This is a genomic window from Gordonia sp. SGD-V-85 (genome assembly GCF_001456905.1).
GTDB lineage: Bacteria > Actinomycetota > Actinomycetes > Mycobacteriales > Mycobacteriaceae > Gordonia > Gordonia hongkongensis.
This window is the reverse complement of record NZ_LNQO01000001.1, coordinates 229,235-344,577: the sequence shown is the minus strand read 5'-3', so window position 1 is coordinate 344,577 and position 115,343 is coordinate 229,235. Positions and strand designations below refer to the sequence as shown.

The following is a 115,343-nucleotide window of genomic DNA, read 5'->3' as shown; positions in this document are numbered from 1 at the left end:
ACTCGGTCGGCGTCAGGTGGACCGGAACCTCCCCGCGCGTCACCTGTTTGGCGGCCAGATCCACGACGAAGGCACCCGCGTCCACGACCGGTGCTTTCGACGTCGCGTTCGACACGGCTCCGCGCCGTAGCGCAGCTCGCAGCCGGGCCAGGAACTCCTCCATGCCAAAAGGTTTGGTGACGTAGTCGTCGGCCCCCGAGTCCAGCGCGACGACCTTGTCGGCAGCGTCGGTGCGCGCCGACAGGACGATGACGGGCACCGTCGTCCATCCGCGCAGTCCCTCGAGAACCGTCAGACCGTCGATGTCGGGCAGGCCGAGATCGAGCACCACGACGTGCGGGTTCTCCCGCGCGGCCGCCGTCAGCGCCGCGGCCCCGGTGGCCGCGGTCGTCACCGCGAAGCCACGCGCGTTGAGGTTGATCCGTAAGGCTCGCAACAACTGCGGTTCGTCGTCGACGACCAGGACCCGCGTCTTCTCGGCGCTCATCGAGTCGGCCCTTCGGTCTCGGCGTGCGTATCCTCGTCGGTCGCGGGCAGGTCGACGACCATGGTGGCGCCACCGCCCGGCGTGTCCTCGACGCTCAGCACGCCCCCGATTGCCGTGACGAATCCCCGCGCCACCGACAGCCCCAGGCCCACCCCCGACGACGCGCCGCTGGTGTCGCCATTCTGATGGAAGGGTACGAAGATCTGGTCTCGATCCACCATCGGGAGACCGGTTCCGTGGTCGACGACCCGGATCACGCATCGCGGCGGGTCGGCGGGGGTCAACCGGGCGGTGATCTCGAACTGCCCGCCGCCGTGTCGGCGCGCGTTGTCGATGAGGTTCGCCAGCGCACGCTCCAGCAGTCCGGGATCGGTATACGCCCAGGCATGTTCGAGATCGAAGACCGGGCCCGGTTGCCGGTCGGGTCGCCCCGCCGTCACCGCGGCGCGATGCACGACCTCGGGGAGGAAGGTCCGCTGCCGCTGCGGCCGGACCGCCCCTGCCGCGAGCCGCGAGGAGTCCAGCAGGTTCCCCACCAGCGAGGTGAGGTGGTCGACCGACTCGTCGACGGTCGCCAGCAGTTCCGCGGTGTCTTCGGCGCTGAAGGTGACGTCGTCACTGCGCAGGCTCGACACCGCCGCCTTCGCCGCGGCCAACGGTGTCCGCAGGTCGTGTCCGACCGCCGACAGCAGGGCCCGCCGTAGCTCGTCGGTGCGCGCGAGCGCGTCGGCCGTCGCCGCCTCGGCTTCGAGGGCGTGACGCTGCACGGCGCCCGCCGCCTGCCCGGCCACGGCCGACAGGACGCGACGATCCCGCGCCCCGAGCTTCGGCCCGCGCAGGAGCAGTTCGAACTCGTCACCCGGCACGACGCAGACGGTGTCGGCGTCCTCCGGGGTCGTCGGCGGTGAGTCGCCCACCGCGGCCTCGACCGTCCGGCCGACCCGCGAGGTCCGCCGTACCACCGACACGGCCGACTGATCGTAGGTCTCCCGGAACCGATCCAGCAGCACCGGGACGTCGGCGCCGCCGAGCACGACGCTGGAGAACAGCGCGAGCAGTTCGGCCTCGCGGGCGGCGTCCTGCGCCTGTGCACGTCGAACGGTCGCCGAATCCACCAGCACGGCAACCGCTATCGCGATCAACAGCATGACCAGGATGGTGATCAGATTGTCGGGCTGGCTGATCGTGAACGTGAACCTGGGATCGGTGAAGAAGTAGTTCAGCAGAAGGCCGGAGATGACCGCCGACAACGCGGCCGGCAGGATGCCACCGAGCATCGACACCGCCAGCACCGCAACGAAGTACAGCGCCGATTGGCTGGCGAAACCGAGCCACGGGTCGAGCAGCTGGAGCACCCCGGTGACGGCGGCCGGGACCAGCACCGCGAAGACCCAGCTCAACGGCCGGTGGAAGCGGGTGTCCCGGATGTCTAGTCGGGACCGCCGGGTCGTCTCGTCGTGGGTCACCATGTGCACGTCGATGCGGCCGCTCTCGCTCACCACGGCGGCGCCGACGCCTTCGTCGAAGATCCGCTGCCATCGCGGTCGGCGCGAGGTGCCGAGTACGAGCTGGGTGGCGTTGACGCCACGTGCGAAGTCCAGCAGCGTGTCCGGGATGTCGTCGCCGACGACGGTGTGGATTCGCGCCCCGAATCCCGTCGCGAGTTCCTTGAGCGCGGCGAGGTCCACGCCCGCACCGGTCAGCCCGTCGCCCCTGACCACATGGACGGCCAGCAGTTCGGCGCTCGACCGCGATGCGATCCGGCTCGCGCGGCGGAGCAGGGTCGGCGATTCGGCGCCACCGGTGACGGCCACCACGACCCGTTCACGCGCTTCCCAGGTCTCGGTGATGGAGCGCGCCGCACGATAATCCGCAAGCTTGTCGTCGACCTGGTCGGCGAGCCACAACAGCGCGAGCTCGCGCAGCGCGGTGAGATTGCCCTGCCGGAAGTAGTTGGCCAGGGCACCGTCGACCCGCCCGTTCGGATAGACCTTGCCCGCGGACAGGCGCTGGCGCAACGCTTGCGGATCGATGTCGACGAGTTCGATCTCATCGGCACCGCGCACGATGTCGTCGGGCACGGTCTCCCGTTGGACCACTCCGGTGATCTGGGCGACGACGTCGTTCAGACTCTCCAGATGCTGGATGTTGATCGTCGAGTAGACGTCGAACCCCGCGGCGAGCAACTCCTCGATGTCCTCCCACCGCTTGCGGTTTCGGAGCCCGGGGACATTCGTGTGGGCGAGCTCGTCGACCAGCACCACCTGCGGCCGGCGAGCCAGCACCGCCTCGAGATCCATGTCCTCCAGCGGTGTCCCGCGGTAGGGCCGTCTGGTGCGCGGGACGACCTCCACACCTTCCGCGAGAGCGGCAGTCGCGACCCGACCGTGGGATTCGACGACCCCGATCACGACGTCCACACCCTCGTCGACAAGGGTTCTGGCCTGCGCGAGCATCTCGTAGGTCTTGCCGACGCCGGGCGCACAACCGAGGAACACCCGCAGCTTGCCGCGACCATCGTGGTGCCCGGTCACCGCTGATGTCATCGACCGAGTCTAACCGCGCTCACGGGGCGCGACAGCCGGGCGGCGCGTGCCCCAACGCGAGGTTCACCTCGAGGACGTTCACGCGGGGCTCACCGAGGAATCCGAACTGTCTGCCCTCGGTGTGCGCGTCGATGACCGCCTCGATCTCCGCGGGTGACCGACGGTTCTCGCGCGCGAGCCGGGCGACCTGTAGCCCGGCATAGGCGGGACTGATGTGCGGGTCGAGACCCGACCCCGACCCGGTCACCGCGTCGGCGGGCACCTGAGCGGGGGTCACTCCCTCCCGTTCGGCGATCAGCGCACGACGCGCGGTGACGTTGGTCAGCAGGACCTCGCTGTTGGGCCCCTGATTGGTCGCCGCGGACGCCGACGGATCGCCGGTCGCCATCGGCTCACCCGGGGCGCCCACGACCCGCGCATGCAGGTACGGATCGGGCGCACCCGCTTCGACCTGCGGGTCGACACCGACCAGCGTCGAGCCGACCGCACATCCCGCGGTATCGAACACCCGCGAGCCCTCCGCCCCGTCGGTGTTCACCCGCGAGATCGCCCACACGGCAGCGGGATAGACGAGACCGAGGATGATCGTGAGACCGAGGATCATGCCCGCGGCGGCGACGCATTGCCGGACGAAGCCGGACCAGACTGTGTTCATGACGTCATCCCATTCCCGGAAGAAGACGAACGAGGAGATCGATCAGCCAGATACCGATGAACGGCGTGACCACCCCACCGATTCCATAGACGAGTAGGTTGCGGCCCAACAACTTCGACGCCGAGTCCGGCCGGTAGCGCACGCCGCGCAACGACAGCGGGATGAGCGCCACGATGATCAGTGCGTTGAAGATCACCGCGGACACGATCGCCGACTGCGCCGAATGCAGGCCCATGATGTTCAGGGCGTCGAGTTGCGGATAGACGGCGGTGAACATCGCGGGCAGGATCGCGAAGTACTTCGCGAGGTCGTTGGCGAGCGAGAACGTCGCCAGGGCACCTTGGGTGATCAGCAACTGCTTGCCGATGCCGACGACCTCGATGAGTTTCGTCGGGTCGGAGTCGAGATCCACCATGTTGCCGGCTTCCTTGGCCGCCGATGTCCCGGTGTTCATCGCGAGGCCCACGTCGGCCTGCGCCAGAGCGGGTGCGTCGTTGGTGCCGTCGCCGGTCATCGCGACGAGGCGCCCGGCGGCCTGCTCGGAGCGGATGAGATCCAGCTTCTGCTCGGGTGTGGCCTCGGCGACGAAGTCGTCGACACCGGCCTCGGTCGCGATGGCCCGGGCGGTGAGCGGGTTGTCGCCGGTGACCATCACGGTGCGGATGCCCATCGCGCGCAGCTGCGCGAACCGTGCCGTCATGCCCGGTTTCACCACGTCGGACAACGCGATCACACCCATGACCCGGGCCGGTTGCCCGTGGGTGCGAACCCCGACCACGAGCGGTGTACCGCCCGCCGACGAGACCCGCTCCACATCGGCGGCGACGGTGTCGTCGACGGTGCCCTCGCCGGCGGCGACCCATCGGGCGACCGCATCGGCGGCGCCCTTGCGGTACTCGACGAGTGCACCACCGTCGTCGGAATCCACGCCGCTCATCCGCGTCTGCGCGGTGAACGGGATGGTCGTGTCGGCCCCGCCGTCCGTCGTGACGCCGTACGCGGACCGGCAGAGCTCGACGATGCTGCGGCCCTCGGGTGTGTCGTCGGCGAGGCTGCACCGACAGGCGACACGCGCCAGTTCGTCGACGGACACTTCCGGTGCCGGGTTCAGGTCGGTGGCGCGGCGGTTGCCGTAGGTGATCGTCCCGGTCTTGTCCATCAGCAGCGTGTCGATGTCACCGGCCGCCTCGACCGCGCGTCCCGACATGGCCAGGACGTTGCGCTGCACCAGCCGATCCATGCCGGCGATGCCGATCGAGCTGAGCAGGGCGCCGATGGTCGTCGGTATGAGGCACACCAGCAGCGCGATCAATTTCACCGGATCGGGCGACTGCCCGGCGTACTCCTGCATCGGCCCGACGGCGACGACCGCGAGCAGGAAGATCACCGTCAGGCTCGTCAGCAGGATGTCCAGCGCGATCTCATTGGGGGTCTTCTTTCGGGCGGCGCCTTCGACGAGCGCGATCATCCGGTCGACGAAGGTCTCCCCCGGCGCCGTGGTGATCCGGACGACGATGCGGTCGGAGAGCACCACGGTTCCGCCGGTGACCGCCGAGCGATCGCCACCGGATTCGCGGACGACCGGCGCCGACTCACCGGTGATCGCCGACTCGTCCACGGTGGCGATCCCGTCGACGACGTCGCCGTCACCGGCGATGATCTCGCCGGTCTCGACCACGACGAGGTCCCCGATCCGCAGTTCGCTGCCGGCCACCTCCTGGGTCGCCCCGACCCCGGCGACGTCGTCGTCGGCGATGAGCCGACGGGCGACCGTGTCCCGCTTCACCTTTCGTAGACTGTCGGCCTGCGCCCGGCCACGTCCCTCGGCGACGGCTTCGGCGAGGTTGGCGAACAGCACGGTGAACCACAGCCAGGCGGCGACGGTCCAGCTGAACCAGGATGGCCGCAGCATCGCGAGCAGGGTGGTGACGACGGCTCCGAGGAACACGACGAACATCACCGGGTTCCGGGCCTGATCGCGCGGGCTGAGCTTCCGCAGTGCCAGCGGCATCGACGTCACCAGCGAACGCACGTCGAAGGCGCCGCGCGACACCAGCGTCGGCTCGGGGTCGGTGGGATCCACGACGCCCGTCTTGTCAGGATCGTCGGTGGTGACGAGTTGTGTGGTCACAGCAGTGCCTCGGCAATCGGTCCCAGCGCCATGGCCGGGAAGAAGGTGAGACCGGCGACGAGCACGATGGTCGCGGTCAGAAGGAATCCGAACAGGAGTCCGGAGGTGGGCAGGGTCGAACGCGTATCCGCCGCAACGTCATCGGTGGCGGTGTCGGCAGGGACGGTGAGAACCGCGGTCGACGCGCCGCCGACTCGGTCCCCGGTGGCGGCCGACGGTCGCGCGGGGTCCCCGGACCGGGCGTCACCGCCGCGCGGCGTCTGCCGGGCGAGCAGCCCGGCCAGCGCGAGCACCAGCACGATGGGCAGGAAACGGCCCAAGAGCATGGCCATGCCGAGCGAGGCCTGGAACCAGTCACCGGTCACCGTGAGTCCGCCGAACGCACTGCCGTTGTTGTTCGCCGCCGATGCGTATGCGTACAGGACTTCGGTGAACCCGTGGATCGAGCCCGGAGTGCCCGGCTCTCCGCTGTTGCCCTGCGCCTGCGTCGTCGATCCCAGGATCATGGAGATCCCGGTGCCGATCAACACGAGCGCCGGCATCACCAGCACGTACAGCGCGGCCATGGTGATCTCGTGCTGTCCGATGCGTTTACCGAGGAACGTGGGCGAGCGCCCGACGAGCAGACCACCGATGAAGACGGTGATCATCGCCATCACGAGGATGCCGTACAGACCCGATCCCACACCGCCGGGTGCGACCTCACCGAGCAGCATGTTCCACAGGACGGCGCCGCCGCCGACCGCCGAGAAACTGTCGTGCGCGGAGTTCACCGCGCCGGTCGACGTGCCGGTGGTCGACACCGCGAACAGCGCCGATCCGGGGATGCCGAACCGGACCTCCTTGCCTTCCATCATCGCCCCGGCGGCCGCGGAAGCGCCTCCGGCGGTGCGGCTCTCGAAGATCCACACGAGCGTGAGCATCAGCGACCAGATCGCGGCCATCACGCCGAGCAGCGTCAGTCCCTGCCGGCGGTCGCCGACCATCCTTCCGTAGGTGCGCGTCAGGCAGACCGGAATCAACAGGAGTGCGGCGATCTCCAGCAGGTTCGACAGCGGCGTCGGGTTGGAGAACGGGTGTGCCGAGTTCGCCGACAGTGTCCCGCCACCGTTGGTGCCGAGTTCCTTGATGGCCTCCTGCGAGGCGAACGGGCCGAGCATGCTCCGCGCATCGGCACCGTCGAGGGTCGTCCAGCCGAACCCGGTGTGCCAGGACTGCACCAGCCCCTGGGTGATCAGCAGTGTCGCGAGGACGAGGCTGAGCGGCAACAGGATTCGGACCGATCCGCGCACCAGGTCCACCCAGAAGTTCCCGATCTCGCCGGTTCCGCGGCGGCTCACGATCCCGCGGATGACCGCGATGGCGACCGCCAGTCCCACCGCCGCGGACACGAAGTTCTGGACGGCGAGGCCGAGCATCTGTGTCAGGTTGCTCATCACGACTTCGGGCGAGAAGGACTGCCAGTTGGTGTTGCTGACGAAAGAGATGGCGGTGTTGAACGCCATCGACGGGGCCACACCGGACTTGCCGTCGGACCACGGCAACTCCCCTTGCAGACGCTGCAACAGGTAGACGACGAGGAACGAGATCAGCGAAAAGGCCAGCACCGCAAGGGCGTAACCCACCCAGGTCTGCTGGCGGCGGAGGTCCACCCGCGCCATCCGGTAGAGGACGCGCTCGACGAGAAGGTCCTTCTCACCGGTGTAGACGCGTGCCATGTGATCGCCCAGAGGGACGTAGGCGACGGCGAGGATGACGACCAGCGCGGCCACCTGCAGCAGTCCCGCAACAGTTGTGTTCACGGCGTCAGAACCTCTCCGGGAACACCAGCGCGACGAGCAGGAACACCACGGTCGCGGCGGCGAAAGCCAGCAGCACGACGTTGGTCACCCCGTCGGCGGTCACGATCTGGTCCGCACATCGAGGGCCCGCACCGCCAGCACACACAGGGCGAACCCTGCGAGGGCCAGCAGCACGTACACGAGATCCGCCACGCAGTCACTCTCCGATCACATCGACGTCCACCACTCGGTGGCCACGTCGAAGAATCACGCAGCCCGACGGGCCGCGAAAGAGCTCTTAACGCATTCCATACGCGGTTCGCGTCATTGTTGACGCCGCGTTGACATCCGCGCGCTTCTGACCTTTACGCCGTAGGCGTGATGACGATCCCCACGCTGCCGTGATCGCCCCGGCGGAGCTTGCTGCCGAGCATGGTGATCTTGCCGAGGAGTCCGTACTTGTCGGTGATGGCCTTCTTGACGCGACCGCTGTCCGCGGCGTCGAGCACCTCGGCGGTACCGCTGACCGGTGCGCCGAAAGTCTTGTGGCCCCGGACGTCACAGGCCTGCACGACGATGAGCGGATCGCGTCGCAGACGCTTGACCTTCCACGAATCCGCGACGGTCCACATGACGAGTTGGTCGCCGTCGAGCGCCGCCCACAGCGGCGAGGTCACCGCAGTGCCGTCCTTGCGGTAGGTCGTCAGATTCACGTACTTGGCGGTGCCTGCTTCGCCGAATGTCGCCGCGCTCGAGGTCATGCGGCAATGCTACGGGCAAACAGTGTCTGCGCATGGCCTTCCGACGAGCCGTCGGGCCCGTTGATCTCACCGAGAACCCCGGCGTCGCACAGGGTCGCCCAGGCGGTGACCTGGTTCGCCGACAGGACGGGCTTGCCGAGTTCGGCTTCGAGCCCGGCGAGGATGTCGTAGGTCCACAGGTTCGTGCAGGACACGAAGATCGCGTCGGCGTCGGGGTGGTCCGCGGCGCGTATGAGGTCCGCGGTCACGTGGTACGGAATGGTCCAGATCTCGGAGTTCCGCCCGAGTCCCGCCTGGGCGACGACGCTCCGGCCGGACTCGGCGAGGAAATCGCACAGCAGGCCGGTGAGGGACGCGGTGTACGGCGTGGCGACCGAGAGCGTACCGACGTTCAGCGCATCGAGGGCGCGGATCAGGGCCTCGGACGTCGTCACCGCCCGGTCGGCGCCGGCCGCGACCATGCAGTTCGAGATCTCGAGCGCGCCGGCCATCCCGTAGACGAAGCTGCCCGACGCGCAGGCGTAACCGAAGGAACGCGGACCGACCGACGAGACGGCGCGCACGGCGGCGGCGATCTCGGCGTGGTTGTTGAGGTCGCGGCACAGTTCCACGTCCACCGGCGCGTCGATGAAACCGGTGCGGGTGAAGTACAGCGACACCGAATCCGGCATCCACCGCCACAGCTCACGATCGAGAGCCATGTCGAACGGGCACACCATCCCGATGCCGATTTGGGCCGTCATGCAGGGATGATGGCACATTGTCGGATTGTCTACAATTTGTGCGGCCTCGCCTTGCGCAGCGCCGCTTCCACGTCCTCGCGGATCACGCAGCCGTACGCGTGGTCGTTGACCATTCCCGTTGCCTGCATGAGGGCGAACATCGTGGTCGGACCGACGAACCGCCAGCCGCGCTTCTTCAGGTCCTTGGACAGAGCGAGCGACTCGGGCGAGGTCGTCATCGAACCGGGTACGTGGTCCCCGGCGGGGGCATAGTTCCAGAAATAGGACTCCAGCGACCCCTGCTCGTCGATCAATTCGACGGCCCGGCGAGCATTGTTGATCGATGCCTCGATCTTGCCGCGGTGTCGGATGATGCCGGCGTCGGCGAGCAGCCTGGCGACGTCGGCCTCGGTGAAGCGTGCCACGCGTTCGATGTCGAACCCCGCGAACGCCGCACGGAAGTTCTCCCGCTTGATCAGGATCGTCCGCCAGCTCAGACCCGACTGGAAGCCCTCGAGGCAGACACGCTCGAACAGCGCCGTGTCACCGGCGATCGGGAACCCCCACTCCGTGTCGTGATAGGTGGTCTCCGGTTCGCGCGCCGCCCACAGGCAACGTGCACGACCGTCGGCGATCGTTGTGGTGTCGTCAGGCATCCACGCTCCTCTCGTGGCGAGCAGGCTACTCCGCGGCGCCGACATCCCAGCTCATCGGCGGTTCGGAGGGTAGGAGCGCCGCCGTTATCTCCCCGTTACCAAGTATTGCGAAAGCGTCCCGTTGTGTGTCGCGATGATCACTTTGCGCAGCGCGGGGCCTAGCGTTGGACACATCGCAACTCGGCCACCCGGCGCAGTGCCGCCCGACGTGAGCCCCGAGAGCGGGACAATCCATCTGCGGCAAGGAGCTTCGTGATGAAAGACACCGAACTGAGCACTCTCCTCGCCCGGGTGGCCACCGGCGACATGGACGCGTTCGCGCAGTTCTACGACGCGACGTGTGACCGGGTCTACGGCATGACGCTGCGTGTCCTCCGCGATCCGGGCTACAGCGAGGAGGCCACCCAGGAGACGTTCCTGGCGGTCTGGCGCAATGCTGACGCCTACGATCCCGCGTCCGGCTCCGCACTGTCATGGATTCTCACGCTCGCACATCGGCGCGCGGTCGATCGCGTGCGATCGGAGTCGGCGGCGACCCGCCGGACAGTGGCCTACGGCATCGCCGACACCGGCCGCGAGGTCGACGAGGTCAGCGAATCGGTGGAGCGACGCGAGATCGCCCGCCTGATCCACACCGGCCTGGAAACCCTCACCCCGCTGCAGCGCCAGGCGATCGAGCTCGCCTACTTCCATGGGCTCACCTACCGCGAGGTCGCCGAACATCTCGACGTCGCCCTGCCGACCGTCAAGTCCCGCATCCGGGACGGCCTGATCAGGCTCCGGCAGACCGTGCCGGTTCGCGTCGCCTGACACCACCCGCGCCAAGCCCCACCGTCCCGACCGACCCCGCTCGACGGCGATCACCCGCCAACCGAGTGGGGTCGACTCATGTCGGCACCCGGGCGAACCATCTGTGGCGTCGACCACACAAATTTTGGGACGCAGGCCAGGTCACAGCCGTTACCACCTGGCGTTCGACGCGAATCCACCGACCACGTCTCCCGCCGCCCGGCCCGGACAGGCAAAATCATGGGTGGATGTCACGCGAGTCCATCCCCGTCGTGATATCGGTAAAACCGGACCCACAAGGCCGAACACACAAACGCGTCGACCAAGACAGAATCGAGAACACATCGCATGAGTGCCGAACAGCCGACCATCATCTATACGCTGACCGACGAGGCACCCATGCTCGCCACTCACGCGTTTCTGCCGGTCGTGCGCACGTTCGCCGGAGCGGCCGGGATCGCCGTCGAGACCAGCGACATCTCCGTCGCGGCTCGCATCCTCGCCGAGTTCTCCGACCTCCTGCCCGATGACCAGAAGGTCACCGACAACCTGGGCGAGCTCGGCAAGCTGACCCAGAAGTCCGACACCAACATCATCAAGCTCCCCAACATCTCCGCGTCGGTCCCCCAGCTGCTCGCAGCCATCAAGGAGCTCCAGGGCAAGGGTTACGACCTGCCCGACTTCCCGGGCAACCCGAAGACCGACGAGGAGCGCGCGATTCGCGACCGGTACACCAAGTGCCTCGGTAGCGCCGTGAACCCCGTTCTGCGCGAAGGCAACTCGGACCGTCGAGCACCGAAGGCGGTCAAGGAGTACGCGAAGAAGCACCCGCACAGCATGGGTGAGTGGTCGATGGCTTCGCGCACCCACGTCGCCCACATGCGCGAAGGCGACTTCTACCACGGTGAGAAGTCGATGACCGTCTCCGGCGACCGCAAGGTCAAGATGGAGCTGATCACCGACTCCGGCGAGACCCTCGTGCTCAAGCCCGAGGTCACGCTGACCGACGGTGACGTCATCGACAGCATGTTCATGAGCAAGAAAGCCCTGATCAAGTTCTACGAGGAACAGATCGACGACGCATACAAGACCGGCGTGATGTTCTCGCTGCACGTCAAGGCCACCATGATGCGGGTCTCGCACCCGATCGTCTTCGGGCACGCGGTCAAGGTCTTCTACCGCGAGGCCTTCGAGAAGCACGGCGAACTCTTCGACGAGCTCGGCGTCAACGTCAACAACGGGCTGTCGGATCTCTACAGCAAGATCGAGTCGCTGCCCAGCGCGCAGCGCGAGGAGATCATCGACGACCTGCACAAGTGCCACGAGCATCGCCCCGAGCTGGCGATGGTCGACTCGGCCCGCGGCATCACCAACTTCCACTCCCCCAGCGACGTCATCGTCGACGCCTCGATGCCGGCCATGATCCGCGCGGGCGGCAAGATGTACGGCGCCGACGGCCGGCTCAAGGACACCAAGGCCGTCAACCCGGAGTCGACCTTCTCCCGCATCTACCAGGAGATGATCAACTTCTGTAAGACCAACGGACAGTTCGATCCCACGACGATGGGCACGGTGCCCAACGTCGGTCTGATGGCGCAGAAGGCCGAGGAGTACGGCTCGCACGACAAGACCTTCGAGGTCCCCGCGGGCGGCACCGCCAACATCACCGATCTGGAGACCGGCGAGGTGCTGCTCACCCAGACCGTCGAAGAGGGCGACATCTGGCGTCTGTGCATCGTCAAGGACGCGCCCATCCAGGACTGGATCAAGCTGGCCGTGAACCGGTGCCGCGATTCCGGGATGCCGGTGCTCTTCTGGCTCGACCCGTACCGCCCGCATGAGAACGAGCTGATCAAGAAGGTCCACAAGTACCTGCCGGATCACGACACCGAGGGCCTCGACATCCAGATCATGTCGCAGGTCCGCGCCATGCGGTACACCCTCGAGCGCGTCGTCCGCGGCCTGGACACCATCTCGGCGACGGGCAACATCCTGCGCGACTACCTGACCGACCTGTTCCCGATCCTGGAACTCGGCACCAGCGCCAAGATGCTGTCGATCGTCCCGCTGATGGCCGGCGGCGGACTCTACGAGACCGGCGCGGGCGGTTCTGCGCCGAAGCACGTCAAGCAGCTCATCGAGGAGAACCACCTCCGCTGGGACTCGCTCGGCGAGTTCCTCGCGCTCGCGGTGAGCCTCGAGGACGTGGGCAAGAAGTTCGACGACAAGCGCGCCGTTCTCCTCGCGAAGGCCCTCGACACCGCCACCGGCAAGCTGCTCGAGAACGACAAGGGACCGTCGCGCAAGACCGGCGAACTCGACAACCGCGGCAGCCAGTTCTACCTGGCGCTCTACTGGGCGCAGGAACTCGCCGCGCAGACCGAGGACGACGAGCTCGCGAAGCACTTCTCGTCGCTGGCCGAAACCCTCGCGGCCAACGAGGACAAGATCGTCGAGGAGCTCAACGCGGTGCAGGGCGAGCAGGTCGACATCGGCGGCTACTACTACCCCGACTGGGACAAGACCGCCGCCGTCATGCGTCCGAGCACGACGTTCAACGAGGCGCTCGCCGCCGCGCAGCGCTGACTGGAAGCCGGCGTGGGTCTCGAGTGAGACCCACGCCGACTCGTCAGACCCATTCGAACTGGTTCAGACGCTGGCCCGAACTATTCGTCGCGACAGACGACATCCGGGCTGCGGAGTAGTGCATGCGATCGACAACATCCTCAAGGTTTGGAACCCGCAGCCGGGGTTGACCAGTCGTGCGGTGTCACGGCCCGTCGTGCGGAGAACGCGACGCCCGCCCGCGAGAGATCACGCAGCGAGTCGCTTCGAAAGCCACCACGATGACCAGCGCACACAGTGCTCCTGTCAGCGGGAAGTACACGAGCTCGGGCGACACGTCGAAGTGGCGCGGGCCACCACTCACCATCATGGGATGGGCCTCGATCCAGGCATCGGTCAGGACGAATGACGGGTCGTCGAAATTCTGGATCAGCACAATGGGTTGCACCCGGCGCGCGTAGAGGGCAGCGAACAGTCCGATGACAGCCCCGGTTGCGAGCGCCGCCACCATCGAGACCGTGGTCTGTCGCCATCCCTGCCCGGAAGCCGTCACCGGCACCGTAGCCAGGCCTATCACGGACCCAATCAGCAATCCGGCAGCAGGAAACACCAGAAGTTCGGGAAACCAGCGCGGACCTGCTACCGCCAGCAGGTAGTCGGCGATGATGAAGAACCCACGATCCTGACCAGCGAACTCGCCCGTAGGGTCGCTGAGAACGAGTTGGCGCGGACTCGCATACCGCCAGCCGAAAACCGCGACGAGACCAACGACAGCACCAGTCACCGCCGACCCTGCGACCTGCCTTGTTGCGCGCGCTCGGATGGGGAATCATCTGTCTCTCGGTTGCTGACGTGAACAGTCGACGGGATGATGATCGAGGCGGGTGCTACCAGTTCCGGTGCGCTCGCTTCGACTCAGGGGACACATGAAGTCGTCTATTATCGGCCCTTCAATGAGGCTGTGGGAGTACCGTTCTCGGCGCTGTCTGACGTAAGTTCTGTTGGTCGCGATCTTAGGATTCGACTGTCGGACCTTCATAACGTCGGGGATCGATCAGTCGGAGTAGCGGGGCACGACGGCGAACACCTCGATGTCGCGCGGTACCCCCTTGGCGCGGAATCGCCGACGACGAGTGGCGTACCGATCGGCGCCGGCGGCCTCGACGGCCGCTCCGCTGGCCAACAGCTCACCGGCTCCCGCCGCTGCCGCGACCCGAGCGGCGACGTTCACATCGACACCGAGGAAATCGTCACCGACCGCCCGCGGTTCGCCGGTGTGGAGACCGGCTCGCAGCTGTGGCCGGTAGTCCCCTACCGTCAGGGCACTCACGGCGACGATCACCTCGTGACCGGCCTCGATCGCTTTGACACCGTCGATGAACACGGCCATCGTCCCGTCGCCGAGATGTTTGACGATACGTCCGCCGCGGCTGCGCACGATGTTCTCGGTGACGCCGTTGACGTCGCGGAGGAGTTGGAGGACCTGGTCGTCTCCCGCATGCAGGGCCCACGTCGAGAATCCGACGAGATCGGTGAACAAGATGGTGGCGGGGACTGGGGTGCGTTCGGATCGACGACGTCGTGTGGTCACCAACGCCTGCCACACCTGGATCGAGGCGAGGCCGAGCTCTCGTATGGCACTGGGTTTTTCGGGCCGGGACTCGCTGATGAGGCGTGCCACGCGGTCAGATGCACGCGGCCCGGTGATCGGGTTCTCGTCGTGCGGGATCAGATCTCGTGCGGCGCGAGCCGCCTTGACGACCCCGGCGCTGGAGTCGGTGCGGGCCAGCAGGTCGGCCATCCGGCGCCCGGGTCCGGGACGGTCGGGATCGTCGCGTCGGACGGGAAGCCGGTCGCCCCGACGACGGGTCGACCCACCGGTCCTATCGTTCGCTGCGGAGGGTTCGTCCGGGCCGTCCGCGTCGGATGTCGCATCGTCGTCGGTCGGACCGGGATCCGGGAGACCGTCGCGGTCGCGGTCACGTGTCGAGTCGTCGGCTCCGGTCACGCCTCGAGTCTAGTGGCCCCGCTCATCGCGAGACCGACACCGCCGCGCCCTCGGGCCGCCGCAGACCGCGACCCCGTCTCGGACGCCGTTCGAGACGATCCCGGCATCGATGTCACCGCGGACGCCACGGTCCGCTGGGGCGGGCCCGTCATAACCCCCACGTGATACGACCACCATGGGGGACAGACGAATGCGTTACCCATTGTCATAACCGACGCTACGCCCGCCCAAAAGTGGCCAGGCGACCGTCTGGACTGTCTGTCAGCGGCCTTCTTCGTCTACCAAGTTCGTTGGGTCTTCGGCGACTCTGACGGCACGGCCGTCGCGCTCGACAAACTCGTGTCGGTTGTCGAAGTTCGGTTGGTCGCGCCGCAGGCGCGCGAGTTCTGCTGCCACTGACTGGCGAAGGGGCGGCGGTATGGCAGCGATCGCGCGTTGTTCAGTGCGCGAACGCAGATGCTCGAACAAGTCCCATCCTCGCCGGTGTTCTCGCTGACTCATAGGAGAGTTGAGGTGCTGGCGATCGAGAAACTCACTCAGCGGCACCGGGAGCGGCTCGCGGCCGTACCGGCCTTGTGGATCAACATTGCGCCAGCGTTTGAGTAGGACAAAAATATCGATGCCGCGCTCTGCAAGTCCATCGAGTCGGAGCAAGTCACGCCAGGTGAGAATTGCCGGGACATGGACCTTAGTGGCGTTCGGGTTCTGGTTGTACTTGCGTACTAGGACGAATGCCCTTGTATACACCGCGTTCTCGACTGCGATGTCGCCTGGAATTCCCGCGTCGGGAACAACCACGATCGGGACAAATCTTGTGCGACCGGTGACCGCCGTACGCAACCTGTTCCAGCCTCGGCTCATGAAAAGGTCGACGGTGCTGAGTAACTGCCGGAATTTGGTTGTCGTGAACCGTTGTTCAATCTCTAGCTGCAGCGATTCGATCGTCGCCGCACCTTCCGCGAAGGGTTGGGGCAAGCTACGCATGTTGGCGTCGATCAGAATGCAACCATGCCCACGAGAGAGCGCGAAATCGCAGATCTTTGGCGGTGTCGACTTGTTCGTTCTCCAGACTCGCTTCATCTCGGACTCTTCGACGAGCACAGTCTCTCCCGATTCGTCGTAGGCACAGATCCGTTGGAGGACCTCGCCAACGCGTTCCTCGAAGATGTTCCGCATTGCCTCTGCGTAGTGATCAGCCTTCTTTGAGTCGGCCACGCGCAGCATGTGTTCGGTCTCGAGGTAGAGATGGTCGCCGAAGATGCGTTGGATCACGTACTGAAATCGGATGGGTAGCAGTGTGCCGTCGTCGAGACGCACAAACGGGGTCTGTTGCAGCTTGTAGCGAGTCCAGAGCGACGCGTTCTGGGCTCGTTCCTGCGCCAGCTGGTTGCGCAAATCTGCGATTGACACCGTGCAATGGCTCATCAGGAAGTCGACGGCTTCTGGTGCGACGGCGTAGCGACCGAAGAACTCAGGCTCGATACACGTAAGTGCTTCGTGTTTCCAGAGGTTGTAGAACAGCCACCCGAGTGACAGGAGGTCGTCGAGATCGACCCCGGTGATCTCGGCCCACTGCGCGGCTGGAGAGTCGGCGAGGTTACGCTTGACCTTGTCGGAGGTTCTGTCTGACCAGCCTCGATACCAGATCCCCTCCGTCGACGCCGACAGGAGTTCCAGGGGCTCGGGATGCAGCAGTGCTGTTTGGGTCAGGCGGGTCAGCGTCATCTCGTCGAGCATCTGGTCAAGGCCTGCCCCCTCCGTGGGCATTGCTGCGTCATGGGCTTCAGCCGACAGGCTCAGAAAGACCGCCAGGAGTTCGTCACTCGTGGGCGCGGTATCCCCGTCCACATCGGCCCACTCGATGACTTCTTTGATCGCCAGGAACAGCGGCATCGGATGCAGCACAGCGTTGCCGCGAGCCAGCAGGTCGGCAGTCTGCGCGCCAGCTGGTTCGCTGACCTCGGACAAGAAAGCGAGCACAACGTCGTCATCACTGTTCGTCATGCGGGCCAGGTCCAGGTCAGCGAAGATTCGCGAAAGCCGCTCGAGAGTCGGCAAGAGACCGACGTGACCCCAGAACTCGCGTCGCGCTTCGATGTCGAGGTAGGAAAGAGCCGGCACGTCTTCGATCCGCACGACGCGCGGCGCGCCTTCATCCACACGGATCATTCCATCGAAATTCACTCATCCATCATTACGGTCGGCCCTCACAGGCGGGTCGTCATTAGTTCGAGTGGCGCTGTACGAACTACGCGAAGCGTGCTGCACCCGTTCGATCAGAATGGGGCGGCGGAAATGTAGAGCCATGTGCTGCGGTCACCCGCCTGGGGGTCGAACCAGACGGTGAGATGACCGCCCCACTCCCCCGCTGACGCCGGGTCGTTGTAGTCGCCAGCCGGCCGGCCACATGCCGTCAGAGTCGGTGAGCGCGGCGGACCGTGCCTCGACGGTGAGCGCATCGACGCCATATTCGGCGGATCGGTGGTCGCACAGCGCAGCCGTGACTGCCGAATGATCCTGTCGCGCAGCATCGCACTGTCCGATTTCACGACGAGGTAAGCACTCGGTTTGCCTTGCAACTGCGATGTCACTTCCCCGTAGTCGATGGCACTGTCGTTCAGGTGAACACCCATGGCTTCGGCGATCCGTTCAGCCCCGTCGGCGTCTTCTGTGACCGACACCTTGGACAAGCTGTCCTCGAACCACGACGAGCGAAGAGTGAGCCAACCAGCGGCACCGATGAGCACGATCGCGGCGGCGAAGGCGGTGATGATTCCACCGAGCACCCAGAAAAACAACACCTTGGTACGCACTCATCAACTGTGGCACGCCTACATCTGCCCGCCATCACCTGCACGCGCTGGCCGCGGCGGCGCACCGCGTCTGAGCAGGTCGGGATTGACGACTCGGATGGCCTGGACGAAGGCAACGACGAGCGCTCCGTAGCTGCACACCGAGTACGGCCAGGGGCTGTGGGTGCTCATTGTGATGCGGGGGTCGTCTCGAATCCAGTAGGTGCAGCGCACGCCGAGGGGAAGGAGCTCGAATCGGTGAGACCAGTCGAGGCTGGGATGGAATGTGCTCACCACGTCTGGAGGCGGCGGTGGTAGTTGCTCAGGGGGAAAGCCGACGGGTACAAACCCATCACGCACCGAACACGTGTGACCGGGGTAGTCGTTGTAATCGTCGAGACTGGTCAACGCGAGGAAAGCAATTGCCCCGCAGATCGCCAGCACCGCAGAAACTGCGGCCGAAGATCGTCGGATGTTTCGGCCATCGGCTCTGAAGGATAGCCAGATGGTCCACGCCCAGAACATGAGCGCGAGGGCGACCGGTGGCGTGAGCAGCACGAAGAACCCTTCCACCGTCACTCCTTCTCTCGCAGACCGCTACTACTCCGCAATCGTTCCACCTGACCCGGACTCCGATTGACCTCGATATCCGCACCGGCTCCGGTCCTGCCGGAGGTGAACGAATGAGATTGGTCTCGCAGTGGTCCGCCTGAACCATTCTTCTTGAGCTTCGGCTTCGCCCACCCCGGCTGATTACGGGGCGTGTATGACTGGGCACCCGAGCTCTACACCGGTCCACTCGAGCAGCCGTCACTCGCTACTGTGCAGCACCTCCTCCATCCCAACGAGCCCGTCATAGGCTCACCTGTCACTCAGTCGAGCGGTACCGGTTAGGCGACCAGTTGTTCGCGGCTTCTGCCGACACCTAGGACTGTCCCATCGTCTACCGTCGAGATCATGGCCGACGTCAACTTCTACTTCGATCCCGTGTGCCCCTTCGCGTGGATGACGAGCAAATGGGTGCGAAAGGTACAGGCCCAGCGGGACTACACGGTGGAATGGCGGTTCATCTCGCTACGTCTGCTGAACGCACACGTCGATTACGACGCGCAGTTCCCGCCGGAGTACGAGGCCGGGCACACCGCCGGGCTCCGTCTTCTGCGCGCGGCGGCGAGCATCCGCCGCGAACACGGACCGACCGCCATCGGCCCGCTCTACGAGGCGCTGGGTACGCGAATCTTCGACGCGCACACCGGTTCCTACACCGTGGACGCCACCGACTTCCGCGGTACCGCAGAGTTCCTCGGGCCCGTGCTGGACGAGCTCGGGTTGCCCGCACACCACCTGAATGCCCTCGACGACGCCGAGTTCGACGCGGAGAGATCCAAACCGAGACCGACGAGGCCCTGTCGCGGACCGGTCGCGACGTGGGTACGCCGATCATCCACTTCCAGCCGCCGGAGGGAGTTGCGTTCTTCGGGCCCGTCATCAGCCGCCTACCCGGTGACGACGACGCGGTCGTCCTGTGGGACCACGTGATCGGCCTGGCGAGTTTCCCGGGTTTCGCCGAGCTCAAGCGGAGCCTGCGGGAGAAGCCACAACTGCGGGCCTTCGGAGTGACCGACGGCGAGGCGGGTGCCGAGGAGGACTGGCACGGCGGGAGTCGGCGCACCAAGAAGTGAACCGCCCGGCGCCTACTTGAACGGATTGAGCGTCCGGCCGAGGAAGTACTGGATACCCGGCGGAATGGGACGCACGGCCGTCGTGACCAGCTTGTTCACCATGCCGGTCACGCACACCGCGTCGCCCTTCATCACCGCGTTCCACCCCTCGCGTACGACGTCCTCGGGCTCCTGCCAGAGCACGCCGGGCAGGCGATCGGCGGTCTCGCGGGTCTCCGTCCCCATCGCATCGTGGAACTCGCTTCTGGTGAAACCGGGACAGAGCGCCGTCACGTGGATGCCGTGCGGTTTCAGCTCCATGTCCAGGGACTGGGACATCAGCAGGACATATGACTTGATCGCGGAGTAGAGCAGGCCCTCTGCGGGAGGCAGCAGAGCCGTGATGGACGAGACGTTCACGATCCGCCCCCACCGGCGCTTCTTCATCCCCGGGAGCACGCGGTGGGACAGCTCGGTCAGCGAGGTCAGCATCAATTGCAGCTGCCCTCCGACCTCCTCCCACGCTGTCTCGGCGAACTTGGTGCTCAGCGACATCCCGGCGTTGTTGATCAGCACGTCGATGTCCAGCCCGAGTTCATCGGCGCGCTCGATGATCGCGGCCGGCGTGCCGGGTTCGGACAGATCCCCGGCGAACACCTCACAACGAACGCCGTGCTCGCGATGTAGTCGCTCGGACAACTCGTCGAGCCGTTCGGCCCGACGGGCGACCAGCAGTAGGTCGTACCCTTCTGCGGCGAGATGTTCCGCGAACGTCTTGCCGATCCCGGCGGAGGCGCCGGTGATCAGGGCGGTGCGGTGGTCGAACGAACTGCGTCGATCCGAGGACATGCGCCGGCTTTCTGTCGATGGACGATGCCGCGAGTAGTACCAGACCGCGCGTCCCTCGTCGGATCACGACAGGCGAGTTTGTTCCAACGAACAGGCTCAGGGAACGTGTCCGTACGGGTGCCAGCCGGACGGATTCCACTTGCCGCCGCGTTCCTGCCGGACCTCGCGCAGGCTGGTACCCACATATCGGGCCTCGAGTTCGTCGTCGGGTTTCCCGGTGTACACCCACCGCTTCGGATCCAGGTTTCCCTCGGCGTCGCGGTAGGACTCCCAGTAGTCGACACGGTGGACGGCCCGGACGAGATCGTCGGCGAACACCAGCACCGGTAGATCGGGGACGGTCCGGTGCGGCCCCGCACGCCAAGCGCTGCGGGCGGATTCGTAGATCACCTCGGCAGTGGCGTCGCTGCGGGCGGACTCGTCGACCTTCACCAGCACGCACACGTCGGGCAACGGCGGCGACACCGGCGCCGCATGTCGCAGGATCAGCTCCTCGATGCGCCACGGCCCCTGCGCATCCGGCGTCTCCGGAAGTGCCGATCCGGCCAGAGCGACGACGTCGACTACCGTGCGTCGTAGCGAAAGAGCGTGCGCTGCAGACGAATCGACGGAATCTACGTCGTACCGCAGAATCCAGTGTTCGACGCCGAACCCGTCGGCGTCGATGTCGCGGATGCGCTCGGAGATCGCGGCCGCGACCTCGGCCGGATCATCGTCGCCGACGATGTCGACGGGGTCGGGTGCGTCGCCCGCCAGCGCGGCGGCGGTGTGGCGGTACACGCGGTTCCCGCGGCCGGCGTCGACGTGGAACACCGTGGCGTCACGCGGATCGACCAGTGCATAGACGTAGCTACCGAGCACCGTTTGCGCCTCGTAGGGAACAGGTTTCGGGGCACCAGGCGCGGGGACCCCGACCGGCCGCAGCAGGGCGAGGACCTCGTCGACCACCGAAGGACGGACCCCGAGCCCCCCGGCGGTGATTCCGCCGAAGACGACCTCGCCGGCGCGCTCCCGGTCGACGAATCGTCGGCCGGCGAAACGGTCGACGGCGCGCACCACATCGGCGACCTCGGCACGTCGGGCCGCCGCACCGCGGGAGGACGTGCGCTCGTCGTCCGGGTCGAGCATCTCCGCGAACGCCGACGACGACAAGAAGTCGCCGAGCGCCGTCCGGGGCAGCTCGACCGCATCGATCCTGTGCACCGCCATGGTCGCATGATGCCAGCACTCGACACGCAAACCCGCGAAGCGCTAGTGTACGTTTGTACATGTACATTCGTACACTAACTCGAGAGGACAATCATGACGGAGGCAGCGCCCCGCCGCCGACGAGACCCCGAGGAACGGCGGCGCACCATTGTCGAGGCCGCCGCGACGCTCATCACCGAGATGGGCTCCGAGGGGCTCACCCACCGGCTCGTCGCGAAACGTGCCGGTGTGCCGCTCGGTTCGACGACGCAGTACTTCGCCACGCTCGACGATCTGCGCGAGGCAGCGCTCGCCCGCCTGGCCGACGACATCGACTCCGGCCTGGCCGAGGTGGCCGAGACTCTCGCCGAACACGGCCCGGCCGCGGCGGTCTTCGCCGAGACGCTCCACGACTATCTGTCCGACGAGCGGTTGATACGCGCCGACCTCGCGCTCGTGTCGGCCGCCGTCCTCGATCCCGCGCTCCGCCCGCTCGCGGTCCGCTGGCCCGACGGGCTGGTCGAGATCCTCGTCCCGCACGTCGGGCAGACGGCCGCTCGCGCGATCGCCGCGTACACGGACGGCGTGGCCATGCACGCACTCCTCTACGGGACGCCGCTGTCCCTCGACGACCTGACCGCCACCCTGACGGCCCTGACCGGGCTGTCCTCCCCCGAGCACGACCGGAGCCGACGATGACTCAGCGATCCGCCACCGAGACCACCAGCGCAGACGGCTTGTCGTTCCGGCGCCGATGGGCGTCGGCCGCCGTGTTGTCGGCCAGCCTGCTGGTCATCACCGTCGACCTCACGATCCTCAACGTCGCACTCCCCGACCTGGCCGGCGACCTGCGCCCGACCGCCGATCAGCAGCTGTGGATCATCGACGCCTACTCGCTCGTCCTGGCCGGCCTGCTGCTCTCCATGAGTTCGCTGGCCGACCGGTGGGGCCGGAAACGGATGCTGGTCACCGGCTTCGCCGTCTTCGGTGGGGCCTCGGCACTGGTCCTGCTGGCCGAGTCACCCGAGGCGGTGATCGCGGTGCGGGTGCTGCTGGGCGTCGGCGGCGCGATGATCATGCCGACCACGCTCTCCCTGCTGCGCAGCATTTTCACCGACCCGGCCGAGCGTGCGACCGCCCTCGGGCTCTGGGCCGCGGTGTCGGGCCTCGGTGCGGCCGTCGGCCCGATCGTCGGCGGAGTTCTGCTCGAGTACTTCTCGTGGCGCGCCGCGTTCCTCGTCAACGTCCCGCTGATGGCGGTCGCCATCGTCGCCGCCGTGCTGATCCTGCCGGAGTCGAAGCACCCGCAACCGGGCCGGTGGGACGCCGTCGGTGCGCTGATGTCGATCGCCGGCATGGTCGCCCTGGTCTGGGCCATCAAACGGTTCGCCAAGGAGGAGAGCCTCGTCGCACCGGCCGCCTGGGTGGCCCTGATCGGCGCGGTCCTCATCCTGACCCTGTTCGTCCGACGCTGTCTGCGACGCACCGAGCCGCTTCTCGACGTCTCGTTGTTCCGCAGCCGGCCGTTCAGTGCGGGTGTTCTCGCCGCGCTCGGCTCGATGTTCGGACTGGCGGCGGCGCTCTTGCTGCTGGCCCAGTGGCTCCAGTTGGTCGAGGGCCACTCCCCGATCGCGGCCGGTGTGCGGCTGTTGCCGGTGGCGGGAGCGGCGATCGTGTCCTCGATGATCGCCGCCCCGCTGTCCCGGATGATCGGAGCCCGAGCCGTCGTGGCCGGCGGTATCGGCATCGCCGGCGTCGGGATGGCGTTGATGTTCCTCGGTTCCGACGGCCTCGACTACGGCACCGTCGCCACCGCCCAGGTGTTCGTCGGATTCGGCGTCGGATCACTGGCCATCGCATCGGCGATGATCATGGCCGGCACCCCGGATGCCAAGGCGGGCAACGCCGCCGCGCTGGAAGAGACCGCCTACGACCTGGGCAATGTGCTCGGGGTCGCGATCCTCGGCAGCGTGGCGTCGATCCTCTACCGGACCACGCTGACGGCCGAGCCCGTCCCCGGCGTACCCGCCGAGGTGACCGACGCGGCCGGCGAATCCCTCGGCGCCGCCATGGGTCTCGCCGAAGCCGCCGGCGCGCCCGGGCTCGCGGAGCGGGCGGCGGCCGCGTTCACCGAGGCCATGCAGCAGACGAGTCTGGTCGGCGGGGTCACGCTCGTCGCCGTCGCCGTGGCCGTCTTCGCCCTCGTGCCGCGCGGCACGGATGTGACGGCCGCGCAGCACTGACGCCTGTCACGGGGCGGTGACCACCGCCTCGACGGACGGGAGGACTGCGTCCCGCACCTGGACCGGTCGCGGCAGCAGACCGTTGGCGTGCAGGAGGTCGGCGGCGCGCTGCTGCTCGTCGAGGAAGCCGTCCGTGACCGGCCCGATTCCGAACGGCCGGTTACGGATGGCGGCTTCCCAGGCGTCGAGGCTGGCGTCCCCGCCGCGGTCGACGACATCGCGGACGAAGTACTCGGCGGCCTCGCGGGGATGGTCGACGATCCACTGATCCGACTCGCGCAGCGCGTCGACGATCGCGGCCAGTTCCGCAGGGTGCTGTTCGGCGAAGTCGCGTCGCGTGAACCACAGCGACGGGTGGCTGAACAGTCCCTCGGTGTCGATGAGGGTCCGGAGTTCGAGGTCGCGCTCGACGGCGGTGAGGCCCGGGTACGCGCCCACCCAGGCGTCGATCTCACCGCTGCGGAACGAGTCGGCGCCGTCGGTGACCGACGTGTTGACGGGCACGATGTCGCGCCACGTCAATCCGACCGAGTCGAGCGCGAACAGCAGCAGGGTCGTCTGCCACGAACCATGGGCGATGCCCACCCGCTTGCCCCTAAGCGCGGCCACCGAGTCGATGTCGGAGTCGGCCTTCACCACGAGCCGCCCGTTCTCGGTGCGCGGCCCGGACACCCCGACGTACACGAGGTCACGGCCCTGCGCCAGGCCGGTGATCGGCGGCGTGAAACCCGTGCCGATGAAGTCGTACCCGCCCTCGGTGAACAGCCAGTCCGAGTGCAGGGTGGGCAGGCCCGTGGTCGGGTCCGGCTCCGGCGACGCGGGCAGGCTCCGCAGGTCGACCCACTCGGCGTCGATGCGCTGTTCGAGGATGCCCCGGTGCCGGAGCACGAAGAGGGAGTTGTTGTGCGGGAAGTAGCCGACTCGAATGGTCATGCGATCTCCTGGTGTGTGAGGTGGGTGGTCAGAGTTCGGGGATGAGGCCGCGTTCGCGTGCCTCGGGGAGAAGACCGCTGCGCTTCCACTGCACCTCGAGATTGGTGGGGTGGAATTCGGCCGAGCCGCCGAGTCCTTCGGCGATGGCCTGGAACTGGGCTCCCTCCTCCAGCAGGACGATGAACTTCGCGGTGTCGAGCAGACCCCGTCGTCCGATCACGTTGGACCCGCCGTTGGCCTCGAAGATGGCGGCGAGATGCGGATCCTCCTGCAGGCGTTCGAGGATGAACTCCGACGCCGGCTGGTGGCGGTTGATGTGCGGCGGGATCTCGCGGGACAGCGTGAGTCGCTGCGAGGCGGCGTACCGGATCGGTAAGGTCCGGTGGGTCTGCGCCCAGGCCCCGAGCCACGGCGTGTGGATGTGCACGACCGTCGTGATGTCCTCGTGGGCCCGGAACACCGGGGCGTAAGAGGTGACGAAACCCGCTGCCCCAGAACCAGACAGGACCTCACCGTCGAAGGTCGCCACCACGGGGTGGACGGTCAGGTCGTCGGCCCAGGGGCCGGGGTCGTTCAGCGCGACGGCGATCTCACGACCGGGTACACGCTCGACGAAGTTGGCGGTCCCGTTAGCCGACACCGTTCCGGTGGTCCGGAAGACGTCGAATGCCTTCTGTGCGTGTTCGGTCACCTCGGCGACGAAGTCGGCGACCTCGCGGTCGAGTCCGGTTTCTACGGTGGTCATGTCTCTCCTTGCGATGAAATGGATTGTCTGTCTTCGACGATGGGTGCGATGGCGGGCGCGGGGTTCCTCAGGCCACACCCAGGGCGGAACCAGTGGTGGTCTCGGAACGGCCGAGCCGGGATCGTCCCAGGAGCGGGAGGACCTCCTCGCCCACGCGATAGGCCTCCTCGAGATGAGGGTTGCCCGCCAGGATGAAGGCGTCGACGCCGAGATCGATCAGTTCGTCGAGTCGTTCGGCGACCTGCTCGTAGCTGCCGACCAGTCCGAAGGCCGGGCCACCGCGCATGAGGCTGAAGCCGCACCACACATTGGGCTGGACCTCGAGATCGGTGTAGTCGGTGATGTTCTCGGGCACCCAGCCCTTGATCCGGCCGGCTCCGACGGAGTCGCCCTGCGCCTGGCGGTTCGCCGCGGCGCGGTCGACGTGCTGCCAGCCCTCGGCGATTTCGGCCCACGCCGCCTCGGCGGTGTGCCGGGCGAGGATGTCGATGCGGACCGCGAACCGCGGACGCCGTCCCAGCCGCGCGGCGTGCTCGCGCACCCCGTCGAACTTGGCGCGCAGGTCGGCGAAGGGTTCGAGCCAGGACAGGTAGTAGTCGGCATGATTGCCCGCGGCGTTGACCGCGGCACCGGACGACCCGGAGAAGTAGATCTCCGGAAACGGCGTCTCGGCGAGTTGCGGTGGCAGGACCGCACCCTCGGTGGAGAAGAAGTCGCCGTCGTAGTCGAATGGCTCAGTTCCCCACACCCCCTTGAGGACATCGAGGAACTCACTGGTCCGGCGATAACGGTCGTCGTGCGCGACCTTGTCGCCCCACCACAGCTGGGCGGGGCCTCCGCCCCCGCTGATGATGTTGTAGACCAGGCGTCCCCCGGTCGCCCGCTGCAGGCTGGCCGACGTCCGGGCGGCCTGTAACGGATGCAGGAATCCCGGCTGGAAGGCCACCATGAACCGGTAGGTGCTGGTCTCCCGGGCGAGCGCCGCAGCGGCCGCCCACGGATCGTCGGTCCCGGGGAACGACGGGAGCAGACCGCCGACGAAGCCGGCGCTCTCCGACGCCTTGGCCACGGCCGCCATGTGGTCGATGTAGGTGTACGAGTCACGTTCTCCCGCACGGATCGCCGGCGTCAGGTTGCCCGGCTGGACGCCGCGCCAGTCTCCCCGGTTGAGCCGTCGGGGCGTGCGCAGGGTGGCGTGGTCGCCACCCATCCCTATCCGCCAGTAGAAGTCGATGGTCATGGGTCTCCGCTCGTCTGTCAGGGATCGTCGGTCAGGCGAGGACGCGGTTGCGTTCGTCGGCCCGGAAGAGCAGGTGCTCGGTGTTGCGGTTGAGTTCCTCGATGTTCGGTATGCCCGACAGGACGAAACGCGCGAAACCCTGCATGGTCAGATCGATGATCCGCTGCGCGACATCGTCATAGGAGCCGACCAGACCGATGGGGTGCCGGTGGCCGATCCGGTCGAACCCGGCGAAGGTGAGGTCGTCGACCCAGAGATCGTCCGTCCGGGTGTCGGCGTCGGCGCCGTAGGCGTCCCGCCATTGACGACGCAGGCGTTGCACCGCTTCGTCTTTCGTCGACCGGGCGATCACCGGTAGGTACAGGCCGGCCGCCACCGTCCGCCCGAGTGCCGACGCACGGTCGACGAGCGGTGCGATCGCCGGCGCCGCACCGGTCGAGGACAACTCGAACAGGTGGATGTCGCCGTGCCGGGCCGACAGTGCGAGCGCCTCGTCGCTCTCCCCGGTCAGGCGGACGGCCGGGAATCGATGACCGTGCACCGACCGATCGAGCCCACCGTCGGTGACCTCGTAGAACTCGCCCACGTGATTGAACTCGCCGCCGTCGAAACCGCCCTGACGGGACCCGGCCCCGTCCCACACGCCTTTCGCCACAGTCAGGAACTCGTCGGCCCGGCGGTAGCGCTCGGCATCGGTCAGCCGGTCGCCGCGCGCTCGGTTGTCCGCGGCGTCGGTCTCCACGCGCAACTGCCACTGCAGCCGGTCCGCGGAGTTCCGTTGCAGGGTCGCGGACACCTTCGCCGCGTAGACCGGCGTTCCGAAACCGGGGTGGAACTCGACGGCGACGCGCGCATGTCGCGTGCGCCGCAACGCGATACCGGCGAGGATCCACGACTCCTCACCCGCCGGGTCGTACGGCGCGATCACCGTGTCGTAGCCGGCGGTGTCGATCGCGGTGATGACCTGCTCGGTCGGATCGAACGGATCCCAGCGGCCGTCCGTTCGGAGGTCGGTGGCCACCGCCGACCCCGGTGATCGTGCCCAGCCGCCGCGGTGACGCGGGGCCGAACCGACGTGCCGACTGTCGCCGCGGGTCGGCACCTCCCATTCGAAAGCAACCATCACGCGTCCCCGGTGATGTCGGCAATGGGTTTGGCCGCACCGATCTCGGCGCGCGCACGGCGCAGGGGCTCGGGATCGACCCAGCTCTCGATGTCGAAGTCGGCGGGCAGGAACCCGTAGGTGTAGAGGAACCGCTTCTGAACCCCCAGTAGATCCAGCCGTTCGTCGGACAGCGACGGGTGCAAGGACGTGTGGAAGCCGTCCCCGTATGCCGCCACGACACCTTCCGGTCCCGAGAACGTCTCCCGCGCGAGCACTTCGCGGACCGTACCGAGATTCCCCGCCGCCCAGTCCGCCGCGCGCAGGCTCGCCGCGAGGAAGCCGACGACGACCTCCGGATGCTCCTGCAGCAGGGACTCGTGCACGGTGATCGGCCGCGGCGTGCCGTTGTTGACCCGCGACCGCTTCGACTCCGTCGAGTCCAGATCGACGAGGACGCGCAGGCCGTGCTCGGCGGCAGCCTCGGCGGCCCGCGCACCCTTCACGTAGATGGCGTCGACGTCGCCGCCCAGGAGCTCGGGAAATCCGGACGGCACCGACCGCAGCCGGTCGGCCTCCGCGGTGCGGACGCGTGGTTCCCAGTTGGCGGCCGTCTCGACCACGTTCACGTCGCCGAACGAGAGTCCGCCGAGTGCGAGCGCGGAGGCGAAGCCGTGCAATGACATCGCGCGGGGAAAGCTGCGGGCCTGGTCGACCGCCCACGCCGGGATGCCGATCCGCTTGCCGCGGAGCCCGGCGGCGTCGTCGATGTCGGAGTCGGGTCCGACGAGGATCGACTGCGATTCGTCGATCCAGGTGAGTCCGATCAGGCGGGTCGGTGAACCCGACGCGCGGGCGACGATCGCCGGCACGTTGCCGCCTTCGCGGATCAGTCCCGACAGCTGGTGGTCGAAGTGGCGCGGAGCGAGTTCGGGGCCGGCGTCCTGGAGGATCGAGAAGTTCAGTCCCGCTGCTGATGCCGGCTCACCGAGCCAGCCCAGGCTGTTGGCGAGCCCGCTCGCGGTGGGGACCGGGCATCGGGTGTACCAGACGGTGTCGGCGTCGGTGGAGGTCGTCGGGGCGGGGGTGGTGGTCGCGCTGTCGATGGTCGTCATCAGGGATTCGTCCTCAACTCGGTGGTGTCGGGATGTATGCGGCCGACGCCGAGCTCGCGGAGGAACTCGGCCCGGTAGCGCAGCGATTCGGGGTCGGAGCGGTCACGCGGACGGGGCAGGTCGATGTCCTCGTCGACGCCGAAGGTGCCGTCCGACAGGATGATCACGCGGTCGGCCAGCCGGACCGCCTCGTCGACGTCGTGGGTCACCAGCAGCACCGCGGGTTGGTGCCGGGCCACCAGATCGCCGACCAGATCCTGCATCTGGAGTCGCGTCAGGGCGTCCAGCGCGGCGAACGGCTCGTCGAGCAACAGCAGTTCCGGTTCGCGGACGAGGGCTCGGGCCAGTGCGACCCGTTGCGCCTCACCGCCGGACAGGGTGGCCGGCCAGGCGTCTGCCTTGTCCGCGAGGTTGACCTCCGCCAATGCCGCCCGTCCGCGGTCCTTGGTGGTCTTGCCGACTCGTTGGCCGATCGTCACGTTGGCCAGCGTCCGCTTGGAGGGCACCAGTCGCGGCTCCTGATACACGGTCGTGCGTGCAGCGGGGACGAGGATCTCACCGGAGTCGGGCTCTTCGAGGCCGGTGAGCAGGCGCAGCAGCGTCGTCTTCCCGGTACCCGATGGGCCGAGCAGCACCACGAACTCGCCTCGCCGGATGGTCAGGTCGACCGACTGCAGGACCGTCTTCGGACCGAAGGTCTTGGTCACCCCGGTCAGCGAGACCGCGACCGGCCGGCCCGCACGGCGTTCGCGTGCGGTGACCTGCGTCGGCTGCCGCTCGAGGAGTGGGGGCAACGGGGCTTCGGGGCTCATCGGACGGTCACCCCCGCCCGCCACGGCATAGAGTACTTCTCCAGGATGCGGACGACGAGGTCGAAGATCAGGCCCAGGACGGCGTACAGCACGACACACAGGATCATGTAGTCGGTGCGGTTGTACTCCTGCGCCAGACTCACCAGGTAGCCGATGCCCTCACGGGTGCCGACCTGCTCGGCGGCGATCAGCCCGGTGATCGAGATGGACAGACAGATGCGCAGTGCCATCAGGATTCCGGGCAGCGCCGCCGGAATGATCACGCCGAGGATGAGGCGTCCCCCGGTGAGCCCGAAACCCTGTGCCGCCTCGATCATCTTGCGATCGACGTTGCGGACCCCGAGGTAGCTGTACGCGTACATGGGCGACACGGTCGCGATGGCGATCAGCAGCACCTTGAAGGTGTTGTCGATGCCGAACCAGGCTATGAACAGAGGCACCAGCGCGAGGAACGGGATGGCCCGGTTGATCTGCATCGTCGAGTCGATGAGTTCCTCGCCGAGCGTGTACAGGCCCGCGAGCACGCCGAGGATCAGCCCGACGCCGACGCCGAGACCGACACCGAGTGCGGCACGCTCCAGAGACGCCAGCGCGAAGTCGACGAGTTGCCCGGTGCGGTAGAGCTCGACGAACGCGTCGAACACGGCCCCGGGCGAGGCGAGGACCGCCGGCGAGATCGCGCCGGTGGCGGTGCCGATCCACCAGACCGCCACGATGACGCCCGGGACCAGGAACCGCAGCGGCAGCGAGAGCCACACCGGACGGGCGCGCTGTCTGCGCGTACGTGGGGTCTCCAGGCCGATCGGTGAGACCGGTTGCGACGCAGCCTTTCCGGATGCGGTCTGGGCGATCGTCGACGAGGTCATTTCTGTCCGCTCTCGTACTTCTGCAACTGTGCGGGCAGATCGAAGAAGATGTCCTCGGCGGTGACCGGCTTCTGGATCACGCCGGCTTCGACGAACAGCGCCGACACCGACTCGAGGTCCTCACCGTCTTCCGCCGTGGGGTAACGCGGGGTCGACGCGTCGGCGCCGAGTGCGAGGGCGCGGGTGAGCCGGTCTCCGCTGAGCGCGCGGGGACCCGCCTTCTCGAAGACGTTCTCGTAGTCGGCCGGATTCTCGCGCTGCTTGTCGGTCAACTGCTGCAACGCCTTCAGGTACGCGTCGGCGACGTCGGGCCGCTCCTCGAGCACCTCGGTCCGGAAGGCGACGATGGTGTTGTCGACCGAGCCGATGCTCTCCTCGGTGGCGATCTCGACACCCCCGGCGGCCTTTGCCTCCTGATACGGCTGGTTGAACGATGCCCACCCATCGACCTGACCGGTGGAGAACGCCGAACCGGCCTCCGCCTGCTGGAGGGGCACCCGCTCGACCTTGTCGAACGGAATCCCCGCCTGCTGCAACGCCTTCAGCGTGATGTACTCGCCCTTGCCCGCGGGGTTGACCGCGACCCGCTTGCCGACGAGGCCGGCGACATCGGTGACGCCGGAGTCCTTGGTGACGAGGATTCCGTTCTGGTCCTTGCCGGCCGGGTCGGCCACCGCGATGATCTTGACGCCGACGTTCTTCGACAGTGCGCCGACGACCGGGCTGTAGGCACCACCGGACACATCGAGCTGGCCGGTGTTGAACAGTTTGAGGTTCGAGGAGAACCCCGGTGTCGAATTGACCCATTCGATCTTCGCGCCCAGCGGGGCCAGCGCCTCGTCGAAGGTCCCGTCGCGCTTGCCGACCGCCAGCGGTCCGGCGTTGCCTGGGTCGGTCACCTTGAGCACATACTGTTCGCCGCCTGCACTGCCACCGTCCGAGTCACCCGACGCGCACCCGGTGGCGACGGTGAACAGCGCTGCCGCCGCAACCGCGGCGGCGGCGAGGCGGAATCGTGGGGTTGCGGGCATGACGGGCTCCTGTTCGACAGGTGGAGGCCGTGTTCGGACGAACACGAGGATTCGGATACCGCAGACGTTAGGTGGACGGAGACAGTCCGCACACCTCTGCGTTTCCATCAGTTGGAAAGCTTGACAACTCCGCTCAGAGCTGGGTCGGTCGGCGCGTAGCTCTGCCACAAGTCGCGGTAGGGCCCGGGCGCCGACACCAGATCCGCGTGCCGTCCGGACTGGACGGCCCGACCGTCGGCCATCACGACGACCCGGTCCGCCCAAGCGGCGGTGGTGAGGCGATGTGCCACGAGAACCGTTGTGCGCTTGCGCGCTACGGCCTGCAACGCGGCCAGCACCTCGGTTTCGGTTCCCGGATCGATGTCCGAGGTCGCCTCGTCGAGGATCAGCAGATCCGGTTCGACGAGCTCGGCGCGGGCCAGGCAGATCAATTGCTGCTGGCCCGCGGACAGCGTCGCCCGGCCCGGCCCCACCGGCGTCTGATAGCCCAGCGGCAGCGACGCGATGCTGCCGTGAGCGCCGACCGACCTCGCCGCCCGTTCGATCTCGGCCTGCCCGGCGTCGGGCCGGCCGAACGCGATGTTCGACGCCACCGTGCCGGCGAACAGATAGGGATCCTGTGGCACGTAGGCGATTCGGGGACCGCGGTCCCCCGGGCCCACGTGGCGCAGGTCGACGCCGCCGACCCGCACGACACCGCGGTCGGGCGAGTGGAACCGCAGCAGCAGCTTCATCACGGTGCTCTTGCCCGCCCCGGTCGTGCCGACGACGGCCGCGGTCTCACCGTCGGGGATGACCAGGTCGAGCCCGTCGAGCGCGGGCCGACCACGCGTCCGCGTCGCTGCCGAGTAGCCGAACACCACCCCGTCGAATTCGACTGCCGCGCCGAGTGGTCCGGCGGCGGTACCGGTCGTCGCCGGCCGCACGTTCTCGTCGACGGGGGTGTCGACGGGGGTGTCGAGGAAGCCGCGCATCCGCTGGGTGCCGACCCGAGCCTGAATCCAGAGGTCGAGCACGATCGACAACTGCTGGAGCGGGGCGAAGAACAGATCGACGTAGAGGAGCGCCGCGACCAGCACACCGGTGGCGAGGGAGCCCGCGTCCATGAGCTGTGCGCCGACGATCAGGATGAGCGCCTTGGCCACCACCGCAAGCAGATTCAGGAAGGGAAAGAACACCGAGATGTACAACATCGAACGACGGCGCGCATCTCGGTAGCGTCGCGAGTGCCCGTCAAAAGCACCCGTCGTCCACTCCTCGGCGTTGTGCGCCTGGGTGATCCGCACCCGCCCCAGATGTTCGGAGAGGAGCGCAGTGACGGTCGCGATACGCGAACGCGCCTGCAGGTAGGCCCGATTCGAACCCCGGACGAAGATCCACGACGCCGCCGCGAGCAACGGGATGGTGACGAGCATCGCGGCGGCCAGCCGGATGTCGAGCAGCGCCAGGACCACGAGGATGCCAGCGCACGTGCACACATTCACGATCGCGTTGACCATGCCCTGCGTCATCAGCTGACCGACCGCGTCCACGTCGCTGGTGAGTCGGGTGACGATGCGGCCCGACTGCCGTCCGTCGAAGTAGTCGATCCGTAGTCGCTGCAGATGCCCGAACAGCCTGAGCCGCAACGCGAAGAGCACCCGCTCGAAGACACGCGCAGCGCGCAGCGCCAGCACCCACGAGTTCAGCCAGGACACCAGCGCGATCACCAGGACCAGTGCGCAGGTCGCCCAGAACACGGTCGCCCCATCCGCCCCGACACCGTTGTCGATGCCATGCCGGAAAAGGGCGGGGATGGCCAGCGTCGTCGCCGCGTCGGCGACGACCAGGGCCACGCACAGCGCGACGGGCCACCAAAACGGCCGCAGGGACCCGGTCAGACCGAAAACCCTGGTACGGGTCGACTTCGGGGGAGGACGGTCGTCGCCGGGCGCGGGTACGTCGGTCAGCGGAGGGAGTGCCAGCAGCGCCTCGCGCAGGTGCGAGTCCACCTGCTGGACCTGTTTGCCACTCTCGTCGGCGTCGAGACCCAGCCGGGCCCGGACCACCGGATCGGCGCCCGCCTCGTCGACTTCCGGCCAGCTCTCGGGAGTTGGCATCGAGCTGTCCGGCACCGTCGAACGCGCGGTCTCGTGCGCCTTCCGCACGCCACCGGCCAGGAGAGCCGCGACGCGCGGGTCGGCGAGCACCTCCGACGGCGGACCGTCGTGCGTGATGCGGCCCGCCTCGAGGACGATGACCTGGTCGGCGAGTTCGGTCGTCGCCGGCCGGCGCGCGATCAGGATCGTGGTCCGGCCGACCATCAGCCCGGCCAGGCTCGCCAACACCGTGCGCTCGGTCGTCGGGTCGAGCGCCGATGTCGTGTCGTCGAGGATCAGGACCGCCGGGTCGGCGAAGAAGGCGCGGGCGAGCGCAATTCGCTGACGTTGTCCGCCCGACAACGAGATCCCGCCCGGTCCGACCACGGTGTCGTAGCCCGCGGGCAGCCGCTCGATGAACTCATCGGCCGCGGCGGCGCGGGCAGCAGCGACGATTTCCGCGTCGTCGGCCGGGGACCCCATCGCGATGTTCTCGCGGAGGGTGCCCGAGAACAGCAGGCTCTCGTCGAACACCATCATCACCGCCGACCTCACCGAGCGCGGCGACACCGCACGCAGGTCGGTGCCACCGATCCGCACCGATCCCCGGTCGGGGTCGAACTGGCGGGCGATGAGCGACCCGAGTGCGGTCTTGCCCGAACCGGACGGACCGACGATCGCCACCCGGCTACCGGGGGCGATCGAAGTCGTCACCCCACGGAGGACGGGGTGGCCACCGAGCGCGAGGTCGACGCCGGTCACCTCGATCGTGCCACGCGGCGACGGGAGATCCGGACCGGTGGGGTCCATCGCCGGCACCGTGTCCAGCAGCGCGAACACCCGGCGCGCCCCCGATCGCGCGAGCTGCATCGTCGTCACCATGGCCGCGAGCAGCCTTGCCGGAGGCGCGAACTGCAGCACGTACGAGGCGAAGGCGAGGAAGACCCCGACCGAGACGTGCTCGTTCATGGCCAGCCAACCCCCGACGACGAGCACGCCGAGCTGGGTGAACACCGGGATCGCGACCATCGCCGCACTCCAGCGGGCCGAGATCCGCGCACTGCGCAGCCGCGACGAGAACAGCCGGGCCCCGCGGGCACGGAATCGGTCGAACCGGGCCTCCTCCTGCCCGAACGCGCGGATCAGTTCGACCCCGGCGATCTCCTCGTCGACCGCGGCGGCGACCTGGCCCAGCAGCACCTGGTCGCCGAACGACGCGGGATACAGTTCGCGGCGGAGCCGGCGGGTGACCCAGAACAGGACCGGAACGCTCGCCGCCACGACCACGAACAGCGGCGGCGACAGGACGAACATGACGACCAGGCCGACCGCGAGCAGGGTCAGGTTGGCGACGAACAACGGCACCTGCGAGATGAACATCTGGATCAGGTTCAGATCCGACGTTCCACGCGAGATGACATCGCCCGCCGCGAGTTCCGCCCGACGCCGTGCGTCGAGCGCATGCAGGTGCCGATGGACCGCGACGCGCAGATTGTGCTGAACGTCGACCGCGCAGCGGCTGCCGATGTACCGGCGCAGTGCGTGGGAGGCGAAGCTCAGCACACCGATGGAACACAGGACGGCGATCCAGAACGCGAGGGACTGCGTCGGATCGAGCAGGACGTCGTCGACGATGATCTGCTGGACCAGCGGCACCAGTGCCAGCAACCCCTGGCCCACCACGGCCAGCACGAGCGCCACCGACACCCGGCCGCGATAGGGGCGTACCCACTGCCAGAGCCGTCGCAGCCAGCCCGGCCCACTCTCGTCGGTCACACGTCTCCTCGCCCGATCTCGGGACTCTCTGATTTCCGAACTACACCGCTCGAACCGCGCTGATCCTGATATCGACGGCCCCCTTCGCGAGGAGTATCTTCCGAATAGTGGAAAGTGGCCAGGCCCTGAATCAGGCCGATTTCTAGTCGGGAGGCATGGAGAGATGGCCGGTTCTGGTGTGCAGACCGTGTCGAGGGCGCTGGCCGTCCTCGGTTGCTTTCGCGGCGGGGACGAGCTCGGGGTGACCGACGTGGCGCGCGCGCAGGGTCTCGCACTCAGCACGACGCACCGGCTGCTGACCGCCCTGGTCGACGCCGGGTTCCTCGAGAAGACGGAGGAGGGCAGCCGGTATCGCCTCGGCGGTGCGCTGGCCCAGTACGGCCAGATCGCCTACCGCCAGCACCGGATCTACCTGACCGAACCCCACCTGGAACGACTCGCCGCCACGACCGGGGCGTCGGCCTCGGTCGCGATGCGATACGGCAACGAGGTCGTCCTGCTCGGCACGAGCCGCTGGCGCGAGGCGGAGGGCCATGCGCTCCAGGGCATCCTGCTACCGCTGCACGCCTCGGCGCTCGGCAAAGCGTTGCTCGCCTTCGCCAACGTCGGCCAGGACGAACTCGAACGCCTCCCCTACCTCGACGGCACCGACCGTGCCGTCCGGACCGCCGACGAACTCGCGAAGGAACTGACCCTCACCCGGGAACGGGGATACGGCTTCAACGACGAGGAACTGGCGCCGGGGCACCGAACCATCGGGCTCCCGATCTTCCCGGCGGACGGCGGCACCGAGGTGCGCTTCGCCCTCGGCATCCGGGGTACCACCGATCTGATGAGCCCGGAACGCATCCCGTTCCTCGTCGACCTCGGTCGCTCCACCGCCCGCGACATCAGCGTGGCGCTGGCGCAGTGAGCGCGTCGCCGTCCGAATCTCGTCCGGCGACTCCGACGGCACCGGACCGGCGGCCCCGAACCACGAACGACAACACCGCGGCGAGCACGCACAGTGCGGCTCCGCCCCACCACGCGTAGGTGTACGCGCCGAACGCGTCACGGATCAGGCCCGCTCCGAGAGCTGCTGCGGCAGCACCGATCTGATGCGCCGCGAACACCCAGCCGAACACGATCGTCCCCCTGTCGCCGAAGATCTCCCGGCACAGGACCGCGGTCGGCGGCACGGTGGCCACCCAGTCCAGCCCGTAGACGACGATGAACAAGATCATGCTCGGATGCACACTGTCGGCCAGCAACCACGGCAGCATGAGGAGTCCGACGCCACGGAAGGCGTAGTAGGCGACCAGCAACACCCGCGGATCGAACCGGTCGGTGAGCCAGCCCGACGCGACGGTGCCCGCGATGTCGAAGACCCCGACCACCGCCAGCAGTCCGGCCGCGGTGGTCGCCGGCATCCCGTGATCGTGTGCCGATGGGATGAAGTGCACACCGATCAGCCCGTTGGTGGTCGCGCCGCAGATCGCGAACGCGAGCGCCAGCGCCCAGAAGGACCTGTGCCGTGACGCGAACGCGAGTCCCTCGAGTGCCCGCCTCGTCGCACCCCCGCCGGGCACGGGCGCGGGCACATGGTGCTTCCGCCCCGTACGGCAGCACGCCACGGTCGCCGGGTTCGTCGCGGATCACCAGCCAGGCGACCGGAACGACGATCAGTGCGGCCGCGGCGATGACCAGAGAGGCCGATCGCCAGCCCACGTTCTCCGCCAGTGCCGCCACGGGCGGCAGGAAGACGAGTTGCCCGGTCGCGGACCCGGCGGTCAGGATGCCCATCACTAGCCCCCGGCGCCGGACGAACCACCGGTTGGCGATGGTCGCGGCGAACACGAGGGCCATCGAGCCCGTTCCGAGGCCGATCAGGAGGCCCCAGAACACGAGCAGTTGCCACGAGGCGCTCATCAGGGTGCTACCGCCCGCACCCACCGCCACCAGCACCAACGCGGTCGCCACGACCTGCCGGATACCGAACCGATCCATGAGCGCCGCGGCGAAGGGTGCCGTCAGCCCGTACAGCAGCAGGTTGAGGCCGACCGCCAGGGACATCACGCTGGTCGACCACCCGAATTCGTGGTGGAGCGGCACCATCAGTGCTCCGGGTGCCGCCCGGAAACCCGCCGCACCCATGAGGGCCAGGAACGCCACACCGGCCACCCACCACGAAGGATGCACCCGGCGAGCTGATCGTGTCGTCACACCGGCCCCTTCGTCGCCCAATAACTTTCTTGAAGAAAGTTATACTACGGGTACCGTGACTGCTGGTCTCGAGAAGGGATGTCCGATGCCGCTGCGATCCGACTGGTCCGACGAGATGTGTCCGATCCGGCGCTCGCTCGACGTCCTCGGGGACCCGTGGGTATTGCTCATCATCCGCGACGTACTGCACGGGCGCGGACGGTTCGACGCCCTGAAGGAGAGCCTCGCGATCAGCGATGCCGTACTCAGCCGCCGGCTGCAGGCGATGGTCGGGGCCGGGTTGCTGACCCGGGTCGAGTATCACGACGGGCGTCGCGTCCGCCACGGCTACGCCGGCACCGACGCCGCCGCCGAATTGCTGCCGATCCTCCAACAACTCGCGATCTGGGGAGAACGTCACACACCGATGCCGCCCGGCGGTGCGCACATGTCGATGGTCCACAACCGGTGCGGGAACGAGACCACGCGCGGTGAGGTGTGCAGCGCATGTGGAGCGGTTCTCGCTCCGGAGGACATGACCTGGGTCAAGCCATGGAAGAACGCGCGGGACCGCCTGGTTCCGAGTGGCACCGGCCCCGGAGACCGGCCCGTCGAGCCACGGCAGGTCTAGACTCGAATCCGTGCCAGCCTTCAGCCCCCTCGAATGGCCGGTGTTCCGCCAGTTGCGGTCGGGCGACGTCTTCGGACGCGGACCGGCGGTCACGTCGGCGAAGACACGCGGCATCGAACCGCGCACCGCCACCGCGGACCGTGTGGTCCAGAGCGTGTGCCCGTTCTGCGCGGTGGGTTGCGGGCAGAAGGTGTACGTCAAGGACGAGCGGGTGGTCCAGATCGAGGGCGACCCGGACTCCCCGATCTCCCGCGGGCGCCTCTGTCCCAAGGGCGCGTCGAGCGAGCAGTTGGTCAACAACCCGATGCGGCAGACCTCCATCCGCTATCGGGCCCCATACGCGACCGAATGGCAGGACCTGGATCGCGACACCGCGATCGACATGATCGCCGACCGTTTCCTCGAGGCCCGACGCCGTGGCTGGCAGGACCGCGACGACGAGGGCCGGCTGCTCCGGCGGACCACCGGTGTCGCCTCGCTCGGCGGTGCCACCCTCGACAACGAAGAGAACTATCTGATCAAGAAGCTCTTCACCGCGGCGGGCGCGATCCAGATCGAGAACCAGGCCCGCATATGACACTCCGCCACGGTTCCCGGTCTGGGGGCCTCGTTCGGACGCGGCGGCGCCACGCAATCACTGCAGGACATGGCCAACGCCGATTGCATCGTTCTCATGGGCGGCAACATGGCCGAGGCGCACCCGGTGGGTTTCCAGTGGGTGTCGGAGGCGAAGGCCAAGGGCGCGACGATCATTCACGTCGATCCGCGTTTCACCCGTACCTCTGCGGTGGCCGACCGGCACATCTCCATCCGGGCCGGCTCTGACGTCGTCCTGCTCGGTGCGCTCATCAATTACGCCATCACGCACGAGAAGTACTTCCGCGAGTACGTTGTCGCATACACGAACGCCGCCACCCTGATCGCCGAGGACTTCCGCGACACCGAGGATCTCGACGGCCTGTTCTCCGGCTTCGACCCGGAGACCGGCGAATACGACGCCACCAGTTGGGCTTACGAGGAACCGTCCGCCCACTCCGACGACGGTGGCCGCGACAGCGAGGACGGCAAGGTCGAGTCGCCCGGCCACCCGGACGACGGGCCGCGGGTGAAGGACCGCGCGGTGGGGCACGAGCACGGCTCCGGCGGGCCGCCGCTGGAGCATGGGGCGACCCTGCGCGACGACACCCTGGAACACCCGCGCAGCGTGTTCCAGATCGTCAAGCGTCACTACTCGCGCTACACACCCGAGATGGTGCGCGACATGTGCGGGATCTCGGTGCGCGACTTCGAGTATCTGGCCCGGGCCGTCACCGACAACTCCGGCCGCGAGCGCACCACGTGCTTCGGGTACGCGACCGGATGGACCCAGCACACTTTCGGCGCCCAGTTCATCCGCGCCGCGTCGGTTCTGCAACTCCTGCTCGGCAACCTCGGGCGCCCCGGTGGCGGCATCATGGCCCTCCGCGGACACGCGAGCATCCAGGGGTCCACCGACATCCCGACGCTGTTCAACCTGCTGCCCGGGTACCTGCCGATGCCCTCGGCAGGCAAGCACGACACCTTCGCCGACTACATCGACGCGATCACGTCGAAGGCCGAGAAGGGTTTCTGGGCCAACGCCGAGGACTACATGGTGAGTCTCCTCAAGGCGTGGTTCGGCGACGCCGCGACCGCCGAGAACGACTGGTGTTACGACTACCTGCCCCGGCTCACCGGACCCGCCGGCACCTTCCAGACGACGGTCGACATGCTCGCCGACAAGGTCGACGGCTACTTCGTCCTCGGCCAGAATCCGGCGGTGGGATCGGCCAACGGGCGCCAGGCGCGGATGGCGATGTCGCACCTCAAATGGCTCGTCGTCCGCGACCTCAACATGATCGAGACGGCCACCTGGTGGAAGGAGGGCCCGGAGATAGAGTCCGGCGAGCTGCGCACCGAGGACATCGCCACCGAGGTGTTCTTCCTCCCCGCGGCCACGCATGTGGAGAAGGCCGGCTCGTTCACGCAGACCCAGCGCATGGTGCAGTGGCGCCACCAGGCGGTCGAGCCACCGGGTCAGTGCCAGAGCGAGATGGACTTCTTCTACGAACTCGGGCGGCGCATCCGCGAACGCCTCGCCGGGTCGACCGACGAACGTGACCGCCCACTGCTCGACGTCACCTGGGACTATCCCCTCGACGAACACGGCAACCCCGACCCCGAGGCGGTGCTGTCAGAGATCAACGGCTACCACGTGACCGGCGCCGACGCCGGCACGAACCTCACGTCCTACACCCAGATGAAGCGCGACGGCTCGACCGCGGGCGGCTGCTGGATCTACACCGGGGTCTACACCGGCGCGGACACCGACGGGCCGTCGAACCTGGCCGCACGCCGGGTCCCACAGGGCGGCGGCGGGGTCACCCAGCACGAGTGGGGCTGGGTGTGGCCGGCGGATCGTCGAATCCTCTACAACCGCGCGTCGGCCGACCCCGACGGCCGGCCGTGGAGCGAGCGCAAGCGGTACATGGAATGGGACGCCGACGCCGGGCGGTGGGTCGGTCCCGACGTGCCCGACTTCCCGGTCGACCTGGCTCCCGATGCCCGCCCCGACCCGTCGGTCGGCGGCGTCGACGCCCTCTGCGGCGACGACCCGTTCGTCATGCAGGCCGACGGGAAGGGCTGGCTCTACGCCCCGCGCGGGCTGGTCGACGGCCCGTTGCCGACGCACTACGAACCGCAGGAATCCCCGGTGGTCAACGCGCTGTACCCCCAACAGCAGTCGCCATCGCGAGTCCTGTTCCCCCGCACGGACAATCTCGACGCACCCAGCGGCGAGAGCCCCGGTTCCGAGGTGTTCCCGTTCGTGTTCACGACGTACCGACTCACCGAGCACCACACCGCGGGTGGCATGAGCCGATGGACGCCGTACCTGTCGGAACTGCAGCCGGAGATGTTCTGCGAGATCTCACCCGAACTCGCCGAAGAGCGGGGCCTGACCAACGAGGGCTGGGCGACGATCGTGTCGCCGCGCGCCGCGATCGAGGCGCGGGTGCTGGTGACCGACCGCATGATGCCGCTGACCATCAACGGCCGGCAGGTGCATCAGGTGGGTCTCCCCTATCACTGGGGCGTGGGTTCCGACGCCGTGGTCAGCGGCGACGCCGCCAACGATCTGATCGGGGTCACACTGGATCCGAACGTGCAGATCCAGGAGTCCAAGGTGGGCTCGTGCGACGTCATCGCCGGGCGCCGGCCGCAAGGCCGGGCACTGCTCGACCTGGTGCGTGCCTACCAGGAGCGGGCCGGGGTCACCGTCGAGACCGACAATCAGCACATCACCGGGAAGGCGGAGGAGTAGATGGGACAGCTGTCCGGGCCATCCGATCCCAGCGCCGACGCGCACTGGCACACCCACGAGGAGCGCAAGGGGTTCTTCACCGACACCTCGATCTGCATCGGCTGCAAGGCCTGCGAGGTGGCGTGCAAGGAATGGAACGGCAACCCGCGCGACGGCGACCTCGCCCTCACCGGGATGTCGTACGACAACACCGTCGCCCTCGGCGCGAGCACCTGGCGCCACGTCGCCTTCATCGAGCAGAACTCCGACCGCATCGCCGAGGCCCGCGAGTCCGGGCGTGCGCTCGTCGGACTGGGCATGCCCGCGATGCCCGGCTCCTCGCCTGAAGATCGTTCGTCTCTGCCGACCAGGCCCTCTCCCCTGCCGGCTGAGCCGGCGAGGAGCGAAGCGACGAGCCGAGTCGAAGTCCCCGACACCCCCGAGTTCCGCTGGCTGATGTCGTCGGACGTCTGCAAGCACTGCACGCACGCCGGGTGCCTCGACGTCTGTCCGACGGGCGCGCTGTTCCGCACCGAGTTCGGCACCGTCGTGATCCAGGACGACGTCTGCAACGGCTGCGGGACATGCGTGGCCGGATGTCCGTTCGGCGTCGTCGAGCGCCGGGCCGACGGCACCGCCGCGCCGACGACCCGCTCCGGCGAACGCAAGGGCGAGCAGCCCGAGGTGACCAAACGCGGTGTCGCGCAGAAGTGCACGCTCTGCTACGACCGGTTGCTCGACGACGAGACACCGGCTTGCGCGAAGACCTGCCCGACCACGTCGATCAAGTTCGGCGACCACGACGACTTCGTCGACGACGCGCACGCCCGCGTCCGCGCGCTGCACGAGCAGGGCATGACCGAGGCGCGGCTCTACGGCGCCAACCCGAACGACGGTGTCGGCGGCACCGGATCGGTGTTCCTGCTGCTCGACGAGCCCGAGGTCTACGGGCTGCCGCCGGACCCGCGGGTGTGCACCGCGGACCTGCCGGCCATGTACAAGCGCGCCGGGATCGCGGCGGCCGGAATGCTGGCCGCCGCCGCACTCTCGTTCCTGCGGGGCGGCCGATGACCTCGTCGGAATTCGACTCCTTCCGTCCGCCGGAGCCGGCCCGGCGGCGCGGCCGGGGTTTCGGCCGCGGCGGAAAGCGAAGGCCGGGTGGAGGTTTCGGTCAGGGCGACGGCAACCGCGAGATGTCGATGGTGCCCGATGCCGAATTCACCTCGTATTACGGGCATCCCGTCGTCAAGCCACCACCCTGGGACGAGAAGGTGGCCGCCTACCTGTTTCTCGGCGGTGTCGCCGGCGGCTCCGGCGTCCTGGCCGCCGGGGCCCAGCTCACCGGGCGGGACGCGTTGCGCCGCAACGCCCGCCTCGGTGGTCTGGGTGCCGTGGGTCTGGGCGGGATCGCGCTCGTCGCCGACCTCGGACGGCCGGACCGGTTCTACAACATGTTGCGCACGTTCAAGGTGACGTCGCCGATGAGCGTCGGTTCCTGGATCCTGTCGGCGTTCAGCGGGGCACTCGGTGTCGCGGCGGTCGCCGAGGTCGACCGAATGACCGGTGCGCGGCTGCCGCTCGGGCCGCTTCGTGCGGTGTTGCGCGCCGTCGAGGCCCCCGCCGGGTTGGCCGCCGGGCTGGCGGGTCCGCCGCTCGCGGTGTACACCGCGGTCCTGCTCTCCGATACCGCCGTGCCGACCTGGAACGCCATGCACCGGGACCTGCCGTTCGTGTTCGTCAGTTCCGCGAGTCTGGCGTCGAGCGGGCTGGCGCTGGTCACCACGCCGGTCGGTCAGGCCGGGCCGGCACGGACGCTCGCGGCGCTGGGCGTGGTCGGCGACCTCGTGGCGATGCGACTCACGGAGCGACGGATGGACCCGGTCGCCGCCGAACCGCTCCACCACGGCAAGGCCGGCACCCTGCTGCGCTGGAGCGAGCGACTCGCCGTCGCCGGCGGAGTGGGCGCGTTGCTCAGCGGGCGTTCCCGCCCCCTGGCGGTCGTCTCGGGAATCGCACTGCTCGCCGCGTCGGCCTGCACGCGATTCGGCGTCTTCGACGCCGGCATCGAGTCGGCCAAGAACCCCCGCTACACGATCGAACCGCAGAAGCGCCGCCTCGCGGCCCGTCGTGCCGCCGGAATCACCGACGACTCGATCACCACCGGGCCGCCCGCACCCCCCATTGCTCCCTGAGGTGCGAGGAGCGCAAGCGACGAGCCACGAAGGGCCTGGTGAGACACGTTGCGTGACCCTTCGTGGCTCGCTTCGCTCGCACCTCAGGGAGCATGTTTTTCGGACGTTCACGAGTGTTCTTTCGTGGTCCACAACGGCCGCCAGGCCCCCGCTCCCTGAGGAGCGCCCGGAGCTTGCGGAGGGCAAAGGCCCCCCCCGCTCCCTGAGGAGCGCCCGGAGCTTGCGGAGGGCGCGTCACGAAGGGTCCTGGCGACCGAGTCAGCGAACCCGGATACCCGTCCCCGCCACCGTCTCGCCGATCACCGGGTAGCCCGGGACCTCGCCGACCACGAGCAGCCCGCCCGAGGTCTGTGCGTCCGCGAGGAACAGCAGGTCGTCGTCGGAGACACCGGAATCGACCGTGAGGTGCGGCTGCACCCAGTCGAGGTTGCGGCGGGTACCCCCCGACACGAACCCGTCGCGCAGCGCCTCGTCCGCGCCGCTCACGGCTGGCACCGAAGCGCGGTCGACTACCGCGCCGACGCCCGACGCGCGGCACAGTTTGTGCAGATGCCCGAGTAGACCGAAGCCGGTCACGTCGGTCGCCGCACGGACGCCGGCCGCGACCGCAGCGATCGACGCATCGCGATTGAGCGTCGTCATCAGGACGATCGCCTCCTCGAACACCTCGCCCGTCTGCTTGTGCCGGTTGTTCAGCAGTCCGACGCCGATCGGTTTGGTCAGGGTGATGGGCAACCCCGGCTCGGCCGCGTCGTTGCGCAACAACCGGTCGGGTTCGGCCACCCCGGTCACCGCCATGCCGTACTTGGGTTCCGGATCGTCGATGGTGTGGCCGCCGATCACCGGACAGGCGGCCTGCGCTCCGACGTCGAGACCGCCGCGCAGCACCTCGGTCATCAGCTCCATCGGCAGCACCTCCCGCGGCCACCCGACCAGGTTGATCGCGACGACGGGGGTGCCGCCCATGGCGTAGATGTCCGACAGGGCGTTGGCCGCGGCGATGCGGCCCCAGTCGTACGGATCGTCGACGACCGGGGTGAAGAAGTCGGCGGTGGAGAGCACCGCGAGGTCGTCGCGGATGCGCACCGCCGCGGCGTCGTCCCCGTCGTCGAGCCCGACGATGATGTCGTCACCGACCTGGCCGGTGAGTCCCGCGACCGCCTGCTCGAGCTCACCCGGCGGGATCTTGCACGCGCATCCACCGCCGTGGGCGTAGCCGGTCAGTCGGATGGGTGTCTCGCTTCGCACGGTCACCGTGTCGAGGGTAGCCCTCCGGCAATCAGTGATACGGCCCTCCGGCGATCGCTACCATCGGGCACATGAGGCAAGCAGACGGCGAGTACTACGTCACGGCCGACGAGCTGCAGGCGTTCTGGGAATCCGGTCACGACTACTGGTACATGCGAGAGGACGGGTCGACCGACCTCTACGCCGACGAACTCGACATCACCCACGGCTGGCCGATCTTCCTGATGAAGCGCGACGAGGAGTGGTTCGCGAAGTGGGACGGCGATTTTGAGCGCGCCGTCGACGACGATCTCAACCCGAAGTTGATCCGCCACTTCGAGGAACTCATCACCGAGGGCAACTGGCCACACCGGCAGGACTGACCCGGCCGCACATCGGATAGGTTGGGACCGCATGGAGGCGTATGGGTCCTGGTGGGCTCCCCGGTCTTCAAAACCGAGGAGGTCGAGTATCTCGGCCTGGCGGGTTCGATTCCCGTCCGCCTCCGCCAGAGGGTCGACAGTGACCCCGCCGGCTGAGCCGGTGACGAGCGAAGCGAGAGCCCACCCCCGCCGGCTGGGCCGGTGACGAGCGAAGCGAGAGCCACCCCCCGCCGGCTGAGCCGGTGACGAGCGAAGCGAGGAGCCGTGTCGAAGCCCCCCGTCACCGATCCGCGCCGCCGGATCCCGCGGACCGACGCACTGTTGACCCTGCCCGCGGTGTCCGCGGCGCGAGAACGACTGGGTGACACCGCGATCCGCGACATCATTCGCCAGGCCCAGGACGCGGCCCGCCGCGGTGAGACGCCACCGGATGACGTCGAACGGCTCGTCGTCGAGTCGGTGAGCGCGTCGTATGCGTCGTCGGTCCGCCCCGTACTCAACGCCACGGGGGTCGTCGTGCACACGAACCTCGGGCGGGCACCGCTGTCACCCGCGGCGCTCGACGCCGTCGGCGCGGCGTCGGGTTACGTCGATGTGGAACTCGATCTCGAGTCCGGCACCCGGTCGAAGCGCGGGGCGGCCACCCGCAGCGCTCTCCTACAAGCCTGTCCCGCAGCGGAAGACGCGCTGATGGTCAACAACGGTGCGGCCGCACTGGTACTGGCGACGACCGCGCTGGCGGCCGGGCGTGCAGTCGTCATCAGTCGTGGCGAGATGATCGAGATCGGCGCAGGTTTCCGGCTCACCGAACTGATCGCGTCGACAGGCGCCCGGTTACACGAGGTCGGCACCACCAACCGCACCCACGCGCACGACTACGCCGACGCCCTCACCGACGACGACGTCGGAGCGATCCTCAAGGTGCATCCGAGCAACTTCCGGGTCGAGGGTTTCACCAGCGAGACCTCGCTCTCCGAGCTACGCGGCCTCGGCCGGGCGCACGGCGTGCCCGTCGTCGCCGACATCGGCAGCGGACTCCTGCAGCCAGACCCGCTGCTGCCCGACGAACCCGACGCCACCACGACACTCGAATCCGGTGCCGACCTCGTCATCGCCAGCGGCGACAAACTTCTGGGCGGACCGCAGGCCGGACTCCTCCTCGGCGATGCGGCGCTCGTTCAGCGCCTCGCGAAACACCCACTGGCACGGGCAGTTCGCGCGGACAAGCTGGCACTGGCTGCGATGGAGGTGACCGTCGGCGGGCCACGACCCCCCGTCTGGGAGTACCTTCACGCCGATCCCGACAGACTTCGCGTGCGCACCGAGCGCCTCGGTACGGCAGTCGGATTCCCGATCGTCGCCCATGACGGACGGGTGGGTGGCGGTGGCGCACCCGGCGTGCCGCTGCCGGGGTGGGCGGTGCGGCTTCCGGTCGCAACGGCCGCCCGCCTACGCGTCGGCGATCCGGCAGTCCTACCCCGCGTTCACGACGACGCGTGTCTGGTGGACCTGCGCTGCGTTCCCGAAGCCGACGACGTGCGGGTACTCGCCGCGATCCGACAGGCTCTGGGCGCGTCGTGAAGTCGCGCTCGTGAAGTACGTGGTGGCCACCGCCGGACACGTGGACCACGGGAAGTCCACACTGGTGCGTGCTCTGACCGGGATCGAGCCGGACCGATGGGAGGAGGAACGACGCCGAGGGCTGACGATCGACCTCGGTTTCGCCTGGACCACACTGCCTTCCGGTGCCGACGTGGCCTTCGTCGACGTCCCCGGCCACGAGCGGTTCATCCCGAACATGCTGGCCGGCCTGGGCCCGGCGCCCGTCGTCCTGTTCGTCGTCGCCGCGGACGAGGGATGGAGCGCCCAGTCCGACGACCACCGTGATGCCGTCGCCGCCCTCGGCATCGAGTACGGGCTGCTGGTCATCACCCGAGCCGACCGGGCCTCGCCCGACCGCGTTCGTGAAGTGATCGATCTGTCGCGTGATCGCCTCAGCCGCACCGGCCTTTCCGATGCGCCGGCGGTCGTGGTGTCGGCGCCCGATCGCGTCGGAATCGACGAACTGCGCACACGGCTCGACGCCGTCTTGGCCGGGACATCACCGCCGTCGACCTCGGGGCGTGTCCGGTTCTGGATCGACCGGGTCTTTACCCGCACCGGCGCCGGCACCGTCGTCACCGGCACCCTGGCCGCCGGGACGATCGCGGTCGGCGACACCCTGGACCTGCTCACCGTTGACGACCGCCGACGACTCGATGTCCGTGGATTGCAGAGCGAGGGTGCAACTCTCACCACCGCGGCCCCGGTCAGCCGAGTCGCGATCAATCTGCGCGGCGTCGGCGTCGACGACGTCTCGCGTGGCGACGCACTCGTGACGCCCGGAGCCTGGCACACCTCTGCTGTCGCTGATGTCCGGCGCGTGAGCAAAATGTCCTTCGAGGAGGCACCGGAACACCTCGTCGCGCACATCGGCACAGCGGCGCTACCGGTCCGGTTGCGCCCCTTCGACGGCGACCACGCGCGTGTGACCCTCGCGCGCGCCGTGCCGATGTCGCGGGGCGATCGGCTGGTCCTGCGCGATCCCGGCCAACGTATCGTCGGCGGCGGCGTCGTGCTGCACCCCGATCCCCCGGCGCTGACCCGACGGGGCGACGCGATGCGACGCGCGGCCTCGCTGGCGGCCATGTCCGACGACGCCGGGGCCGCCGAAGAAGTGCATCGGCGTGGCGCGATGCGCGTCACCGATCTGACGCGACTCGGCCTGGTCGACGACGCCGAGCCCGCTCCCCACGGCATACGGGTGATCGGCGAGTGGTGGGTCGCCGAAACCTCCCTCACCGCCTGGGCCGAGCGACTCCGCGCCGCCGTTGTCGATCTACACGACCGAGATCCGTTGTCGGCGGGGCTGTCCGCGTCCGGCGCACCCGCACTGCTCGGGCTTCCGGACACGACGCTGCTGGCGACCGTCATCTCGGAAGCCGAGCTGTCGTCGTCCGACGGGCACCTGGCGGTCCCGGGTCACAAGCCCTCCCTGGGTGATGCCGACGACGCGGTCAGCGCACTGGAGCGCCGGCTCGCCGACCATCCGTTCCGTGCACCCGAGGCCGATGACCTCGCCGCACTCGGCCTGGGCGCCCGAGAACTCGCCGCCGCCGAGCGCACGGGCCGAATTCTCCGTTTGCGCGACGGCGTCGTGCTGTTGCCGACCGCCCCCGCCCTGGCGATGCGCACCCTCGCCTCGCTCGATCAGCCGTTCACCACCAGCGCCGCTCGTCAGGCGCTCGAAACCACTCGGCGCGTGGTGATTCCGCTACTGGAGTACCTGGATGCCCGTGGTTGGACCCGCCGGCTCGACGCCGGGCACCGCGAGGTCGTGCGCTGAGCCGCGGGCGGTGGTCCTGTCGGACAGGTCGCCGCGTGCATCGCGGGAAGAGCTTCCGTCCGAGGCCCCTACCACACGACACCGACAAGTCGACATCAACGAATAGCATTGCACAGCAGTATGTTTGGCCTTGCCACACGTCTGGATTGGTGTACACTCGAACCTACATTCGCAGCAACGGTTCTCGGGGGAGGTGACCGTCATGCCCAGCACCGCACCACTCGCCGACCACGGCGCACCCGTGTCCCGCGCGGCCGAACTCGTCGCCGAACTACACGCGAACCTCGACGAACTACAGACCGTCGACTTGTCGTCATGCACCGACGAAGAACTGATCGACGTCGCCTCTGCCACCGAACGCGCCATCGCGCGACTCACCGTTGCCGGTGACCGGCAGATCGATCAGGTCGAGGCCCGCGACCTGCCCCGAAAAGCCGGCTGCCGCACCCTCATGCAGTACATGACACACCGGCTACGAGTCTCGAACCCGATGCGCCGCCGCAAGCAGATGGACGCCACCACCACCCGCACCAGCCTCGGCGGCGAGGTCCTACCACCCGAACACCCCTGCCTCGCCGAGGCGTTCGCCGCGGGAGCTGTCGGCTCCGCCCACGTACAAGCCACCCTCGACGTCCTCGACCGCATCCCCGGCACCATCGACCACGACATCAAGGTCGCCGCCGAACGACAGATGGCCGAGATCGCCGAAGCCCACACCCCCGCCGACATCACCCAACTCGGTGCCCGCCTGCTCGCCCACCTCGACCCCGACGGCACACTGACCGACGACACCGACCAGAAACGACGCCGCGGCCTGTGGATCGGCCGCCAACGAGCCGACGGGACAGCCAAAGTATCGGGCACCCTGACCCCCGCACTCGCCGCCCGGCTCACCATGATGTTCGCCGTGTGGGGCAAACCCGGACTCAACAACCCCGACGACCCCGCCTCACCGTCCGGACCGGCCGGCACCGCCGACCCCGACGCCCTGGCCTCGGCAGCCGACCGCGACGGTCGCACTCTCGCCCAAACGAATCACGACGCCCTCGACGCCGCCCTGGCCGCAGGCTTCGCCGACGGCACACTCGGCACCTCGCATCGCGGCCTGCCCGTGCAGCTAATCATCAAAACCGACCTCTCCGACCTCGTCCGCGAAGCCGGACTCGCCACCACCGCCACCGGCACCCTGCTTCCCGTCCGGGACCTGATCGCGATGGCCGGTGACGTCCAGCCGTGGTTGGCGATCTTCAAAGACGCCACCGCTGTGCCGCTGCACTTCGGGCGGGGTAAACGCTTGGCCACCCGCGAACAACGCCTCGTCTCCTTCGCCCGCCCCGATGGGGAAGTGTGCTCGGCTCCCGGGTGCGATCAGCCCGCCACCCAGGTCGAGCTTCATCACGCCGAACGAGACTGGGCCAAGGGCGGACTCACCGACATCGATGACCTCGCACCCGCCTGTCCCCGCCACAACCGCATGGTCGGCGACCAACCCGGCCAGTACACCACCCGGATCGTCCGGTCCGGGCCAGACGAAGGCCGCTGCGCCTGGCGATTGAACGCCGAACCCGGCGCCCCGCCCAACCCCGAATACATCAACCGCCGACCCGACATACCCAAGCGGTTGCAGGCCCACCTGGCACAGGTGCGGCGAGAGATCCACGGACGCACCACGTCCGGCGACGAGCCACGCCCACATGACGCGCGCCGTTCATGGCTGAAAACCAGCCACGTCATCGACGTCCGACCACCCCGACCCGGACCACGCACGCCCCGGCCCTCCCTCGTCGAAGCACACCTCATGGAGTTACTCGCCACCTCGTGAAGTTCGCCGGCTCATCCGCGTTGGTCAGCGCGTGAGGACCACCTTGCCGATCGCCCCTCCGGATTCGGAGACCCGGTGCGCTGTACGAAGATTCTCGATCGTGAAACCAGCCAGTTCACGGTTGACAGTGCTGCGGATCTTGCCGGCGTCGACGAGTTCGGCGACCCGGCCGAGGATCTGGTGTTGCGAGTCGTCTTCCGGTGCGAACAACGGCTTGGAGAACATCAACTCCCAATGCCAACTCTGGCTTTTCTGCTTCAGGGGGAGGGTATCGAGACCTTCCGGCTCGTCGATGGCGACGACCTGACCGTGTACACCCATGATGTCGGCATAGGACTCGACATTTCCGTACGAGTGGGGCGAGAAGATGTAGTCCACACCGCGCGGAGCGTATGCCCGCACGTCCTCGCGCAGGCGTCTCGGGTCGACGACGTGGTGGGCACCGAGTCCTCGCGCCCATTCCTGCGACTCAGGCCGTGACGCGGTTGCGATCACGGTGAGATCAGTCAGGGTCCGGGCCAACTGAATGACCATCGAGCCGACGCCCCCGGCACCCGCCACCACGACGATCGTTCCCGAGTCCGCGGAATCGACCCGCAGCTTCTCGAACAACGACTCCCAGGCAGTGATCGTGGTCAACGGCAGTGCGGCAGCCGCGCCGAAGTCGAGGGACGACGGTTTGCGCCCGACGATCCGCTCATCGACAAGATGGAATTCGGCATTCGTTCCCGGCCGATCGATCGAACCGGCGTAGTAGACCTCGTCCCCGACGGCAAACCTCGACACCTCGTCGCCGATCCCGACGACAATCCCCGCCGCGTCGAATCCCAGAACACGCGGCGGATCGGAGTCACGCAGGCCTGCACGCACTTTGGTGTCCACCGGGTTGACCGAGACCGCGCGGACCTCGACGAGGAGATCGTGCGGACGGGGCGCCGGCACCGGCATTGTCGTCTCGGCGAACGCGCTCGGGTCCTCGACGGAGTTCGCGGCGACCGCGACCAGGGCTGTCATCTCTCGTGTCATGGCGCTAAGGTATCCACACGACCCCAGTTACCCGCAAGGGCTCCTAGTATCCAATAGAGAGCATCGAGGCCAGCGCCATGTCACTGCCGTCCCATCGCGGAGACGCCTACTCTGCGTCGTGTCCCTGCCGAGGGATGCTCGACCTTCTCGCCGACAAGTGGAGCGCCCTGGTCATCGGCGCCCTACGCGATCGACCGATGCGTTTCGGAGAGCTCCGCGTGCGGCTGGACGGGATCAGCCCCAAAGTCCTCACGGCGACTCTGCGTCGGTTGGAGACAGCCGGGATGCTGACCCGTACCGTCTATCCGGCGGTCCCGCTGCACGTCGAATACCAACTGACGGAACTCGGGGTGGACGCCGCCGGGCCGCTGGACGCACTGCGCCTGTGGGTAGAGGACAACCTCGACCGCTTCCCACATCCGTAGCCGGCGCAGACAAAGGGACCCATCCCGAAGGATGGGTCCCTTGTCATTCACTTGTCATTCACGAACTCAGCCGAGTACCAACGATTCTCCGTCGGCACTGACATTGACCGGCACCACGTCGCCGTCCCGGATGTCCCCGGCGAGCAGCTGCTTGGCGAGCTGGTCACCGATGGCTTGCTGCACCAGGCGGCGCAGCGGGCGGGCACCGTACAGCGGGTCGAATCCGCGAGCGCCCAGCCATTCCTTGGCCTTGAGCGACACCTCGAGGTCGAGGCGACGCTGTGCGAGGCGCTTCTTGAGCTGGCCGAGCTGGATGTCGACGATCGACACCAGTTCCTCCGGGCTCAGGGCGTCGAAGATCACCACGTCGTCGAGACGGTTGATGAACTCCGGCTTGAACGCCGACCGCACCGCCATCATGACGTGATCCTTGTCGCCACCCGCACCGAGGTTCGAGGTGAGGATCAGGATGGTGTTGCGGAAGTCCACCGTCCGGCCCTGGCCGTCGGTCAGGCGACCTTCGTCCAGCACCTGCAGCAGCACGTCGAACACGTCCGGGTGGGCCTTCTCGATCTCGTCGAACAGGACCACCGTGTACGGCCGACGCCGCACCGCCTCGGTCAGCTGACCACCGGCCTCATACCCGACGTAGCCGGGCGGAGCACCGACGAGCCTTGCCACGCTGTGCTTCTCGCCGTACTCGCTCATGTCGATGCGGACCATCGCCCGCTCGTCGTCGAACAAGAACTCGGCGAGCGCCTTGGCCAGCTCGGTCTTGCCGACGCCGGTCGGGCCGAGGAACATGAACGAACCCAGTGGCCGGTTCGGGTCGGCGACGCCGGCCCGGGCACGACGCACCGCGTCGGAGACGGCCTCGACGGCAGCCTTCTGTCCGATGACTCGCTTGCCCAGTTCGTCCTCCATGCGCAGCAGCTTGGCGGTCTCACCTTCGAGCATGCGTCCGGCCGGGATTCCGGTCCACGACGACACGACCTGTGCCACGTCGTCGGGTCCGACCTCCTCCTGGAGGATCACGTCCTGCGACGGATCGGTACCGGTCTTCTCCAGCGCGGCCTCGAGTTCCTTCTCCAGTCCGGGGATTCGGCCGTACCGCAGCTCGGCTGCGCGTCCGAGGTCACCGTCGCGCTCGGCGCGTTCGGCTTCTCCACGGAGACGATCCAGCTCTTCCTTGAGGTCGCGTACCGCGTCGATCGCGGTCTTCTCCGACTGCCACCGTGCGGACAGCTCGTTGAGCTTCTCCTTCTGGTCGGCCAGTTCGGCGCGCAACTTCTCGAGCCGTTCCTTCGACGCCGCGTCCGTTTCCTTCTGCAGCGCAACCTCTTCGACCTCGAGCCGGCGGACGATGCGCTCGACCTCGTCGATCTCGACGGGGCGCGAGTCGATCTCCATCCGCAGCCGCGACGCCGCCTCGTCGACGAGGTCGATGGCCTTGTCGGGGAGGAAGCGCGAGGTGATGTAGCGGTCGGAAAGAGTTGCGGCGGCGACCAATGCGGAGTCGGTGATGCGCACACCGTGGTGCACCTCGTACCGGTCCTTCAGGCCGCGCAGGATGCCGATGGCATCCTCGACCGACGGTTCGCCGACGTACACCTGCTGGAATCGACGCTCGAGCGCGGCGTCCTTCTCGATGTACTTACGGTATTCCTCGAGGGTCGTGGCACCGACCAGCCGCAGCTCACCGCGGGCGAGCATCGGCTTGATCATGTTGCCGGCATCCATCGCGGAATCGCCTGTCGCACCGGCTCCGACGATCGTGTGCAGCTCGTCGATGAAGGTGATGACCTGTCCGGCCGAACCCTTGATCTCGTCGAGCACGGCCTTGAGCCGCTCCTCGAACTCGCCGCGGTACTTCGCACCGGCGACCATCGAACCCATGTCGAGGGAGATGACGGTCTTGTTGCGCAACGACTCCGGCACGTCGCCGGCGACGATGCGCTGGGCGAGACCTTCGACGATGGCGGTCTTGCCGACGCCGGGCTCACCGATGAGGACCGGGTTGTTCTTGGTCCGCCGGCTGAGCACCTGCACGACGCGCCGGATCTCGGTGTCGCGGCCGATGACCGGGTCGAGCTTGCCCTCGCGGGCGGCCGCGGTCAGGTCGGTCGAGTACTTCTCGAGAGCCTGGTAGGTCGATTCGGGATCCTCGGAGGTGACCCGCGCGCTGCCGCGCACGGCGACGAACGCCTCGCGCAGGGCCTGCGGCGTCGCACCGAGGTTGTGCAGCAGTTTGGCGACGTCGGAATCACCGGTCGCCAGGCCGACGACGACGTGCTCGGTCGAGACGTACTCGTCGTCGAGTTCACCGGCCAGCTGCTGAGCTGCGGTGACGGCCGCGATCGATTCGCGGGATAGTTGAGGCGTCGAGCTGGCGCCGGACACCGTCGGCATGCGATCGACCAGAGCCTGGGCCTGCGCACGAACGCTCGACGGGTCCACGCCCACCGCTTTGAGCAGCGGCGACGCGATGCCGTCGGACTGATCGAGCAGTGCCACGAGGATGTGGGCCGGTCGCACGTCGGGGTTGCCAGCACTGGCCGCCGCCTGCACAGCAGAACTCAATGCTTGCTGCGTCTTGGTGGTGGGGGTGAAGCTGTCCACTCGCGTGCACCTTTCTCTTAAGTCCAACAGGCTCAAGTATGAGCCATACGCGGTCTACAACGCCAACAGAGTTGAGTGCATTCCGCTCATGTCTACTCAATATGTGATCTACAGCACATAGAAGGCGAGGGCTCACGGCGTCCAACCAATTCTCTCGCCTGCGGCAGTCGGCGGGCCGCGGGTTGCTCGGACTGTTACGACTAGCGCGACTGTCTGCGGCGGCGACAACACCAGCAACGGCACGGCGCGGCCACACCGCAAGCCCTTCGATGCTCCTACGCACGCGCTACCTCCTCGCGTCAGAACAGTGAGGGGAGCGAACACCCGCAGCGATCGCTGCAGACACGACGAACGTTGTTCGGGCCAGGCGGCGAGATCGGCCATGGTGCTGATCATCCGCCGTTACGCACAGGAGGGGGAGGCCGAAATACCGCCGACCGTCGTTCGTCACACGGATTCCCCCGCTCAACAGCAGTGATCCGCGTTGGTCGTGTCAATCATCTATGCCATCTTCGCGATCGCAGCCCTCTTTGCGGCTTTGAACTCCTCGTCGTCGAGAAGACCTCGCTGGTGCATTTCGGCCAACTTTTGCAGTTCGTGAGCGAGACCGCCGCCGCCCGCGATAGCGGCGGGCGATGGTGGCGCATGCTGGACAACAACCTGCGGGCGCTTCGCGTCAGCGATCTTGCGCTGCATCTCGTTCAGCAGCGGTTGCGCCTCTTGATACAGCACTTTCGCCAGCGGAAGGCAGTTAGACAATGTCCACGGGTCGTCATGAGCGTTGTTTCGGCCCTTGTTGCTCGAGCGCCAATAGTCGTGGTTGCCAGAGCCCTGATAGCTGGGAGTCAACACCTCCAGGACGCCAGTAGCGAATCCGCCGTTGAACTCTATATTCGTGATCTCTGAGTACGGGAAGGTTGTCTCTCGACCGCCACCGAGCGAGCCTGCCATAAACGACGTCATGCCACCGGTTTTCGTGATTAGCAGCCGATCTTCAAACGCCACTAGGCGACCAGCCGATCCTCCATTGATGACGAACCACGGCAGTTCATCGGCGTGCGAGTGACGGGCGATCGCATCCCACCACTTGTCCTTCATTTCCGGTCCGATGACACGCACCTCATTGCGGCGACCCAGGAGCTCTGCGGTTACGGCAGCCTCGGCGGCTTGCTCTCTAGCTTCGGATTCACGAGCCTCTCTCACTTCCGGAGCTACGCCACTGCGCCACAGGTAATCGACGTAATACTTCGCGAATTCAACCTCGCTCTTGCCAGCGGACCGAAGTCGACCTCGCCGGCGTCGGTGAGCACCCGCATGTGCATGCCTTTGCCCTCGAAGTCGAAACCACGGACTTCGTCGGCAAATACTTCGAGCGGCACCCTATACTTGGGTTCGGCTTGGCTGGTCAGGAAGCCTATGATGCGGGCGTTGGTGATGGCCGCACCTTGGGTCACGGGCTTCATTCGTCGGCCGTTGACGAAGGCCCACACCACCTCCCCTTGGTACAGATCCTTCTCTTGAAGAGAACTCTCCCACTTCACCGCGTTCTTCTCTTTGACCTTCGAACTTATCTGCGCCATCCTCGTACCTTCGCTCGTCCCGCAAACACGAGCATCATCACACGCCCCTCGGCATTCCCCCGCTGGTTCGCTCGACTTTGACCCTCTGTTGCACAATCCAAGATCCAATCGCATCCAGAGCGTCGTTTGCGCCAGCGCAGGCGGCGCCGACTTCAGAGGCCGAGCAGCTAGCCTCGCACGCCTGAACTCATCAGGTCGCCACGTCGAATCAGTCCAGCAAGTGCATTGACTTCAGGCGAGGCAACCCGTCACAGTCCTATCGTGGCCTGCGGTTCCCGAATGCGGCGTAGACTTCCCAGCATGATCGCACCCGGTCGGGGGTGTACTGTCCAACGAGCATCGGGCACCGTTCGGATTGCCGAAGCGATCCCTACCTATTGGACCCAGTCGACATCTCATTGGCCTGGGGCCACCGGCCGCGACTTTGGAAGTACTGGGTCGAGTCAGGTTCTTCGTTGTACTCCAGCAGGTTTCCAACATGTTGAGCCAGAACCACGCGCACCTCGGATGGCGCTGCGAAGAAGAACTCGCGCCTCAGATTCGCATGATTCAATCGCTGATTAGAAAAGGCCTGGTGAAGCCTTGACTCGAGCGTGACCGCGTCCTCAGAGAAGTAGAGTGCGTGAACGTCGAACGGAAACGGCACCGAAGCGCTGCCCAGTTCGCGCACCCGATCCATCGGATCCAACCGCCGTGTCATACCGATCTTGACTACATTGGGGCCAAATGCTCCGCGATTGCTGATGACGTAGACGTAACCAGCGCGGATGTTTGCCTGGCGGTAGTCGTTCTCGGCGATAGCAGCCGCGATCTCAGCGATCTTGCTGCGCACCCGGTCTGATTCCGTATCGTCGTCTGACGAAAGGCTGGCTAGTAGATTCTCGTAGTGCCTGCGCTCTTTCTCGAGATTCTCTCGCTGTGCTGCCAGCTCTTGCTCAACACGCCTTTCCTCTCGGAGTCGCTCGCGTTCTTCCCGCTGAGCCAAGCGTTCTTCTTGGCGCTTCATCATGAAATCAGCGGTGAGCTCGAGTTCGGTGACGCGAAGTCGGTGGTAGTCGTCAGCGATTCGCATCTCCATGATCGCGCCGAGCTTCGCGATGGTCTCCTTCGCCTTCTCGAGACGGCGCACTGAGGTTCGTAGGTTTCCGGCCTTCACAGTCCGAACACAATTCTCGGCCTCCGCGTTGTAAGCGCGAAGCATCAGCTTGGCGAGGTCAGCGGTCATTTTGCGACCCTTCGCCAACGAGTTGTTGAAACTAAACATGTCCGACGACTCGATTGCACCGCCACTCTTGATTGAATCTTTGATGTTCTCGACTATCGATGACAGCCGTTCCCGATACTGTTCGGCGTCACGAAGAGGGTGCTGATAGACGTAGATACCGACGTCCTGAAACACGATTCGGTCATCCGTCTCGACGATGCTGGAGTTTGTGCTTTCGGCGACCGCAACGGATTCCGAGACCGGACGGAGGTGCCGGGCTACGTCAAGTTCCTTCTGGACGGCCGCAAGCTTATCGTAGAGCGAATTGAGCTCCCGCTCTTTGACGACCAGCGTGGCTCGAAGGTTGCGGATGACCTCCGCCTGCTCGGTCATTCGCTAACTTCGACGCCGTCACGAGGCGCTGTCTCAGTCATCCGCGTACCCCCTCCCGGTTCGACAGCGGCGCGAGATCATATGGCGCACTCGAGATAGCGCCGCGCAGGTGTCGCAACGTGGCTTGTGCATCTACCCGCGAGAGGTCCAGGCTCTCAATGGTCGACCGATCAGTCGCTAGCTGGGCCAGCGGCACGAACTGATCGTGTCCAGTCGCCGGATCGACAGTGTGAACACCCACGGTGATAGAAATTGTCTCAACTATGCCGCCACGGTCCGCTTCGAAGATCTCATGCACACTTCGAAGAATTACCTGAGCGACCGCGTTTGCGTAACGGTCTTTTATCGCCTTCTTCGGCAACGGCGTACTCGAGATCGTGTCGGCCGTGCGGGTGTACTTGAACAGCTTCTCGGACGGTAAGGCGTCCGGCCTTGGAATATCGACTTGCAGACTGAGCTCGGCGTCTGTGCCGTTGAACTGGAACTCATGACCCACAGGGAAGATTGAAGGGTAGACGGAGTTACTCAACACGATCGATATGTACTCTTCGAGTGCTCCGGGGTCACCCTCCTGAAGCCCCACCATCAACTTCTCTAGGCGGACGTTTGCTGCGAGCACTTCCTTTCTCGCACGGCGGCAATCATTTTCGTACTGCTCTTGGGCGGCAGCAAGCTGAACTAGGCGCGCCGCCTCAGCGTCCCGGTACTTGGCTTGGGTGCGGTGCCAGCGTTCGTCACGCAGCATCATCTGGTGTTGCCAGGCGCGATGGTTTTCCAAGTGGGCCGCCCAAGCCATGGCTCTCGCCGCTTCGTGACGCTTCTTTGCACCGACCATCCCGCTGAGACCCGTCGGTAGCGGCGGCTCGACGAAGGCCGGCTCGATCGGCGCGGGCTCGGGGACCGGTGCCGGAACTGGCTGCGTAAGTTCGGGCCGGTCGAAGGCCGGAAACTGGACGGTCTGGCGGAGGCTCGCCAAATCGACGTAATCGTCAACCTCGAGCGTCGCCAGCAGCATTGAGTCGATGGCTTCGTAACTCGCTTCCAGCTCTGCGTTCAATACGTCGACCTCGGCCTGCCGCGCCGCGACGCGCAGCGCGTCCTGCGCCTTGGCGTATCGAGCAGCTTCACGCGCGTCGCTACGCTCTTGCGCAACCCGGGTGCGTTCCCACTCACGCCTGGCACGTTCCGCCTCACGAACTGCCCGCAAACGTGCCTGTTCCGCTGCCCGCTGCGCTTGCCGTTGGCGTTGTTCGTGGAGGCGCGCCTGATGTTGCATCTCGGCGAAGAATCCGCGTCTCCTGGCCATGTCGCACTCCTGTAGGTCAAGTCGTAAATGTTCGTGGGAACCCGGCCATGTGGTCGCTAACCTGCCGATCGGCGCGATCCGGCAGCGCGGCACGGTCGGCTTCCGTACCCCACCTACTCTCTGCGCGGCAGCGAGCCTGGTTGGTCAGGTTTTCGTCACGTTCATGATTGTGTTGTATCCCACGAGCGTCAAGCGTCTGACTGGAGGCTTTATCGCCGCGCGACACCGTGAGACCGGCACTATTGACGTATGACTGCAGACAGCGCCACACCGGGGAACACGACACCGTCTGACACCGAAGCGGGTGACGAAGCGTCGGTGATCTTCATCCTCTTCGGGTCGACGGGCGACCTCGCCAAGCGGATGGTCCTGCCGTCGCTGTACGAGCTCCACCGCCGAGACCTGCTCCCCGACGGCTGGCAGCTGATCGGCAACGGCCGTGGCGACCGGACCGACGACGAGTTCCGGCAGCACGTGAAGGACGCCATCGAGGAGTTCGGTCCGGACGGGTCGGTGTCATCGGACGAATGGGAAGCGTTCGCCGCGACCATCCGCTTCGCCGGCGGCGGGTTCACCGTCGACGACCCCGGCCGTCTGCCGGAGGTGATCGACGCGGCCCGTGACGCCGTCGGCGACGGTGCTCAACTGGTCCACTATCTGGCCCTCCCACCGACCACCTTCGTCGACTACACGAAAGCCATTGCCGCGCACGATCTTGCGAAGGGATCCCGAGTCGTCTACGAGAAGCCGTTCGGAACGTCCCCCGACGGCTTCCGGACTCTCGACGAGGCGGTTCACGAATCCCTGGACGAGAAGCAGATCTACCGGATCGACCACTTCCTGGGAAAGGAGAGCACCCAGAACCTGCACGTCCTCCGGTTTGCCAACGGGTTGTTCTCGGGAGTGTGGAACCGCGAACACGTGGCGGAAGTCCAGATCGACGTCCCGGAAACCCTCGACATCGCCGACCGCGCCGCCTTCTACGACGCCACCGGCGCATTCCTGGACATGATCGTCACCCACCTGTTCCAGGTGGCGGCCGAAGTCGCGATGGAACCCCCGGTGTCGCTCGGCGCCGACGACCTGCTCGACGCGCGGGAGTCGGTCATCGCGGCGTTCCGGCCGCTGGACCCCACCGAGGTGGTCTTCGGCCAGTACGAGGGGTACCGCGACACCGACGGCATCCCCGCGGACTCCACCACCGAGACGTTCGCGGCAGTCCGCCTGTGGGTCGACACCAACCGCTGGCACGGCGTCCCGTTCCTGCTGCGGACCGGCAAGATGCTCGACCACAGCTCCCAACGACTCAGCCTCGTGTTCCGCTCCCCCGCCGACGGTCCGCTGACCGATACCCCGAAGGACGGCACCGTGCTGACCTTCGATCTGGCCGGCGACGGTGCCATCGATCTGGCGGTCACCGTCAAGGAACCGGGTTCGGGCACCGACCTCTCCGTCGCCCACATGACCGAACAGCTCGACGAGGTGGCCGACGGCCTGTCGCCCTATGCCCGACTCATCGTCGACGTGCTGCGCGGCGATCGGTCGCTGTTCACCCGGCCCGACGGTCTCGCGCATGTGTGGGAGGTGGCCGCACCGGTGCTGGCGAATCCGCCTGCACCGCAACCGTATGCGGCCGGATCGACCGGCCCTGCGGCCGCCGACGACCTGTGCGGCGGGTCCGGCTGGATCTGAACGCGGACATGAGATCCGGTTGTGGTTTGTCCCGGCTTCCGGCACAAAGCGCAACCGGATTCCGCAGCGCTCAGTTCAATCGCCCAGGCGCCGGTCGAGATTGATGGCCGCGCTGATGAGTGCGAGGTGAGTGAACGCCTGCGGCATGTTGCCGAGTTGTTCGCCGGTGAGTCCGACCTGCTCGGCATAAAGGCCTAGGTGGTTGGCATGGGTGAACATCTTCTCTAGCGCGAGCCGGGCGTCGGCCAGGCGGCCGACCCGGGTGAGTGCTTCGACGTACCAGAACGAGCACAGGGAGAACGTTCCCTCGGCGCCGTCGAGGCCGTCGTGCCCGCCGTCGGTGTCGTACCGGAACACCAGGGAGTCGCTCACGAGTTCTTCCTCGATCCGCTCGAGCGTGCGGAGGAACCGATCATCGGTGGGCGACAACAACTTCACGGCGGGGATGAGCAACAGCGCGGCGTCGAGCCGATCGGAGTCGAGCGTCTGGACGAAGGCCCCCACGTCGTCGTTCCAGCCCCGCTCCATGATCTGCAGGAAGATGTCGTCGCGGGCCTTCATCCAACCGGCGACGTCGCCCGGTAGACCGCGCTGACGACTCATCCGGATCATCCGCTCGAGGGCCACCCACGACATCACTCGCGAGTAGACGTAGTCCTGCGGCTTGCTCCGCACCTCCCAGATGCTCTGGTCCGGACGATCCCAGTTGTCGACAAGCCATCCCGCCACCGTGCACAGATGCGTCCAGGACCCGTAGGAGATCCCCGGTCCGTACTTGTTGTACAGGTACACCGAGTCGATGAGCTCGCCGTAGATGTCCAGCTGGAGCTGGTCGGCGGCGGCGTTTCCGACCAACACCGGCGAGGTCTGCCGGTAACCCTCCCAGTGGTCGAGTTCGGTCTCCTTCGGCGGCGGATCCCCGTCGACGGTGTACATCAACCGCAGCGGTCCCAGATCCCCCGCTTCGTCGGCGCCATCGTCGAACCGGCAGGTCAGCCAGTCCATGAAGGCGCCCGCCTCGTCGGTGAAACCCAGCCGCAGTAGCGCGTAGAGCGTGAAGGCGGCATCGCGGATCCACACGTAGCGGTAGTCCCAGTTCCGTTCGCCGCCGATCTCTTCGGGAAGCGCGGCGGTCACCGCGGACACCACCGCCCCCGACGGTTCGTGCGTCAGTAGTTTGAGCGTGAGCGCCGACCGGTGCACCATCTCCCGCCACCGGCCCGTGTAGGAGGAGCGCGAGACCCAGTCCTGCCAGAATGCGACCGTCGCGGCGACGACCGCGGGAGAACTGTCGTGGTCGAGCATGTCGGACCCGATGGGGTCGGGGGCGAGGACGAAGGTCACGCACTGACCGGTCTCGACGGTGAAGTGGGCCTGTGCATCCCGGTCGTCGACGGTGTCGACATCGACCGTCGACGCGAGATGCAACACCAGATCGTCGGTCTCGAAACGGAGTCGGCGTTCGTCCTCGACGACGACGGTGTGCGCCTGGCGCCCGTAATCGAACCGCGGCGCAACCGTCACGCGGAACTCCACGGAGCCGCGCACGCAGGAGACCCGACGGATGATCCGCGTGCGATGGTCGGGATCGTGCGGGCGCGCGATCGGCATGAGGTCCTGGACCTCGGCGACGCCGTCCTCGCTCAAGAAGCGGGTGACGAGCACGTTGGAGTCGGGGAGGTAGAACTGCCGCGTGGTGACCTCTCCGTCGATGGGTTCCACGGTCCAGGCACCGCCGCGGCGGGCGTCGAGCAACGAACCGAACACACTCGGCGAGTCGAACCGCGGACAACAGAACCAGTCGATCCGCCCGTCGACTCCCACGACGGCCGCGGTACGCAGGTCCCCGATGACACCGTGGTCGGCGATCGGCAGATAGTCACCGGTGGCGTCGGCCGTCGTCGCGCCGTCGCATCGAGCCGTCGCAGCCGCGTCCTCGCCTGACTCGGAAGGGGTGCTCATGCCGGCCATTCGGTGCCTGCCTCATCTCGGATGGGCGACCGGGTTCCCCAATACGCCGGTCTGAAACCCGCCGATACCGGACACTCGACAGCGATCGACCCTCGACGGAAGGACAACGGTGCCGACAAGCAGCGTGGACACGAGCATGACCGACGACGCCGCCAACGTCTTCGCCGACGCCAAGGCCTACGCCGACGAGCCGCGACTGCACGCCGCGATGGCCCACCTGCGGGCACACAATCCGGTACCGCGTGTCGACCACGGCCCCTACCGGCCGTTCTTCGCGATCACCAAGCACGCCGACATCATGGACATCGAGCGCGACAACAACCTGTGGCTGAGCGAACCGCGTCCGGTGTTGACCACCGCCGCCGCCGACGATGTGGCACGTGCTCAGCTGGAGTCCGGTGCCGGACTGCGCACCCTTATCCACATGGACGACCCGCACCACCGCAAGGTCCGCGCCATCGGCGCCGACTGGTTTCGTCCGAAAGCTCTGCGCGACCTACAGACCCGCGTCGACGAGCTCGCGAAGCGCTACGTCGACAGGATGCGCGACATCGGACCCGAGTGCGACTTCGTCGAGGAGATCGCGGTCGGCTTCCCGCTGTACGTGATCCTGTCGCTGCTGGGCCTCCCCGAGGAGGACTTCCCGCGAATGCACCAGCTCACGCAGGAACTGTTCGGCGCCGACGACGTCGAGTACCGGCGCGGCGCGACGCTCGAGGAGCGGATGACGACGCTGCTCGACTTCTTCGCGTACTTCAGCGAACTCACCGCATCACGCCGCGCGCACCCCACCGACGACCTGGCGTCCGCCATCGCCAACGGCCTCGTCGACGGCGAACCGCTGTCCGACGTCGACACCGCGTCGTACTACGTGATCGTGGCCAGCGCCGGGCACGACACCACCAAGGACGCCATCTCCGGCGGCCTCCGGGCGCTCATCGAGAACCCCGGTGAACTCGAACGACTTCGACGCGAGCCCGAACTCGTGGGGACCGCGGTCGAGGAGATGATCCGGTGGACCACACCGGTCAAGGAGTTCATGCGCACCGCTGCCGAGGACACCTCGGTGCGAGGTGTGCCCATCGCCAAGGGCGAATCCGTCTATCTCGCCTACACTTCGGGCAATCGGGACGAGGAGGTCTTCGACGACCCGTTCACCTTCGACATCGGCCGGTTCCCCAACAAGCATCTGTCGTTCGGCTACGGCGTCCACTTCTGTCTCGGCGCCGCTCTGGCCCGGATGGAGATGCGGAGCTTCTTCGCCGAACTGATCCCGCGGCTCGACTCCATCGAACTGGCCGGGACGCCAGAACTGGCCGCAACAGTGTTCGTCGGCGGTCTCAAACACCTGCCGATCCGGTATTCACTGCGCTGAGCTGCCGCTCGGGTTCACGCACCGGATAAGCGGTGTGCCGGTGGGTCATTCCGACAGCCGACAGGCCGGTCTCCCGGCCGGTCGACGGCGCGCCCCGTGGCGGCACCTCGCTTACCATCGGGGCTGTCCGGCCACCATCCCGAGGAGTAGTTGTGCACGAGCTCACCAAGGGCTCCAAGACCACCCTGAGCGCGACCGCGCACCTCGTCGAGATCGCGAGCGCGTCACCTGACGACGTCGACCTCATCGCCGTGCTCCTGACGGCCGGCGATAGGGTCCGCACCGACGACGACCTGATCTTCTTCAACAACCCGGCTTCCTCCGGAGTTCGGCTCCGAGGGTCGAGTTCGTGTGCAGTCGACCTGACGTCGGTGCCCGCCGACGTCGAGCGGATCGTCGTCGCGGCGAGTACCGAGGTGCAGCACAAGACATTCGAGCAGATCGGTTCGCTGACGGTGACCATCTCTGGTTCGGGCACATGGACGTTCACGCCACCGGATCCCGGCGCCGAGACCGTCCTGCAGCTGGTGGGGTTCTACCGCCGGAACGGACAGTGGAAGCTCGACGCGATCGGACAGGGCTACAGCCAGGGGCTGGCGGCGTTCGCCACCGACTTCGGGATCACCATCGACGACGAGCCGGAGCAACAGCCCGAGCGCGTCGCTTCGTCGGCAGGCGCCCCGGTGAACGCTGTGTCGCAGCAGGTTCCGGAGTCGCCGCAGCAGGTTTCGGCGTCGCCGCCGGCCAACCTCTCCAAGGTCAAGGTCTCCATCACGAAGGACTCCCCCGACAAGACCGCGTCGATCGACCTGCGCAAGGGGTCGTCGTTTTGGGTTCTCACCGTGGGCCTCGAGTGGGATGGGCGGGGCGCGGAGTACGAGGCCGACGGTCGGGTGAAGCAGTACGGCAAGGGCGACCTCGACGTGTACTTCTTCTGCCGCGACGAGGTCGCTCATCGGTACGTGGTCATCAGCGGCGAGAAGGGTCATCGCGGCGACCTGCGCAGTTGGCCTTTCATCGAGCACCACGGGGACAGTCGCGGTCCGGGACGAGGAAAGAAGCCCGCCGTCGAGCAGGTCACGGTTCTGCCGAAAGAGAACGGCGACCTCTTGGTCAACGTGTACCAATCCGTCGACAATGGTGCCGGCGCAATCGACAAGTTCGGCAGGCCGAGGGTGGCGATTCGATATGGACGGCCGGGCAGAGACGGTCTACCGGGGCCGGACAGCGACGAGATCCTCATTCATGTCGGCAACGGCAAGAACTCGTTCTGGGCAACGGTCGCACACATCGACGTCCAGGACGGTGTGCTGAAGGTCGACGGGACAACGCGCTACAGCAAATTCTTCTCCGAGCGGATGCCCACTCTCGACCGCACCGGGAAGTGGGTGCGCAGCGCCAAGGAGGCGCCGACCGGACGCAGCAAGAAGGCGAGCGGTTCCGGGCTGGACCGCTACGACGGTGAACTCTGACCGTCGAGAGGTCCGATTCGGTTTCGGCTGTTCACCTTTCGACGGCCAGATCGACACGCTCGTCGTAGAAGCAGATGAGGTCCCGGACGGGCTCGGCGTCGGTCAGCGGATCGGCGTAGGTCCATGCGACATCGGGAACGACCTCGTCGCCGACGACGGCCGACCAGTAGGTCGCCTCGCCCTTGTATGCGCACACCGTGACGGTGTCCGACGGCACGAGCAGATCCATCCGGACGTCCTCGCGCGGCAGATAGTGTCGGGGCGGCAGATGGGTTTCGAACAGCAGGGTCGGGCGTCGGCTGTCCGCCAGGACCGAACCTCCCACCGTCACCATCACATGTCTGCGGGTGTCGAGGCAGTCGATGCGCTGAAACGGATCGTGCGGATGACCGATCGCCGTCTGCTCCTCTTCGCGCCACTCGTCGAAGGCCGCCCAGTCCAGCAGGACGTGGCCGGCGAGATCGGCATCGTCCGGACGGAACGCGGCGCCGGCCAGAGTCCGTTCGCCTGCCACGAGGTCGCAGGTCGTACCGGGCGTCGTGTGCACGTCGAAGGGATCGACCGGTGTGAGGATCGGCCCGTGGTCGTCGGCGGCGTCGACTGACTGTGCATCGGTCAGCGGCGCAACGACATCGGAGACGGGCACCGCGTAGCAGCCGACCACCCGGTAGGGCTCCCACACCTGGATGGCCCTCGCGGAGTCGACGACGACTTCTCCGTCGACCAGCGCGCGCACCCGTCGCCGCATGTCCGCCCAGCGCAGTGAACTCAGCTGGGACATCGTGAACTCATCCATCGACGTGGCCATGTGACCGATGGTCCTCCGGTCACGCCGCGCGCGCCAGGCCAGATCGGGCTTTCCGCAGTTCGCCGGTGGTGCTCGGTCAACCGTTCGGTGGGTAGCGGAGATTCGTCCACCTCAGCTCCGTGGAAGGGCAATATGCCCTTCGGCCATCGTCAGCTGGACGAGAATCTCGGAGCCGACGCCCCCCGGTAGGGACCGACGTCATGGGCGGGGACAGACCGCGCACGATCGACGTGCCCGACCGTCCGTCGTGGGCGGACATCTGGTGACGACGCCGTAAACACGCCCTAGCAGTAACCGCGTCGAGACTCCGCCGCACGGCTCGGCGAGACCAACCGGTGCGACGATGAGCAGATGACCAGCCCGTCGGACACCCACCGCACCGGACCCGGCGCCGACGACGCCGCGTGGAATCACGCCCAACGCGACGAGACGGAAACCCAACGGCTGGATCGCAATTGGAATTCGCTCCTGCAGGAGCTCCGGGTCGTCCAGACCGGCGTGCAGATCCTGACCGGGTTCCTGCTGACCCTGCCCTTCCATGACGGTTTCGAAGAGCTCGGCGGCACGTTGCGAGTGATCTACCTGATCACGGTGTCGTGTGCCGTGGGCGCCGCGATCTCCCTGGCGGCGCCCGTGGCGCTGCACCGGGCCATGTTCCGTCAGCACCAGCTCGCACTGATCGTCACCTACGCGCACTACCTGTCTTTCGCCGGCCTCACCCTGCTCGGCCTGGCGCTGTCCGGTGCGATCACCGTCGTCTACGGAGCGACCGCCGGGCCGATTCCGTCGGCGGTCGCGCGCATCGTCACCCTCATGGCGTTCTCCCTTGCGTGGCTGATCGTGCCGCTGTGGCTCCGCGCGGTGACCGGCGCGCGGGATGACTCCGTCGACGAACCCCGCCGTTGACAGCATTCCCACGCCGGGGTACGCAGACGACGTGACCCTCGCGCCGAGTTTCATCGAAGAACACTTCGACCAGGTGACCGTGCTCGCGTCGGCGCATGGCGGTGCGTTTCCCTACGGCAACACGGTCGTGGTCCGCGGCTCCGCCGGGACCCTGGTGGTCGATCCCTCCCTCGAGGTCGACCACGACCCGGTGCAACCCGACGCGGTGATGATCAGTCACGCACATGAGGACCACATCGCCGGCCTCCGGTACTTCTCCGCGGACAAGTTCGCCCATCACGCCGACGTCGACGGCGTGCGATCCCTGCAGGTCCTTCTCGACAACTACGGACTGACCGACGAGGAGAGGGCCGGCGTCGACGCCCAGATCGGCGACACCTTCCAGTTGACGTCCGGCTTCCCCGAAACCGCCGGGGTCGAGGACGGACACGCCTTCGAACTCGGCGGGGTCACCGCAACGGTCGTCCACCTGCCCGGGCACACCGCCGGACACTCGGGTGTACTCGTCGAGCCCACCGGCTTCCTGTATCTCGCCGACATCGACCTCACCTCGTTCGGGCCCATGTACGGCGACCTGGGGAGCAGCGTCGACGACTACCTCGCGTCGATCGCGCGAGTGCGCGACATCGACGCCCGCTGGTACGGCACCTTCCACCAGAAGGGCGTGGTCACCGGCGCCGACGAATTCCGCTCCCGTCTCGCCGACTACGAGGCCGTCATCCATCGACGCGAGGAGCGCCTGCTGGAGTTGCTGCGCCGCCCGCTCACGGTCGACGGGATCGCCACCGAACGGCTGGTGTATCGCTCGCATGTCCAGCTGCCCTTCGTCGACGCGGTGGAGAAACGAACAGCCGAACTCCACCTCGAACGGCTCCTGCGCCACGGCCAGGTCACGCGTTCCGAGGACGGCGTCTACCACCGCTCGTAGGGCGATCGTTCCGCTCCGCGACGTTTACCGAATGTCCGATTCGGACACCCTCGATGTGTCAGCGACACAGCGAGAGTGAGGAGCGAGGAGTGCACACCGACACCACCCGCGCGGACACTTGGGATTTCGGTCTGGACAGCGCCATCCCCGACCTCGGAGACCCCGGCGACGTCGAGATCACGTCGACGGATTTCAGCGACACGTACTTCGACACCGAGGACCGGGACCTGCTCGCGCACGGCACCACGGTCGTCTACGTCGACGGGGACGACGGGGACGAGCGTCCGGCCGGCTGGCGGGTCGTCACCCCCTCCCCCGGTGAGGTCATCACCGAACGAATCGACGCCCCCTCGACGGCCGTTCCGCCGACGATCGCCGAAGCCCTCTGGGGGCTGAGCGGCGGCAAACCGCTTCGCGTCGCGGCGATCGTCCACACGCACCGAACCCGCCACCGCCATCTCGACGCGAACGGTGAGACGGATTACGAGGTGATCGACGACACCGTCTCCGCCACCGCCGCCGGCCCGGTCGCCACCGCCACGTCCTGGCGCGAGGTCGCGGTGCGCTCCGCGTCGTCGGATGCGGTGCCCGAGGGTGTACGCAAACGGATGGTCGGGGCCGGCGCGCGTCCGGCGTCGGCGTCGTCGACGTACGAGCGCGCCATCGGTCACGAGGCACCGCACCGAGCCGGCTCGGCGTCGCCGGCCGCTGCCGCCGCACTGGACTACGTCCACGAGCAGATCGCGACCATCTTCGCCGGCGATGTCGCGCTGCGTCGCGGTGAGAACCCGGTGCACGGCGTTCGCGTCGCCATCCGCCGTCTCCGGAGCACGCTGCGGACCGCGGCACCGCTGTTCGAGCCGAGCGACCTCGTGGGACTCGACGACGAACTGCGGTGGTTCGCAGGGGTTCTCGGCGAGGTGCGCGACCGGGAGGTCCTGCGCGCACGATTCGCCACTGCCCTCGCCGAACTGCCCGACGAGCTGGTGCTCGGACCGGTGGCGGCCCGGATCGAGGAGGAACTCTCCGCTCAGCAGCATCACCATCGAGAGAACGTCGCCGCCGAGATGACATCGGACCGGTATCGTCGGCTGCTGTCGACCCTCACTACCTGGAACGAGGCAGTCCCGCTCGTCGACGACCAGATCTCGAAGAAGCAGGTCCGTCAGATCGCCACCCGCGCGGCGCGCAAGGCGGACAAGCGGTTGAAGCAAGCCCTCGCCTCCGGGCACGAGGAAGATCTGCATCGGGCGCGCAAGGCGGCCAAGCGGGCCCGTTACGCCGGTGAGCTGGCCACGCCCGTCGTCGGGTCGATCGGTCACGCGCAGGCCAAGCGCTACAAGAAGATCCAGACCGTCCTGGGGGAACACCAGGATGCCGCCGTTGCCGCCCGCGCCTTGCGGGAACTGGGCGCTGCCGCGGGAATCCGCAAGGGCGAGAACGGTTTCACCTACGGAATCCTGTATCAGCGCGAGCTCCATGCGGCCGCCGCGGCCCGCGACGCCGTTCTGTCCGGCAAGAAGTGATCGCCCGTTCAGTTCGACGTGTCGAGGATCGCGCGCCGTAACTCGGTGTGATCGTCGAAGAACGACGTCTCGGTCCCGTACCTGCGGAAGGTGTCGCTGCCCCGGCCGGTGATCACGACCACGTCGCGGTCACCGGCCTGGACGTGGCCGTCGAGAATGCGCTCCGCCGGTCGGGTTCCTCGATGACGACCGCCGACGCTTCCCGGTGCGCGCCGCGCAGCACACTGGCCCTGATCTCGCCGGGGTCCTCGTCCTCGGGGCTCTCGTCGGTGACGATCACGACGTCCGCGTAACGCGCCGCGACCTGTCCCAGTGGTTCTCGTTTCCCTGGATCGCGTCCGCCGGTTGCCCCGACCACGGCGATGAGCCGACCGTCCTCCGTCAACGACCACAGGTAGGGGAACATCGCGTGTTGTCCCGCCGTGTTGTGCATGTAGTCCACGATCGCGCGATACGGCTGTCCGGCATGCACGGGTTCGCACCGTCCGGCGATGCCGGTCACCGAGGAGACGCCCTCGGCCGCAGCGGCGAGGTCGACGCCGTCCGCCACCACGGCGGTGAGCGCCAGTAGAGCGTTGCCGACCTGGTGAGGCCCCAACACCTGCAGCCCGACCCGGGATCGCCCGTGTGGCGTGTGGACGGTGAACTCGGCGCCGAGACGCCCGGCCCGGATGTCGGTGGCGACGACGTCGGCGTCCGTGCGTCGAGTCGAGCACGTCCAGGTCTCCGTCATGGTCCCGGCAGCCAGACGCACACCCCAGTGGTCGTCGATGTCGACCACTGCGATCTGCGTCCGCTCAGGCGTGAACATCGCGGCCTTGGTCGCGAAGTACCCCTCCATCGACTCGTGATAGTCGAGATGGTCGTCGGACAAGTTGGTGAACGCCATCACGCGGAATGCGGTGCCGTCGACCCTTCCCTGATCGATCGCATGCGAGGAGACCTCCATCGCGCAGCAGGTGACGCCGTGGCGTCGGAAGGTCGCGTCGATGTCGCGGACCACCGTCGACCCGGCTGTGAGGTCGCCGAGGATGGCGGTGTCGAGGTGGTCGGCGATCTGCGCGACCGTCACTCCGGATCCCAGGTCGGGGTCCGCCTGGCGAACACTCCGCTCCGGGTGCATCGCCGCGAGGTACCCGTGACGAGGGCGAAACCAAACCTCGACGTACGGTCTGGCCGGCCCGACGCAGGCCCGCTACCACACAAATCTCGGCAAACGGTCATAGCGCACGCCCTCGTTGACCGTTGTGACGCGCCTCACAATTCGTAGAACCCGCTGTGGCTCAACGTGTTCGAGTCGGCGCGCCGGGTTGATTCACACCGGGGTGTTACATCTGCCCTCGTCGTGGCAACACTCGGGTGTAACCGATCCAACCCGTTCAAGAGGGGAGCAAGAACCGATGACCGTTTCCACCACCACCGTTCACCAGCAACTTCGCGCGATCCTCGCGTTGACGCACACCGAGATCCAGATCGCCGAGACCCGGCAGGCCCAGGCCCGAACCGATGCGATCCGCAAGGAACTGGCCCAGAACGCCGAGAACGCCCGCGAGCGCGCACTCACCATCGAGACCGCCCTGCGTGACCGCGGCGGACTCGTCGATGTCGTCCGGCCGGTACTCGGCCGTGTCGGTGCCGTCGCCAAGACGTTGGCCGAGCAGACCCAACCGCTCGACGAGGCCCTGCTCGACGACCTCGCACTCGAGCAGCGGCTCGTGGCACGCGCCACGTACCTGAAGGCACTGGCCACCGGTCAGGATGACCAATCACTCGTCGGCCTGGCCGACAAGCTCATCGACGCCCACACGGCGACCGTCCACTGGCTCACGACGGTTCTCGCCGAAGAGGCTCTCGGCGGCCCGGCCGCCCTGCGTCGCGGCCCGTCGCAGTGGGCGAGCGGCCTCGCCGCGCGCGCCTTGACCGCCCCGGCGCTCGGCGCATCGTGGGCGATCGACCGCACCGCCGAGTTCGCCCGCCAGCTCCCCGACCCCGTGGAGACCCTGCGCAGCCGGTTCGGACGAGCAGTCGACGACGCGACCGAGACCGCCTCGCGAGCCGGTGACGCCGTCGGCAACGCCGGTGCCGCGGTGTCGAAGACCGTGGCCGCCGGTCGTGACGCCGCACTCGGGGCAGTCGAGGACAGCGCCCGTGACAGCGGCGCCGAGGGTGCCGCCGACGCGCTCCACCAGCTCCGCGAGATCACCGGAACCGTTGAGGCGGAAGACCTCCCGATCGAGGGTTATGTCGACCTCAACGTCACCGACGCGGTGGCCGCGGTCAAGGAGTTGACCAAGCCGGCCGACCTGCGGGTCACCCTCGCCTACGAGGAGGCACACAAGAACCGCCAGCGCGTGGTCTCCGCGATCGAGATCCGCTTCGCCGAGATCGCCAAGGACCTGGTCGGCATCGACAGCTGATCTGCCGGACCGACCGACCCCGACGGCCGCCATCGACCCCATGGCGGCCGTCGGCCTGTCGGAAGCATCTACAGATGTCGCGAAACGTGGCGCCAGCCGCAACGACACACGACAACTGGCGCCGGCCCCACCCACTTCTGTACGAATTTGGATCAGATCCAGAAAAACCGTGCGAAGTGGCGGTGACACCCCTATGGTGGGGGACGTGGCATCGACATCGGACCATGCCCAGCAACTCCGGGCCGCAGATCTTCGTGTCACCCAGCCTCGGGTGACGGTGATGGCCGCCGTCGACAAGCACCCGCATGCCGACACGGACACCATCTATCACGCGGTACGCGAAACCCTGCCCACCGTCTCACGTCAGGCCGTCTACGATGTGCTGCACGCCCTGACCGAGCGCGGGCTCATCCGCCGCATCCAACCCTCGGGTTCGGTGTCGCGCTACGAGTTTCGCACCGGAGACAATCACCACCACGTCGTCTGCCGCGCCTGCGGTGTCATCGCCGACGTGGATTGTGCAATCGGGGAAGCCCCATGCCTGACCCCCTCGGAAGACCACGGTTTCGCACTCGACGAGGCCGAGGTCATCTTCTGGGGCCTGTGCCCCGATTGCCTCAGCAAGGCCCCGACCTGATCACCTCCCGTGATCGCAGCCTGTCAGTCCCCTCGAAAGGAATGTCGTGACCTCCGACAGCCGCCCGCCCAACTCCGACGCCGACACCGCAAGTGCCAGCGAGAGCGAGAACCCGGCGATCCCCTCGCCGAAGCCGAAAGCGCATGCGCCGCTGACCAACAAGGACTGGTGGCCCGAGCAGATCGACCTCTCGATCCTGCACGCCCATTCCTCGCTGTCCAACCCGCTCGGTGAGGACTTCGACTACGCAACGGAATTCAAGAAGCTCGACGTCGAGGCCCTGAAGGCCGACCTGGTCTCGCTGATGACGACGTCGCAGGACTGGTGGCCCGCCGACTACGGCCACTACGGTGGCCTGTTCATCCGTATGAGCTGGCACGCCGCCGGTACCTACCGCATCTTCGACGGCCGCGGCGGCGGCGGTCAGGGCGCTCAGCGGTTCGCCCCGCTGAACAGCTGGCCGGACAACGCCAACCTGGACAAGGCCCGTCGTCTGCTCTGGCCCATCAAGCAGAAGTACGGCACCAAGCTGTCCTGGGCCGACCTGCTGGTGTTCGCGGGCAACGTCGCACTGGAGTCCATGGGCTTCAAGACCTTCGGCTTCGGCTTCGGCCGCGAGGACATTTGGGAGCCCGAGGAGGTGTTCTGGGGCCCGGAGGACACCTGGCTCGGCACCGACAAGCGCTACTCCGGCGAACGTGAGCTCGCCCAGCCCCTCGGCGCCACCACGATGGGTCTCATCTACGTCAATCCCGAAGGCCCCGAAGGCAAGCCGGACCCGATCGCCGCCGCCGAGGACATCCGCGAGACCTTCGGTCGCATGGCGATGAACGACGAGGAGACGGCCGCACTCATCATCGGCGGCCACAGCTTCGGCAAGACCCACGGCGCCGGCGACGCCGACCTGATCGGGCCCGAGCCCGAGGGCGCCCCGATCGAGCAGCAGGGGCTGGGCTGGAAGTCGGGTTACGGCAAGGGCAAGGCTGAGGACACGATCACCAGTGGTCTCGAGGTCGTCTGGACGTCCACCCCGACCCAGTGGGGCAACGGGTTCCTCCAGAACCTCTACGGTTACGAGTGGGAGCTCACCAAGAGCCCTGCCGGCGCCTGGCAGTACGTCGCGAAAGACGGTGCGGGAGCGGGCACGATCCCCGATCCGTTCGGCGGTCCCGGTCGCGCCCCCACGATGCTGGTGACCGACGTCGCGCTGCGTGAGTCGCCGATCTACGCCGACATCACCCGTCGGTGGCTCGACCATCCCGAGGAGCTCGCCGAGGCCTTCGCCAAGGCGTGGTACAAGCTGCTGCACCGCGACATGGGTCCGGTCAGCCGTTACCTCGGCCCGTGGGTTCCCGAGCCGCAGATCTGGCAGGACCCGGTGCCCGCGGTCGATCACGAACTGATCGACGCCGACGACATTGCCTCTCTCAAGGGCACGTTGCTCGACGCGCTGTCCCCGACGCAGCTCATCAAGACCGCGTGGGCGTCGGCGGCCAGCTTCCGCAGCACCGACAAGCGGGGCGGTGCCAACGGCGCGCGCATCCGTCTCGAGCCGCAGAAGAACTGGGAGATCAACGAGCCCGGTGAACTCGCCAAGGTGCTGCCGGTACTCGAGCAGGTCCAGAAGGACTTCAACGACTCGGCATCGGGCGGCAAGAAGGTCTCGCTCGCCGACATCATCATCCTCGGCGGAGCGGCGGCGATCGAGAAGGCCGCCGAGGCAGCCGGTTTCCCGGTCACCGTGCCGTTCACCCCCGGCCGTACGGACGCCTCGCAGGAGAGCACCGACGTCGACTCGTTCGAGGTCCTCGAACCGCGCGCCGACGGGTTCCGCAACTACAGCAAGGACGGCGAGAAGACTCCGCTGGAGTCGTTGCTCCTCGACCGTGCCTACATGCTGGACCTCACCGCGCCGGAGCTGACCGTCCTCGTCGGTGGTCTCCGCGTGCTCGACACCAATTACGGTGGCAGCAAGCACGGCGTGTTCACCGACCGGCCCGGCGTCCTGTCGACGGACTTCTTCCGCAACATCATCGACATGAACACCGAGTGGAAGAGCGGTTCCGACGAGAACGTCTACGAGGGAACCGACCGCGCCACCGGCGAGAAGAAGTGGACGGCAACGGCTGCCGACCTCGTGTTCGGCTCGCACTCGCAGCTGCGCGCACTCTCCGAGGTCTACGCGCAGGACGACTCGGCGGAGCGCTTCGTCAACGACTTCGTCAAGGCGTGGGTGAAGGTCTCGAACAACGATCGGTTCGATCTAGCCTGATCAGCCACGGCCGTCACAACACAGAACACCCCGCGGGCCCGTTGCCCGCGGGGTGTTCCGCATTCAGCAGCCCTTCAACTCGGCCGAGCTAGGTTCACGGTGTGGACACCATCAACGGGCTCCCCCTTCACCCACTCCTCGTGCACCTGGTCGTGGTCCTCGTTCCCCTGACCGCACTGATGGCGATCGCAGGTGTGGTGTGGCCGGCCGCGCGTCGTCGGCTCGGCATCCTCACCCCGCTCGTCGCGCTGGGCACCCTCGTCGCGGTCCCGCTGACCACCTCCGCGGGCGAATCGCTGGAGGAACAGGTGCCCGCGAGTGCGGCGGTCGAACGTCATGCAGGCCTCGGTGACCAGCTGATCTACTGGGTCGGACCTCTCTTCGCCCTGACCGTGCTGTGGTGGGCTGTGCACGACGACCGGTTGCTCACCGCCGTCCGCACGAGGGTGTCCAGAACGACGATCCCGACGAGCCGACCCGTCGTCATCGCTCTCGGCGCGCTGCTCGTCGTCGTGGGCGTGGTGTCGGTGATCATGGTGTACCGCATCGGCGAGAGCGGGGCACGCGCCGTCTGGACATGAGACGCGCGGGGTCGACGGGTCCGCGGGCTGCGACCCCAGCCGGTGATACTGGGACGCATGCGCGTGCTGGTGATCGAGGACGACCCGCGGGCCGCCGAGACCCTCCGCCGCACCCTGGCGGCCGAGGGCTGGACGGTCGACACCGCCGACAACGGGGTCGACGGCGTCGAGTGCGCCTGCACTCGGACCTACGACGTGATCGTCAGCGACATCATGATGCCGCGCCTCAACGGGTACGAGGTCGTCCGCGAGCTCCGCAGGCGCGCCGTGTGGACGCCGGTTCTGATGCTCACCGCGAAGGACGGCGAATACGACGAGGCGGACGCCTTCGACCTCGGTGCCGACGACTATCTCGTCAAACCGTTCTCCTTCGTCGTGCTGTCGGCCCGCCTCCGGGCGCTGGTGAGACGCGGTGCGCCCGAGCGTCCCGCCGTGCTCCGTGCTGGTTCGCTCACCCTCGACCCCGCAACGCGGGAGGTCCGGCGCGGCGACACCCCGATCCGCCTCACCGCCCGTGAGTTCGCCGTGCTCGAGTTCCTGATGCGGCACAAGGGAACAGTCGTCAGCAAGACCGAGATCCTGCAATCGGTGTGGGACGCGCACTACCGGGGCGACGACAACATCGTCGAGGTGTACGTCGGCTATCTGCGCCGGCGCATCGACACCCCGTTCGGTTGTCGAACCATCGAAACCGTCCGGGGCGCAGGCTATCTCCTCGCCGGTGACGGCGGGGGCCCGCTGTCATGAGGTGTCGTGCGCGGTAGCGACAGCTCGATGGCGAACCCGTCGCCCCCGGTGTCGGCGACCGCGACCGTCCCGCCGTGCGCGTGCACGATCTCGGCCACTATCGACAGGCCGAGACCCGTCCCGCCGCCGCGTTCACGAGCTGTGTCCAGGCGGACGAACCGGTCGAAGATCCGATCCCGGTCCTCGTCAGGAACGCCGACACCGTCGTCGGCGACGGTCACCGCCACCCGCTCCGGTCCGACTGCCATCGTGACACTGACCGCGCCGTGGGCGTGCCGGGTCGCGTTGTCGCCGAGGTTCCGCAACGCTCGCGCGAGTTGTCGCCGGTCGCCGGTCACCCGCACCGGGAGAACCGTGGCGTCGACGTCGAGTTCGGTCGTCAGGTCGAGCCGGGTCACCTCGTCGTTGACGATGTCGTCGAGATCCACGTCCTCGAACTCGGGGCGCAGCCCGTACTCATCGGCGCGCGCGAGCAGCAGCAGGTCGTCGATCAGGTCTCGAAGGCGGTATGCCTCGGGGAGCAGAAGCGTCGACACCGAATCGTCGTCGATGGGCTCGCCGGTCCGGTCGGCCAGTTCGAGCAGTCCGATGATGGTGACGAGCGGGCTCCGCAGCTCGTGCGACGAATCACCGACGAAACGGAGCTGCTGGTCACGAGCGAATGCGAGCCGGTCCAGCATCTCGTTCATCGTCTCGGCGAGGGTCGCGATCTCATCTCCGGTGTCGGGGACGGGCACCCGACGGGCGACGCCCGCACGGGAGATGTCGGCGACTTCGGCGCGGATGGACTCGACCGGACGCAGCGCTCGCCGTAGCAGCTGATCGGTCGCGATGACGGCCGCCGCGAGAATGATCGGGAACACCACGCACAGCACGGCGAACACCGTCCACACAGTGGCGTGGATGCTGCCCTCCCCGGCTCCGACCACCACCGTGACGAGGTCACCGGACACCTCGGCACCCTGGACGGTCGCGCGATACTCGGTGTCGCTCCCGGGGAATGCGGCGTCGATCACGTGGCTCATACCGGCCCGGCCCGCGGGCGGGACGAGCGCCCGGTCCTGCTCGACACCGGGCGTGGCGGCGAGCACGTCGCCGTTGCGACCGACGATCTGGACGATGTCGACGGCCTCCGTCCGTTCCAGCAGCGACGGATCGAGTCCGGCGACGCCCGACCGCGACATCGCGTCGACGATCTCTCCGCTGCGTGCGGCGGTCGCGCCGTCGGCGGCGGTGTTCAACGAGTGGTACAGGACGAACAGCACGATCGCGCCGGCGATCAGCAGTGCGGTGAACAGCATCGCCGCGCCGACGACCGTCAGTCGCATGCGAACGCTGGCCGCCCGGAATCGCCGTCGGCGGTCGGGCACCGCGAGTGTCACACCCGGCGCACGCACGCGACGACCTCGGCGAGGACCTGCTCGACCCGGGATTGCGCGAGGGCGGAGGCCGCACCGGTCACCAGGATCTGCAGCTCCCCCTGCGCGGTCGGCGAGCCCTCGATCTGCAGCATCCATCGCGTGATCCGCGGTGGGAACACGTACAGATGACCACCCGCGCTCGGCCGGGTGATCGTCGGGACCCAGCCCAGGAGAACCGGAACCGGGAAGAGGCGGCCGTCGACGACCGGGCGTCCCAGTGCGTCCAGCACGTCTTCCATCGGCCCCGTCGCCGCGCCGATGCACCGGCGGGTCCGCTCCACCGAGTCGCGCGCATCCTCTCGGGCGTCCAGCGGCGTCATCGCGGAGATCACGAAGTCCCCCACGGTGTCCCCGGCACCCACCGGCCGCGTCGACGCCGCGGTGGCCGCCATCACCCGATCTTGTCCGGTCAGCCTCGCCAACGCCTCGGACACCGATCGACCGAACGCCTCGAACGGGGTCATGCCCTGCTCGGACGCGCCGGCACGGAACCGTGCGTAGACGTCGGCGTCGACGAGAGCCCGGCGACGAACCGCCGTGGACTGCGCGTAGGAGACGGGGTCCAGCCCGTCTAGGGTGAAGGAGTCCGCGGACGGTTCGCCGAGCAGTCGGTGCCACGACCGGTCGTCCATGTCGTCGTCAGTGTGTGGTGCGGGCGGCGAGATCGGTTGCACCGCCGAGACATCTACCCCACGGGCGATCAGGTCCGCCTCTCGGGCCAGTGTTCCGAGCGAGTGACCGTCGACCGCGATGTGATGGAACACCGCGACCGCGGCCATCACACCGCCGCCGGCATCCGCCAGGATCCGCACGCAGAACGGCGGCGCGGTCCGGACATCGAGCGACGCCGACATCTGTTCGGCGTGTGCGCGTAGGCTCTCGCGTCCCGGGTTCGGGTCTGGGTCCGAAACCACCTGCACGGCAACATCGACCGCTGCGTCAGCGCCGCCGGCCAGCGCCCGCTGGACCGGCCCGGCGGGGGTGTCCGGATAGCTCGACCGCAGGGCGGGGTGCCGATCGGCCAACGCGCGGAGCAAGTCTCGCAATTCGGGAGCGGTGGGCCGCCCGGTCTCGGGTGGAACCCATCCGACGCGGACCAGCTGCCCGTGCGGGTGTCCCGGTGCGCGTTCGACCGTCCGTTCTGCGGACGTGAGCGGACGATCGTCGGCCGGTGCGGCCGGTCGCCGTACGATGACGTCCGGGCGCACCGGCTCGACCATCCGCTCGGCCAGCGTCTCCAGGTCGGGCGCGGTGAGCACGTCGTCGGGCCCGATCTCGGAATGTCCTGCCGCGATCAGCGATCCGACGACCCGCATGACCGCCAGGGAGTCGCCGCCCTGCTCGAGGAAGCCGGCGAACAGATCGACGTCATCAGTACCCAGCGCCTCGCCCACGACCCGAACCAGCAGGGTCTCGTGCGAGCCGACGGGTCCGCGCGCCGACCGGCGACCGGGGAGCGGGTGGTCCGCCAGCTTTCCGACGTCGAGCTTGCCGTTGCCGGTACGGGGTAGCGCGTCGATGCCGATGACGAGCGCGGGCACCATGTACGACGGCAAGACACCGGCGACCGCGCGACGCAGCCCGGGTGCGTCGACATCCGTTCCGGTGCCCTGCGGCACGACGAATGACACCAGCGCGGTACGGCCCGATGGCAACTCGCGCAGAATCGTCGCGGAACTCCGCACGTCGGTGCATCGTCCGAGCGCAGCGTCGATCTCAGCGAGTTCGATTCGCAAGCCCCGCAGGGTGATCTGTCCGTCGCGGCGTCCGAGCAGTCGGATCTCACCGGCCTCGGTCCACTGGGCCAGGTCGCCGGTCCGGTACATCCCCTCCTCGGCCGAGAACGTGCTCTGCACGAAGGCCTCCGCAGTGGACGCCGAATCGTCGAGATAGCCGTCGGCCAATTGCGGTCCCGCACAGTGGAGCGTGCCGATCGCCCCGGGAGGTTGTGGCCGGCCGAGGCGATCCAGGACCGCCTCGTCGACTCCGACCATCGGCGGGCCCACAGTGATCGCCTCGCCCGGCAGCAGCGGAGCGGAGATGTTGATGCTGCACCGGGCTTCGGTGGGTCCGTACGCATTCCGCAGCCGGACGCGACCCGACCAGCGGTCGACCACCCGCGGCGACGGCGGTTCGCCACCGATGATCACCTGCACCAGATCGTCGGCCAGATCCAGGGGCAGGGTGTCGAGGACCGACGGCGTGACGATGAGGTGACTGACGCGATGCCGTCGGATCAGCTGTGCCAGTGCATCACCGCCGGGTGCCGACCTGGGCGCGACGACAACGGTCGCCCCACAGACGACCCCGCACAGCATCTCGACGATCCCGGTGTCGAAGGTCGGGGACGACGCGTGCAGGATGCGTGACCCGGGTGTCAGAGCGTACGTCTGTCGGATCTCCGCGATCAGGGCGGGCAGGCCGCGGTGGGGCATGATCACGCCCTTGGGCGTTCCGGTGGAACCCGACGTGAACAGCAGGTAGGCGGCATCGTCGGGCCCGCGTTCCAAACCCGGCCACCGATCGGCGATCGGGGAGCCGGGGTCGTCGTGTTCGAGGTCGAGCCACCGGATCGAGCCCGGGCGTGGGGCGCCCGGCACGCACAATCCGACCTTGGCGCCGGAGCGATCGAGCAGATCCCTCGTTCTCGCGTCCGGTGCGAACGGATCGCCGACCGGCACCCATACGCCGCCCGCACACAGCACCGACCAGAACGCGACGACGGAGGTCGCCGACCGCTCGATGGACACCGCCACCCGGTCGCCGGCCCCGACCCCGGCTTCCAGGAGCAGGCGGGTTCCGCGAGTCACCCGGCGCTCGAACTCGCGCCGGGACACCGACACCTCACCGTCGATGATCGCCACGGCCGCCGGATCCGACGACCAGTGGTCCTCCAGGTGACTCACGGTCGGCGTGAAGGCCGGTGCCGGTGGACCGCTCCGGCACCGGAACCGCTCCCACTCGCCGTCGACGAACACCGAATCGTCCGGAATCCGGGGGCCCCCGTCCAGTTCGCGCAGAGTGGCGGTCAGATGCCGGTCGAAGCGTCGGGCGAGAGTGGCCAGCGCGTCGGTGCCGAAAACCGCGGCCGGGGCTTCCCAGGTGACCGCCCGGCGGCCGTTCTGATCGGCGGGGTGCAGAGTCACCGCGACGTCGGAGATCGGTCCGGTCCGCATCACCTCGAGTCCCCAGTGCAAGCCGTCGACAGCGGGCGGTTCGAAGCCCGGCAGGAGGTTGACCACCGCACCGAACCCGCTGAGCCCGTGCTGCTTTCGCAGCATGTCCTCGCGATGGTGGCGCTGGTGACGCAGTGCCTCGATCAGTGCCGACGACACGTCGACGAGGGCCTGCCCGGCCTCGCGGTCCCCGATTCCGTCGAGGCGCAACGGCACGACGTTGGAGACGGGCTGCACCGCCCTAAGACGTGCCGCCGAGGTACGTGCGGCGACCGGGAGACTCAGCCCCACGTCGGGGGTGTCGAGGAGCCGGGCGCACAGGCCCGCGAACGCGGTGACGAACTCGGCCGACGATGCGGTCCGCGGACTTCTCAGGGTTTCGGTGACGCGCACGATCGACGACGTGAAATGCGGGACGGAACCGGCCAGCAGGGACGGCGCGAGGCCGTCGAGCCGTCGGTCCCAGTGTTGTTCGTCGGCCTGTCGGCGTCGCGAGTCGCGGTACCGCTCCTCTTCGGCCTCGAGTTCGAGGTCGTCGGCGAGGCGCAACTCGTCCGGCCGCGCCGTACCCGCGTAGACAGCGGCGATGTGCGCCATCACCCGCAGGACGCCGGCGCCGTCGGTGAGCACGTGATGCACCCGCACGACCCACCGGTGGGAGTCGGGGGCGAGAACGTGCAGTTCGCTGCGGAACAACGGCAGTCCGAGGTCGGCACCGGCGGGGTCATCGAGGAAATCCTGCGCTCGCGAGTCGCTCGCCGCCGCCGGATCGGCACACGTGGACAGGTCGACGCATTCCACCGGGTCCAGTCCGGAACCGGCTGAGTGCAGGGGGTGCGGATGACCGTCGGCCGGCGAGCGATCCGGGCTCAGACGTACGTCGTACCAGCCGACGTGGTCGAGCACGGCACCGGCCGTGCGATGCAGTCGTTCGGCGTCGAGCCGGCCGCTCAGGGTCAGGCCGAACGCGACGACATGCGAGACCTCGGGATGCAGCAGTTGCGAGAGCCACAGGCCGCGCCGGGTCACGGTCATCGCGGATCGCCCCCTGGGCCTCGTCGGGTGGAGCCGTGCCCGGAGATCACGCCCCGGCCGTAGGTGCGCCGAGTTGAACGGACGCTGAAATGCGAGGTCCAGCGGTCGACGACGACCGCCGTCCGCGGTGCATCTCCCGCGGCGTCACGCGCCGAGCGCGCGGGCGAACATCGGCCAGGACTCATGCATCTGGTCCTCCCAGTACCCCCAGGAATGCGTACCGGTCGCCGGGAGCCGGACGACGGCCGGGATGCGCAGCGCGGCGAGGCGGTTTGCCATCGTCACCGTGCACGATCGTGCGGTCGCTTCGGCAAATCCGCCGGCCGCGACCTGTTCGGCGAGCTCCCCCACGTTGCCGGCGATCCGCCGGTCGGACAGATTGTCGTGCGCACCGGGCAATCCGGTCGCCGCACTGATCCACAGGGCAGGGGTGCGACGCCCGAACTTGTAGGCGTTGATCACCGGATCCTGGGCTGCCCACTGCGGGTCCCCGGGCGGGCCGTACATGTTGCTGGCGTCGGCGAGTCCGGGGACGAACACCACGTTGCGCAACAGCAACTGCCCGGTGGGCGACGCGGTGTCGGCGCATCCCGAGTAGGAGCCCACCGCCCGGTAGAACCCCGGGTGGTTCTCGGCGATCCGCAGCACCGCCGTACCCGCCATCGAGATCCCCGCGACACCGCGCGAGCGTCCCGGGCCGGATCGTCCCCCGTGGGCATTCTCGAAGGCGGCGGGCAGCTCCGAGGTCAGAAAGGTCTCCCACCGCAGGGGCCGCGACGTCTTCACGCCGAACCGGAAGTTCGCGGCCGGGTCGACGCGGCGCCAGTCGGCGTAGTAGCTCGCGGCACCGCCGATCGGGGTCACGGTCCACACGTTCTTGTTGGCATAGAACGCGTTGGCGTCGGTGGCGTGCGTCCAGTCGTCGTTGTCCTCGCCACCGGACGATCCGCTGAGCAGGTACATCACCGGTGCGGCCTGGTTCCGGTTCGCGGGCGTCTGGACCAGCGACGGGACCTGGGTCTGCATCGACCGTGACCACACCGACACCACGAGATTGCGGGGCGACACCCAGGTCTCCCGGTATGGCGCGCCGGCCGTCGCCTTGGCGTATCGGACACCGGTGAGGGTGTCCGCCGCCGCGGTTCCCGCCGAGGGCACGAGCACACCCGCCACGCCCATCACCATGGACAGGACGGCGACGCCGACGACCACGACATTCGGCAAGCGAGACATCCGCGGCTCCTCGAGTTCGTACCGAATCATCAACGACTCGGTCCCGTCATCGTATGCACACCGCTCTGTACCCAGGACCGTTCGGGTCAATCGTCCAGGACTGTTGCACAACGGAATCGGACGAATCGGGTATGAGGTGGGTCGGCCCGACGTACGGTCGGACGATGACACCACTCCTGCGCACCGCCGTCGCGACGCTCGCCGCCGCGGCCGCTCTCCTGACGCCGCTCGCGATGTCGTCGGGGACGGCGAATTCCACGCCCTCGTCCGGAATCTCGGCGGTCAGCCTGGCCAAGGCGGACATCCCGGCCGACCTCCTACCCTTCGTGCCCGACGGCGTACACGTGGAGGTCCGGGAGATCACCATCGCCCCCGGCGGCACCACCGGGTGGCACTATCACGACGGCCCGCTCTACGGACTGGTCCGGCAGGGCACCCTCACCCACCCCGGCTCCGACTGCAAGCCGGTGGTGTACCGGACCGGCGAGATCATCGCCGAACCCGGGGGCAAGGCGAACACCCACGAGGGAACCAATCTCGGGACCACCCCGGTCGTACTTGTCGTCCTGTACCTGATGCCCCTGAACAAGCCGCTGTCCGAGGACGCACCCGCACCGCCGTGTGCGACGGCCACTTCCTGACGGCGGGCGAGCCAGCCCCTGCTTGCTGATCCGAAAGAAGCGACCCCATTGCTCCCTGAGGAGTGAGGAGCGATAGCGACGAGCCACGAAGGGCCTGGTGAGACACGTTGCGAAGCCCTTCGTGGCTCGCTTCGCTCGCACCTCAGGGAGCAGAGGGAGGCCGTCGCTGCACCCAATGGACCAGCGGTTCTGTGGTTCTCTCGGATCAGGGAGCAGAACGCTGCCGCCGGTCCAGCAGTGTCGTGAGTTCGGCTGCGAGCGAACGTGAATCAGCGGTCACGAGTTCTCCGTCGCGTACCACCCACCGGCCGGCGACCATGACGTCGCGGGGTCGCCGGCCCGGGCCGGCCCACAGCAGGCCGTCGACCGGGTCGGTGACCCCGGCGTCGAAGACGTCCGAGCAGTCCCACACGCATAGGTCGGCGGCGGCACCGTGCCGGAGGTGCCCCAGCTCGCTGCGGCCGAGACCTGCCGCCGAACCCTCGGACGCCATCGCGAGAACCTTTCGGGCCGTGACGGGTTCGCCGATCAATCCCGAGACCTGAACGGCCAGGCGGGCATCGGCGAGCAGGTGCCCGGCGTCGTTGCTCCCGCCGCCGCTGGTGCCGAGTCCCACCCGCACACCCGCGGACACGAGCGCCGCAACCCGCGCGACGCCCCATCCCATCGGCACGTCGCACCCGGGCGCGTGGGTCGCAGACGCTCCCGATCGCGCGACCAGAGCCACTTCGTCGTCGGTGATCTCGCACAGATGCGCCAGCGTGACGTCGTCGGCGAGCCAACCCCACTCGTCGAGCAACTCGAGGGGGCGCCGCCCATATCGTTCCGCGGCGACCTGCACATCGACCTGCTCGTTCGCCTGCGTACGACGACGCAGGCCGAGTCGAGATGCGACCTCGCCGAGCGTCGCGAAGGTCTCCGGCCCGTCGCTGTGCACGCCGGACGGGCCGACGGCCAACTGCAGCATCCCGTCCGCGCTCGTGCCGGTTGCCCCCGCACCCAGATGTGTTCGGTGGATGTCCTCGACCGATGCGGCTGCGGCTTGCGGGTCGTCGCGAGCAGTGCCCCGGACGAAGACCAATCGCGCACCGACCCGTGCGGCGGCATCGATGGTCCCTCCGGCCAACGCGACCGGGTCCTGACCACCGGGCCAGGTCAGATGATGGTCAGCGACCGTAGTGACACCGCACAGCAGGGACTCCGCGAGCCCGGCAGCCGCTGCCGCGGCGACGAGCTCGGGGTCGACACCGACCGATGAATAACGTTGCGCCATCAGGCCGAGCCACTGCGGCATCGGTACCGACCGACTCTCCGGACGCGACCGGAACGCGGTCTGCAGCAGATGGTGGTGCGCGTTCACGAGACCGGGCGTGACGACGCACCCCGAGACGTCGACGACCTCGTCCGCGGCGGCCCGGCCGCCGACCGCGGCCCCGATCCGCCCGTCGTCGACCACGACCGGATCGCGCGTGACCATCGACGCGTCACGTAGGACCGCCACGGCGCCAGTGAGCACCGTGACCGTCACAGCTCGAGCACCAGACGACCGCTCGTGCACCGCGACACGCAGATCATCATCGATTCGTTCTCGGACCGCTCCTCCGGCGACAGGATCGAGTCGCGGTGGTCCACCTCGCCGCTGACCACCCCCGTCTCACAGGTTCCGCAGACACCTTCGCGGCACGACGACGGCGCCACCACCCCACGTCCGTCCAGGACGTCGAGGATGGTGCGATTCTGCGGCACCGTCACCGTCACACCCGAGAAGGCGAGGGAGAGTTCGAACTCCTCGTCAGCCGCGGACTGCGTCGTCGTGGCCGTGAACTTCTCGGCGAACGAGTCCACGGCCGGTTGCGGCTCACACACTTGCGCAACGGCTTTCAGCATCGACGGCGGCCCGCAGGTGTACACGGCGGTGCCGCGGGAGAGCCCGGCCAGGACGCCACCGAGATCCAGGCGGCCCGAAAGGGCCGACTCGTGAATCGTGACCAGCCCGGGGTACCTGGAGTCGATCTCGTCGACGAACGCCATCTCCGCCCGGGACCGTCCGACGTAGACGAGCCGCCACGGCCGCCCGGTACGGCGGGCCTCGTCGACGAGGGCGAGGACGGGGGTGATGCCGATACCACCGGCCACGAACACATAACCGAGTGCACGTGTCAGCGCGAAGTGATTGCGCGGCGGGCTGATCCACACCTCGCCGCCCACCTGGATGTCGTCGTGCACGGAGGCCGAACCGCCCCGGCTATCGATCCGCCGTTCGACGGCGATCCGGTACGTACTCGTGTCGTCAGGTGAGGAACACAACGAGTACTGCCTGACCGGGCCGGCCGGTGTGTGCAGATCGACGTGCGATCCAGCGGTCCAGGGCGGCAGCGCGGCGACACCGACCGGCGCGAGGACGAATTCGTCCACCCGACGGGCGAGCCGGCGCCGTGACACCACGCGGACACGCAGTCCATCTCGAAGGTCATTCGCTGACAAAGACATCGGAGATCTCCTAGGTACTACGACCTCCGCCGGGATTCCCAGCCACGGGAACCACCCCCACCGTCGCGGATCTCCGACACCTGCGTTGACGCCTGGACAACGACGAGCCGAGCGGCCTCGGAACCGGTGAGCCGCCACCGGTGGGGAATGCCGCCAGCGTAGTAAAGGCTGTCGCCCCTTCGCAATTCGAGGAGACTTCCGTCGCCGAGGTCGACCTCGACCTCGCCGTCGACGACATGCAACCACTCGTCCTGCTCGTGCTGGAAGTACTCGCCGTAATCCCGCCGGTTCAACAACTGCTCCTGGGGGAAGAACGCGGCGTCTCCTCGAACGAGCAACCGGGCGTATCCGGCGTTGTCGCCGGCCTGCGGCAGGATCGCGCCCTCGCCGGCACGCACCAGTTGCGTCCCGACGGGTGCCGGAGACGGTGCCCCCGCCACGTGCGCAGGGTCCGCGGCCAGCATCAGACTGACCTGGGTGGTGTCCAGCGCCCTGGCGATCCGTTCCAGGGTCGTCATGCTCGGACGCGCGTATCCGCGCTCGAGCTGCGACAAGAACGGATGCGAGATACCGGCCTGCGCAGCCAGATTCGTCAACGTGAGGCCGTGCTGCTTACGTCGTCGGCGGATCTCGGCACCCAGCGACACCTGCGCGACGTCCGGCTCGTCGAGCGCCATGTGGCTCACACCCTTCCTGCAGAACCGATGGTTACACGCCCGCAGCGCTGGTTAACGTCGTGGCAACAGCGCATTCCTATATTCGGACGTGTTGACGTGATCAACAAGTATCACGAACCGCCCCACCCCCGCCGACCCCAGCCACAGCGGGACCACCGACCCAGTCGTGCACCGTCGCACGCCATTTCGATGTTCTCGAGGAAGTGTCATCAATGCCGACTCAGCAGACAGCGCCCGTGCCGGGCATCACCGGATCACTGGCCGACGGGTCGGTGGTCGATGTCGAGCTGTCCGCCGATGCCGACGGTATCCACCGCGTCCGCGCCGTCACACCGTTTTCTCCCGATGTCCCACATCCCGCCGACTGGCTGGATCTCCGCGACCACCTGCTGCTCCCACCCGCCGCCGAACCCCACGCCCACCTGGACAAGGCCCTGTCGTGGCCGGAGTTGTCACCGCCGAGCGGCGACCTCGACGCCGCGATCGCGTCCTGGCGGGCCGGCAGCGTCTCCCTCGACGAGCAGTCCTTTCGGACGCGCGCCCTCCGTGCGACCTCGTCCATGCTGCGCAACGGCATCACCGCGGTGCGCACCCACGCCGACGTGCTGTCGCACGACGACCCGCTGCGAGCCGTCCACGTACTCATCGAGGTCCGGGATCACCTGCGCGGACTGATGGACATCCAGGTCGCGGTCCTGGCGAGCCCACTCACGCCCACCGCGCACATCGAGGCCGCGCTCGACGCCGGCGTCGACCTCGTCGGCGGGGCCCCGCACATCGCCGACGACCCGCTCGCCGAGCTCACGAGACTGCTCGACCTCGCCGAAGCGAGCGGCATCGGCGCCGACCTGCACGTCGATGAGTTCCTCGACGGCGACCACCTGACCATCGAGGCCTTCGCCGCCCGCGTCGCCGATTGGCCCGACGACCGGATCCGCACGGCCGGCCACTGCTGCCGCCTCGACACCCTGAGCTCGGAGGATCTACAGCGCGTTGCACGGGCGCTCGCACGGGCCCGTGTCTCGGTCGTCGCCTTGCCGGTGACGAACCTGTACCTCCAGGGCCGATCCGGACCGTCCGCGGGGCGACGAGGCATCACGCCGATCGACGTGCTGCGCGACCACGGCGTCCGCGTCGCCGGTGGTGCGGACAACATCCGCGACCCGTTCAATCCCGTGGGCCGGGCCGACCCGCTCGAGACCGCCGCCCTGCTGATCACCGCGGCACATCAGAACCCCCACACCGCTACGGAACTGGTCACCTCCGAGGCGCGTGCCGTGCTCGGACTGGAGCCCGCGGGCCCCGTCGTCGGAGCCCGCGCCGACCTCGTCGCCATCCGCGGCGCCGATCTCACCGAGGTCATCGCCACCGCGCCGGCCGACCGGGTCGTGATCGTGAACGGAACGGCGGTCGCACGCACCGAGTCCACCACCTGGACGGCGTTCCCGTCGTTCCCGGTTCCGTCCCCGGCAGGAGCATCACCGGCCGGAATGTCCTCAGCCGCAGCATCACCGCTGGGCCTGTCCCCCGTCGGCATGGAGAGATGATGAGTTCACCAGCAACGACCCACAGACCGGCACTCGGTCACCCGCTCGTCGGCTTCGAACACGTGGAGCTCACCTATCCGGACGGCACCCACGCCCTCCGCGACGTGAACCTCACCGTGCGCGAGGGCGAGTTCGTCAGCGTCGTGGGCCCATCGGGATGCGGCAAGTCGACCCTCCTGCGGTTGTCGTCGGGCCTGGAGACGATCACCGACGGTTACCTGCAGAGCGGTGCCGAACGGATCGGTTACGTGTTCCAGGACGCCACCCTGCTCCCGTGGCGGACCGTGGCCGACAACGTCGCACTGCTCGGTGAACTCGACGGTGCACCGAAAGCCGAACGGCGCGAACGCGTCCGCGCCGCGCTGGAGACGGTCGGGCTGACCGGGTTCGACAAGCACCTGCCGCACATGCTGTCCGGCGGCATGCGGATGCGGGTGTCGCTGGCCCGCTCGCTGACGCTCGATCCCGACCTGTTCCTGTTCGACGAACCGTTCGCCGCACTCGACGAACTGACCCGCGAACGGCTCGGCACCGACCTGACCGAGCTGTTCGCCGTCAAACGCTTTGCCGGCCTGTTCATCACCCACTCGGTCGCCGAGGCGGCGTTCCTGTCCACGCGTGTCCTGGTGATGTCGGGACGGCCGGGATCCATCGTCGACGAGATCGAGGTCCCCTTCGACTATCCCCGGTCGCCCGACCTGCGTTTCGAGCCGGAGTTCGGCGCGATCGCCGGCCGGATCTCCCGCGCACTCCGAGAGGCACATTCATGAGCGCCCCCGACACCGGCACCGAGACCGCCCCGGGCGTGCGAACCCCGAAAACCGGCAAGGCCGGTACACCCGACCCCGGCTCCACCACCGAACTCGCCGTGGCCGCACGCACGGGCCGACGCGGCCGCTCCCGATCGAAGATGGTCGGGATCGCCGCGCCGCTCGTCGTCCTGGGCCTGGTCATCGGCGCTTGGTACCTCGTCAGCTACGCGGTGCTCGATCCCGGCCGTCGATTCCTGATGCCGCCCCCGCACCAGGTCGTCACCGACGGACTGCTGGGCGACTCTGCCCAGGCGATGTGGGAGGCCCTGAGCCGCACGGCCACCGTCGCGTTGACCGGCCTGGCGATCGCCGCGATCATCGGCATCACGTGGGCGGTGATCATGTCGCAGTCACGGCTGATGGAGAACGCCCTCTTCCCGTATGCCGTGGTGCTGCAGTGCGTCCCGATCCTGGCGCTCGTCCCCCTGGTCGGATTCTGGTTCGGATTCGGCTTCAGTGCACGGGTTTTCGTTTGTGTACTGATCTCACTGTTCCCGATCGTCTCCAACACCCTGTTCGGCCTCCGATCGGTCGACCGGCAGATGCGGGATCTCTTCGCCCTGCACCGTCCGAGCCGCGTCACCATCCTGCGCAAGCTGGAGTTCCCCGCCGCCATGCCGGCCATCTTCGCCGGTCTCCGCATCTCGGCGGGCCTGTCGGTGGTCGGCGCCATCGTGGGCGACTTCTTCTTCAAGCAGGGCAATCCCGGCATCGGCATCCTGATCGACAACTACCGGTCGCGACTGCAAGCCGAGGAACTGTTCGCCTCGATCGTGCTCGCCTCACTTCTCGGCGTGGCCGTCTTCTGGTTCTTCGGCTGGCTGGGCAACCGCATCGTCGGACGCTGGTACCAGCGCTGACCTGATCTTCTCTCCCCGGGTGGTTTCGACTCGGCTCCTCGCTTCGCTCGGTGCCGGCTCAACCAGCGGGGGTACCGGCTCCTCGCTTCGCTCGGTGCCGGCTCAACCAGCGGGGGTATCGGCTCCTCGCTGCGCTCGGTGCCGGCTCAACCAGCGAGTGGGTCTCCTGTCGTCGACACCCCTTGATCCTCCATTCAACTTCCGGAATCTCTCAGCCCGAAAAGGAACTCATCTCATGAACACACCCGTCTGGCGTCGCCTGTCCAAGACCACCGGTGTCGCCGTCGTCGCCGCCGCCCTCGCCTTCACCGCCGCATGCAGTTCCGGGGAGAGCACCGAATCCTCCGGTTACACGGGGGCGGTCGGCCCGGTCGACCTGAGCGCCAACTGTCCCGACAAGGTCGTCATCCAGACCGACTGGAACCCTGAGGCCGAACACGGCCACCTCTACCAACTCCTCGGCCCCGACCCCACGATCAATGCCGGCAACAAGCGCGTCGTCGGTCCGCTCTTCGACCGCGGCGAATACACCGGCGTCGACATCGAGATCCGGGCCGGCGGACCCGCCATCGGCTTCCAGTCGGTGACCTCGCAGATGTACTCCGACCCGGAGATCCTCCTCGGCTACGTCGACACCGATCAGGCCATCCAGAACTCGAAGGACAACCCGACGACGGCGGTCATGGCACCGCTCGACATCAGTCCGCAGATGATCATGTGGGATCCCGCCACCTACCCGCAGGTCCAGGGGATCGCCGACCTCAAGGCGGCGAACGCACGCGTCCTGTACTTCGAGGGGGCCACCTACATGGACTACCTGACCGGGTCGGGCGTCCTCTCCCCCGGACAGGTCGACGGCAGCTACGACGGGTCGCCGGCCAACTTCGTCTCCGACGGCGGCAAGACCGCCCAGCAGGGGTTCGCCAGCTCCGAGCCGCAGGTCTACCAGGAAGAGGTCGAGGGCTGGCAGAAGCCGGTGAAGTACCAGCTGATCCACGACGTCGGCTTCCCGTCCTACAAGTCGTCGGTGGCGGTTCGCTCGGACGCACTGGAGGACAACGCCGCCTGCCTCGAGCAGCTGGTGCCGGTGTTGCAGCGCGGTTCGGTCGATTATCTGGCGTCGCCACAGGCGGCCGACGCGGTCATCCTCGACGCCGTCGAGCAGTACGACACGGGGTGGGTGTACTCCCAGCGGAACGCCGACTACGCGCGGGAGACGATGGCCGACCTCAACCTGGTGAGCAACGGCACCGACACGACGATCGGCAACTTCGACACCGCGCGCGTCGCCCGGGTGATGGAGGTGACCGGGCCGATCTTCACCGAGCAGGGCACGCCCGCAGCCGACGGCCTGACGCCCGAGGCGATCGCGACCAACCGCTTCATCGACACCTCGGTGGGCCTGCCGTCATGACCGCTCCGGTGGTCGCGGTCGGTACCGACGAGGGACGCCCCGACTTCGGCCCCGAGGACGTCGATGCGCTGGCCGACGACCTGCTCGCGATCGTCGGCCCGCGTGGCATCAGCTCACTTCCCCGCGCGCTCGAACGCGCGGCCCGCGACGGCTCGGGGATGAGTCCGATCCTGTCGGCGCAGGATCTCGGCCGACCCGATCTCGTGTGCTACCCGCGCACGGCCGACGCGGTGCCCCACATCGTCCGCGCGGCGGTCGCCCGCGGCGTACCGATCACCACGCGCGGCAAGGGAACCGGGAACTACGGCCAGGTCATCCCGCGCTTCGGCGGACTCGTCCTCGACATGACGTCGCTGACCGCGATCGGGGACGTCACCGACCGTTCGGTCACCGCCCAGGCGGGCGCGCGGATGATCAACCTGGAACAGACCGCATGGTCGCACGGCAGCCAGCTGTGGATGTACCCGTCGACCGTCCAGTCGACGCTCGGCGGGTTCCTGGCGGGAGGTTCGGCCGGTACCGGCACGATCGTGCACGGCCGCAACCATCAGGGGTTCGTCGACGCACTGGATGTCGTCCATGCGACCGGCGAGGCCGAGGTGGTCCATCTCGAGGGCGACGACGCAACCCCGTTCGTGCACACCTACGGGGTCGCCGGCATCATCGTCGGCGCCACCGTCCGGGTGGAACCGCTGCAGGAATGGCGCTGCGTGTACGCGAGTTTCGGCTCCACACGCGAGGCGTTCGACGCGGCGCTCCGACTGGCGGCGGTCGAACCGAAGCCGCGTCTGCTGTCCGCGGACGGCCCCGTCATCACGGGCGCGCTGCCCGACGACCCCGCGCTCGTCCGCGGTCGCGCCAGCGTGCGCGGGATCATCGACGCCCGGGCATTGGCGGAGACCACCGACCTGGTCGTCGCCGCCGGCGGCCGCGTCGAAGCGGTCCGCGAGGGCATCGCCGAGACGGTCAAGCTGTCGACGCTGTCCTACAACCACCCGACGTGGTGGTTACAGAAGTCGCAGCCGGACAGGTGGTTCCACATGGAGGTACGCGGGGACGCACTCGTCACCCGGCTCGAGGAGGTGGAGAAGGTGTACGAGGGCGGCATGCTGCATCTCGAGGTCGGCCACGAGATGATGTTCGGGATGCTCAACGGGATCTACCGCAGTCCGCAGCAGGTCATCGACGGCGTCGCCGCACTCGAGGATCTCGGGGTCGGCGTCCACTCCCCGCACCAGTGGTACGTCGATCTCGATGCCGAGCGCGTCCGCGCGCTGGCGCACCAGACCGACCCGAAGGGTCTGCTCAATCCCGGAAGGTGGATGTGAACACGGTGACCACCAGGACGACGCGCCCGGCCGCGCACCGGCGTTATGCCGAGCTGACCACCGAACAGATCGGCACCACCCTGTCGCGGGACTCGATTCTCGTACTACCCACGGGCGCAATCGAACCGCACGGCCCGCACCTGCCGTTGGCCACCGATCTCATCGTCGCGGAGTCGGTCGCCGAGGCCGTCGTGGACCGCGGTGCCGCCGCGGGGCACGATGTCTGGCTCCTGCCGGCGCTGGGTTACACCAAATCCGACGAGCACTCGCGGCTCCCGGGCACGATCTGGCTGCGGGCGAGCACCCTGTTCGAGACGATCGTCGACATCGGGGCGTCGCTCGCACAGACCCCGGCGCGTCGTGTGCTGTTCCTCAACGCGCACGGCGGCAACTCCGCACTGATCGAGGTCGCCGCGCGCGAACTCCGACGACGGTTCGACCTGCAGACCTTCTTCTCCTCCGGCCCGGGTCACCCCGGTCCCACCGAGCGCGGACTCGGTATCCACGCGGGCTGGGCGGAGACCTCGATGATGCTGCACCTCCGGCCGGATCTCGTGCACATGGACAAGGCGGTCGCGACGGTGGCGGACGCGGTCGCCGACGCCGGGCACGTCGGTTTCGCCGGCACCGTCCGATTCGGTTGGCTGTCCACCGATTTCGCCGAGTCTGGGGTGATCGGCGACCCCACTGGAGCCGACGCCTCGATCGGCGCGAAGCTTTTCGACGAGCGCGTCGAGGACCTCGTCGCCGCGCTGCCGGAGATCGCCACCTTCGACCCGGGCCGGGTGGGGCGTTGATCACCAGCGGTACCGGATTCGGAACCGATTGCGCGACCGCGGATCAGCTCTCGGTCCACCCGATGACGCTGCTGCGGAGCTGGCTTCCCCCGTCGGACGAGCCACGGCCGTTGATGGCACTGGCGACGTGCGGCCCCGACGGTTATCCCCGGGTCCGACACGTGCTGATCACCGAGGCCGACGACACCGCGGTCTACTTCCACACCGACAGCCGGTCGGCCAAGGTGGCCGAACTCGCCGACAACCCCCGGGCCTCGATCGCGATCGCCTGGCCCGCCGTCGGCCGGCAGGTCGTCGCGCACGGTGACGTCCGGCGAGCGTCGGACGACGAACTGTCCGAGGCCTACTCGCGCCGTTCCCGGTACCTGCAACTCCTGGCGTGGTTGAACGACGACGACCTCGCCGCATTGCCACCCGAGGAGCGGCGTCGGCGATGGTCCGACTACGACTCGGCCCACCCGCGACTGCCCGCACCGCCCACCTGGACCGGGTACGCCGTCGACTTGCGGGAGATCACCTTCTGGCGCGGCGACCCGGACGGGCCGTCGCAGCGAGTACGGTTCACCGACAACGGAAATCATTGGAATTCGGAGGTTCTACCGGGATGACCGGCACTTACCACAACGCCCTCGTACTGCCGGTCAGCGGCGATAGGCCCTGGTTCTGGGGATGGCTGTCGGTGGGCGAGGACGGCCGGATCTCCGGGATGGGCGAGGGCTCACCGCCGGCCGACGCACCGCTCCCCCGCCACGACCTCGACGGCGCCTTCCTCGCACCCGGTTTCGTCTCGGCACACAGTCACATCTACACCGGCGGGATGCGCGGGGTGGCGCCCAACAGCCCACTCTATGAATGGGTCACGCTGAACAGCACGATGCTGCTCGGCGCCGATGCGCAAGACCTGTACTGGATGACGCTGGCCGGCGGGCTCGATCACCTGTCCTCGGGAATCACCTCCGTGTACAACTTCACCCAGTCCCGCGTCCTGGCACTCTTCGACTACGAGGAGTCCGTCCTCAAGGCGGCTCGGGTGCATTCTCCGGAGTTCGTCACCGCCCAGGTGGACGGCCTGGCGGCCACCGGGATCCGATTCGTCACCAGTGTGCGACTCGACGACGAGCAACTCGGCGAGGACGCCGCGTTCGCCGGTTTCGACGAGGTGATGAGCCACCTGGCGACCGTCGACCGCGACCTCGATCTGGGTGGTTCGGTCTACGGCTCGGTGCAGTGGTCGTCGTCGCAAGCGACCGCCGAACGCGAACGGGCACTGATGGACCGGTACGGGATCACCAATCAGGCGCACTTCGTCGAGACTGCCGAGCAGATCGAGATCCAGCAGTCGAAGTTCGACTGGTACGACGCCGCAGGCGTTCTGGGCCCCGGCTTCGCCTTCGGACACTTCGTGCACCCCACCGAGAACATGGTCGCGCGTGTGCGCGACACGGGGTCGGCGGTGGTGTGGCAGCCGATGTCGAACGGTCGGCTCGGTTCCGGCATCGCCGACATCCCCCGTCTGCTCCGGGATTCGGTGACCGTCGGCGTCGGTGTGGACGACCAGTCGTGCACCGACGTGTCGGACCCGTTCGAGAACATGCGCACCGGGCTGTTCCTGCAGCGCGGAAAGCACAGCGACGCCGCGATTCTCACCCCCGTCGACATGCTCACCCTGCACACGCTCGGGTCGGCATCGGCGATGGGCGTGGCCGACAAGGTCGGTTCGCTGGAGGTCGGGAAGTTCGCGGACCTGCTCGTCGTCGATCCCCGTTCCCCCCACCTCGGCCCGATCTGGGACCCCGTCGCCACCTACGTGCTCGGTTGCGGACTGCGCAACCTACGCGAGGTCGTGGTGGGTGGCCGCACGGTATGGGACCGCGACGTCGCCGATCCGCTGCGCGCACAGGCTGATTCCGAACTCACCGAGCGGATGATCGCGTCAGCGGCACGGTCGGGGATCCATGCGGTGCGCCCACCCGCCGCCGCGACACCATCATCACCGCCGTCGTGACCACCAGCGCCACGATCGTCGCGACCGCGACGCCGACGACCGCCGCCGTCTCGCCGAGGGCGGCGACGGTGATCCCGACGAACGCCCAGATCAGGGTCAGTGGGTATGCGACGAGCACCGACCCGACGGCGGCGGTCACGGCGAGGCCGAGCAGGGCGCATGCGAGCAGGATGGTCAGCTGCCATCCCAGGGACCGAGGGTCGGCGAGGTCGGCACCGATCGCCGCAGCCCAGTTCTGGAAGACCGCCGCGGTGGCCCAGGCCGCATAGACACCGACGAGGATGCGGGTCAGGACGATGAGCCACCGGGGCGCCGCGTCGTCGGCCGGTCTCGCGGCGATGCGGGCGGCGTCGAGCAGGACCACCGTCATGACCGTCAGCACGATCGGTGTCACCCACGTCCACTCCGCGGCCGACACCAGAATCCACAGCGCAGCGCCGGCGAACGCGACTTCGAGGTCGATGAGCAGACGCCGCGGGTCGTCGGTCCCGGTGGCACCTTTCCACACCACGGCAATGGCGAAGACGATCGACAGCAGGTAGATGAGACTCCAGATCGAGAACGTGTAGCCCGCCGGGGTGATCAACAGATCTGTGGTCGATTCGTTGGGCGAGGCGCCGAAGCCGGAGAACGGGACCACGGGCGCGACCACCTGCGCGACCGCCAGGAACACGGCAAGCCAGGTGATCGGACCGGAGACGCGTGTGGGTGTCATGTGATCCAAGGTAGGCACCAGTGTCCGGTTTGCGTCGCGAACTCTATTGAGGTTGCGAGCGAGACACCCCCGCCGCCTAGCGCCCGAAGCTTGCGGCGGGACGTCTCCCCGCTCCTGAGGAGCGCCCTGAGCTTGCGGAGGCCCGGGCCCACTGCTCCCATGGAGCGTCGGGTATACGCCATTGCTCGTTACAGCATCCCGTTGAGCAGAAGGAGGTTTCACACTGTGGAGTTGTCAAGGATCGTGTGGCGCCGGGGTCGACGCCGGAGGGTCTGTGGAGTGTTCGCGTGGACTGTCTAGACGAGGGCTTCGTCGAGTCGCATGGTGCGCCGGTTGTAGGCGGGTCGAGGTAGGCGTTTCGGGTCGATGTCGGCGGGCGGAATCAGCCAGGGGTGCCGGTCGGGACCCATCACCACCTGCCAGCCATGGTGATGGACCTGGGTGTGACAGCGCTGGCACAACAGGCACCCGTTGTCCAGATCGGTCGGACCGCCATCGGCCCAGTGGACGAGGTGGTGCACTTGGGTATGTGCTGCGGGGGCACCGCATTTCACGCAACACTGATCGCGCACGACGATCGCCTGCCGCAGATGGTGCGGGAACAGACGTTTCGTAGTGCCCATCCGCAACGGCACCCCTTCGTTGTCAAGGACGATCTCGGCCACCCCACCATCACACGACAGCCGCCGCGCCGTCGACTCTGACACCGCACCCATCCACGGCAGCCGAGCCGGACCAACCCCATCGGCAGGAATGGTCACCAGCAGTTGGGTGCGTGGTGCTCCGGCGGTGGTCATCGCCGCGCCGATCGCAGCTTGATCCAACAACAGTTCCAGTGCATCTGCACGGCGCTCGGCCACGCCTCGACGGTCGGCAGCGCCGTCGGGTTCGGGACGCGGACAGGACCGTTCGTCGATCATCGACACGAACTTCTCCCCGATCACCGCGGTCACATCTGCGGTGATCGCGACCCGACCCTCCTCGGTGATGTGGGTGTGCACGGTGTTCAGCGACGCATCATCGGCCGCCGGCAAGGCGGCGGGGTCGGTGTCGGCGACCCGAATGGCGATCCCGCGGGCGTGGTCGTCGATCTGGGCAGGGGTGGCACCGGAGAACGCCTGCGCGAGCAACTCGCTCTCGAACGTTGACCGGTCGTCGTCGGACAACGCTGACGCCGAACGCTTGTCCACCAGAGTGATCCCACGGATCACCGCGTCGACACACTCAGCAGACAGATAGCCCTCGGCAGCGCAGTCGGCAACCTTCGGCACCAACCCCAACCCGCCGGCGATACGCACATGACGGTGCGCGGCCGCGGGTGGCATGCCCATCTCGATCAACACGTTTCGCGTCGTCGACCCCGCCCGTACCGCGGCACCCGTGGCATCGAAAAGTGCTGTATGCACGGCGATCTGGTGATCGAGCACGTTGCGCAGCATCCGTAGTTCGTCGAGTCGTTCGTGCAGAGCACGGCCACTGCCGTCGTCGGGTGGTGACGGCAGTGAGATGAGGGTGTCGCGGAGTTCGATGATCGAGGGCATGACACCAAGCTACTCGCAATCACGTTCGACGACGAAGTTTCTCCACAGCCCTCATTGTCATCGAATCCTGTTGCACAGCAGTCGCTGTCACTCGTGCCCCAGCGGTGAACCGTGGTGGACTGTGGTGAACAGAAGCCCCATCAGTCCCACACGTTTGGTCAGAGCCGGTGCGCCCGAGTCACTCATGACCCGTTTCCCGAGGAGCGAGCTTGCGAGCGTCAATGCCTGCTCCCTGAGAAGCCGCCATCACACCTGCGGTACTGCGGACTTTCGGATCGGGGCGCGGAGAAGCTCGTCGAACGACCAGACCGATGGCGACGGCCGCGGCGTAGACGACGCCGGTGACGATGGCGCCACCGAGGGTCCCGACTGCCTGGCCGGCGACACCGTCGAGCACCACCATCACACCCGCACCGCTGTAGGCGAAGGCGGAGAACCGCGATGCCACACGGCCCTGCTCGACGGCGCCGAGACCGCGGGTGACAGCGGCGAGCGCCACTCGGTACCCCCCGGCCTGACCGATCCCGCCGACGACCGTACCCAGGACGATCACGTCGAGCCGGCCGAGGACGAGACCCACCACCGCCGTAGACCATCCGACGACCAGGAGCACCCCGACCGCCGGTAACGTCGTCACGAGCCGCACCCCCACGCCGGCGAGACTCGCGACCATCGAGACCAACAGACATGCGCCACCGACACATTGGGCCACGAGGAGCGAGTCGCTCGCTCCGGTGGTGAGGATCGCGGCGGGCATCGCGCCCACCGCGAGCGCACCGATCGCCCACGCCAGCGCGCCGATCAGATAGGCACCGGGATCTCGACGACGGGTGCCCGCAACGTCGAGGTCGCCTTCGTGGACGTCGAGGTCGCCGGTATGAGCGTGTGTCGACTGCGGCGCGAAGCCGTCGTCCATCGACGAATCATTGCCATACGCAAGCAAACCGGGAGCCAGACGCAGACCGACGAGCAAGACAATCAGGCATACGGCGGTCGCCGCGGCGTGGATCGCGTACACCGTGACCAGCTGCCAGGGCAGGAACACGGCTATCGCGATGGCCGCAACCAGCCCGCTTCCGGCGCCGATGAGCGAACCGGAGGCGATGAACGCACGACCCCGTTCGCCGCGGGCGGCCACCATGATCGCCGCGGCGGCGCCCGTGCTCAGGCCCACCGACGCCCCGGTGAGGAACCGTCCCGGGAACAGCAGCACGTCGACCGATGCGCCGACGATCTGCAGGAGGTCGCCGACGATCGCCGCGAGGAGAGCGAGCGGTAACACCGTGCGGCTGTGCCGGATGAGCGGGCCGCGAGCCGAGATCAACAGGATGATGATCAGGGCGATGAAGTAGGTGGCGAACAGCACCGACGCCGCGGCGGGCCCGAACTCATGGGTGTCCATGTATCCCGGAAGCAGTGGCGTCATCGCATTCGAGCCGCAGATGGCGAGAATGAACCCCACCCCGGAAGCGCCTGTGAGCACACGGATTCCACGGTCGGATCTCAGAGCGACTGCCATGGGGAGAACTCAAACCGACGTCTGTGACCATCGGGCAACCCCGTCGTGGCCGTCGTATTGCGCACCTCGTCGCCACGACGCCGAGGCGCTGACCTGCCACGTTCTGGCGGGTGACGACGATGGCGCCGGTCGCGCCGGAGACTCAGCCCACCGGGCGAAGGTCCGGAGTCGCCCCCGGGCGGGGTCCCCAGTACCTCTCGACCCAACTGCCCGACCCGGCCGGCTCATCGGTCTCGGTGATGTCCCAGTCCACGAACTCGTGTAGATCGCCCGCCATCTCGACGATGACGTCGCGCAGTTCGAGGGGCTCCAGCCAGCGCGGTGGGATGGCCTCGACCCCGTCGCGCGCACCCAGCAGGTTGCCTACGATCGCGCCGGTGGAGTCCGAGTCGCCGTCGTGATTGACCGCGATGATCACCGCGTCCTCGAGGTCGTCGGCCACCAGCGCGGAGTAGACGGCGATCGCGAGCGCCTCCTCTCCGACCCAGCCCTCGCCGAGGCGCGTGATCGCCGCCTCGTGGGACAGGCCCGAACCGGCAAGGCTTTCCGCGGCATCGAGGGCGGTGAGGGTCTCCTCGTGACCGGAACGATTCCGGAGGATGCCTTTCGCCGTCGCCAGCGCCTCCGGCAGGCCGGCCCCGACGATCAGCTCGCGAACCGCGACCGCGAGAACGCCGGCGGGAAGCGAACCGGAGGGATGGCCGTGGGTGAGCGCCGCGAGTGTGGTCGCGAGGTCGAAAGTGCCTGCGGCAGACCAGTCCGCGCGGGCCGCGAACAAACCGACCGGCGCCACCCGCATGACACCTCCGCAGCCCTTGCTGTCGTTGTCGGCCGGGACGCCCGGACGAGTGGTCACCCGGAGCGCCTCGAGACAGGTGGTGCCGGGTGCCCGTCGGCTGTGCAACTGCTGGTGCCCTGCCAGCCAGCTGGACCGTTCGGTCGTCGCCAGCACGCCGTGCCGCGGATGGCCGCCCTGCGTGATGAACCACCGCAGGTATGCGCGGGCCGTCGTGGCCGCGTAGCAGGAGATGCCTCCCGCGCAGTCGCGGGCCCAGGCGCGCAGCAGACCCTCCGCAGTGAACAGCGTCATCTGGGTGTCGTCGGTGATGGTGCCGAGGCCGCCGTACGCCTCGGAGTAGGAGGTGATGCCCGCGGGTCCGAACCTCTCCAGGATCGCGTCCCGAGTCGAGAACTCGACTGCCCCGCCCAGCGCGTCGCCGGCAGCACCGGCGAGCAGACATCCGGTGAACCGATCCATGTTCGCCCCCTGTGCTTTCCCCGGCGTTCATCCATGGTCACACGGTTGCGCCGACTCTGCTGGACAGCGGACCGCGAACGGGTACTTTCAGAGGACCTCGAGACGAAGGGGCTCCGATCGTGCTCTCCCTCATCCCCGGTTCACAGCGTCGCAGCCTGGACGAGATCGTCGAGCGCCTCGACTTCTCCGTCGGCGACCGCACCGCCAAACGCAGCGCCTTCTGGTTGATGCTCACGCTGTCCGGCATCATCGCGGTCTCGGGAGTCGTCGCCGACAGCACGGCGACCGTCATCGGGGCGATGATCGTCGCGCCGCTGTCGACACCGATCCTCGGCATCGGACTCGGGATCGCCACCGGCCGTGGTCGACTCGTGCTCGCGAGTGTCGGTTACGTGCTCGCCGGGGTCATCCTGGTGACGATCCTGGGCGTCGTGTTCGCCCAGTTGCTACCCAACCCGACGAACGTGCTCTCCAACTCACAGGTGCTGGGCCGGACGTCACCGACGCTCGTCGACCTCCTGGCCGCCCTCGCCACCGGCCTCGTCGGCGCGATCGCCATCACCCGTCGCGACGTCGGTGATGTGCTGCCCGGCGTGGCCATCGCCATCTCCCTGGTGCCGCCACTCGGGGTCGTCGGCGTCTGCCTCGGGTCGGGAGCCCCGTCGCTCGCACTGGGCGCCTTCGTGCTGTTCGCGTCGAACGTGGTCGCGATGATCATCACGAGCCTCGTCGTGTTGACGATCGCAGGCTATGGCCGAGAGGCCGCCGATCTCGCCGGTGCGGAACATCCGAGGGCCCCTCGACGCCGGGCCTACGCGGCACTGGCCGTAGCTCTCGTCGTCGTCACCGTCCCGATGGTCGCGAACTCGCTCTCGTCACTGTGGTCCCGGCAGATCGCGACCGCGGCGGAGTCGTGGCTCGGATCGGGCGGGAACGACTCGTCCGAGGTGACCGGCGTCAGCTGGACCGGCAGCACGGTCACCGTCGGTGTGCTGGCCCCGCAGGACCTGCCGCCGATCGACGAGCTCCAGACGACGGTCGACGAGTTGGTCCCCTGGGACCCCGAGGTCGTCGTCGTCCACACGGTCGGCGAGCGGTCGGGTGTCAACTGAGCGTGCCGAACCCCGGCGAGGCATCCGCGCTTCTGACAGAGTGGTACGTACGCATCGCTCACCGAGAACGTCACCGTACGCACTCAACCGAGAATCGACGAGGTCAAGCACATGGCTCTCTCGAGACGCATCCCCTGCTGTGGCACAGGCGAATTCGTCCGCCCACGATCACCTCCCGTTCCAGGACACCCGCGACCTGGACGCCGCCACGCGCGGACTCGTCGCCGAACTCGATCCCCCCGCCATCGCCGGCCAGGACGGGAAGCCGGTGTGGGATTGCGATGAATTCTCCTTCCTCGCCAAGGAGGCGCCTGCCACCGCCCATCCCAGCTTGTGGCGGCAGTCGGGTCTCGTTGCCCGACAAGGCCTCTTCGAGGTGACCGATCGGATCTACCAGATCCGCGGCCTGGACCTGTCGAACATGACCGTCGTCGAGGGCGACACCGGCGTCATCGTCATCGACCCACTGATCTCACAGGAAACCGCGGCCGCCGGCCTCCGCCTCTATCGGGAGCATCGTGGCGATCGTCCGGTCACCGCCGTCATCTACACGCACTCGCACATCGATCATTTCGGCGGCGTCAAAGGAGTCACCACCCAGGAGGCCGTCGACGCCGGCGAGTGCCAGATCATCGCGCCCGCAGGCATGGTCGAGCACGCGGTCGCCGAGAACGTCTACGCGGGAACGGCGATGGGCAGGCGCGCGGCGTACATGTACGGGGCCGCGCTGCCGAGGGGCCCGCGCGGTGCGATCGGCGCGGGCCTCGGCCAGTCCACGTCCACCGGCACGGCGACCCTGATCGCCCCGACCCTCGACATCACCACCACCGGACAGGTCGAGACCATCGACGGGGTCACCATCGAATTCCAGCTGACGCCCGGCACCGAGGCACCGGCCGAGATGAACTTCTACTTTCCGCAGATGCGCGCGCTCTGTATGGCCGAGAACGCCACCCACACCCTGCACAATCTGCTCACGTTGCGGGGTGCCCTGGTCCGTGATCCGCACGTGTGGTCGCGCTACCTGACCGAGGCGATCAACGATTTCGCGGCGCGCTCCGACGTGCTCTTCGCGTCGCATCACTGGCCGACATGGGGCACCGCGGAGCTCACGGAGTTCCTGTCCCTCCAGCGCGACCTCTACGGATACCTCCACGATCAGACCCTTCGGCAGCTCAACAAGGGCCGGACCGGTCTCGAGATCGCCGAGGACATCCGATTGCCCCCGGCACTCGAGAACGCCTGGCACACACATGGCTACTACGGCTCGGTGAGCCACAACGTCAAGGCCATCTACCAGCGTTACATGGGATGGTTCGACGGGAATCCGGCGCACCTCTGGGAACACCCGCCGGTGGAATCCGCGACGCGGCACGTCGAGTTCATGGGCGGCGCGGACGAGGTGGTACGGAAGGCCCGCCGGTCGTTCGAGGCGGGCGACTTCCGCTGGGTCGCACAGGTCCTGAACTACGTCGTCTTCGCCGACCCGGCGCACGAGGAGGCGCGGAGTCTCCAAGCGGACACGCTCGAACAGCTCGGCTATGGCTCGGAGAACGGCACGTGGCGCAACTTCTACCTCATGGGGGCGTACGAGTTGCGCCACGGACCCGTCGGGACGCCGACCACGACGGCGGCCACGGACATCGTCGCCGCCCTGTCGGTCGATCAGCTCTTCGACGCCGTCGCCCTGCGAGTCGACGGGCCGGCGGCCTGGGACGCCCACATCGTCCTCGACTGGCACATCACCGATGTCGACCGACGCCACCGATCGGAGCTGCGCAACGGCCTCCTGGTTCATTTCGACGTGGATCAGGCAAGCGCTGGCGACCCCGTCGCAGCCACGTTCACCCTGACGAAACAGACCCTGCTGACGCTGCTCCTCGGGCTCGTGGATCTCGGTACGGCCGTCGAAGCGGGCGACGTCGGCGTCGACGGTGATCCGAGTGCATTCGGCGAACTCGCCGGCTACCTGGACGACCCCGATCCCGATTTCGCGATCGTGACACCCTAGTTCCCGCCGGGCGGCCCGGCCGACCCGACCGAGGGTGACACCGCTCGAACACACGTGCGAAACTGACTGGGTGGGCATGAAGTGGATTGGCGGGGACAACGGCCAACCACACCGGCCCGCCTTCGTGCGGGTCGGCCACAAGGCGGTGCTCATCGACCTTGGCGCGCTGTACCCCAATGCGCCGCATTTCAGCGGCGAGTACCACCCCGACGGTTTGCAGATCCGGTCGGTGCACCTCGGCGTCCTCACCGAGTGGGGGCGCGACGAATGGGGTGCCTGGTACGGCAAGGTCACCTACACGATCACCTCGAAGGACCGACAGGAGAAGGTCACGCACTGGGTGCCGTCGTGGGCGTTGCGCCCGGCCGGTGACCGGCCGCCCGGGCGACGGTGACCGCCCCCGAGGAGCGAGCTTGCGAGCGTCACCCCCTGCTCCCTGAGGAGCGAGCTTGCGAGCGTCACGAAGGGTCCTGGTGAGGCGGGTTGCGAGACCCTTCGTGACGCGCCCTCCGCAAGCTCCGGGCGCTCCTCAGGGAGCAGAGGGGTGACCCTCCGCCGGGAGCAGAAGGTGGGCCCTGCGCAGGGAGCAGAGGGGTGGCCTCCGCAAGCTCTGGGCGCTCAGCGGATGAGCGGGTCGCGCGGCAAGCCGAGGATGCGTTCGGCGATCTGGTTGCGGGTGATCTCCGACGTCCCGCCGGCGATCGACATCCCGCGGGCCCCGAGGATCAGCAGGCCGGCCAGCTTGCCGGGACCGGACGAGAACGCGACGTCGGGTCCGAGCAATTCCGCGGCCAGATGCGCGCGGTCGCTGAGATGCTCGGCGAGAAGCAGTTTCGTCACATTTCCCTCGGGTCCGGGAGCGGCGCCGACGACCGATCGGGCGGCGCGACGCAGATTGAGGAGTCGCAGCGCATCTTCGACGGCGAGGAACTCACCGACCTTCGTCGCCGCCCCCTCGACCCGGTCCCCGTAGCCCTGGACGAGTGCCACCATCTGCTGGACCGCACCCTCGCTACCCGGCGCACCGCCGCCGATGCTGACCCGCTCGTTGCCGAGGGTCGCGCGGGCCACGGCCCAGCCGTCGTTCGGTGTGCCCACCACGTCTTCGTCAGGAACGAAGACGTCGGTGAAGAACACCTCGTTGAACTCGGACCCGCCGGTGATCTGCCGCAGCGGACGTACCTCGACACCGGGCGCCGACATGTCGATCAACACGGCGGTGATGCCCTTGTGTTTGGGGGCTTCCGGGTCGGTCCGCACCGTTGCCAGCCCTCGCCGGCACAGGTGGGCGCCGCTGGTCCAGACCTTCTGGCCGTTGATGCGCCAGCCGCCGTCGACGCGCGTGGCCCTCGTGCTGACCGCCGCCGCGTCCGACCCGGCGCCGGGCTCGGAGAACAGCTGACACCACACCTCGTCCCCGAGCAGCGCCGGCCGGACGAACCGGTCGATCTGGTCCTGCGTGCCCTGCTGGATGAGGGTGAGGATGACCCACCCGGTGATGCTGTACTCGGGCCGCTTCACACCCGCGGTCGCCATCTCCTCCTCGATGACGAGTTGTTCGACGGAATCCGCGGCGCGTCCCCACGGCCTGGGCCAATGCGGCATGACGTAACCGGTGTCGATGAGCTTCTCGCGCAGCGCGGACTCGTCGACGCCGGCGATCTCGGCGATGTCGGCTCGAACGCGCGCGCGCAGTTCCTCGGCCTCGGGTGGGAGGTCGAGGCTGTTGGCACGGGTGACGCCGCCTGCGGAGAACTCGTACACGTCACGAGCCGGCTGTTGTCCGCCGAACAGCGCCTGCAGCACGGTGGCGCGGCGCAGATGCAGGTGCGCGTCGTGTTCCCAGGTGAAGCCGATCCCACCGTGCACCTGGATGTTCAGCTCGGCGTTCGTCGTGTACGTGGGCAGTGCCAGCGCGGCCGCCGATGCCGCGACCAGCCCGAGCGCGTCGGCGTTCTCGTCGGCCGCTCGCGCCGCGTCCCACACCACCGCGGTGGCGGCCTCCGCGCCGACGAGCATGTTCGCGCAGTGGTGCTTGACGGCCTGGAACGCACCGATGGTCCGGCCGAACTGTTCGCGGACCTTCGCGTAGGCCACCGCGGCGTCCAGCGCGTCCCGCGCCCCGCCGACGGCTTCGGCCGCGACCAGCGTCCGGGTGAGCGCCAGCGCGGTGGCCGCCAGTCTCGGCAGACGGACGGCGGCAGCACTCGACAGCGACACCCTCGCCGACAATCGGGTCGGGTCCAGATCGGCGTGCGCGCCCACCTCGACACCGGAGTCCGACGACTCCACCACCAGCACATCGTCGTCGCCGATGAGTACCAGCAGATCCGCGAGCGGTGCGCCGAGTACCGCGTCGACCTGACCGGAGACCGTCCCACCGGCCTCGGTCAGTCCCGGCACCACCGCGACACCCGCGGTGACCGTGCCGTCGACGAGCGGCCGCAGCCAGCGGGCAGGCGTCTCGTCGTCGGCATGAGTCAGGATCGCCGAGGCGATCACGGTGGGCAGGAACGGACCCGGCGCCACCGCGCGGCCCAATTCCTCTGTCACGACGACCAACTCGGCGATCCCGAAACCGGAACCGCCGTACTCCTCGGCGACGTGCAGACCCAGCCAACCGAGTTCGGCGATCTCCGCCCAGAACGTGGGTCTGGCCTCCTCGGGCGCGTCGAGTCGGTCGCGCGCCTGCGCCCGCACCTTTCGGTCGACGGCGAATTCGCGCACCACCGAGGCGAGTTCGACGTGGTCATCGGTCAGGGCAATACTCATGGCGACTCCCGGGATCGTCGGTCACCCGATCACACCATCTACACCCGGCCCGGGGTGGACGCTTGAGACAAACTCATCGAATCCGTTCCCGACGCGCCCGGTGCACGACCGGGTCCGGGAACGGCACGGCATCGACGAGGTCCCTGGTGTACCGGTCCTCGGGCGGTGAGGACGGTGCGCGTTCCGGCCGATGTCCGTCGCGAGATCGACGACGCGGCGGAGGCCTCGGCGGACTGAAGCGTTCCGATCACCGTGAGCGTTTCCCTCGATCGCACCACCGTCGCGGTGGTCTGATGAATTCGATTGCCATCAAACGATATTCAGAAGAGGACGAGAGATGACCCTGGCGCACATCGAGGACCGGACCGAGCGCGAGCAGGCAGCTCAGTAGATCTACCGCGACGCGGGGATCACCGTCGACAAGCTCGGCGAGCACATCGGGGCACGCATCGGCCAGGTGCGGCTCGGCGGCGACCTCGCCCCGGAGCAGGTGGAGGCGATCCGCCTGGCGCTGGCGATCAACAAGACGATCGTCTTCGAGGGCCAGGACCAGCTCGACGACGACAGCCAGTACGCGTTCGCCGAACTCCTGGGCGATCCCACCGCACCTCATCCGACGGTGACCTCACGCGGCGAACAGCTGCTGACCATCGAAGGCGCCGCGAACAGCTGGCACTCCGATGTTACGTTCGTCGATCGCATCCCGAAGGCGTCCATCCTCCGGGCGGTGACGCTGCCGAGCTACGGCGGCGCGACGACCTAGGCGTCGACGGTGGCCGCCTACGAGCAGCTGCCGAAACCGCTGCGCGCGTTGACCGAAGAGCTGTGGGCCACCCACACCAATCTGTACGACTACGTCGGCCAGAAGGAGCCGTCCGGCGGTGTCGACGTCAGTCGCAAGGCCGAGCACTACAAGGAGTTCACCAGCTCCGAGTACCAGACGCTGCACCCCGTCGTCCGCGTCCATCCCGAGACCGGCGAACGCAGCCTGCTGCTCGGACACTTCGCCAAGGAGTTCCGCGGCCTCCTGAGTTCCGAGTTCGCCGACCTCTACCAGCTCCTCCAGGCGCGTATCACGAAGCTGGAGAACACCTTCCGGTGGAACTGGAAACTGGGCGACGTGGCGATCTGGGACAATCGCGCCACGCAGCACTACGGCATCGCCGACTTCGGCAACCAGCAGCGTGAACTGCACCGCATCACCCTCGCCGGCGATGTGCCCGTCGACGTCCACGGTCAGGCGAGCCAGGTTCTCCAGGGCGACGCGACGCACTACTCGGTCGTCGAAGAACCCGCCCGACTGTTGGTGTTCGCGGCCTGACCCGTGCGCGCGTCACCGCCCGCTCCCTGAGTTGCGAGCCTCGAAGGGTCCTGGCGAGGTGCGTGGCAAACCCTTCGTGACGCGCCCTCCGCAAGCTCCGGGCGCTCCTCAGGGAGCAGAGAGTGCGGCTTGCGCTCCTCTCGCCTCAGGGCCGGTCGCCCTCGGCGACCGGCCGTTCCGGGTCCGACGACCACTGCGAGAACGAACCGGGGAACAGCGTGGCGTCGATCCCCGTGACGGCGAGCGCCGCGATCTGGTGCGCGGCATTGATCCCGGAACCGCAGTAGACGACGACATCGGAGCCGGCCCCGCCGTCGATACCGACATCTGCGAACCGGCGTCGTAGCTCCTCCGCCGGACGGAAGCGGCCGGAGGTGTCGACGTTGTCCGCCGTCGGGACACTGATCGCCCCGGGGATGTGGCCGGCGCGCGGATCGACCGGTTCGACGTCGCCGCGATAGCGTTCGGCGGCCCGGGCGTCGAGCAGGTGTGCCGGCCCGGCCGCGACGCTGTCCATGGTCGCGACCGGCAGGTGTCCGGGGCTCAGGGTCACGTTGCCCGCTCGCGGCCGACCGCCGTCGCCCGTCGTCGTGCGCAGGCCTTCGGCACGCCACGCCGCGAGGCCGCCGTCGAGAAGTCGCACGTCGGCGACACCCGCCCACCGCAGCAGCCACCAGGCGCGCGCGGCCGCGAGGTTGCCGGAGTCGTCGTAGACCACCACCGGGACGGCGTCGTCGATCCCCCATCGCCGGGCCGCCTCCTGGAGGTCGGCGACGTCGGGCAGCGGATGCCTGCCGCCGACCGGCCCGGAGGGCGGGGCCGCCAGTTCGGAGTCGAGGTCGACGTAGACCGCACCGGGGATGTGACCCTCGCGATAGGCGTGCCGACCATCGAAGTCGCCCAGCTGCCAGCGCACGTCCAGCAGGATCGGCGGAGTCGCCAGCAGCATCTCGGCCAGCTCGAGCGGGGTGATGAGGACCTCGGCCATGGCGGCGAGGGTACCAACGCGAACCGATGGCAGAATGGGGCAATCCGCCCATGACCGGGCACCTGGCCCTCCGTCGCCCTGCCGTCACCACCCTCAGGAGTCCATCCCGTGGCGTTGTTTCCTGCCGTCGTCTTCGGACTCATCACGTTCTGGCTGCATCGGCGCATCGTCCGCGCGACCGCGATGCCGCGCCCCTGGTCGATCATCGCCGACGTGGCGCTGGTCGTCCTGTGGGCGCTCGCCCTCATCGGCTTCGCCACCGGACGGGTGCTCGACCCGTCGTGGGCGCGGCCCATCGGCACGATCGGGCTGATCTGGCTCGCCGCCGTCTTCTACCTGTTCCTCGGCCTCGCGGTGGTGGGCCTCGTGTCGTTCGCCGCACACATCGTCCGCTGGATCCGGCGACGTCGATCCGGAGTGCAGGACAACCCCTCGTTCGCGGCCCGTCGGCTCAGCAAGCTCCGGGTCGCCACGGCCGCGGTCGTGGTGGTCGCGCTCGGGGTCACCGGCTACGGGGTGTGGGAAGCATCTCGCCCCCAGGTCGTCGACGTCGACGCCACGTTCGCGAGCCTGCCGCCGCAGTTCGACGGAACGCGCATCGCGGTGATCTCCGACCTGCACGTCGGCCCGGCCCGTGACGCGTCGTTCACCCAGCGCGTCGTCGACGACGTCAACGAGCAGGAGCCGGATCTCGTCGTCCTCGTCGGCGACCTCACCGACGGCACCATCCCGAACGTCCGCGACACCCTCGAACCCCTCGCGGATCTGGATGCGCCTCTCGGGGTCTTCGGTGTGAGCGGCAACCACGAGTACTACGCCGACGACGGTGGCCGGTGGCTCGACGTCTGGGAGGAATTCGGCGTGCGCACGCTGCGCAACGCACGAGCGCCCATCGAGGTCGACGGCGCGACCATCACACTCGCCGGCGTCCACGACGCCACCGCCCCCGAACCGTACGAGCCCGACCTCCCGGCGGCGTTGGCGGGAACGTCTCCCGAAGACTTCACCCTGCTCCTCGCCCACCAGCCCAAGCAGGCCGTCGAGGCATCGGATCTGGGTGTCGACCTCCAGCTGTCCGGGCACACGCACGGCGGCCAGCTCTGGCCCATCCGCTACCTCGTCCGTGCCCAGCAGCCGACGATCACCGGGCTCGACCAGATCGGGAACACCACGATCTACACCACCCGCGGCGCCGGCGCCTGGGGCCCGCCGGTCCGTGTCCTCACGCCGCCGGAGATCACGATCCTCACGCTGCGATCGGCGCCGCCTGCCTCCTGATCCGAAAGAACCACATAACCGCAGGTCCCAGCCCCTTGCTCCCTGAGGTGCGAGGAGCGATAGGGACCCAACCCCTGCTGCCTGAGGTGCGAGCGAAGCAAGCCACGAAGGGTGTAGCAACGTATCTCACCAGCCCTTCGTGGCTCGTCGCTTGCGCTCCTCGCACCTCAGGGACCAGGTGTTTTGCTGTTTTTCGGATTAGCGAGCAGATGGGCGGGCTCGCTTCTCGAGGAGCAGCGGCCGTCAGCCGTTGATGTCCGACGGATGGGTTGCCAGTGGGGTGACCTTGATCCGCATGTACGGGAACAGCGGCAGACCTGACAGCAGGGTGTGCAGTTCGTCGTTCGACTCGACGTCGAAGATCGAGTAGTTGGAGTACTCCCCGACGATCCGCCAGATGTGCGGCCACTTGCCGGCGCGTTGTAGATCCTGCGAGTACGCCTTCTCCCGTGCGACCGTGTCGGCCCGCAGGTCGGGGTCGAGGTCGTCGGGAATGGAGACGTCCATCCGCACGTGGAACAGCATTACTTCGCCGGGTCCAGCACGAAGTCGTAGGAGACGGTGAAGCCGCCCTTGCCGTCGTCCTGCGGGTCGAGCACCAGTTCGGGTTTGACGGCGCTGGCGACGTCGTCGTCGTTGTGCGGGTCGCCCGGGAAGTACAGCTGTGCGGTGAGCTGCTCGTGGCCCGGCGCCGAGACCTTGAGGTGCAGGTGCGCGGGACGCCACGGATGCCAGCCCGCCGCGGAGATCATCTTCCCGCACGAGCCATCGGTCGGGATCATGTACGGCGCGGGCCGGATGGTGGTGATCTCGAAACGGCCCTCGTCATCGGCGGTGAAGGTGCCGCGCAGATTCCACTCCGGGATTCCCGGCGCGAACTGCGAGTAGAAGCCGTCGTCGTCGGCGTGCCAGAGTTCGACAGTGGCGCCGGCGAGGGCGGTGCCGTCGCACGACCGGACCTGACCGGTCCACACCAACGGATCGCCGGGCTCGTTGTCCCGCATGGGCAGAGTGCCCTTGGCGCCGAGTTCCGGAGCGTCCGGGACGTAGTACGGGCCTTCGATGCTGCCCTTGTTGCCCTGACGATGCGAGGTCGCGACGTCCTCGACGACGTGCTCCACCCAGACGTCGAGGAACAGCGGCCACTCGCCGTCCTCACCGACGTTGATGAGCCACGCCTTGAGCGCGTTGTACTCGTCGTAGGTCACCTTGTGCTTCCGGATCACCTCGTGCACGCCCGCGAGGACCTCGTTGATGAGGGTCGAGACACGTTCCGGCGCAGTGTCCTTCACTGCCTCGAACGGAGACTTGTCCGCGTGGAACCGCTCGGTGGCGGAGGCGCCGGACGCCGCGGCGGTGGCGACTTCCTGGGGATGCTCGGTGGTGGTCATGTTCTTCTCCTTGCTACTGGGTTCGTGGGGCTGCCACGAGACGTGTTGTGGGCGTGCGGGTCTAGTTGTCGGTGCGATAGCGGTCGAGCTTGTCCGGATCGATCTCGAAACCGATGCCCGGCGCGGTCGACCGGTGCAGGTGGCCATCGCGGATTTGCAACGACTCGGTCAGCAGGTCGTCGCTCATGTCCAGGAAGTTCGACAGCTCACCCGCGTAGCGCGAGGTCAGCTCGAAGGCGCTGCCGAAGGCGAGCGTGCACGCCGTCCCGATCTGTCCGTCGATCTGGTTGCCCATGACGACCGGGACGCCCAACCCCTCGGCGAGGTGATGCGTGCGGCGTGAGGTGGTGAAACCCGACCGCGCGGTCTTGATGCTGACGGCGGTCGCCGACCGGCCGAGGATCTCGCGGGTGACGTCGGCCGGCGTGGGCACCGATTCGTCGGCGATGAACGGCACCGGCAGCTGTTCGACGAGCCACCGGCGACCGAGCACATCGGCTGCGTCGCAGAGCTCTTCGGCGAACAGCAGATCGAGGTCGGCCATCTCCCGCATGGCTCGCGCCGACTCGGCTGCGGTCCAACCCCGATTGCCGTCGACGTAGAGTTCGACGTCGCTGCCGAACCGCTCGCGGAGCGCGCGGACGACCGCGGTGTCGAGGGATGCCGGGTGACGTCCGACCTTCACCTTGAAGGTGCGGATCCCGTAGGTGTCGACCATCTTCTCGGCTTCGGCGACCATCGCGGCCGGCTCGGCGAAACCGAGCATGTGACTGACGCGCATCCGGTCGGTGTAGCCGCCGAGCATGTCGCCGACCGGGAGTCCCAGCACCTTGCCCAGCGCATCCCAGATCGCCATGTCCACAGCGGATTTCGCGGCCGGGTTGCCGACCGTGCGAGCCATCCGGGCGGCGACCACCTCACGCTCGAGCAAGGTCAGGCCGACGACCGCGGGCGCGAAGATGCCCTCGATCACGGCGATGATGCCGTCCTGGGTCTCGCCGTAGGTGAACGGGCGGGGCGGCGCCTCGGCGACGCCGACCACGCCGGCGTCGGTGTGCACCCGGACCAGCACGTGGGTCGCGGCGTGCACCTCGCCGGAGGCGAACCTCAGCGGCTTCACGTACGGGATGGCGAACGGAATCGCCTCCACAGCGGTGATTTTCACGGTTTCTCTCCAGATCGAGCACCCAGTCGGGTCCTCACGGAACGGTGGTCGGCAAGCTGGGCGTCGCGCGACTCTGCGGCGGCGGGATCGATGAAGGCGGAATCGGCGAAGGCAGCGGCGATGACGTCGGCGACCGCGGTGACGACCGGGTCGCCGGAACCCGATCGCCAGGCGAGTGCCACCTCGACGGTGTCGGCATCAACGAGGTCGCGCACCACCAAACCGTCGAGCGGAAGTGACCGCACCGAGGCCGGGAGCAGGGCGACCCCCAGCCCGGCGGCGACCAGGGCCAGCAGCACCGCGGTACCCGGCGCCTGGTGCGCCCGGTGGGGAACGAAACCCGCTGCGCGACATGTCCGTATTGCGGCGTCGTTGACGGCCGAGTCCCGGCTGTCGTACAGCACGAACGGCTCGTGGGGGAGGTCGGCGACCGAGACCACGGGCTCGGCGGCCAGTCGGTGATCGACCGACACCGCGAGAACCATCGGCTCGACATCGATCACCGTCGTCTCGATGTCCTCCCCGATCGCCGGCGGGCGCAGGATCCCGAGGTCGAGGGTGCCGGCGCGCAGGGCGTCGCACTGGCCCGGCGTGAGCATGTCCGACTGGATACGAAGATCCACATCGGGCAACTCCCGCTTGACGACCCGCGCGATGCGCGGCAGATGGGAGAACGCGGCGATACCGGTGATACCGACCCGGACGAGGCCGCTGCGGCCGGCGGCGATCCGACGCACGCCGTCCACGGCTTCGTCCACGCCGGCGAGAATTCGCTCGGCCTGGGCCCTGAGGTACTGCCCGGCCGGGGTGAGCGACACCTGGCGGGTGGTCCGCGTGAACAAGGTGGCGTCGAGTTCGGCCTCGAGTTGGCGGATGGCGTACGACAGCGCGGGCTGTGCCACGTGCAACGACTCCGCCGCCTGCCCGAAATGACAGGTGTCCGCCACGGCGGCGAAGTACCGCAAGTGCCGTAGCTCCATGACCTGCCTCATCTCGTACCGATCGACCACCACGGTTGTGACCGCGGACACGTCTCACGGTAGAGCGTCGATCAATACATGACAAAGACACAAATTGCCCGGATTGATCGAACTCATCGATCAATCGGCTACTGGGTCAGGACTGGTGTTTGCCCTGGTGTGATGGCCACCACGTGCTGCCACAGTTCATAGAGCAGCCCACTTCTGGAGGTATACGGCCATGACCACGTCAGTATCGGAACATCTGAACCACGTGAACTCGGTCCTCGACGACGCGGTCGTCGACGACCGCGACGCCGGTGTCTACCGCGCCAACCGGCGGATCTTCACCGATGAGGACATCTTCGAGCTGGAAATGAAGCACATCTTCGAGGGCAACTGGATCTACCTCGCGCACGAGAGTCAGGTCCCCGAGCCCGGCGACTACTTCACCACCTACATCGGCCGGCAGCCCGTGGTCATCACCCGCGACGACAAGAGCGGCGAACTGCACTGCCTGATCAACGCCTGCGCGCACCGCGGCGCGATGATCTGCCGGCGCAAGACCGACAACCGGATGACACTGACCTGCCCGTTCCACGGTTGGACGTTCCGCAACGACGGGACCCTTCTGAAGGTCAAGGATCCCGATGGGGCCGGTTACCCCGACACCTTCGACGTCGACGGCTCGCACAACCTGACCAAGGTCGCCCGCTTCGACAGTTACCGCGGCTTCCTGTTCGGCAGCCTCAACGAGGACGTCGCCTCGCTAGGGGAGCATCTCGGCGACACCCGACTGATCATCGACATGCTGGTCGACCAGTCGCCGGACGGCCTCGAGGTGCTCCGCGGCGCGTCGACCTACACCTACGACGGCAACTGGAAGGTGCAGGCGGAGAACGGCGCCGACGGCTACCACGTGACCGCAACCCACTGGAACTACGCGGCCACCACGTCTCGTCGCAGTACCGGGGAGTCGAAGAACGACACCAAGGCACTCGACGCCGGCGGTTGGGGAAAGTCCGGCGGCGGCTATTGGTCCTACCCCAACGGTCATCTGTGCCTGTGGACGTGGGCCGCGAACCCTCAGGACCGGCCGCTGTGGGACAAGATGGACGAGCTCAAGGAGACTCACGGCGACGCCAAGGGCGAGTTCATGGTGAAGGGGTCGCGCAACCTGTGTCTGTACCCGAATGTCTATCTGATGGACCAGTTCTCGACGCAGATCCGCCACTTTCGTCCGATCGCGCCGGACAAGACCGAGGTGACGATCTACTGCATCGCGCCCAAGTGTGAGAGCGACTCCGCGCGGGCTCACCG

At 67.8% G+C, this 115,343-nt stretch carries 91 protein-coding genes, 1 tRNA gene and 3 pseudogenes (2 of these 95 running past the window's edge); 42 read left to right on the top strand and 53 right to left on the bottom strand.

Annotation, left to right across the window (positions count from 1 at the left end):
- The 9 genes from AS181_RS01510 to AS181_RS01470 form a co-directional block, all read right to left on the bottom strand.
- Positions 1 to 487, bottom strand: partial view of a response regulator gene (locus AS181_RS01510; protein WP_058249833.1) — the 5' portion only. 218 nt of this gene lie to the left of the window's left edge; only the first 487 of its 705 coding nucleotides appear in the window; its start codon is at positions 485 to 487; its stop codon lies off the left edge, out of view.
- On the bottom strand, positions 484 to 3,033 hold the full coding sequence (locus tag AS181_RS01505) for a sensor histidine kinase (protein ID WP_058249832.1): 2,550 nt from the start codon (positions 3,031 to 3,033) through the stop codon (positions 484 to 486). The genes AS181_RS01510 and AS181_RS01505 overlap by 4 nt, the downstream gene beginning before the upstream one ends.
- A gap of 19 nt (positions 3,034 to 3,052) precedes the next feature.
- Entirely contained in the window at positions 3,053 to 3,688 is a 636-nt protein-coding gene (locus tag AS181_RS01500; RefSeq protein ID WP_058249831.1) for a potassium-transporting ATPase subunit C, read from the bottom strand.
- A gap of 4 nt (positions 3,689 to 3,692) precedes the next feature.
- Entirely contained in the window at positions 3,693 to 5,819 is a 2,127-nt protein-coding gene (gene kdpB, locus AS181_RS01495; RefSeq protein WP_058249830.1) for a potassium-transporting ATPase subunit KdpB, read from the bottom strand.
- Positions 5,816 to 7,621 (bottom strand): potassium-transporting ATPase subunit KdpA, encoded by a 1,806-nt coding sequence (kdpA, locus tag AS181_RS01490; protein ID WP_058249829.1) that lies wholly within the window; start codon positions 7,619 to 7,621, stop codon positions 5,816 to 5,818. The genes kdpB and kdpA overlap by 4 nt, the downstream gene beginning before the upstream one ends.
- A gap of 4 nt (positions 7,622 to 7,625) precedes the next feature.
- Positions 7,626 to 7,724, bottom strand: coding sequence for a potassium-transporting ATPase subunit F (locus tag AS181_RS01485; RefSeq protein ID WP_058249828.1), 99 nt, complete (start codon positions 7,722 to 7,724; stop codon positions 7,626 to 7,628).
- 241 nt (positions 7,725 to 7,965) lie between these two features.
- A complete protein-coding gene (locus AS181_RS01480) occupies positions 7,966 to 8,361 on the bottom strand; it encodes a PPOX class F420-dependent oxidoreductase (protein ID WP_058249827.1) in 396 nt (131 codons plus the stop codon).
- On the bottom strand, positions 8,358 to 9,104 hold the full coding sequence (locus tag AS181_RS01475; RefSeq protein ID WP_058249826.1) for a maleate cis-trans isomerase family protein: 747 nt from the start codon (positions 9,102 to 9,104) through the stop codon (positions 8,358 to 8,360). Before AS181_RS01475 ends, AS181_RS01480 begins: the two co-directional genes overlap by 4 nt.
- A 29-nt stretch (positions 9,105 to 9,133) precedes the next feature.
- Entirely contained in the window at positions 9,134 to 9,739 is a 606-nt protein-coding gene (locus AS181_RS01470) for a DNA-3-methyladenine glycosylase I (protein ID WP_058249825.1), read from the bottom strand.
- Positions 9,740 to 9,994: 255 nt separating this feature from the next.
- Between AS181_RS01470 and sigK the strand changes: the two genes are divergently transcribed.
- Positions 9,995 to 10,549, top strand: coding sequence for an ECF RNA polymerase sigma factor SigK (gene sigK, locus AS181_RS01465; protein ID WP_058249824.1), 555 nt, complete (start codon positions 9,995 to 9,997; stop codon positions 10,547 to 10,549).
- Positions 10,550 to 10,876: 327 nt separating this feature from the next.
- The gene (locus AS181_RS01460) at positions 10,877 to 13,114 is read left to right on the top strand and encodes an NADP-dependent isocitrate dehydrogenase (protein ID WP_058249823.1); all 2,238 of its coding nucleotides are present in this window, start codon (positions 10,877 to 10,879) and stop codon (positions 13,112 to 13,114) included.
- Between the two features lie 184 nt (positions 13,115 to 13,298).
- On the opposite strand, the gene AS181_RS01455 is transcribed toward AS181_RS01460, so the two are convergent.
- The 5 genes from AS181_RS01455 to AS181_RS01435 all read right to left on the bottom strand — a co-directional run bounded on the left by AS181_RS01455 (position 13,299) and on the right by AS181_RS01435 (position 18,466).
- Positions 13,299 to 13,877, bottom strand: a complete 579-nt coding sequence (locus AS181_RS01455; RefSeq protein WP_058249822.1) for a hypothetical protein — start codon at positions 13,875 to 13,877, stop codon at positions 13,299 to 13,301.
- A 270-nt stretch (positions 13,878 to 14,147) separates the two neighbouring features.
- Positions 14,148 to 15,101, bottom strand: coding sequence for an adenylate/guanylate cyclase domain-containing protein (locus AS181_RS01450; protein ID WP_058249821.1), 954 nt, complete (start codon positions 15,099 to 15,101; stop codon positions 14,148 to 14,150).
- Positions 15,102 to 15,362: 261 nt separating this feature from the next.
- A complete protein-coding gene (locus tag AS181_RS01445) occupies positions 15,363 to 17,285 on the bottom strand; it encodes a hypothetical protein (RefSeq protein ID WP_139114175.1) in 1,923 nt (640 codons plus the stop codon).
- 92 nt (positions 17,286 to 17,377) lie between these two features.
- Positions 17,378 to 17,914, bottom strand: coding sequence for a hypothetical protein (locus AS181_RS01440; protein WP_231742207.1), 537 nt, complete (start codon positions 17,912 to 17,914; stop codon positions 17,378 to 17,380).
- An 18-nt stretch (positions 17,915 to 17,932) separates the two neighbouring features.
- Positions 17,933 to 18,466 carry a hypothetical protein gene (locus tag AS181_RS01435; protein ID WP_139114174.1) on the bottom strand — a complete coding sequence of 178 codons (534 nt, stop codon included), beginning with the start codon at positions 18,464 to 18,466 and terminating at the stop codon, positions 17,933 to 17,935.
- A gap of 384 nt (positions 18,467 to 18,850) precedes the next feature.
- On the opposite strand from AS181_RS01435, the pseudogene AS181_RS01430 reads away from it, so the two are divergent.
- A pseudogene (locus AS181_RS01430) lies at positions 18,851 to 19,575 on the top strand (mycothiol-dependent nitroreductase Rv2466c family protein).
- A gap of 12 nt (positions 19,576 to 19,587) precedes the next feature.
- Here the strand turns inward: AS181_RS01430 and AS181_RS01425 are convergent.
- Complete coding sequence (locus AS181_RS01425; protein ID WP_058249818.1) at positions 19,588 to 20,403, bottom strand: SDR family NAD(P)-dependent oxidoreductase; 816 nt, start codon at positions 20,401 to 20,403, stop codon at positions 19,588 to 19,590.
- 96 nt (positions 20,404 to 20,499) lie between these two features.
- The gene (locus AS181_RS01420) at positions 20,500 to 21,597 is read right to left on the bottom strand and encodes a GIY-YIG nuclease family protein (protein ID WP_058249957.1); all 1,098 of its coding nucleotides are present in this window, start codon (positions 21,595 to 21,597) and stop codon (positions 20,500 to 20,502) included.
- Between the two features lie 108 nt (positions 21,598 to 21,705).
- Here AS181_RS01420 and AS181_RS01415 point away from each other — a divergent pair, with 108 nt between their 5' ends.
- Both AS181_RS01415 and AS181_RS01410 read left to right on the top strand, forming a co-directional pair.
- Positions 21,706 to 22,290, top strand: a complete 585-nt coding sequence (locus tag AS181_RS01415; protein ID WP_058249817.1) for a TetR/AcrR family transcriptional regulator — start codon at positions 21,706 to 21,708, stop codon at positions 22,288 to 22,290.
- Positions 22,287 to 23,834, top strand: coding sequence for an MFS transporter (locus AS181_RS01410; protein ID WP_058249816.1), 1,548 nt, complete (start codon positions 22,287 to 22,289; stop codon positions 23,832 to 23,834). The genes AS181_RS01415 and AS181_RS01410 overlap by 4 nt, the downstream gene beginning before the upstream one ends.
- A gap of 6 nt (positions 23,835 to 23,840) precedes the next feature.
- Here AS181_RS01410 and AS181_RS01405 read toward each other — a convergent pair whose 3' ends face one another.
- From AS181_RS01405 to AS181_RS01365, 9 genes are all read right to left on the bottom strand, one after another.
- Complete coding sequence (locus tag AS181_RS01405) at positions 23,841 to 24,767, bottom strand: ABC transporter substrate-binding protein (RefSeq protein WP_058249815.1); 927 nt, start codon at positions 24,765 to 24,767, stop codon at positions 23,841 to 23,843.
- A 28-nt stretch (positions 24,768 to 24,795) separates the two neighbouring features.
- Positions 24,796 to 25,512, bottom strand: a complete 717-nt coding sequence (locus AS181_RS01400; RefSeq protein WP_058249814.1) for a class II aldolase/adducin family protein — start codon at positions 25,510 to 25,512, stop codon at positions 24,796 to 24,798.
- 67 nt (positions 25,513 to 25,579) lie between these two features.
- Positions 25,580 to 26,752 carry an LLM class flavin-dependent oxidoreductase gene (locus tag AS181_RS01395; RefSeq protein ID WP_058249813.1) on the bottom strand — a complete coding sequence of 391 codons (1,173 nt, stop codon included), beginning with the start codon at positions 26,750 to 26,752 and terminating at the stop codon, positions 25,580 to 25,582.
- A 31-nt stretch (positions 26,753 to 26,783) separates the two neighbouring features.
- Positions 26,784 to 27,875 carry an LLM class flavin-dependent oxidoreductase gene (locus tag AS181_RS01390; protein ID WP_058249812.1) on the bottom strand — a complete coding sequence of 364 codons (1,092 nt, stop codon included), beginning with the start codon at positions 27,873 to 27,875 and terminating at the stop codon, positions 26,784 to 26,786.
- Positions 27,875 to 28,969: an ABC transporter substrate-binding protein gene (locus tag AS181_RS01385; RefSeq protein WP_058249811.1), complete on the bottom strand. Its 1,095-nt coding sequence runs from the start codon at positions 28,967 to 28,969 to the stop codon at positions 27,875 to 27,877. Before AS181_RS01385 ends, AS181_RS01390 begins: the two co-directional genes overlap by 1 nt.
- Positions 28,969 to 29,781 carry an ABC transporter ATP-binding protein gene (locus tag AS181_RS01380; RefSeq protein WP_058249956.1) on the bottom strand — a complete coding sequence of 271 codons (813 nt, stop codon included), beginning with the start codon at positions 29,779 to 29,781 and terminating at the stop codon, positions 28,969 to 28,971. The genes AS181_RS01385 and AS181_RS01380 overlap by 1 nt, the downstream gene beginning before the upstream one ends.
- A complete protein-coding gene (locus tag AS181_RS01375; protein ID WP_058249810.1) occupies positions 29,778 to 30,647 on the bottom strand; it encodes an ABC transporter permease in 870 nt (289 codons plus the stop codon). The genes AS181_RS01380 and AS181_RS01375 overlap by 4 nt, the downstream gene beginning before the upstream one ends.
- Positions 30,644 to 31,678 carry an NrtA/SsuA/CpmA family ABC transporter substrate-binding protein gene (locus tag AS181_RS01370; RefSeq protein WP_058249809.1) on the bottom strand — a complete coding sequence of 345 codons (1,035 nt, stop codon included), beginning with the start codon at positions 31,676 to 31,678 and terminating at the stop codon, positions 30,644 to 30,646. Before AS181_RS01370 ends, AS181_RS01375 begins: the two co-directional genes overlap by 4 nt.
- A 107-nt stretch (positions 31,679 to 31,785) precedes the next feature.
- Positions 31,786 to 35,532: an ABC transporter ATP-binding protein gene (locus tag AS181_RS01365; protein WP_058249808.1), complete on the bottom strand. Its 3,747-nt coding sequence runs from the start codon at positions 35,530 to 35,532 to the stop codon at positions 31,786 to 31,788.
- 163 nt (positions 35,533 to 35,695) lie between these two features.
- Between AS181_RS01365 and AS181_RS01360 the strand changes: the two genes are divergently transcribed.
- Positions 35,696 to 36,445: an IclR family transcriptional regulator gene (locus tag AS181_RS01360; RefSeq protein WP_058249807.1), complete on the top strand. Its 750-nt coding sequence runs from the start codon at positions 35,696 to 35,698 to the stop codon at positions 36,443 to 36,445.
- Here AS181_RS01360 and AS181_RS25740 read toward each other — a convergent pair.
- Complete coding sequence (locus AS181_RS25740) at positions 36,423 to 37,112, bottom strand: MFS transporter (RefSeq protein ID WP_442902760.1); 690 nt, start codon at positions 37,110 to 37,112, stop codon at positions 36,423 to 36,425. The genes AS181_RS01360 and AS181_RS25740 overlap by 23 nt on opposite strands.
- Before the next feature lie 106 nt (positions 37,113 to 37,218).
- Positions 37,219 to 37,626, bottom strand: a pseudogene (locus tag AS181_RS25735) (MFS transporter); the annotation flags it as partial.
- Between the two features lie 193 nt (positions 37,627 to 37,819).
- On the opposite strand from AS181_RS25735, the gene AS181_RS01350 reads away from it, so the two are divergent.
- Genes AS181_RS01350 through nrfD form a run of 4 tightly spaced genes read left to right on the top strand, consistent with a single transcriptional unit; the run spans position 37,820 to position 43,855 of the window.
- Positions 37,820 to 38,344: a winged helix-turn-helix transcriptional regulator gene (locus AS181_RS01350; protein ID WP_058249806.1), complete on the top strand. Its 525-nt coding sequence runs from the start codon at positions 37,820 to 37,822 to the stop codon at positions 38,342 to 38,344.
- A 10-nt stretch (positions 38,345 to 38,354) separates the two neighbouring features.
- The gene (gene fdh, locus AS181_RS01340; RefSeq protein ID WP_175404242.1) at positions 38,355 to 41,684 is read left to right on the top strand and encodes a formate dehydrogenase; all 3,330 of its coding nucleotides are present in this window, start codon (positions 38,355 to 38,357) and stop codon (positions 41,682 to 41,684) included.
- Positions 41,685 to 42,734, top strand: coding sequence for a 4Fe-4S dicluster domain-containing protein (locus tag AS181_RS01335; protein ID WP_058249803.1), 1,050 nt, complete (start codon positions 41,685 to 41,687; stop codon positions 42,732 to 42,734).
- Positions 42,731 to 43,855 carry an NrfD/PsrC family molybdoenzyme membrane anchor subunit gene (nrfD, locus tag AS181_RS01330; RefSeq protein ID WP_058249802.1) on the top strand — a complete coding sequence of 375 codons (1,125 nt, stop codon included), beginning with the start codon at positions 42,731 to 42,733 and terminating at the stop codon, positions 43,853 to 43,855. Before AS181_RS01335 ends, nrfD begins: the two co-directional genes overlap by 4 nt.
- Positions 43,856 to 44,113: 258 nt before the next feature.
- Here the strand turns inward: nrfD and selD are convergent, their stop codons facing one another.
- Positions 44,114 to 45,109 (bottom strand): selenide, water dikinase SelD, encoded by a 996-nt coding sequence (selD, locus tag AS181_RS01325; RefSeq protein WP_058249801.1) that lies wholly within the window; start codon positions 45,107 to 45,109, stop codon positions 44,114 to 44,116.
- A 65-nt stretch (positions 45,110 to 45,174) separates the two neighbouring features.
- On the opposite strand from selD, the gene AS181_RS01320 reads away from it, so the two are divergent.
- The 5 genes from AS181_RS01320 to AS181_RS01300 all read left to right on the top strand — a co-directional run bounded on the left by AS181_RS01320 (position 45,175) and on the right by AS181_RS01300 (position 50,672).
- Positions 45,175 to 45,465 carry a hypothetical protein gene (locus AS181_RS01320; RefSeq protein ID WP_058249800.1) on the top strand — a complete coding sequence of 97 codons (291 nt, stop codon included), beginning with the start codon at positions 45,175 to 45,177 and terminating at the stop codon, positions 45,463 to 45,465.
- 33 nt (positions 45,466 to 45,498) lie between these two features.
- Positions 45,499 to 45,593: transfer RNA gene (locus tag AS181_RS01315), tRNA-Sec, on the top strand.
- Positions 45,594 to 45,729: 136 nt separating this feature from the next.
- On the top strand, positions 45,730 to 47,046 hold the full coding sequence (gene selA / locus AS181_RS01310; RefSeq protein WP_058249799.1) for an L-seryl-tRNA(Sec) selenium transferase: 1,317 nt from the start codon (positions 45,730 to 45,732) through the stop codon (positions 47,044 to 47,046).
- Between the two features lie 10 nt (positions 47,047 to 47,056).
- On the top strand, positions 47,057 to 48,850 hold the full coding sequence (selB, locus tag AS181_RS01305; protein WP_058249798.1) for a selenocysteine-specific translation elongation factor: 1,794 nt from the start codon (positions 47,057 to 47,059) through the stop codon (positions 48,848 to 48,850).
- Between the two features lie 202 nt (positions 48,851 to 49,052).
- Complete coding sequence (locus AS181_RS01300) at positions 49,053 to 50,672, top strand: HNH endonuclease signature motif containing protein (protein ID WP_058249955.1); 1,620 nt, start codon at positions 49,053 to 49,055, stop codon at positions 50,670 to 50,672.
- 24 nt (positions 50,673 to 50,696) lie between these two features.
- Here AS181_RS01300 and AS181_RS01295 read toward each other — a convergent pair whose 3' ends face one another.
- Positions 50,697 to 51,698, bottom strand: coding sequence for a zinc-binding alcohol dehydrogenase family protein (locus tag AS181_RS01295; RefSeq protein WP_231742205.1), 1,002 nt, complete (start codon positions 51,696 to 51,698; stop codon positions 50,697 to 50,699).
- A 134-nt stretch (positions 51,699 to 51,832) separates the two neighbouring features.
- Between AS181_RS01295 and AS181_RS01290 the strand changes: the two genes are divergently transcribed.
- Positions 51,833 to 52,123 carry a winged helix-turn-helix transcriptional regulator gene (locus AS181_RS01290; protein WP_078112700.1) on the top strand — a complete coding sequence of 97 codons (291 nt, stop codon included), beginning with the start codon at positions 51,833 to 51,835 and terminating at the stop codon, positions 52,121 to 52,123.
- Between the two features lie 66 nt (positions 52,124 to 52,189).
- Here AS181_RS01290 and clpB read toward each other — a convergent pair whose 3' ends face one another.
- The 5 genes from clpB to AS181_RS25285 form a co-directional block, all read right to left on the bottom strand.
- Positions 52,190 to 54,742, bottom strand: a complete 2,553-nt coding sequence (clpB, locus tag AS181_RS01285) for an ATP-dependent chaperone ClpB (RefSeq protein WP_058249795.1) — start codon at positions 54,740 to 54,742, stop codon at positions 52,190 to 52,192.
- A 501-nt stretch (positions 54,743 to 55,243) separates the two neighbouring features.
- Positions 55,244 to 55,840 carry an SHOCT domain-containing protein gene (locus AS181_RS25295; protein ID WP_231742203.1) on the bottom strand — a complete coding sequence of 199 codons (597 nt, stop codon included), beginning with the start codon at positions 55,838 to 55,840 and terminating at the stop codon, positions 55,244 to 55,246.
- Between the two features lie 113 nt (positions 55,841 to 55,953).
- Positions 55,954 to 56,322 (bottom strand): hypothetical protein, encoded by a 369-nt coding sequence (locus AS181_RS25290; RefSeq protein WP_231742201.1) that lies wholly within the window; start codon positions 56,320 to 56,322, stop codon positions 55,954 to 55,956.
- Between the two features lie 370 nt (positions 56,323 to 56,692).
- Positions 56,693 to 57,919, bottom strand: coding sequence for a DUF4041 domain-containing protein (locus tag AS181_RS01275; protein WP_058249794.1), 1,227 nt, complete (start codon positions 57,917 to 57,919; stop codon positions 56,693 to 56,695).
- A gap of 37 nt (positions 57,920 to 57,956) precedes the next feature.
- Positions 57,957 to 59,225: a hypothetical protein gene (locus AS181_RS25285; RefSeq protein ID WP_058249793.1), complete on the bottom strand. Its 1,269-nt coding sequence runs from the start codon at positions 59,223 to 59,225 to the stop codon at positions 57,957 to 57,959.
- A 249-nt stretch (positions 59,226 to 59,474) separates the two neighbouring features.
- On the opposite strand from AS181_RS25285, the gene AS181_RS01260 reads away from it, so the two are divergent.
- Positions 59,475 to 60,917: a glucose-6-phosphate dehydrogenase gene (locus tag AS181_RS01260; RefSeq protein WP_269434024.1), complete on the top strand. Its 1,443-nt coding sequence runs from the start codon at positions 59,475 to 59,477 to the stop codon at positions 60,915 to 60,917.
- A 75-nt stretch (positions 60,918 to 60,992) separates the two neighbouring features.
- On the opposite strand, the gene AS181_RS01255 is transcribed toward AS181_RS01260, so the two are convergent.
- Positions 60,993 to 62,888 (bottom strand): glycoside hydrolase family 15 protein, encoded by a 1,896-nt coding sequence (locus tag AS181_RS01255; protein ID WP_058249791.1) that lies wholly within the window; start codon positions 62,886 to 62,888, stop codon positions 60,993 to 60,995.
- Between the two features lie 136 nt (positions 62,889 to 63,024).
- Here AS181_RS01255 and AS181_RS01250 point away from each other — a divergent pair, with 136 nt between their 5' ends.
- Positions 63,025 to 64,263, top strand: coding sequence for a cytochrome P450 (locus tag AS181_RS01250; RefSeq protein ID WP_058249953.1), 1,239 nt, complete (start codon positions 63,025 to 63,027; stop codon positions 64,261 to 64,263).
- 152 nt (positions 64,264 to 64,415) lie between these two features.
- Entirely contained in the window at positions 64,416 to 65,735 is a 1,320-nt protein-coding gene (locus AS181_RS01245; RefSeq protein WP_058249790.1) for a TerD family protein, read from the top strand.
- Positions 65,736 to 65,766: 31 nt separating this feature from the next.
- Here the strand turns inward: AS181_RS01245 and AS181_RS01240 are convergent, their stop codons facing one another.
- Positions 65,767 to 66,543, bottom strand: coding sequence for a DUF427 domain-containing protein (locus AS181_RS01240; protein ID WP_058249789.1), 777 nt, complete (start codon positions 66,541 to 66,543; stop codon positions 65,767 to 65,769).
- 351 nt (positions 66,544 to 66,894) lie between these two features.
- Between AS181_RS01240 and AS181_RS01235 the strand changes: the two genes are divergently transcribed.
- From AS181_RS01235 to AS181_RS01225, 3 genes are all read left to right on the top strand, one after another.
- On the top strand, positions 66,895 to 67,449 hold the full coding sequence (locus AS181_RS01235) for a DUF6328 family protein (RefSeq protein ID WP_058249788.1): 555 nt from the start codon (positions 66,895 to 66,897) through the stop codon (positions 67,447 to 67,449).
- Between the two features lie 31 nt (positions 67,450 to 67,480).
- Positions 67,481 to 68,377, top strand: a complete 897-nt coding sequence (locus AS181_RS01230; protein ID WP_058249787.1) for an MBL fold metallo-hydrolase — start codon at positions 67,481 to 67,483, stop codon at positions 68,375 to 68,377.
- An 89-nt stretch (positions 68,378 to 68,466) separates the two neighbouring features.
- Positions 68,467 to 69,903 (top strand): CYTH and CHAD domain-containing protein, encoded by a 1,437-nt coding sequence (locus AS181_RS01225; protein WP_058249786.1) that lies wholly within the window; start codon positions 68,467 to 68,469, stop codon positions 69,901 to 69,903.
- Positions 69,904 to 70,015: 112 nt separating this feature from the next.
- On the opposite strand, the gene AS181_RS01220 is transcribed toward AS181_RS01225, so the two are convergent.
- Entirely contained in the window at positions 70,016 to 70,975 is a 960-nt protein-coding gene (locus AS181_RS01220; RefSeq protein ID WP_231742199.1) for a Mur ligase family protein, read from the bottom strand.
- A 328-nt stretch (positions 70,976 to 71,303) separates the two neighbouring features.
- Here AS181_RS01220 and AS181_RS01215 point away from each other — a divergent pair, with 328 nt between their 5' ends.
- The 5 genes from AS181_RS01215 (at position 71,304) to AS181_RS01195 (ending at position 76,557) form a co-directional block, all read left to right on the top strand.
- On the top strand, positions 71,304 to 72,320 hold the full coding sequence (locus AS181_RS01215) for a hypothetical protein (RefSeq protein WP_058249785.1): 1,017 nt from the start codon (positions 71,304 to 71,306) through the stop codon (positions 72,318 to 72,320).
- Between the two features lie 193 nt (positions 72,321 to 72,513).
- Positions 72,514 to 72,957, top strand: a complete 444-nt coding sequence (locus AS181_RS01210; RefSeq protein WP_058249784.1) for a Fur family transcriptional regulator — start codon at positions 72,514 to 72,516, stop codon at positions 72,955 to 72,957.
- A 46-nt stretch (positions 72,958 to 73,003) separates the two neighbouring features.
- On the top strand, positions 73,004 to 75,229 hold the full coding sequence (gene katG / locus AS181_RS01205) for a catalase/peroxidase HPI (protein WP_058249783.1): 2,226 nt from the start codon (positions 73,004 to 73,006) through the stop codon (positions 75,227 to 75,229).
- A 101-nt stretch (positions 75,230 to 75,330) separates the two neighbouring features.
- On the top strand, positions 75,331 to 75,810 hold the full coding sequence (locus AS181_RS01200) for a DUF2231 domain-containing protein (protein ID WP_058249782.1): 480 nt from the start codon (positions 75,331 to 75,333) through the stop codon (positions 75,808 to 75,810).
- A 57-nt stretch (positions 75,811 to 75,867) separates the two neighbouring features.
- Positions 75,868 to 76,557: a response regulator transcription factor gene (locus tag AS181_RS01195; RefSeq protein WP_004019147.1), complete on the top strand. Its 690-nt coding sequence runs from the start codon at positions 75,868 to 75,870 to the stop codon at positions 76,555 to 76,557.
- Here the strand turns inward: AS181_RS01195 and AS181_RS01190 are convergent.
- From AS181_RS01190 to AS181_RS01180, 3 genes are all read right to left on the bottom strand, one after another.
- A complete protein-coding gene (locus AS181_RS01190) occupies positions 76,518 to 77,954 on the bottom strand; it encodes a sensor histidine kinase (protein ID WP_058249781.1) in 1,437 nt (478 codons plus the stop codon). The genes AS181_RS01195 and AS181_RS01190 overlap by 40 nt on opposite strands.
- The gene (locus AS181_RS01185) at positions 77,936 to 82,189 is read right to left on the bottom strand and encodes a non-ribosomal peptide synthetase (protein ID WP_058249780.1); all 4,254 of its coding nucleotides are present in this window, start codon (positions 82,187 to 82,189) and stop codon (positions 77,936 to 77,938) included. The genes AS181_RS01190 and AS181_RS01185 overlap by 19 nt, the downstream gene beginning before the upstream one ends.
- A gap of 144 nt (positions 82,190 to 82,333) precedes the next feature.
- Positions 82,334 to 83,422 (bottom strand): alpha/beta hydrolase, encoded by a 1,089-nt coding sequence (locus AS181_RS01180; protein ID WP_058249952.1) that lies wholly within the window; start codon positions 83,420 to 83,422, stop codon positions 82,334 to 82,336.
- Between the two features lie 164 nt (positions 83,423 to 83,586).
- Between AS181_RS01180 and AS181_RS01175 the strand changes: the two genes are divergently transcribed.
- Positions 83,587 to 84,063, top strand: coding sequence for a cupin domain-containing protein (locus AS181_RS01175; protein WP_058249779.1), 477 nt, complete (start codon positions 83,587 to 83,589; stop codon positions 84,061 to 84,063).
- A 205-nt stretch (positions 84,064 to 84,268) separates the two neighbouring features.
- On the opposite strand, the gene AS181_RS01170 is transcribed toward AS181_RS01175, so the two are convergent.
- From AS181_RS01170 to AS181_RS01160, 3 genes are read right to left on the bottom strand one after another with little or no spacing between them, the layout of a single operon-like run.
- Positions 84,269 to 85,591 (bottom strand): amidohydrolase family protein, encoded by a 1,323-nt coding sequence (locus AS181_RS01170; RefSeq protein WP_091344199.1) that lies wholly within the window; start codon positions 85,589 to 85,591, stop codon positions 84,269 to 84,271.
- Positions 85,588 to 86,553: a PDR/VanB family oxidoreductase gene (locus tag AS181_RS01165; RefSeq protein ID WP_058249778.1), complete on the bottom strand. Its 966-nt coding sequence runs from the start codon at positions 86,551 to 86,553 to the stop codon at positions 85,588 to 85,590. Before AS181_RS01165 ends, AS181_RS01170 begins: the two co-directional genes overlap by 4 nt.
- 17 nt (positions 86,554 to 86,570) lie before the next feature.
- The gene (locus AS181_RS01160; RefSeq protein WP_058249777.1) at positions 86,571 to 87,230 is read right to left on the bottom strand and encodes a helix-turn-helix domain-containing protein; all 660 of its coding nucleotides are present in this window, start codon (positions 87,228 to 87,230) and stop codon (positions 86,571 to 86,573) included.
- Between the two features lie 212 nt (positions 87,231 to 87,442).
- On the opposite strand from AS181_RS01160, the gene AS181_RS01155 reads away from it, so the two are divergent.
- From AS181_RS01155 to AS181_RS01120, 8 genes are all read left to right on the top strand, one after another.
- Positions 87,443 to 88,777, top strand: coding sequence for an amidohydrolase family protein (locus AS181_RS01155; protein WP_058249776.1), 1,335 nt, complete (start codon positions 87,443 to 87,445; stop codon positions 88,775 to 88,777).
- Positions 88,777 to 89,547, top strand: coding sequence for an ABC transporter ATP-binding protein (locus tag AS181_RS01150; RefSeq protein ID WP_058249775.1), 771 nt, complete (start codon positions 88,777 to 88,779; stop codon positions 89,545 to 89,547). Before AS181_RS01155 ends, AS181_RS01150 begins: the two co-directional genes overlap by 1 nt.
- On the top strand, positions 89,544 to 90,449 hold the full coding sequence (locus AS181_RS01145; RefSeq protein WP_058249774.1) for an ABC transporter permease: 906 nt from the start codon (positions 89,544 to 89,546) through the stop codon (positions 90,447 to 90,449). The genes AS181_RS01150 and AS181_RS01145 overlap by 4 nt, the downstream gene beginning before the upstream one ends.
- Positions 90,450 to 90,684: 235 nt before the next feature.
- Positions 90,685 to 91,863: a hypothetical protein gene (locus AS181_RS01140; protein WP_058249773.1), complete on the top strand. Its 1,179-nt coding sequence runs from the start codon at positions 90,685 to 90,687 to the stop codon at positions 91,861 to 91,863.
- The gene (locus tag AS181_RS01135) at positions 91,860 to 93,191 is read left to right on the top strand and encodes an FAD-binding oxidoreductase (RefSeq protein ID WP_058249772.1); all 1,332 of its coding nucleotides are present in this window, start codon (positions 91,860 to 91,862) and stop codon (positions 93,189 to 93,191) included. Before AS181_RS01140 ends, AS181_RS01135 begins: the two co-directional genes overlap by 4 nt.
- Complete coding sequence (locus AS181_RS01130) at positions 93,188 to 93,988, top strand: creatininase family protein (protein ID WP_058249771.1); 801 nt, start codon at positions 93,188 to 93,190, stop codon at positions 93,986 to 93,988. The genes AS181_RS01135 and AS181_RS01130 overlap by 4 nt, the downstream gene beginning before the upstream one ends.
- On the top strand, positions 93,985 to 94,596 hold the full coding sequence (locus AS181_RS01125) for a pyridoxine/pyridoxamine 5'-phosphate oxidase (RefSeq protein WP_058249770.1): 612 nt from the start codon (positions 93,985 to 93,987) through the stop codon (positions 94,594 to 94,596). The genes AS181_RS01130 and AS181_RS01125 overlap by 4 nt, the downstream gene beginning before the upstream one ends.
- On the top strand, positions 94,593 to 95,993 hold the full coding sequence (locus tag AS181_RS01120; protein WP_058249769.1) for an amidohydrolase family protein: 1,401 nt from the start codon (positions 94,593 to 94,595) through the stop codon (positions 95,991 to 95,993). The genes AS181_RS01125 and AS181_RS01120 overlap by 4 nt, the downstream gene beginning before the upstream one ends.
- Here the strand turns inward: AS181_RS01120 and AS181_RS01115 are convergent.
- The 4 genes from AS181_RS01115 to AS181_RS01100 all read right to left on the bottom strand — a co-directional run bounded on the left by AS181_RS01115 (position 95,902) and on the right by AS181_RS01100 (position 101,026).
- Entirely contained in the window at positions 95,902 to 96,708 is an 807-nt protein-coding gene (locus AS181_RS01115) for a hypothetical protein (RefSeq protein WP_058249768.1), read from the bottom strand. The two genes, AS181_RS01120 and AS181_RS01115, sit on opposite strands and share 92 nt — an antisense overlap.
- Before the next feature lie 296 nt (positions 96,709 to 97,004).
- Positions 97,005 to 98,249, bottom strand: a complete 1,245-nt coding sequence (locus tag AS181_RS01110) for an HNH endonuclease (protein WP_058249767.1) — start codon at positions 98,247 to 98,249, stop codon at positions 97,005 to 97,007.
- 178 nt (positions 98,250 to 98,427) lie between these two features.
- The gene (locus AS181_RS01105) at positions 98,428 to 99,732 is read right to left on the bottom strand and encodes an MFS transporter (RefSeq protein WP_231742197.1); all 1,305 of its coding nucleotides are present in this window, start codon (positions 99,730 to 99,732) and stop codon (positions 98,428 to 98,430) included.
- Between the two features lie 178 nt (positions 99,733 to 99,910).
- Positions 99,911 to 101,026, bottom strand: coding sequence for an ADP-ribosylglycohydrolase family protein (locus tag AS181_RS01100; RefSeq protein WP_058249766.1), 1,116 nt, complete (start codon positions 101,024 to 101,026; stop codon positions 99,911 to 99,913).
- Positions 101,027 to 101,145: 119 nt separating this feature from the next.
- Between AS181_RS01100 and AS181_RS01095 the strand changes: the two genes are divergently transcribed.
- From AS181_RS01095 to AS181_RS01085, 3 genes are all read left to right on the top strand, one after another.
- Entirely contained in the window at positions 101,146 to 102,138 is a 993-nt protein-coding gene (locus AS181_RS01095; protein WP_078112726.1) for a TIGR00341 family protein, read from the top strand.
- 139 nt (positions 102,139 to 102,277) lie between these two features.
- Positions 102,278 to 104,149: an alkyl/aryl-sulfatase gene (locus AS181_RS01090; RefSeq protein ID WP_058249765.1), complete on the top strand. Its 1,872-nt coding sequence runs from the start codon at positions 102,278 to 102,280 to the stop codon at positions 104,147 to 104,149.
- Between the two features lie 76 nt (positions 104,150 to 104,225).
- Positions 104,226 to 104,543, top strand: a complete 318-nt coding sequence (locus AS181_RS01085) for a hypothetical protein (RefSeq protein WP_010842754.1) — start codon at positions 104,226 to 104,228, stop codon at positions 104,541 to 104,543.
- Between the two features lie 224 nt (positions 104,544 to 104,767).
- Here AS181_RS01085 and AS181_RS01080 read toward each other — a convergent pair whose 3' ends face one another.
- Positions 104,768 to 106,921: an acyl-CoA dehydrogenase gene (locus AS181_RS01080; RefSeq protein WP_058249764.1), complete on the bottom strand. Its 2,154-nt coding sequence runs from the start codon at positions 106,919 to 106,921 to the stop codon at positions 104,768 to 104,770.
- A gap of 391 nt (positions 106,922 to 107,312) precedes the next feature.
- On the opposite strand from AS181_RS01080, the pseudogene AS181_RS01075 reads away from it, so the two are divergent.
- A pseudogene (locus AS181_RS01075) lies at positions 107,313 to 108,242 on the top strand (TauD/TfdA dioxygenase family protein).
- 145 nt (positions 108,243 to 108,387) lie between these two features.
- Here AS181_RS01075 and AS181_RS01070 read toward each other — a convergent pair.
- The gene (locus AS181_RS01070) at positions 108,388 to 109,230 is read right to left on the bottom strand and encodes a sulfurtransferase (RefSeq protein WP_058249763.1); all 843 of its coding nucleotides are present in this window, start codon (positions 109,228 to 109,230) and stop codon (positions 108,388 to 108,390) included.
- A gap of 108 nt (positions 109,231 to 109,338) precedes the next feature.
- Here AS181_RS01070 and AS181_RS01065 point away from each other — a divergent pair, with 108 nt between their 5' ends.
- Positions 109,339 to 110,508, top strand: coding sequence for a metallophosphoesterase (locus AS181_RS01065; RefSeq protein ID WP_058249762.1), 1,170 nt, complete (start codon positions 109,339 to 109,341; stop codon positions 110,506 to 110,508).
- 243 nt (positions 110,509 to 110,751) lie between these two features.
- On the opposite strand, the gene catC is transcribed toward AS181_RS01065, so the two are convergent.
- From catC to AS181_RS01045, 4 genes are all read right to left on the bottom strand, one after another.
- Positions 110,752 to 111,033, bottom strand: coding sequence for a muconolactone Delta-isomerase (gene catC, locus AS181_RS01060; RefSeq protein WP_058249761.1), 282 nt, complete (start codon positions 111,031 to 111,033; stop codon positions 110,752 to 110,754).
- Complete coding sequence (gene catA, locus AS181_RS01055) at positions 111,033 to 111,899, bottom strand: catechol 1,2-dioxygenase (RefSeq protein WP_058249760.1); 867 nt, start codon at positions 111,897 to 111,899, stop codon at positions 111,033 to 111,035. Before catA ends, catC begins: the two co-directional genes overlap by 1 nt.
- Positions 111,900 to 111,960: 61 nt before the next feature.
- Complete coding sequence (locus AS181_RS01050; RefSeq protein WP_058249759.1) at positions 111,961 to 113,064, bottom strand: mandelate racemase/muconate lactonizing enzyme family protein; 1,104 nt, start codon at positions 113,062 to 113,064, stop codon at positions 111,961 to 111,963.
- Entirely contained in the window at positions 113,061 to 114,044 is a 984-nt protein-coding gene (locus tag AS181_RS01045) for a LysR family transcriptional regulator (protein ID WP_058249949.1), read from the bottom strand. Before AS181_RS01045 ends, AS181_RS01050 begins: the two co-directional genes overlap by 4 nt.
- A 220-nt stretch (positions 114,045 to 114,264) precedes the next feature.
- On the opposite strand from AS181_RS01045, the gene benA reads away from it, so the two are divergent.
- A protein-coding gene (gene benA, locus AS181_RS01040; protein WP_058249758.1) for a benzoate 1,2-dioxygenase large subunit crosses the window boundary here: on the top strand, positions 114,265 to 115,343 show its 5' portion. The gene runs 319 nt beyond the window's last position; 1,079 of the gene's 1,398 nt are visible here — the first part of the coding sequence; it begins with the start codon at positions 114,265 to 114,267; the stop codon falls past the right edge of the window.

What these genes read in the sequence shown, in the direction of transcription:
- AS181_RS01505 (WP_058249832.1), bottom strand. Translation starts at nt 3,033, where the DNA reads ATGACATCAGCGGTGACCGGGCACCACGATGGTCGCGGCAAGCTGCGG.
- AS181_RS01500 (WP_058249831.1), bottom strand. Translation starts at nt 3,688, where the DNA reads ATGAACACAGTCTGGTCCGGCTTCGTCCGGCAATGCGTCGCCGCCGCG.
- AS181_RS01480 (WP_058249827.1), bottom strand. Translation starts at nt 8,361, where the DNA reads ATGACCTCGAGCGCGGCGACATTCGGCGAAGCAGGCACCGCCAAGTAC.
- AS181_RS01475 (WP_058249826.1), bottom strand. Translation starts at nt 9,104, where the DNA reads ATGACGGCCCAAATCGGCATCGGGATGGTGTGCCCGTTCGACATGGCT.
- AS181_RS01470 (WP_058249825.1), bottom strand. Translation starts at nt 9,739, where the DNA reads ATGCCTGACGACACCACAACGATCGCCGACGGTCGTGCACGTTGCCTG.
- sigK (WP_058249824.1), top strand. Translation starts at nt 9,995, where the DNA reads ATGAAAGACACCGAACTGAGCACTCTCCTCGCCCGGGTGGCCACCGGC.
- AS181_RS01460 (WP_058249823.1), top strand. Translation starts at nt 10,877, where the DNA reads ATGAGTGCCGAACAGCCGACCATCATCTATACGCTGACCGACGAGGCA.
- AS181_RS01425 (WP_058249818.1), bottom strand. Translation starts at nt 20,403, where the DNA reads ATGTCCTCGGATCGACGCAGTTCGTTCGACCACCGCACCGCCCTGATC.
- AS181_RS01415 (WP_058249817.1), top strand. Translation starts at nt 21,706, where the DNA reads ATGACGGAGGCAGCGCCCCGCCGCCGACGAGACCCCGAGGAACGGCGG.
- AS181_RS01410 (WP_058249816.1), top strand. Translation starts at nt 22,287, where the DNA reads ATGACTCAGCGATCCGCCACCGAGACCACCAGCGCAGACGGCTTGTCG.
- AS181_RS01405 (WP_058249815.1), bottom strand. Translation starts at nt 24,767, where the DNA reads ATGACCATTCGAGTCGGCTACTTCCCGCACAACAACTCCCTCTTCGTG.
- AS181_RS01400 (WP_058249814.1), bottom strand. Translation starts at nt 25,512, where the DNA reads ATGACCACCGTAGAAACCGGACTCGACCGCGAGGTCGCCGACTTCGTC.
- AS181_RS01395 (WP_058249813.1), bottom strand. Translation starts at nt 26,752, where the DNA reads ATGACCATCGACTTCTACTGGCGGATAGGGATGGGTGGCGACCACGCC.
- AS181_RS01390 (WP_058249812.1), bottom strand. Translation starts at nt 27,875, where the DNA reads ATGGTTGCTTTCGAATGGGAGGTGCCGACCCGCGGCGACAGTCGGCAC.
- AS181_RS01385 (WP_058249811.1), bottom strand. Translation starts at nt 28,969, where the DNA reads ATGACGACCATCGACAGCGCGACCACCACCCCCGCCCCGACGACCTCC.
- AS181_RS01380 (WP_058249956.1), bottom strand. Translation starts at nt 29,781, where the DNA reads ATGAGCCCCGAAGCCCCGTTGCCCCCACTCCTCGAGCGGCAGCCGACG.
- AS181_RS01375 (WP_058249810.1), bottom strand. Translation starts at nt 30,647, where the DNA reads ATGACCTCGTCGACGATCGCCCAGACCGCATCCGGAAAGGCTGCGTCG.
- AS181_RS01370 (WP_058249809.1), bottom strand. Translation starts at nt 31,678, where the DNA reads ATGCCCGCAACCCCACGATTCCGCCTCGCCGCCGCCGCGGTTGCGGCG.
- AS181_RS01360 (WP_058249807.1), top strand. Translation starts at nt 35,696, where the DNA reads ATGGCCGGTTCTGGTGTGCAGACCGTGTCGAGGGCGCTGGCCGTCCTC.
- AS181_RS01350 (WP_058249806.1), top strand. Translation starts at nt 37,820, where the DNA reads ATGCCGCTGCGATCCGACTGGTCCGACGAGATGTGTCCGATCCGGCGC.
- AS181_RS01335 (WP_058249803.1), top strand. Translation starts at nt 41,685, where the DNA reads ATGGGACAGCTGTCCGGGCCATCCGATCCCAGCGCCGACGCGCACTGG.
- nrfD (WP_058249802.1), top strand. Translation starts at nt 42,731, where the DNA reads ATGACCTCGTCGGAATTCGACTCCTTCCGTCCGCCGGAGCCGGCCCGG.
- AS181_RS01320 (WP_058249800.1), top strand. Translation starts at nt 45,175, where the DNA reads ATGAGGCAAGCAGACGGCGAGTACTACGTCACGGCCGACGAGCTGCAG.
- AS181_RS01300 (WP_058249955.1), top strand. Translation starts at nt 49,053, where the DNA reads ATGCCCAGCACCGCACCACTCGCCGACCACGGCGCACCCGTGTCCCGC.
- AS181_RS01295 (WP_231742205.1), bottom strand. Translation starts at nt 51,698, where the DNA reads ATGACACGAGAGATGACAGCCCTGGTCGCGGTCGCCGCGAACTCCGTC.
- AS181_RS01290 (WP_078112700.1), top strand. Translation starts at nt 51,833, where the DNA reads ATGCTCGACCTTCTCGCCGACAAGTGGAGCGCCCTGGTCATCGGCGCC.
- AS181_RS25295 (WP_231742203.1), bottom strand. Translation starts at nt 55,840, where the DNA reads ATGAAGGACAAGTGGTGGGATGCGATCGCCCGTCACTCGCACGCCGAT.
- AS181_RS25290 (WP_231742201.1), bottom strand. Translation starts at nt 56,322, where the DNA reads ATGGCGCAGATAAGTTCGAAGGTCAAAGAGAAGAACGCGGTGAAGTGG.
- AS181_RS01275 (WP_058249794.1), bottom strand. Translation starts at nt 57,919, where the DNA reads ATGACCGAGCAGGCGGAGGTCATCCGCAACCTTCGAGCCACGCTGGTC.
- AS181_RS25285 (WP_058249793.1), bottom strand. Translation starts at nt 59,225, where the DNA reads ATGGCCAGGAGACGCGGATTCTTCGCCGAGATGCAACATCAGGCGCGC.
- AS181_RS01260 (WP_269434024.1), top strand. Translation starts at nt 59,475, where the DNA reads ATGACTGCAGACAGCGCCACACCGGGGAACACGACACCGTCTGACACC.
- AS181_RS01255 (WP_058249791.1), bottom strand. Translation starts at nt 62,888, where the DNA reads ATGGCCGGCATGAGCACCCCTTCCGAGTCAGGCGAGGACGCGGCTGCG.
- AS181_RS01250 (WP_058249953.1), top strand. Translation starts at nt 63,025, where the DNA reads ATGACCGACGACGCCGCCAACGTCTTCGCCGACGCCAAGGCCTACGCC.
- AS181_RS01240 (WP_058249789.1), bottom strand. Translation starts at nt 66,543, where the DNA reads ATGGCCACGTCGATGGATGAGTTCACGATGTCCCAGCTGAGTTCACTG.
- AS181_RS01235 (WP_058249788.1), top strand. Translation starts at nt 66,895, where the DNA reads ATGACCAGCCCGTCGGACACCCACCGCACCGGACCCGGCGCCGACGAC.
- AS181_RS01215 (WP_058249785.1), top strand. Translation starts at nt 71,304, where the DNA reads ATGACCGTTTCCACCACCACCGTTCACCAGCAACTTCGCGCGATCCTC.
- AS181_RS01210 (WP_058249784.1), top strand. Translation starts at nt 72,514, where the DNA reads ATGGTGGGGGACGTGGCATCGACATCGGACCATGCCCAGCAACTCCGG.
- AS181_RS01195 (WP_004019147.1), top strand. Translation starts at nt 75,868, where the DNA reads ATGCGCGTGCTGGTGATCGAGGACGACCCGCGGGCCGCCGAGACCCTC.
- AS181_RS01185 (WP_058249780.1), bottom strand. Translation starts at nt 82,189, where the DNA reads ATGACCGTGACCCGGCGCGGCCTGTGGCTCTCGCAACTGCTGCATCCC.
- AS181_RS01180 (WP_058249952.1), bottom strand. Translation starts at nt 83,422, where the DNA reads ATGTCTCGCTTGCCGAATGTCGTGGTCGTCGGCGTCGCCGTCCTGTCC.
- AS181_RS01175 (WP_058249779.1), top strand. Translation starts at nt 83,587, where the DNA reads ATGACACCACTCCTGCGCACCGCCGTCGCGACGCTCGCCGCCGCGGCC.
- AS181_RS01165 (WP_058249778.1), bottom strand. Translation starts at nt 86,553, where the DNA reads ATGTCTTTGTCAGCGAATGACCTTCGAGATGGACTGCGTGTCCGCGTG.
- AS181_RS01160 (WP_058249777.1), bottom strand. Translation starts at nt 87,230, where the DNA reads ATGGCGCTCGACGAGCCGGACGTCGCGCAGGTGTCGCTGGGTGCCGAG.
- AS181_RS01155 (WP_058249776.1), top strand. Translation starts at nt 87,443, where the DNA reads ATGCCGACTCAGCAGACAGCGCCCGTGCCGGGCATCACCGGATCACTG.
- AS181_RS01150 (WP_058249775.1), top strand. Translation starts at nt 88,777, where the DNA reads ATGAGTTCACCAGCAACGACCCACAGACCGGCACTCGGTCACCCGCTC.
- AS181_RS01145 (WP_058249774.1), top strand. Translation starts at nt 89,544, where the DNA reads ATGAGCGCCCCCGACACCGGCACCGAGACCGCCCCGGGCGTGCGAACC.
- AS181_RS01140 (WP_058249773.1), top strand. Translation starts at nt 90,685, where the DNA reads ATGAACACACCCGTCTGGCGTCGCCTGTCCAAGACCACCGGTGTCGCC.
- AS181_RS01135 (WP_058249772.1), top strand. Translation starts at nt 91,860, where the DNA reads ATGACCGCTCCGGTGGTCGCGGTCGGTACCGACGAGGGACGCCCCGAC.
- AS181_RS01120 (WP_058249769.1), top strand. Translation starts at nt 94,593, where the DNA reads ATGACCGGCACTTACCACAACGCCCTCGTACTGCCGGTCAGCGGCGAT.
- AS181_RS01115 (WP_058249768.1), bottom strand. Translation starts at nt 96,708, where the DNA reads ATGACACCCACACGCGTCTCCGGTCCGATCACCTGGCTTGCCGTGTTC.
- AS181_RS01110 (WP_058249767.1), bottom strand. Translation starts at nt 98,249, where the DNA reads ATGCCCTCGATCATCGAACTCCGCGACACCCTCATCTCACTGCCGTCA.
- AS181_RS01100 (WP_058249766.1), bottom strand. Translation starts at nt 101,026, where the DNA reads ATGGATCGGTTCACCGGATGTCTGCTCGCCGGTGCTGCCGGCGACGCG.
- AS181_RS01085 (WP_010842754.1), top strand. Translation starts at nt 104,226, where the DNA reads ATGAAGTGGATTGGCGGGGACAACGGCCAACCACACCGGCCCGCCTTC.
- AS181_RS01080 (WP_058249764.1), bottom strand. Translation starts at nt 106,921, where the DNA reads ATGAGTATTGCCCTGACCGATGACCACGTCGAACTCGCCTCGGTGGTG.
- AS181_RS01070 (WP_058249763.1), bottom strand. Translation starts at nt 109,230, where the DNA reads ATGGCCGAGGTCCTCATCACCCCGCTCGAGCTGGCCGAGATGCTGCTG.
- catC (WP_058249761.1), bottom strand. Translation starts at nt 111,033, where the DNA reads ATGCTGTTCCACGTGCGGATGGACGTCTCCATTCCCGACGACCTCGAC.
- catA (WP_058249760.1), bottom strand. Translation starts at nt 111,899, where the DNA reads ATGACCACCACCGAGCATCCCCAGGAAGTCGCCACCGCCGCGGCGTCC.
- AS181_RS01045 (WP_058249949.1), bottom strand. Translation starts at nt 114,044, where the DNA reads ATGGAGCTACGGCACTTGCGGTACTTCGCCGCCGTGGCGGACACCTGT.